General features: G+C 57.3%; 83 protein-coding genes (2 of these 83 cut by a window edge). 23 read left to right on the forward strand and 60 right to left on the reverse strand.

Annotation, left to right across the window (positions count from 1 at the left end; genetic code table 11):
* The 10 genes from ISN74_RS19445 to ISN74_RS19490 form a co-directional block, all read right to left on the reverse strand.
* Positions 1 to 386, reverse strand: the beginning of a protein-coding gene (locus ISN74_RS19445; RefSeq protein WP_188795555.1) for a peptidase domain-containing ABC transporter. The gene continues 1750 nt to the left of window position 1, outside the view; the window shows 386 of its 2136 coding nt (coding positions 1-386); it begins with the start codon at positions 384 to 386; the stop codon falls past the left edge of the window.
* The gene (locus ISN74_RS19450; protein WP_188795557.1) at positions 379 to 1659 is read right to left on the reverse strand and encodes a beta-barrel domain-containing protein; all 1281 of its coding nucleotides are present in this window, start codon (positions 1657 to 1659) and stop codon (positions 379 to 381) included. The genes ISN74_RS19445 and ISN74_RS19450 overlap by 8 nt, the downstream gene beginning before the upstream one ends.
* A gap of 346 nt (positions 1660 to 2005) precedes the next feature.
* Positions 2006 to 2275 carry an XAC0095 family protein gene (locus ISN74_RS19455; RefSeq protein WP_188795559.1) on the reverse strand — a complete coding sequence of 90 codons (270 nt, stop codon included), beginning with the start codon at positions 2273 to 2275 and terminating at the stop codon, positions 2006 to 2008.
* Between the two features lie 674 nt (positions 2276 to 2949).
* The gene (locus ISN74_RS19460) at positions 2950 to 3354 is read right to left on the reverse strand and encodes a YciI family protein (protein ID WP_188795560.1); all 405 of its coding nucleotides are present in this window, start codon (positions 3352 to 3354) and stop codon (positions 2950 to 2952) included.
* 185 nt (positions 3355 to 3539) lie between these two features.
* Positions 3540 to 4019: a VOC family protein gene (locus ISN74_RS19465; protein WP_188795562.1), complete on the reverse strand. Its 480-nt coding sequence runs from the start codon at positions 4017 to 4019 to the stop codon at positions 3540 to 3542.
* Positions 4020 to 4216: 197 nt separating this feature from the next.
* The gene (locus tag ISN74_RS19470) at positions 4217 to 4753 is read right to left on the reverse strand and encodes a GNAT family N-acetyltransferase (RefSeq protein ID WP_188795564.1); all 537 of its coding nucleotides are present in this window, start codon (positions 4751 to 4753) and stop codon (positions 4217 to 4219) included.
* Positions 4754 to 5293: 540 nt separating this feature from the next.
* Positions 5294 to 5980, reverse strand: coding sequence for a class I SAM-dependent methyltransferase (locus ISN74_RS19475; RefSeq protein ID WP_203546657.1), 687 nt, complete (start codon positions 5978 to 5980; stop codon positions 5294 to 5296).
* 107 nt (positions 5981 to 6087) lie between these two features.
* Positions 6088 to 6858: a formyl transferase gene (locus ISN74_RS19480; RefSeq protein ID WP_188795566.1), complete on the reverse strand. Its 771-nt coding sequence runs from the start codon at positions 6856 to 6858 to the stop codon at positions 6088 to 6090.
* Positions 6848 to 7828: a polysaccharide deacetylase family protein gene (locus ISN74_RS19485; RefSeq protein ID WP_188795568.1), complete on the reverse strand. Its 981-nt coding sequence runs from the start codon at positions 7826 to 7828 to the stop codon at positions 6848 to 6850. Before ISN74_RS19485 ends, ISN74_RS19480 begins: the two co-directional genes overlap by 11 nt.
* Before the next feature lie 480 nt (positions 7829 to 8308).
* A complete protein-coding gene (locus ISN74_RS19490; protein WP_188795570.1) occupies positions 8309 to 9316 on the reverse strand; it encodes an NAD-dependent epimerase in 1008 nt (335 codons plus the stop codon).
* Positions 9317 to 10147: 831 nt separating this feature from the next.
* On the opposite strand from ISN74_RS19490, the gene ISN74_RS19495 reads away from it, so the two are divergent.
* Complete coding sequence (locus ISN74_RS19495) at positions 10148 to 11263, forward strand: polysaccharide biosynthesis/export family protein (protein ID WP_308420730.1); 1116 nt, start codon at positions 10148 to 10150, stop codon at positions 11261 to 11263.
* Between the two features lie 478 nt (positions 11264 to 11741).
* Positions 11742 to 12731, forward strand: a complete 990-nt coding sequence (locus ISN74_RS19500) for an MraY family glycosyltransferase (RefSeq protein WP_229678861.1) — start codon at positions 11742 to 11744, stop codon at positions 12729 to 12731.
* Positions 12732 to 12813: 82 nt separating this feature from the next.
* Here the strand turns inward: ISN74_RS19500 and ISN74_RS19505 are convergent, their stop codons facing one another.
* The 21 genes from ISN74_RS19505 to ISN74_RS19605 all read right to left on the reverse strand — a co-directional run bounded on the left by ISN74_RS19505 (position 12814) and on the right by ISN74_RS19605 (position 38721).
* Complete coding sequence (locus tag ISN74_RS19505) at positions 12814 to 14253, reverse strand: glycoside hydrolase family protein (RefSeq protein WP_229678863.1); 1440 nt, start codon at positions 14251 to 14253, stop codon at positions 12814 to 12816.
* A gap of 137 nt (positions 14254 to 14390) precedes the next feature.
* Positions 14391 to 15566, reverse strand: a complete 1176-nt coding sequence (locus ISN74_RS19510; protein WP_188795574.1) for a glycosyltransferase family 4 protein — start codon at positions 15564 to 15566, stop codon at positions 14391 to 14393.
* A 67-nt stretch (positions 15567 to 15633) separates the two neighbouring features.
* Positions 15634 to 17601, reverse strand: a complete 1968-nt coding sequence (gene asnB / locus ISN74_RS19515; protein ID WP_188795576.1) for an asparagine synthase (glutamine-hydrolyzing) — start codon at positions 17599 to 17601, stop codon at positions 15634 to 15636.
* On the reverse strand, positions 17589 to 18686 hold the full coding sequence (locus ISN74_RS19520) for a glycosyltransferase family 4 protein (protein WP_188795578.1): 1098 nt from the start codon (positions 18684 to 18686) through the stop codon (positions 17589 to 17591). The genes asnB and ISN74_RS19520 overlap by 13 nt, the downstream gene beginning before the upstream one ends.
* A complete protein-coding gene (locus tag ISN74_RS19525) occupies positions 18683 to 20002 on the reverse strand; it encodes a hypothetical protein (RefSeq protein ID WP_229678865.1) in 1320 nt (439 codons plus the stop codon). The genes ISN74_RS19520 and ISN74_RS19525 overlap by 4 nt, the downstream gene beginning before the upstream one ends.
* Positions 19999 to 21276, reverse strand: coding sequence for a glycosyltransferase family protein (locus ISN74_RS19530; protein ID WP_188795580.1), 1278 nt, complete (start codon positions 21274 to 21276; stop codon positions 19999 to 20001). Before ISN74_RS19530 ends, ISN74_RS19525 begins: the two co-directional genes overlap by 4 nt.
* Before the next feature lie 141 nt (positions 21277 to 21417).
* A complete protein-coding gene (locus ISN74_RS19535; RefSeq protein WP_188799392.1) occupies positions 21418 to 22857 on the reverse strand; it encodes a lipopolysaccharide biosynthesis protein in 1440 nt (479 codons plus the stop codon).
* Positions 22858 to 22984: 127 nt separating this feature from the next.
* Complete coding sequence (locus ISN74_RS19540) at positions 22985 to 24211, reverse strand: glycosyltransferase (RefSeq protein WP_229678869.1); 1227 nt, start codon at positions 24209 to 24211, stop codon at positions 22985 to 22987.
* 142 nt (positions 24212 to 24353) lie between these two features.
* Positions 24354 to 25466, reverse strand: a complete 1113-nt coding sequence (locus ISN74_RS19545; RefSeq protein ID WP_188795584.1) for a DegT/DnrJ/EryC1/StrS family aminotransferase — start codon at positions 25464 to 25466, stop codon at positions 24354 to 24356.
* Positions 25463 to 26050, reverse strand: coding sequence for an acyltransferase (locus ISN74_RS19550; protein WP_188795586.1), 588 nt, complete (start codon positions 26048 to 26050; stop codon positions 25463 to 25465). The genes ISN74_RS19545 and ISN74_RS19550 overlap by 4 nt, the downstream gene beginning before the upstream one ends.
* Before the next feature lie 5 nt (positions 26051 to 26055).
* On the reverse strand, positions 26056 to 27012 hold the full coding sequence (locus ISN74_RS19555; protein ID WP_275411495.1) for a Gfo/Idh/MocA family protein: 957 nt from the start codon (positions 27010 to 27012) through the stop codon (positions 26056 to 26058).
* Positions 27013 to 27230: 218 nt separating this feature from the next.
* Entirely contained in the window at positions 27231 to 29429 is a 2199-nt protein-coding gene (locus tag ISN74_RS19560; protein WP_188795588.1) for a polysaccharide biosynthesis tyrosine autokinase, read from the reverse strand.
* 36 nt (positions 29430 to 29465) lie between these two features.
* Positions 29466 to 29951: a low molecular weight protein-tyrosine-phosphatase gene (locus ISN74_RS19565; protein ID WP_308420731.1), complete on the reverse strand. Its 486-nt coding sequence runs from the start codon at positions 29949 to 29951 to the stop codon at positions 29466 to 29468.
* 498 nt (positions 29952 to 30449) lie between these two features.
* Positions 30450 to 32279 (reverse strand): glutamine--fructose-6-phosphate transaminase (isomerizing), encoded by a 1830-nt coding sequence (glmS, locus tag ISN74_RS19570; protein WP_188795590.1) that lies wholly within the window; start codon positions 32277 to 32279, stop codon positions 30450 to 30452.
* 402 nt (positions 32280 to 32681) lie between these two features.
* Positions 32682 to 33731, reverse strand: a complete 1050-nt coding sequence (locus ISN74_RS19575; RefSeq protein WP_188795592.1) for a lactonase family protein — start codon at positions 33729 to 33731, stop codon at positions 32682 to 32684.
* Between the two features lie 266 nt (positions 33732 to 33997).
* Positions 33998 to 34732, reverse strand: coding sequence for a hypothetical protein (locus ISN74_RS19580; protein ID WP_188795594.1), 735 nt, complete (start codon positions 34730 to 34732; stop codon positions 33998 to 34000).
* Between the two features lie 232 nt (positions 34733 to 34964).
* Positions 34965 to 35522: a sugar O-acetyltransferase gene (locus tag ISN74_RS19585; protein WP_188795596.1), complete on the reverse strand. Its 558-nt coding sequence runs from the start codon at positions 35520 to 35522 to the stop codon at positions 34965 to 34967.
* A gap of 148 nt (positions 35523 to 35670) precedes the next feature.
* Positions 35671 to 36090: a styrene oxide isomerase gene (locus tag ISN74_RS21380; RefSeq protein WP_188795598.1), complete on the reverse strand. Its 420-nt coding sequence runs from the start codon at positions 36088 to 36090 to the stop codon at positions 35671 to 35673.
* Positions 36091 to 36167: 77 nt separating this feature from the next.
* Positions 36168 to 36902 carry a DJ-1/PfpI family protein gene (locus tag ISN74_RS19595; RefSeq protein ID WP_188795600.1) on the reverse strand — a complete coding sequence of 245 codons (735 nt, stop codon included), beginning with the start codon at positions 36900 to 36902 and terminating at the stop codon, positions 36168 to 36170.
* Positions 36903 to 37067: 165 nt separating this feature from the next.
* Positions 37068 to 37763, reverse strand: a complete 696-nt coding sequence (locus tag ISN74_RS19600) for a hypothetical protein (protein WP_188795602.1) — start codon at positions 37761 to 37763, stop codon at positions 37068 to 37070.
* Positions 37764 to 38076: 313 nt separating this feature from the next.
* Entirely contained in the window at positions 38077 to 38721 is a 645-nt protein-coding gene (locus ISN74_RS19605) for a glutathione S-transferase family protein (protein ID WP_188795604.1), read from the reverse strand.
* Between the two features lie 374 nt (positions 38722 to 39095).
* On the opposite strand from ISN74_RS19605, the gene ISN74_RS19610 reads away from it, so the two are divergent.
* A complete protein-coding gene (locus ISN74_RS19610) occupies positions 39096 to 40622 on the forward strand; it encodes a glycosyltransferase family 39 protein (protein ID WP_229678875.1) in 1527 nt (508 codons plus the stop codon).
* 36 nt (positions 40623 to 40658) lie between these two features.
* Here ISN74_RS19610 and ISN74_RS19615 read toward each other — a convergent pair whose 3' ends face one another.
* Complete coding sequence (locus tag ISN74_RS19615) at positions 40659 to 41024, reverse strand: hypothetical protein (protein ID WP_188795605.1); 366 nt, start codon at positions 41022 to 41024, stop codon at positions 40659 to 40661.
* Between the two features lie 254 nt (positions 41025 to 41278).
* On the reverse strand, positions 41279 to 41749 hold the full coding sequence (locus ISN74_RS19620; protein WP_188795607.1) for a GNAT family N-acetyltransferase: 471 nt from the start codon (positions 41747 to 41749) through the stop codon (positions 41279 to 41281).
* A 493-nt stretch (positions 41750 to 42242) separates the two neighbouring features.
* Here ISN74_RS19620 and ISN74_RS19625 point away from each other — a divergent pair, with 493 nt between their 5' ends.
* A complete protein-coding gene (locus tag ISN74_RS19625; RefSeq protein ID WP_188795610.1) occupies positions 42243 to 43043 on the forward strand; it encodes an AIM24 family protein in 801 nt (266 codons plus the stop codon).
* Positions 43044 to 43075: 32 nt separating this feature from the next.
* Here ISN74_RS19625 and ISN74_RS19630 read toward each other — a convergent pair whose 3' ends face one another.
* Complete coding sequence (locus tag ISN74_RS19630) at positions 43076 to 44242, reverse strand: GGDEF domain-containing protein (protein WP_203546659.1); 1167 nt, start codon at positions 44240 to 44242, stop codon at positions 43076 to 43078.
* A gap of 389 nt (positions 44243 to 44631) precedes the next feature.
* Positions 44632 to 45240, reverse strand: a complete 609-nt coding sequence (gstA, locus tag ISN74_RS19635; protein ID WP_188795612.1) for a glutathione transferase GstA — start codon at positions 45238 to 45240, stop codon at positions 44632 to 44634.
* Positions 45241 to 45344: 104 nt separating this feature from the next.
* On the opposite strand from gstA, the gene ISN74_RS19640 reads away from it, so the two are divergent.
* Positions 45345 to 46283, forward strand: a complete 939-nt coding sequence (locus tag ISN74_RS19640) for a LysR family transcriptional regulator (protein WP_188795614.1) — start codon at positions 45345 to 45347, stop codon at positions 46281 to 46283.
* Here the strand turns inward: ISN74_RS19640 and ISN74_RS19645 are convergent.
* The 6 genes from ISN74_RS19645 to ISN74_RS19670 form a co-directional block, all read right to left on the reverse strand.
* A complete protein-coding gene (locus ISN74_RS19645) occupies positions 46280 to 47086 on the reverse strand; it encodes a hypothetical protein (RefSeq protein WP_188795616.1) in 807 nt (268 codons plus the stop codon). The two genes, ISN74_RS19640 and ISN74_RS19645, sit on opposite strands and share 4 nt — an antisense overlap.
* Positions 47087 to 47121: 35 nt before the next feature.
* Positions 47122 to 47589, reverse strand: coding sequence for a DUF4019 domain-containing protein (locus ISN74_RS19650; RefSeq protein ID WP_188795618.1), 468 nt, complete (start codon positions 47587 to 47589; stop codon positions 47122 to 47124).
* A gap of 30 nt (positions 47590 to 47619) precedes the next feature.
* Positions 47620 to 48447, reverse strand: coding sequence for an OmpA family protein (locus ISN74_RS19655; protein WP_188795620.1), 828 nt, complete (start codon positions 48445 to 48447; stop codon positions 47620 to 47622).
* Between the two features lie 41 nt (positions 48448 to 48488).
* Complete coding sequence (locus tag ISN74_RS19660) at positions 48489 to 54635, reverse strand: YadA-like family protein (protein WP_188795622.1); 6147 nt, start codon at positions 54633 to 54635, stop codon at positions 48489 to 48491.
* 661 nt (positions 54636 to 55296) lie between these two features.
* The gene (locus ISN74_RS19665; RefSeq protein ID WP_188795624.1) at positions 55297 to 56244 is read right to left on the reverse strand and encodes a helix-turn-helix domain-containing protein; all 948 of its coding nucleotides are present in this window, start codon (positions 56242 to 56244) and stop codon (positions 55297 to 55299) included.
* 485 nt (positions 56245 to 56729) lie between these two features.
* Positions 56730 to 57386, reverse strand: a complete 657-nt coding sequence (locus ISN74_RS19670) for a response regulator (RefSeq protein WP_188795626.1) — start codon at positions 57384 to 57386, stop codon at positions 56730 to 56732.
* 769 nt (positions 57387 to 58155) lie between these two features.
* On the opposite strand from ISN74_RS19670, the gene ISN74_RS19675 reads away from it, so the two are divergent.
* On the forward strand, positions 58156 to 59412 hold the full coding sequence (locus tag ISN74_RS19675; protein ID WP_188795628.1) for an MFS transporter: 1257 nt from the start codon (positions 58156 to 58158) through the stop codon (positions 59410 to 59412).
* Positions 59413 to 59499: 87 nt separating this feature from the next.
* Here the strand turns inward: ISN74_RS19675 and ISN74_RS19680 are convergent, their stop codons facing one another.
* From ISN74_RS19680 to ISN74_RS19705, 6 genes are all read right to left on the reverse strand, one after another.
* Positions 59500 to 60423 (reverse strand): bestrophin family protein, encoded by a 924-nt coding sequence (locus tag ISN74_RS19680; RefSeq protein WP_188795630.1) that lies wholly within the window; start codon positions 60421 to 60423, stop codon positions 59500 to 59502.
* Positions 60424 to 60438: 15 nt separating this feature from the next.
* Positions 60439 to 60636, reverse strand: coding sequence for a hypothetical protein (locus ISN74_RS19685; protein ID WP_188795632.1), 198 nt, complete (start codon positions 60634 to 60636; stop codon positions 60439 to 60441).
* A gap of 35 nt (positions 60637 to 60671) precedes the next feature.
* Positions 60672 to 61478 carry a family 1 encapsulin nanocompartment shell protein gene (locus ISN74_RS19690; RefSeq protein ID WP_188795634.1) on the reverse strand — a complete coding sequence of 269 codons (807 nt, stop codon included), beginning with the start codon at positions 61476 to 61478 and terminating at the stop codon, positions 60672 to 60674.
* Positions 61471 to 62514 carry a Dyp-type peroxidase gene (locus tag ISN74_RS19695; protein ID WP_188795636.1) on the reverse strand — a complete coding sequence of 348 codons (1044 nt, stop codon included), beginning with the start codon at positions 62512 to 62514 and terminating at the stop codon, positions 61471 to 61473. The genes ISN74_RS19690 and ISN74_RS19695 overlap by 8 nt, the downstream gene beginning before the upstream one ends.
* A 142-nt stretch (positions 62515 to 62656) precedes the next feature.
* Positions 62657 to 65308: a family 78 glycoside hydrolase catalytic domain gene (locus ISN74_RS19700; protein ID WP_188795638.1), complete on the reverse strand. Its 2652-nt coding sequence runs from the start codon at positions 65306 to 65308 to the stop codon at positions 62657 to 62659.
* A gap of 53 nt (positions 65309 to 65361) precedes the next feature.
* On the reverse strand, positions 65362 to 65889 hold the full coding sequence (locus ISN74_RS19705; protein ID WP_188795640.1) for a GNAT family N-acetyltransferase: 528 nt from the start codon (positions 65887 to 65889) through the stop codon (positions 65362 to 65364).
* A gap of 228 nt (positions 65890 to 66117) precedes the next feature.
* Between ISN74_RS19705 and ISN74_RS19710 the strand changes: the two genes are divergently transcribed.
* From ISN74_RS19710 to ISN74_RS19740, 7 genes are all read left to right on the forward strand, one after another.
* Positions 66118 to 66504 carry a nuclear transport factor 2 family protein gene (locus tag ISN74_RS19710; protein WP_203546660.1) on the forward strand — a complete coding sequence of 129 codons (387 nt, stop codon included), beginning with the start codon at positions 66118 to 66120 and terminating at the stop codon, positions 66502 to 66504.
* Positions 66505 to 66568: 64 nt separating this feature from the next.
* Positions 66569 to 67948 carry an FAD-containing oxidoreductase gene (locus ISN74_RS19715; RefSeq protein ID WP_188795645.1) on the forward strand — a complete coding sequence of 460 codons (1380 nt, stop codon included), beginning with the start codon at positions 66569 to 66571 and terminating at the stop codon, positions 67946 to 67948.
* Between the two features lie 122 nt (positions 67949 to 68070).
* On the forward strand, positions 68071 to 68391 hold the full coding sequence (locus tag ISN74_RS19720; protein WP_203546780.1) for a YnfA family protein: 321 nt from the start codon (positions 68071 to 68073) through the stop codon (positions 68389 to 68391).
* A 202-nt stretch (positions 68392 to 68593) separates the two neighbouring features.
* Positions 68594 to 69133, forward strand: a complete 540-nt coding sequence (locus ISN74_RS19725) for a DUF6630 family protein (protein WP_188795649.1) — start codon at positions 68594 to 68596, stop codon at positions 69131 to 69133.
* Positions 69134 to 69885: 752 nt separating this feature from the next.
* Entirely contained in the window at positions 69886 to 70077 is a 192-nt protein-coding gene (locus tag ISN74_RS19730) for a hypothetical protein (protein WP_188795651.1), read from the forward strand.
* A gap of 128 nt (positions 70078 to 70205) precedes the next feature.
* Positions 70206 to 73337, forward strand: a complete 3132-nt coding sequence (locus ISN74_RS19735; protein WP_188795653.1) for a TonB-dependent receptor — start codon at positions 70206 to 70208, stop codon at positions 73335 to 73337.
* Positions 73338 to 73454: 117 nt separating this feature from the next.
* Positions 73455 to 75032, forward strand: coding sequence for a tetratricopeptide repeat-containing sulfotransferase family protein (locus ISN74_RS19740; protein WP_308420732.1), 1578 nt, complete (start codon positions 73455 to 73457; stop codon positions 75030 to 75032).
* A 233-nt stretch (positions 75033 to 75265) separates the two neighbouring features.
* Here ISN74_RS19740 and ISN74_RS19745 read toward each other — a convergent pair whose 3' ends face one another.
* Positions 75266 to 76024: an SDR family oxidoreductase gene (locus ISN74_RS19745; RefSeq protein WP_188795656.1), complete on the reverse strand. Its 759-nt coding sequence runs from the start codon at positions 76022 to 76024 to the stop codon at positions 75266 to 75268.
* Between the two features lie 99 nt (positions 76025 to 76123).
* Between ISN74_RS19745 and ISN74_RS19750 the strand changes: the two genes are divergently transcribed.
* Positions 76124 to 77071 (forward strand): AraC family transcriptional regulator, encoded by a 948-nt coding sequence (locus tag ISN74_RS19750; RefSeq protein WP_188795658.1) that lies wholly within the window; start codon positions 76124 to 76126, stop codon positions 77069 to 77071.
* A gap of 59 nt (positions 77072 to 77130) precedes the next feature.
* Here ISN74_RS19750 and ISN74_RS19755 read toward each other — a convergent pair whose 3' ends face one another.
* From ISN74_RS19755 to ISN74_RS19775, 5 genes are all read right to left on the reverse strand, one after another.
* Positions 77131 to 77580 carry a hypothetical protein gene (locus ISN74_RS19755; RefSeq protein WP_188795660.1) on the reverse strand — a complete coding sequence of 150 codons (450 nt, stop codon included), beginning with the start codon at positions 77578 to 77580 and terminating at the stop codon, positions 77131 to 77133.
* A gap of 573 nt (positions 77581 to 78153) precedes the next feature.
* Entirely contained in the window at positions 78154 to 79131 is a 978-nt protein-coding gene (locus ISN74_RS19760) for an RHS repeat-associated core domain-containing protein (protein ID WP_188795662.1), read from the reverse strand.
* Between the two features lie 44 nt (positions 79132 to 79175).
* Complete coding sequence (locus ISN74_RS19765) at positions 79176 to 80285, reverse strand: FG-GAP repeat domain-containing protein (RefSeq protein WP_188795664.1); 1110 nt, start codon at positions 80283 to 80285, stop codon at positions 79176 to 79178.
* 98 nt (positions 80286 to 80383) lie between these two features.
* Positions 80384 to 86050 carry an RHS repeat protein gene (locus ISN74_RS19770; protein ID WP_188795666.1) on the reverse strand — a complete coding sequence of 1889 codons (5667 nt, stop codon included), beginning with the start codon at positions 86048 to 86050 and terminating at the stop codon, positions 80384 to 80386.
* 243 nt (positions 86051 to 86293) lie between these two features.
* Entirely contained in the window at positions 86294 to 87481 is a 1188-nt protein-coding gene (locus ISN74_RS19775; protein WP_229678877.1) for a hypothetical protein, read from the reverse strand.
* Positions 87482 to 87783: 302 nt separating this feature from the next.
* Between ISN74_RS19775 and ISN74_RS19780 the strand changes: the two genes are divergently transcribed.
* The 4 genes from ISN74_RS19780 to ISN74_RS19795 all read left to right on the forward strand — a co-directional run bounded on the left by ISN74_RS19780 (position 87784) and on the right by ISN74_RS19795 (position 95743).
* Positions 87784 to 89079: an Nramp family divalent metal transporter gene (locus ISN74_RS19780; protein WP_188795668.1), complete on the forward strand. Its 1296-nt coding sequence runs from the start codon at positions 87784 to 87786 to the stop codon at positions 89077 to 89079.
* A 510-nt stretch (positions 89080 to 89589) separates the two neighbouring features.
* Positions 89590 to 91260, forward strand: coding sequence for a S53 family peptidase (locus ISN74_RS19785; protein WP_188795670.1), 1671 nt, complete (start codon positions 89590 to 89592; stop codon positions 91258 to 91260).
* A gap of 413 nt (positions 91261 to 91673) precedes the next feature.
* Positions 91674 to 93365 carry a S53 family peptidase gene (locus ISN74_RS19790; RefSeq protein WP_188795672.1) on the forward strand — a complete coding sequence of 564 codons (1692 nt, stop codon included), beginning with the start codon at positions 91674 to 91676 and terminating at the stop codon, positions 93363 to 93365.
* Between the two features lie 122 nt (positions 93366 to 93487).
* Positions 93488 to 95743: a penicillin acylase family protein gene (locus ISN74_RS19795; RefSeq protein WP_229678878.1), complete on the forward strand. Its 2256-nt coding sequence runs from the start codon at positions 93488 to 93490 to the stop codon at positions 95741 to 95743.
* On the opposite strand, the gene ISN74_RS19800 is transcribed toward ISN74_RS19795, so the two are convergent.
* The 3 genes from ISN74_RS19800 to ISN74_RS19810 all read right to left on the reverse strand — a co-directional run bounded on the left by ISN74_RS19800 (position 95713) and on the right by ISN74_RS19810 (position 98887).
* Positions 95713 to 96105 (reverse strand): hypothetical protein, encoded by a 393-nt coding sequence (locus ISN74_RS19800; RefSeq protein ID WP_188795674.1) that lies wholly within the window; start codon positions 96103 to 96105, stop codon positions 95713 to 95715. The two genes, ISN74_RS19795 and ISN74_RS19800, sit on opposite strands and share 31 nt — an antisense overlap.
* 27 nt (positions 96106 to 96132) lie before the next feature.
* Entirely contained in the window at positions 96133 to 97461 is a 1329-nt protein-coding gene (locus ISN74_RS19805) for a sensor domain-containing diguanylate cyclase (protein WP_188795677.1), read from the reverse strand.
* 763 nt (positions 97462 to 98224) lie between these two features.
* Entirely contained in the window at positions 98225 to 98887 is a 663-nt protein-coding gene (locus ISN74_RS19810) for a response regulator (RefSeq protein WP_188795679.1), read from the reverse strand.
* Positions 98888 to 99065: 178 nt separating this feature from the next.
* Between ISN74_RS19810 and ISN74_RS19815 the strand changes: the two genes are divergently transcribed.
* From ISN74_RS19815 to ISN74_RS19835, 5 genes are all read left to right on the forward strand, one after another.
* Entirely contained in the window at positions 99066 to 101921 is a 2856-nt protein-coding gene (locus ISN74_RS19815) for a hybrid sensor histidine kinase/response regulator (protein ID WP_188795681.1), read from the forward strand.
* Between the two features lie 188 nt (positions 101922 to 102109).
* The gene (locus tag ISN74_RS19820) at positions 102110 to 103759 is read left to right on the forward strand and encodes a FecR domain-containing protein (protein ID WP_188795683.1); all 1650 of its coding nucleotides are present in this window, start codon (positions 102110 to 102112) and stop codon (positions 103757 to 103759) included.
* 207 nt (positions 103760 to 103966) lie between these two features.
* Complete coding sequence (locus ISN74_RS19825) at positions 103967 to 105091, forward strand: CHASE2 domain-containing protein (protein WP_229678880.1); 1125 nt, start codon at positions 103967 to 103969, stop codon at positions 105089 to 105091.
* A 173-nt stretch (positions 105092 to 105264) separates the two neighbouring features.
* Positions 105265 to 105900 (forward strand): DUF4142 domain-containing protein, encoded by a 636-nt coding sequence (locus ISN74_RS19830; RefSeq protein ID WP_188795685.1) that lies wholly within the window; start codon positions 105265 to 105267, stop codon positions 105898 to 105900.
* 395 nt (positions 105901 to 106295) lie between these two features.
* Positions 106296 to 108632, forward strand: a complete 2337-nt coding sequence (locus ISN74_RS19835) for an alpha-amylase family glycosyl hydrolase (protein WP_188795688.1) — start codon at positions 106296 to 106298, stop codon at positions 108630 to 108632.
* 133 nt (positions 108633 to 108765) lie between these two features.
* On the opposite strand, the gene ISN74_RS19840 is transcribed toward ISN74_RS19835, so the two are convergent.
* The 4 genes from ISN74_RS19840 to ISN74_RS19855 all read right to left on the reverse strand — a co-directional run.
* Positions 108766 to 109764 (reverse strand): beta-propeller fold lactonase family protein, encoded by a 999-nt coding sequence (locus ISN74_RS19840; RefSeq protein ID WP_188795690.1) that lies wholly within the window; start codon positions 109762 to 109764, stop codon positions 108766 to 108768.
* Positions 109765 to 110309: 545 nt separating this feature from the next.
* Positions 110310 to 111752, reverse strand: a complete 1443-nt coding sequence (locus ISN74_RS19845; RefSeq protein WP_188795692.1) for a substrate-binding domain-containing protein — start codon at positions 111750 to 111752, stop codon at positions 110310 to 110312.
* A 643-nt stretch (positions 111753 to 112395) separates the two neighbouring features.
* Positions 112396 to 112806: a hypothetical protein gene (locus tag ISN74_RS19850; protein WP_188795694.1), complete on the reverse strand. Its 411-nt coding sequence runs from the start codon at positions 112804 to 112806 to the stop codon at positions 112396 to 112398.
* 365 nt (positions 112807 to 113171) lie between these two features.
* Positions 113172 to 115343: the 3' portion of a filamentous haemagglutinin family protein gene (locus ISN74_RS19855; RefSeq protein ID WP_188795696.1), read on the reverse strand. The gene runs 10458 nt beyond the window's last position; 2172 of the gene's 12630 nt are visible here — the last part of the coding sequence; its start codon lies off the right edge, out of view — the gene reads right to left on this strand; its stop codon occupies positions 113172 to 113174.

Below are 115343 nucleotides of genomic sequence, written 5' to 3' on the forward strand. Positions count from 1 at the left end.
TGTTTACTCACTTCGCTCGGACTCATCACCACCCTTCCCCGGGCCGGGTCAAGGATCTCATAGTACTTCTGAGTCACTCGGCCAAGAACTACAAAGTGATTCAGGTCCCAATGCAAGATGCACGGTTTTTTGCAAATCCGTAAGTAATCTATATCCGCGCGCCTGGCTCGAGTCTCCAATCCTAGACTCGAAGCTATATCAACCATGCGCCGAAGATTTACGCCCTTGAGGGACACGTTGAATCTTCTTCGAAGGCCTGAGAGATCGGACTGGTATCCAAAGTAGTTGGCGATCATGGCCAAACAGGCCAAAGCACATTCCGTGGACTCTGTCTGCATGACGAGAGAAACACTTTCATCTTTCGTCCAGGAGAACACATTACGCATGAAGCGGCTCCCTCGTTTTCGAGAACGCCTCTTGCACTCTGTGATCGAACCCGTAGATCGGATCCAGAATCCAATCAATGAGTCGACGACTTCCCAAGAGGATATCGGCATCCACGGCCATGCCAGCTCTCAGGTGCTCATCCTGTCCATAAGCGTTGACGTATTGCTTATCTAAAGCCACTTCAATGAGATAGCTCGGCGATGAAAATTCGCCGCCGGTGATCTTGTTCAAGTCTTCGGGTGACACGGCGCTTTTTGACACACTCAGCACGCGCCCATGATGGGCTCCAAATTTTTCATAGGGGAAAGCCCGGTAGCGGAGCAGAACCGACTCGTCTGAGTGCAGAAGGCCGACACTCGAAGTGGGCACCCAAAGCTCCGCCCTGAGAAAAGCCCCGGAGGGGAGGAGCGTAAGAAGTAATTGGTTGGAGGAAACTGTTTGCCCAGTATGCGCCAGAAGGTTAGCTACAGTTCCTGAAGTGGTAGAACGAAGAACTATCTCTTTTTGCGCCGCATTCTGCGCAATTTCTTGATCTACTTCGGCGAGCTCTCTGGTTAGATCGTTACGTTTTACGTCGAGTGACAAAGGTTCTTGACTTATCTGCACCTCAGAATCATCAAGTTGTTGTTGCAGCTGCAATACCAACGAATTCAGTTGCTCGTACTCGGCCATATCCTGCAGCGCAGACTCGTGCTGTTGGGATACCTGAACACGGCTGATCAACCCTGAGTTCTCGACTTTCAACCACTGCTCATAAGTGGCGTTGGCGCTTTGATACCGCTCCATCTGTAGCTTAGCCTGCTTCTTAGCCTGCGCTATTTGTTCGCGCAGAGATGCCGCCTTGTTTTCCAGATTCTCCTTTCGGAGCGCGCTAAATTCGGCTTGCTCTTTTGAGTCTTCTTCCAGCCTTCTTTTTTTTATTTGAAGCTGCTCGTTGATTTTTTCTTGCGTATCGCCCTGGTCTGCACTTATGGAGGCACCCGATATCTCAATCAACGGCTGACCCGAAGTGACCTCATCCCCCTGCGAAACAAGGACTTTAGTTACGATGCCGGGTGAGGAAGGAACGATGTTTATAAGTCCCGTATTCGGGACGAGAAATCCACTTGCCTTCTGACGGCGTTGGAATTGCGCAAAAAATAAAAGCGCGATCAAAGCGGCAATGGTGATCAAGCCCAGGCAGGCGTAGAACCATCCCGTTCTGGGCGGATCGATACGTACATCTTCAAGCCACGCCTTACGCTGAGCTTCGATGACTTCCTTTCGAAACATTCACACGTCCTTGTGGTGCTCACTGGCCCAAGCAAATCGCCGCGCCAGTCGCCGCTTTCCCCATAACCAAACGCGGCCCTGCCTTGCCGCCGCAAGCCACACTCCTTACAGGCGATAGGCTGGCCTCAAAGGGCGCCCAATGCTCAAAGGAACGTGATTAATTTGGTTAACGCTTGATGAAATCGTAGGCTAAAAAACGAAAAGTGAAATTTATGTGTAGATCTCAATTTGGCATTTTTTGTTGATCGAATTCCTTTCCTTTCCATGAGTTAAACTATTGTTTTAACTGCAAAAAAAGGCCGCAATACTCTTTATGAGAATTATTTGACCATTCCTCCTCACTGGATCAATGCGCCTGCGCATGATCTATGCTGGTCGTGGCCTTAGCGACGGCCTCCAGCACTTCACCGATCTCAAAGCTCAAATCACCGAAGAGCCGTCCGATCAAGCTACGGCGAATGAAAAGTATCGTGTCGTGATCGCCGTTAGATGTGGCGGTGCCGGCGAACTGCGCCATGAGCAGCAGTTTGTCGCGGGTCGTACATAGATCATCGTATTGATCTTGAGACAACACGTAACCCTCGACATTGAGCAAGTCGTGAGGAAGTTTATTCATGGGCGTACTCCATTACCGTAGGTCACGCCACGTATTGCGCGTGGCGTGATGGGCTGCAGGAAAAACCCTGCACGTGTTGGCGGAACTAACTGATTCCGTTTTTACGTTTGCCCAGTGTGGCCCGACGCCGTCCAGTATGAGCGGCGGTGAAGCAGTATGAAAATCGGCTTGGCGGGGACACGCGTGTGCGTGTGTGCCGTATGATCGAGCGTAACCATGGTCAACTCTCGCTTAGTTGGTTGTGGCCAGCGGATCGTTTGGGTTGCCGCCCAGGCGATCCGCGCTACTTCACTCATGTCGGGCGTGTCGTGCTCACAAAGGCCGATGGGCACGCCCGACAACAGCACCATCGCATACAAGCAGTGCCGTCATCTGTCAGGGGACGCGGATTGGTATTGACGGTAAAGCTGATGTGCTTTAGCCGACGTCGACCTGCCATGCGCCGCGTCGCCATTCAACGAAGTCGATGTTAAGCGTCCGGCATTTTTCGATAAGCGACATGCTCGTGCGCGAATGACCGGTCGTCGCGGTGTTTGTGAATAACCCACTCCCCGCTGGTTCTTCAAGGCCTAGCTTTGTTGGCGATTCGCTAAAACATAGGGTGGTGGACGTTCGAAGTGAGGGGCTCAGCCCGACTTGGGCCACAGTGGCTGCGCGATGACTTTCGTTGTAAATCATTTTCTATTGCCGAAACTCACAGGGGTTTCATTGCTCAACTTGAATGCGCTGGCCCGCTCCTCTTCAATGGGTCGAACCTCGTATATCAAACCGCAGGCCAGGCAAGGATTCTGCGCGGCAAGTGCAGCGGCTTCGGCCAGGCTGTGAGCCAAGAAGAACCAATAGCCACCCACGACCTCCTTGCCTTCGGCAAAGGGACCGTCAATCACGCCACTCCTTGAGACAATTTTTGCGTCTCGCGCGAGCCTCTGTCCCGATTTCATCACCCCTTCGCTGACGAGCCGGTCGTGCCAGATGTAGAAGTCGTCAATCGCCTTCTGTATGTCCTCGGGCGATCTGTCTTGATCCCACTGCCCGCGGGAGATGACGAGGTACTCTGATAGCGAGGTCGTGTTGATCATGGCTTCTCCCAGTGGCACTCGTTCGTCTTCGAGGTTCCAGGGGCCTACGAGCCCCGCACTGGAACGACGAACGGGGTTTTCTGGAATCGACATTGTCCCGCGAATTTTTCCGGCGATTGAGACGCAAGGCCCCTGCGCGGGCCTCACATGGCTTTGTGCGCCTGGTTACGTGAAGCATCCGTGGCTCATGCGCTACCGCGCACGGCCGCCTCGATCTTCGCGACATCTATTTTCCGCATCTCCATCATCGCCTTGAACGCACGCTTCGCGACATCGCCGCCACTCGCCATCGCCTCGCTGAGAACGCGTGGCGTGATCTGCCAGGAAATACCCCACCTGTCCTTGCACCAACCGCATGCGCTCTCCATACCTCCGTTGCCGACGATTGCGTTCCAGTAACGGTCGGTCTCAGCCTGGTCGTCGGTGGCGATTTGAAAGGAGAACGCCTCGTTATGTTTGAACGCGTCCCCTCCGTTGAGGCCGAGGCATGGCACGCCGCACACCGTGAACTTGACGGTCAAAACGACGCCCGCTTTACCACCTGGAAAATCGGATGGCGCCCTGCTCACTTCACCGACCGCGCTGTCGGGAAACGTTTGAGCGTAAAAGCGCGCGGCCTCTTCAGCATCATGGTTGTACCACAGGCAAATCGTGTTCTTGTTCATCGTTACTCTCCTCTATTTGCCGCCAGACGAGCGTCGATGCGATATATCTGCCGCGGGTCGGTAGCGGACATGTCGGACTTGGTGCGGGAGGAATAGCAGGCTTTTGGCGTAAAATACAACTTGGCGGTGCCCAGCAACCCCATTGCTTCCACAGGAAGTGAGCGTGACCCGACTGCAAGATCAGCCAGCTTATAGGTTCAACTTTCCGGAATGGCTGCAGCAGCGAATGGTGCTAGCACCGTCCAACCAAGGTTCTCATAGAGGTTGCGGCCGTCCTCAGTCGCGACGAGAAGCTGCGGACTGACAAGGGATTTTCTCGCTGCGCCAAGAGCGCCCATCACCGCGACACCCAGTCCTTTCCGCCTGTGATCCTGCGCTGTTTCGATTCGGTCATACATGAAGACATCTTCCGTTTCTGCCGCGCTTCCGCTCGCGGCCAGATTGCCGTCCGGAGCGATGATGCAAGCTCGGCTGACAGGTCCGGTTTGATGAAACTCCATCCTGTACCCATTCGCCAGAGGCTTTGCATCGAAGGTTGCCACGGCCGCCTTCATGAAATAGTTCGTCGGCTGAACCTCCCAGCGAGCTGGCAGCACACTTCGCAACTCCTCGTCAGAGCCGCACAGCTTCAAGTAATGCCGCGGAGCCGTGATGTCATGCGCGATGGCGCGCAATCCATCACATAGCTGTGCAAATACCCATCGTTTCACTTCTTTTTCCGAGTGGGTATCCACTCGGACGCCTCCGCGATCGGGAACAGGAAGCGGAGCGCCCCGAGCAATGGAGTGCGCTGCTTGCCAGGCGAAAACGAGCTTTGGATCGACGTGGGACGTGGTCATAGCTGATCGTATGCAGTGCTCAGATAGGGGCGCATTGTCCGGCAACCACGGTACTGTGCCATGTTGACCATCAGCCTCGACGTTCCCCTCGATTTTCGACTAGAGCACTGCTCTTTCTCAGGAGCTAAGACGACAGCTATCAGAAAGGACGAGAGGAAGGCATAGCAAACCATGGAAAGACGAGCGTTCCGTACATCTATCCCCGTTTGTGACTGCATCTCGACATGCTCGCAAGGGCGTCACTCAAGAGCAGGTTCCCGCCGAGGCGCGCACATTGGTTGACGCCGGCGATATACCAGTCATTGAAATTTTGCCAAATACTGGGGACCGGCTTACTGAATTCCCCGGCACGCATGTGCGAGGGCGTTGTTGAGTACCTCGACCTGTCTCAATGCCACTATGGCGGTTATTGCAGAACCAACATATGAAATCCGATCAAATCAAACTCCCTTTGCCATAGATATAGAAATCGGCGAGTGAGCCCGTATCGTTGTCTCCGGTGTAGGGATAACGATTGGGTATATGTTGGAACAGTCGCCAACCAGGCGCATTCGCACGCACCCATCGACTGAACTGGCGGTGGCGCACATGCGCGGGCTGCGCCTGCGACTCGTCTTTATCGGACGAGTAGATCACGACATAATCCCGCGCCGCGCCAAACAAGGTCCGCATGTACGTTTCGTAGACCTCGTCTTCCGTCAGGTGATAGATCACATCCAGCGATAACGCGAGCTGGGCCGTCTGCCCTGAATAGTCGTGCACCAGCAGGAACGACTTGCTCGCATCACTGGCGAAGCGGCGGGCGCAGCCTTCGATCGCATGCGGACTTACATCGAGGCCGAGATAAGACGGATATCTAGCCAGCGTCAATTGGTTACCATCACCGCATCCGAACTCGATCACGTCGCGAATATCATGGCTGGCGACGAAGTCGTTCAACACTTCTGCCTTGAATTCAGCGAGACGGTTATACGAACCTGCGCCGGAGTTGCCGCCTTCGCGATATCGCGCGATCCAATAATCCTCTGAATCCTGGAAAGGCCTGGGAGGATTAAGCCATCGCCGGTATACGCTGCGAGCAACGGGGCCGATGACGGGAATTCGTTTGATGAGATTTTTCATGATGGCATTCCTGTAATGTGGGACCCGTTATGTTGCCTAGGTGGTTACCCCAGGCTGACGCTTCGGCGCCGAGGCTAATTCCCCTTACGATCCATTGAAACGCGTCGTCATTTGACGCCACGTTGCTGTCGCGCCTGCCAATATCCAAACAACGTGGGGTGATACCACTGTCGCGACGGTCCTTCGCTGACGCGAGGAACGAGGCGACCAGCGGCGACATCGCGCAATGCAGCGCTCATCAATGGCAGCCCCTGCACCAGTTGCAGGACCGGATAGGTGGTGAAATTGTCTTCGGCTTCGGGCGCTATCAGTGCCTGATAAAGGATGCCGCCCGTGTCGACCCCCGCATCCACCAGATGAACGGTGACACCGCAACGCATGCGGTCATCACTGGCCAGCGCCCAATAGCCGCCGTGCACACCGCGATAGGCAGGCGTGACACCCATATGCATGTTGATGAAAGGCGCATCCACCGAAGTCAGCAGTTTCTTCGACAGGATACGCGTGCCGTTCACTACTACCGCCTGAGGCGCAAGCTTTCGCAGACGTTTCGCCACACTGCGCTCGTTGGTGCTGGCAACATGGTTGACTATCTGCGTGGAAATCGGTTCGTCCGACAGGCCATGCTGAGACAGCAGCTGTTCCATACGCGCACGAGAGGCGCGACCAAGTAACCGGCTGTAGAGAATGAACGCGAATTGCCCCAGCGTCTGGGTCAGGCCAAGCTTGCGTGCGCGATGACGCAGCATTTTGAGCACCGACGTTTTTCGCTCAAGAACAACTTCAACGATGTCGAATTCCTCTCGAAGGCTGTGATACATCGCCCGTGTGGATAGACAGTCGACGGCAAGCATCACAATCCGCACTTTAGCCGGCATGCGTGCGTTCCAGCATGGCCGCGACTTCACCCATGTTGCACGCCTGCATGCCGTAGCGCTTCTTAAGCTGGTCGTAGTAGGCCAGAATCTTTTGGAGAAATGCCAGATTGCGCTTTACATCGGCGCCGAAGTTGTGCGGGTGCCACCATAAGTGGAACAGCCGATTGCCGGCCGCCGCATCGCGCATGGCACGCTTGATACGACTCAGCCTCAGACTTTCCAGCGGTGCGAGTGATCGCGAATACGGGCGCAGGAACCGGCTTGCTGGAATGTTGAAGGGCCGGCTTCGCACACATTCTTCCAGGCTGTAGGTGTTGTAGCCGCTGAGGTTGATGTAGGCGTCCAACAGTCGCAAAGCGCGCACGAGTGAGCTTTGTTCCTGCTTGTTCCTCGGCTTATAGAAAGACGCGCTTTCGTTGCCCCGGTAGCAGGTGATGCCCAGTTCGTTGAGTACAGGAAGATAGTCCGGGTTTCCTTGATTGCGCGGAAACACCAGACTGATGGTCGGAATGCCTTTGGCGCTCGCAACGTCCACCGCGGCCTGCAGGTCTGCACGGAACGACTCGATGGTCTGCCCTTCCTCCAGGCAATAGTAGTGCGAAAAAGTGTGTGTGCCGATTTCCTGGCCGGGGCGGTTGCGAATCATCTCGATCGTGTCCGGCGCGAAGTGGAAAACGTCATCGTCACCCCATGCGCGCTCGTCAATGTAGCGATAAGAGGAAAGCTTCTGGCGATGGTAGTCAGGTAGCACGCCAGGCAGATGCTGACGTAATTCGGCGATGTCTTTGAAGAACAGAAAACCGAGCGTGGCCCAAGTGGCATGGATGTCGTGCGCCTCAAACAGATCGAGGATCCCATGGATGGCCTCGTGTTCGCCGGACAGATTGGCGGTGTATTCGCCAAAACTCCGGCTGTCACGCACGCCCCAGTACAGCTCGAGATCCAGCGAGATAGTGAATATGCCCGGCATATATCAGTCACACCTCGTCAATCAGGACTTAGCTGTCCTGAAGCATCGGGTACCGACGCATCATCGAGGCGAACAGCGGCCCCCGCGGCCACCTTTCTCGTCTACCCTCAAGGCACGATGCATCGAGCGAACTGATCAGATTCTTAGTACAGGAATCTGAAGGGTTGATGAGGGAAAGGATCAGACCAAGCGATAGACGTCTAGTGACGAGCATTCATTACCTGATGATTTATTCGGAAGATGCGCCTGGATAGCTAACAAGACATACACTTTGGCTTGTAAGTAAATGATTTATATAGATCGGAAAACCGCATCTTTCAGATCACGTTGAGATGCACTGCAGCATGTACTGCGGCAGGCAATCTCTCCGAAAAGTACTTAACAATAGTGAGCACTCTGGGCCTGCCCGAATGCTTTACGCCCTGATATTGCCAAAGCTGCTCGCACATGGCGTTCAGCTTCAAACGGCATGCGAGACTTTCATCCGTAGTACTCGCGATACCAGTCCACGAAATTGGCGACGCCGGTTTCCACCGATACTTGGGGTCGATAGCCAACAGCCTCGACCAGCTCTGATACATCCGCCTCGGTATCCGGCACATCGCCCGCCTGCATCGGCAGCATCTGCATCTTCGCTTTTCGGCCCAGGCACTGCTCCAGCACTTCAATGTAATGCAGCAACTCAACAGGCTCTTCGTTGCCAATGTTGTAGATGTGATAAGGCGCAACTCCACTGCTTGCTGGATCCGGTGCATCACCGCTCCATGCTTCCGATTTGCTTGGCACCACATCCAACGTGCGCACGACGCCTTCGGCAATATCGTCCACGTAGGTGAAGCTACGCTTGTGTTTGCCGTGATTGAATACCTTGATCGGCTCCCCAGCCAGCATCGCCTTGGTGAACAGGAATAGCGCCATATCCGGCCGGCCCCATGGCCCATACACGGTAAAAAAGCGTAGACCCGTGCACGGAATGCCATAAAGATGTGCGTAGCTATGCGCCATCTGCTCATTGGCCTTCTTGCTGGCAGCGTAAAGGGTCAGCGGATGTTCGGTGGATTCATGCTCGGAGAAAGGCATGGCGGTGTTGGCGCCGTATACCGAGCTGGTGGATGCAAATACCAGATGCTCCACTTCATGGTGACGGCAACCTTCCAGGATGTGCAGGAATCCCGTGACATTGCTGCTCACGTAGATATGCGGATTCTTCGCTGCGTATCGGACACCGGCTTGTGCGGCGAGATTCACGACGCGCTGCGGCTTATGTTTTGAAAAAGCCTCCTCTATCGCTTCCCGATCGGCCAGATCCGCGTGGACGTGGGTGTAATTGGATCGTTCGGACAGGCGCGCCAAGCGCGCCTTCTTCAAGTTCACATCGTAATAGTCGTTGAGATTGTCAATGCCTATGACATCGTCACCACGATCAAGCAGCTTGGTGGCGACATGGGATCCAATGAAGCCTGCCGTACCTGTAACCAGTATTTTCATGTTGGCGGTCTCTATCCAAATGTGGCTGTCGACTCTTGCCCATTCACTTCAGTTCAGAGAAATGGGTTGCCGCATCGATGCCCTCGTCCCACTGATTCACGATGGGAGAACGATCGCGGATGTTCCCTTGCGCAACGCTCGCGGCGTTTCCTTTCCGCCAGGCAAGCAGTGCTCATAGGCGCTGAAATAAACACTTCATTGCTAAACCGCCATTTTTTGGCAGCAGCCGTCACCCTCCGGCGATTTATCCACCAGAAGCATGAAAGAGGCGCATTGACCGTGATGCTTTTAACGTCGGCAGCGCAGGGGTGCCGGTCGACAATGAACTCTCTGTATCAAAAGAAAGGAGCCACGCGTGCCTTCTACATCTTCAGCATGGCCTCCTCGTTCATCAAGGTCGTGAACGTTTTTGCGCACACATCGATTTGTTCGGTTGAACGCTCCCTACGAATGTCACCTTTCAATGAAAGCACGACTCGCATTTCGATGGACACAAATCACAATCGTTCATCTCATCTCATTTCCTTGACGTTCACGTATGAGAAGACGTCTTAACGTCGTCGCAAATTATGTGCCGACGTGATTCGATTTCTCGACATTGCGTAATGTTGTGTTCACGCCACCTATGGCATCAATGAACACCCTTTCGATATGCCGCTTACACACACCCACTGTTACTGCTCGCGGTTGAGTCACTGCGAAGGGATTCGAGCACATGTTGCTGATCACTGCTTTGGTGGTTCAGTTCACAAAGCTGAACTCGATGGCCGTTCACTAGCTGCTGGTGAATTGCGACCCTCGTGGTACGCCTTCTCAAAAAGGATCCCGCTGATGGTGAAATTCTCATCCTTGTTGATCGTTTTTAGCTCTTCGCTTCTTCTTCAAAGCTGTGTATGGTCGCCAGGGCAATACATGTCAGACAAAGGACTGGTTCGCGGCACTCCTACGGATAACAGTCAGATTCAGCTGATAACGATCACGCCCCAACTACTCTCGACGAACAGCCCCACAACCCTCAGCGCAGCGATACCTGACGCGCTACTGACATATAAGCCCGAACCCTATCGCATTGGCGCCGGCGACACGCTTTACATCACGGTCTGGGATCATCCAGAGCTGACGTCACCAGCCGGTGTACAGCAACAAACCGTGGCCAATGGCCGCATGGTGCGATCGGACGGCACGCTGTTCTATCCCTACATCGGCGCAGTCCAAGTCGCCGGAATGACCATAGAACAACTGCGGCAGTCCATCACCGAAAAGCTCGCCACATTCGTGAAAGACCCTCAGGTGGATGTCAACGTCGTCGGCTATAACAGCCAACACGTGCTAATCCAGGGAGCGTTCATAAAAACGGACCCGCAGTCGATCACAGCGGTCCCTCTGACCCTTTGGGAAGCACTTGGCACCGCCTACATCAATAACAATCAAGCCAATCTCACCGACTTGATCTTGAGCCGCGACGGACACGATTACCACCTGGATCTAGCCGCGCTCAACGATGCCAAGAGCATCGCGCGGGATATTTACCTAAAGCCAGGAGATCGCCTGTTTCTTCCCTACAACGACACCAGGGAGGTGTACGTGATGGGAGAGGTCGTGCGCCCCATGGCGGTCAACTTCGGGACTACTGACAAGCTCTCGCTAACACAGGCATTGGGCCGTGTCGGCGGTCTCAATCCGCTCACGGCAAGCGGTAAGCAGGTTTATGTCATTCGCGGCGCGAACGATCTGGATAATGCTCCGGCAAAGGTCTTTCAGCTCGATGCTCGTTCACCTTCAGCGTTCGCGCTGGGTGACCAATTCAGGATAAAGGCTGGCGATGTCGTCTTTGTCGGTCCCGCAGGCATCACGCGCTGGAATCGCGTCTTGAGCCAATTGTTGCCGTCGGCCACCCTGCTTAGCACTGCGGCCTACACCAACTATTCAGTCAATGAAACCCACTGACTTCCTTCAATCTCGTTACGGAGTGAGTTTTCTATGATCGTTCAGAAAATTGCCATGCTGAGTGTTTTTTAACACCGCGTTGACTCGATCACCAACTAGATGGTCACGCACTGAATGCACGAATCCCTAGACACACGATTTGATATCCAAAGGTGATAGGTTCCAAAGTTGGTGGTTAGTGCACGACCTGTTTTCTTATCGATAGATAACGACTTGTTGTTGGCCAAAAATTTTTGTGTGGGAGAAAGAAGCGATCTCATCGATCGTGGATTCATAGACGCAGACCATCGTGTATTTCATCGCTCGATGTCTGCACCACTTACCAACGAATTCGCGCAGGCCGTGGGGGACCTTCAGAGCGCGATGGGAAAGAAGTGCCATGTTAGAGCCACGTGTCATTTTTGATTGCCTGGTTGGCGCATTTACCTCAGCGATAGCCATTTTCATGCTACGCCGATACGCCCTCTTGCTAGGCCTCATGGATCATCCAGATCAGCGCAAGCAACACAACGGCGATGTCCCGCTGGTGGGCGGCCTCGCCATCTTCATGGGAATAACCGTAGGCGCAGCCGCGTACGGCCAATTCCATTGGTTCGTGAAAGTTCTGATCGACACCGCCATGCTTTTGACCCTGCTTGGCGCATTGGACGATCGCTTTGACCTCAGTGTGCGACATCGACTGCTGATTCAGGCTCTTGCCATTTTGACGGTCATTGCCTGCACCGGCGTTTACATTCGCACGCTTGGACACATCTTCGGCTATGAAGTGAAGCTCGGCTGGGTTGGGGCACCGCTGACAGTGGTCGCCATCATCGGCCTGATGAACGCGTTCAACTTGATGGACGGCATCGACGGCCTCGCCGGCAGCCTGGAACTGGTAAGCATCGCAGCCATCGTCATGTTTGCCGATCCGCCCGCACTGCAGGAGATGGTTTTGCTGCTGGCTCTGCTGGCGACTGCTTCGCTGCCTTACCTGATGACCAACCTTGGCTTGATGGGGCGAAAGATTTTTCTAGGGGACGCAGGGAGCATGCTTATAGGCTACCTGCTGGCATGGGCACTGGTGCGCATGAGCCAGACATCCCAGACACATCTGTCGCCAGTGGATGTACTGTGGTGTGTGGCGTTGCCGATCTTCGATACGTTTGCCGTGATGCTCCGACGCGTTCGCCAGGGTAAATCGCCCTTCAAACCGGATCGGGGGCACGTCCATCACATTCTTATGGATGCCGGCCTTGGGCCTCGTACAACCCTGCTAGTGCTGATCGCGCTCGCTGTGGGCTTCGCGCTCATGGGCGCGCTCATCAGCCACGCGGCGAAGTCAGCCGGCCTGAACCTCATGGCATTCTTCTTCATGATGATGGTCTACATGGCGACGGTCATGCAGGCACGGGCACGACAAGAAGCGAGCCGCCAAAGGATGCGCCCTGTTCCACCGCGACTCGCGCGCAAGCAGATTCAGACCTGATTTCGAAATCCCCTTAGGAGAGGGAGGGGATCGGAGCGTGCCACCGACGGTCCGGACGGCGTCGCGGCACGCAGTCACGTGGCTACTTGTCTGCAAGAAACTGGATATTCGCGGCATCTTCGACATCCACTATGCCGCCTTGGATGTCGTTGTTGTAATTGTAGGAAGCACCGAGCGTCAATGCTCCCTTGACCACTCGCAACTGATTGCTGGTCCCCAGAAATGAGGTGGGAGCGGTGCGGCCCAATGGCACCTCCTGCGCCCTGCCGGCCTTGTTCCCCGAGATGATGATGTTGTCGATCGACCTTCCACCTTCGGCGGACTCATCAACGGCGAAGCTGATGCAAGGTCCATAGATATCAATGAAGGTGTTGCCAGCGCACACCAAGCCTATCGCGCCATAGATGCCTATAGCCCCCATCTGCGGACGTATGCCTGTAAATGTATTGCCCGTGATGATTGTTTTGATGGCATTTTTGTTGGTTTTCCAGGTATAGGCGCCCAGTCGTATGGCATCCCCGCCGGGTCCAGATCCCGGCGGGGACCGCTGGAACGTGCACGCGCTTATCTGCGTGTGGCTCAATCCTCCGAGGTTTATGTCGAAACGCACGGAATTGAGAAATTGGCAGTTCAATACCTTGAGATTGTCTGGCGCATCGTCAACGGTCTTGGGTTTGGTCGCGGCGTAGATACTCCAATAGCAGTTCGTGAATTGGCAGTCGGAAACAATCCAGTTGTGAATATTGTCGCCGGTCTGATGCCCATTGAAAAATGTGATGCCGGCCGTGTTGACGGTATCGATATCGATGAACTTGCAATGCGAGATGACGACATCGCGATAAATACTCCAGTTATGATCCGGCTCGAAGTCGATGGCACCAACGGAATGGGACAATTTGCTGTTTCCGATATTTGTGAAGGTGCAGCCGGAGACCGTCAGCTTGTCACAGTCGATAATGGATAGGCCGTTTCGATTGTCCTTGACTGCTCCATCGAACAAGCAATCGCGCACAGTAACGCGCTGATTGTGGCGCTCCGTGCTCTTTAACGTCCCCGAACCAACATACATCCCATCACCCCGGAAGCCATAAAAGACCATACGCTCAACCGTAAGATCCGAGGTCGCATTGACGGCAAAAAGATAGAAATATTGCATGTAACCGAACTCATTCACCCGTCCGTTGAGTTTCAGGTCATGCACATAGACATTGCGCATATTGTCCGCGACATTGGGAGTGCCCTCGTCCCGTACATACGTGACGAGCATGAATTCGCAGGCCAGCGAATTGTCATAAGCCCTCAATTCGCTGGTGGCCCCTTCACCATATAACTCCATGTCGGACTTAAGTCTCAGCTGCCTGACGTAATAAACCCCGGCAGGGACAAACACCTTGCCGCCGCTGTCGATCGCCGCCTGGATGCCGCCGGTGCAGTCATAAGCACTTGTGCCCGCGCGAATGCCCGCGTGCTCGGATTCGGGAAGAAAGTTCAACACATTGACCATGTTCGCCGAAGTTGGCATGGTGGTTCCTCCGATTACAGAAGACCTTGGCAACCTATGCCGTGGCCTTGGTGATCTCGCCAGAAGGATCTGGAAATTAACCTCAAGTTCGTCTCGTGAGCTGCATATGATCTGTGTCGCGATGCCGTCACGAAGGCCTAATGCGATAAGCGTCTAGCCTGGGTATTCGTAGCCGATTGCTTCAGCGGGTGACACAGTTCTGCATAGACATCCATGGTGCGCTGAATGACGATACGTTCATCGAACTGCGTGCGCGCTTTGATGCGCGCCGCATGGCCAAGCCTGTGGGCGAGCAAGGGATCGTTCTGAAGTCTCTGGATAGCGCTGGCCAGTGCATCGCTATCTTTTACCGGGATGAGCAATCCATCCATACCATCACTGACCACTTCGCGGCATCCCGGCACATCTGTCGTAATCAATGGAAGGCCACAGGCGGCTGCCTCGACCAGAGACCTAGGAAGTCCTTCGCGATAGCTGGGTAACACAACAACATGAACCGATGCGAGCAGACTGGTCATGTCATCGACATGCCCCAACCAGGTGATCGCCCCCTCTTCGACCCAACGTTGCACCGTCGATTCGGGAATAGCCGCTGGATTACCCGGATCCGAGGTTCCGGCGAGCAGCGCGTCGATGGCGCGACCATGTTTTCGCAACCGTCGCGCGGCCGTGACATATTCATCGACACCTTTGTCCCAGAGCAGGCGGCATGCCAGCAGCACTCGCGGGCGTTCGCCATCAAGTGTTTTGGCCGACACGCGCGCAAACTTTTCGCAATCCACACCTGAACCACGAATCAAGCGGATATGCCGTGGATCAACCAGTCCCGCGCGCTTGAAGAGTTCCACATCGTCGGCGTTCTGCAGAATGAGCCGCGCGCCCTTTCCGCCAAGAGCCAATCGCAGCAAGCCGCTTACGATGGGCCGCAAGAGTCGTGCTTTCCACTGCGTACTTGTAAACACATAGCCCATTCCCGCTACAGCGTTCACTCGCGCTGGAATACCGGCTATCCGTGCCGCCAGCGACCCGTACACAGCGCACTTGATGGTGAAGCCATGCACGATAGTTGGACGCTCACGCCGCAGCAATCTGACCAGATACCACAGCAGCGCCAACTCACGAAGTAGATTGAGGCTCCGCCGTTGCATCGGCAGCGGCTCCCAACGCAAACCCATGTCGCGTAGTTTGCTGCCATACGATCCTTCTGGGGAAATCAGTAGTACGTCATACCCGGCTCGACGCAAGGACAATGCGAGTGAACGCCGGAAGTTGTAGAGGTACCAGTCGGTGTTGGCGAATAGAACGGCTTTCATAGAACCCCTCCGATTCCTGGTGGCCAGCGCGAGATGACATGAATCAGGCGATACCCGAAGCGAACCGTCATGGCGACAGTCCTCGATTGACTTCCAGCCACGCCTGGAACATCAATACCGTCCACAACGCATGCTGCCAGTTACGCCGGCCGCTCAAGTGTTCTTCCCATTTCTGCCGGATCAGTACCGGATCAAAGTAACCTTCCTGCCGGAGGCGATTTTCACCAAGCAAAGCTTCCGCCCAGTCGCGCAGGGGACCACGCAGCCAGCTATCCAATGGAACGGCGAAGCCCATCTTGGGACGTTCGACCAATTCCTTTGGTACATGCCTATACAGCACCTGTCGCAATAGCCATTTCCCTTGCCCGTGGCGAATCTTCTGATGCAACGGCAAGCGCCATGCCAGTTCCACCAATCGATGGTCGAGCATCGGCACGCGCGTCTCCAGACTATTGGCCATCGCTGCGCGATCGACTTTCACCAGAATGTCATCAGGCAGGTAGCTTTGCGCATCCATCGCCATCATCCATTGCGACAGATTGCCGGTATGCGGCCACGCCCCCTCATCGGTTAACAGCGTCGATGGTTCGCGCGCGCCAATCACCATGCTTGCCGGGTCTTTCCACTGGCTGGCAACGTTGAGAAAAAACGACTGGCCATTCGGCTGCAACAATACTTCCGCCAACTTGTGCGCCTTATCACCTGGCGTGGCCAAACGCCATTTTTTAGGTAGCAGAGGCCCTGCCCGTTCCACAAGACGATCCCACGCGCCCGGCGATATCGTGCGCAGAGTCCCGGCAACAGCGCGCCTTGCAAACCGCGGCATGTGCAGCATGCGTTTCCACGTTGCTCGGGCCGTCAGATAACGGTTATAGCCGCCGAACAGCTCATCGCCGCCATCGCCACTCAGCGCCACGACGACCTCGCGCCGGGTCAGTTGGCTGATCAGAAAAGTGGGGACCTGGGAGCTGTCGCCAAATGGCTCGCAAAAAATCGAAGGCAGCCGAGGAATAACTGCCAGCGCATCTTCGGGACGCACATACAGTTCGGTATGTTCCGTACCGAGGTGCCCTGCCACCGCTTCGGCATGGACCGCCTCGTCGTAACCATTCTCTTCGAAGCCAATGGTGAACGTCCTGACCGGCCGGCGGCTCACCGTCTGCATCAAGGCAACGATCGTGCTGCTATCGATGCCGCCACTGAGAAAAGCACCGAGTGGTACATCGGAGAGCATTTGCGCACCGACACTTGTTCTGAGCTGCTTCTCAAGGATATCAGCCGCCTCGGCGTCGCTACAGTCCAACGGCTCATTCAAACCCTTGGTGACGACGTCGTTGTAGCGCCAGTAGGGAGTCGGCTGAGCATCTCGTGTCGCGTCGACTGGAATACACAACACGTGTCCGGGACGCAGCTTGAATATCCCTCGATAAATTGTGTACGGCGCGGGAACGCAATCGTGGCGCAAAAACAACGTCAACGCGTCGCGGTCGATATCCGCGCCAAAGGCGGGGTGTGCCTTCAATGCCTTCAATTCAGAGCCAAACAGTAGAGTATCGCCGCACCACCCGTAGTAAAGCGGCTTTTCGCCCATGCGATCGCGCGCCAAGATAAGCGTCCGTTGCTGCCGATCCCACGTCGCAAAAGCGAACATGCCGACGCTCAGCTGCAATGTTTTCTCAATGCCCCAGGCGGCAAAGCACGCGATCACGGTTTCGGTATCGGAATGCCCACGCCATACCGGTGCAGCGTTTTCCGCCGCTAGGCGTGCGCGCAAATCGAGATGGTTGTATATCTCGCCATTGAATGCGATGACATAGCGCCCACATGACGAGTGCATCGGCTGATGGCCTGCGTCCGAAAGATCGAGGATCGACAGACGCCGCTGTGCCAGCACGATGCCTGCGGCTTCGTCACACCACAGGCCGCTATCGTCGGGTCCGCGATGCGTCAATTGTCTCGACATGTCCTCCGCTTGACCCTGCAAGGTTTCACGGCTTGCGCCGCGCCATTTCCAGAATCCGGTTAGGCCGCACATGAGCCCTGTCCCGCGTTACGCAGTACTTCTGCTAGCCGCGGCGCTTGCGCTTTGAGACTGTATTCGTTTTCGACACACGTGCGGCCTACCTGCCCCATACGCAAACGCAAGGACCAATCCGTAATCAACTGGCCCAGGCGCTCTTCCCACGCGGGGGAGTCTTCAGCAAGAAAACCGTTTTCTCCATGGCGCACGATGTCACTGTTGGCACCCACTGCCGAAGCGACGACAGGCAAACCGCAAGCCATGTATTGAATGATTTTGTAACCGCACTTACCACGTTCCCATGGGCCGTCGCGCAAAGGCATGATGCCGATGTCCATCCGGCTGATCATGGCAGCCTCGCTATCCTCGGACCATGCCACCACTTCTGGAACAACGCCGCTGAATTGCTTGGCGACCTCCGTGTGCGGACCGATCAGCAATAGGCGAGCACCATACTTGGCACAGACGCGATCCAGGACATCACGGTTGTCCAGCATATAGTGTTCGGTAGAAGGCGATCCGATCCAACCAATGACGGGTTGTTTATCCGCTTTATGGCTCACTGCCGTATAGCGCTGCTCATCCACGACCGTCGGAATGATCGCAATCCGCATGGCTCCCGCCTGCAAGGCGCGCGCGGCCAGGTATCCATTTCCAGCAATCACGCATGTTGCACTGCGCATGACTTGATCGATCTTTCTTCCCAGAAGACGTCTCACTAATGGACTGTGAGACAAATCGTATTTGTGGAACAGCGCATCATCGTAATCAACCACATAGGGCACGACGGACCGTGCAAGTGCCGATTCGATCCAGCTTGGCAAATAGGGAAATAGCTCACCTTCGATCCAGGCTAGATCGTGCTCACTGCGGCGAAGGAGCTGCATGATTCGTTGCATGCCGTGCCACCACGCGCGCGACCAGGAGGCCGATGGGCTCCCGCGATAAAGCTCTTCCAGATACTCATCCGGAAACAGCGCATGCACCTGTACGTCGATCCCGTATTCACGCAGAAGAGGCAAATACTGCAAGCTGCGCAGCCGCGAACTTGGACCACGCCTCGAATACTTGGAAAATAGCAGTACCTTGATACGCTTCATTGGGACACCCGTCTTAGGATAAGTGGATATTCGATGTACCAAAGCACCAGCGGAATGACGTACATCCACTGCAAGGCAAATGCCTCGATGTAGGGATTTGTATTGGTAGCGAGAAATGCGCAGACGAACCCGCAGAACATGAACTTATGACGCGCCGGCAAGAGGCGTGCGAGTGCCAGACGAATCACGCCGACCGTATAGAGCAGAAACGGCATTACGTAGATCAGCGTACCCACGATGCCGACTCGATAGAGAGTAGCCAGCCACACCACTTCGTAACGCCAAGGATGGAGAGGATCGCTGATGAACGGGACACCGACACCATGACCCGCACCCAGTCCTCCATTGTCGAAAACACCCTGGTAGAGCGAACGTGACATTTCAGCACGCGCACTGCCACCGCCTGATGCCACTTTGTCAAAGACAATGTCGAATACCGATGAAATGCTTATCTGGGTGTACGCCTGCAGCAAGTAGAGCGCCGCCATAACCGCAACCAACAACGGCATGCCATACCGAATAAGACGAACCATTGCCGACTTACCCACGTGTTCAACGGTGCGTGACGCGAGCACCCATCCCAATACTCCGCCAATTGGAATAGCAAGTATCAATGCAGATCGGCCGGACGTAAGCGCACAGATGAGAAGCATCACGAGAAGTGCAAACCTCATGAACTTGCTCTTGATAAGTTCAGGCGTACTGAAAAATCCCCCGCACAAGAAAATCATCGACCCATAAACGTGCATGGTCGCGCCGGAAAATCCCTCGTTCAAATTGACGTTGGCGCCTTGAAAGAAGAACTCTACCGCCGCCGCGCCACGTGTAAGGAAGAGGTAGAAAAATAGCGCCACGCTCAGAACGCACAGAATGCTCAGTAAAAAGAACCACTCGATAAGCCGCTCTACACCAAGCTGTCTGTGTAAGCCCTCTGCAATAATCATCCATACCAACGGCGAAACGATGTAGACCGCCGTGACTTCGGCCATCGCGACCAACGGCGCGCCATGCATGCCACCGACGATCACGTAGACGATGGTCACCATGACGGTGCACGCGTATAGAGCCAGCAAATTCCTGAGCGATGTACTGAACCGTATCCCAGGCAAGGCCAACATAAATGCGAGCCCCATGGCCACAGCCGTCGACACTGGCAGTGAATTGGGCACGACAACTGCAAACAGCAGCAGCACGAATGCCGTACCAAGGAACATGTGCCGTACTGTGAATTGATAAGCATTCGCCCTGGGCAATTCTGCCGGCGGGAAGGTCGGCGGCATCGGCGGCACCAGTGACGTATCCTTGGCGGGGCTCACGTCAGCACCATCCCGGAAATCCAGTTGTCCAGCATGCCGGCCTGTTCAACTTTGCTATATGCCCTGATGTCGCGATTGGCCTGATCGACCCGCGGCAATAGCACCTCACGCAGGGCACCTCCTCCAGCCGCAATCTCGCTGGTTAGCAAGGCTTGTCCCGAACCTGTTTGTGCAAGAATTTCGGTAGCCGCGTTACGCACCCCCGAAATGCAGAGTATGTCCGCCCCGGCCGCGAGATATTCAAATAGCTTTCCCGTGGCGCAACTGGCGCGTGAGCCGGTCAGCAACAACAATTTATCGCAGCGCTTCATGAGCTGAAGGGCCAGTCTTCGCTCGACCGGCTCCAGCACGCTTAGAGAGAATTTCGCGCGATCCATCCATGTGCGCTCGGATCGCGTCAGTTCGCCCACGAACATCACGTGGATGTTTGCCGACTCCGCAAAGGATTCGTTCATCGCTTCGATAAAGCTGGCCAGACTTACGGACGCCGATCCGTCACTGGCGCCAATACGCCCGAAGTGGCCGATCAACATCGCATTGGCCGGAACATGCTGATCCAGAATCGCAGCAGCCTGTTCTTTGCTATCCGCGTCATTCATCAAGCCATCAAAATCCGAAGGATCGTAGCCATTGGGCAAGACCTGCGTCGTCTTGTCCGGGTATCGGCGACGAAAGTCCTCGACCAGCGGACCACTCACCGACGTAATCAGACTGCTGACCGCCAGAACGCGTCGTTCGATGAGTTTTCTCAAGATACCGTGCAGCCAGCCAGGCCTTCCCAAGGGCTCGAAAACAAGACCGTCCCGGAAGTCCTGCAAGCAGCCGATGCCATATCGGTTGGCCAAACTTGCAGCGGCGATCAATGCGTCGACCGGAGAATACGTACCGATGACCACGCAACGCTCGCCCACGGCCATTTTTTCTCGGCATAGTCGATCTGCTTCAGTTAATGCTGAGACAAGCCACGCCCGTGATGTCGGTCCATATCTCGACAATAAGAAGGGCAACGGGCGAATGAAGGCCGCTGCCAGCATCAGCAGCGATGACAGCGCAGAAGACTCGCTGCCCACGCAGTGCCCCGATAGAGGAAACACCGTAACGTCCAGACCGGAAGATATGTCAGCGACTTGCACGCGTGATGGGGACTCCCGCGTGAATACGAAAACCCGATACTTCGTCGGATCCAGATATTTCAGCAACCCTTTGAAACGTTGGGCCGCGACATTGTTGGACAAGTGATGTGTCGCAAAGACAAACAAATTGATCCGCTTCATTGCCTTACCCTCAGTCACCCTGCACGTCGCACCCCCAATGCGCTAATGAAATGAAGTTTTTGTGCCGCCTCCGTGCGTCTTGTTACGCTAGGCTATAAACACCTCCTGGCGGTCATCTTCGATACGGAATGAATCCGGTTATCAAGAACGGCCATCGGGCCCCCTTCCAGCCAACAGCGGCGAATCATCCAACCTCACTGCTGAATGCAACGATCGATACATACCTAGCCATTCAGCCCGGAAATGCCATCCAACAATTGGCAACATGGCAAGCCAGACAAAGCTGAAGTGCACGGGAGCAACGGGGCCCAATACCAGAGTTGCAATGGACAAAGCCACCGCGGCGACGACACACACGTAAAGTCGCGCACGAGGAAAGGGGCGCCATACGTAGGCAGATGCCTCAGTTCTAGCTATAAAAAAGGCCAGGAAGGCTACCGCGTTGGCAACCACGGCTCCGGCCGCGCCATAACTCGGCACCAGCCACACGCTGATTGAAACGTTGACGATCAATGCGGCCAATGTTGACCACAGCGAAAGCATGGACTTGCGCGTGATGCCAATGCCGACACACGTCACCTCAGACAGCGTGTAGAGCAATGGCTGACCGATGCAACACAGCATGAAGTACTTCACCTGAAGGTAGCGGGCCGGTAATACAAAATCGGTCACCCACGAAAAAACCCCGCTCAGAATCCAAATCGCGCACACCACGGCCAGTGCTTGCTGTGCAATGTGATCAACACGCCTCATGTCAACGCCGTGGGCCACCCATTTGTAGACAAGTGGTGCCCAAAGCACGGTAAAGATGGTTTGGAAGACGACACCCACGCCGGCGAAACTCACCGAGACTGAGTAAACCGCCAACTCTGAAAGGGTCGACAATGAACGTAGTGCCACGCTACTGGTCGCGTCGAGACCCCAATAAGCGACACCCGCGAATATCAGGGGAACGCCGTAACTGAGCAGCCCGCGGATCTGCGCTTGAGAAATAGCGGTGGTTAGCGCCGGACTCCAATCGCGCCGGGTGTTCCACATATAAATAGCGAGAACCGACAGCAACGATACGAGATAGGCAATTTCGAGCGCCATAAACGATTTTGAAAAGACTGGCAACGCTAGGACACCCAAAATCAGCAAAAGTATAATTTTTGGAAGAACCTGGCTCATGGAAAAGGCCAAACCACGATCCTGCATGCGCAAAATAAGCGACAGGAAACGCGAAACGAAGCTGGCCATGACGCAAGCAACAAGTATCCAATAGTAAGCGACGTGGCCCTGACCAAATAGCCATATCGATATGCGTCTGTCGTACGGAAACGTGAGCACCATGACCAGCAAAAGCAATGCGAAGCCAGGTACAAAGCAGGCCTTCAGCAATGCGCCACGATCATTCCATTCGTGGTATTCCCTGATATAAGCCCGGTCGAGGCCCAGGTTGAATAGCAGCACCCCAAAAGATACCGAGATCTGAACCATATTCAGACGACCGACGTCCGCCGGCGGAAAAATCCATGCAATGGCGGGCACCGTCAACAAACCCAAGCCAGCAGTGGCGATAGGTCCGAAGGCAAATGCCATGATTGTTTTTATGTTCAATTCGCCACCTTTCGGAACTTGACTACATCTTTCTTTCGATTCAGGCCTTCGCTTTTTATCCAGTGCTTGATTTACTAAAAACTTGGCCACATCGGCCCGTTACCACGCCCTAGCTCGCTCCGATTGCCAAGACGCTTGCAACAAAAGTTGAATAATTTCTATCCGAGCTGAAGTTTTCCTCAACCATCTTCCTGGCATTCGTCCGCAAAACATCTCGCCGTTCGCCGAATGCAATTAGGTCAATGGCATCAGCAACGTCTTCGCTACTTGGACACTGGCCAAGCAGCGCGCCACACTGGCTCGACACCAAATTGGAAATGCCGCCGACATCAGGAGCTATCGCGGGCACACCCGCACTCATCGCCTCCATGATGGAAACCGGAACGCCCTCGGACTCGCTCATGTTTATAAACAGGTCGACGGACTTCCCGAGGTAATACTTTTTGACAGTGTCATTCGCCATCTCACCCAGGAGTTCAAAGGAAATATTGTCGACGCCGGAAAATCGTGAAGCCGCGAAATCCCTGACCTCTCCGAAAAGAGGGCCGCCGCCGATATGCGTCCATAGGATCTCGACCTCCTTGTGCCGAAGGGCGAACAGGCGCAGCGACTCGACGATTCGGTCCAGTCGTTTGACAGGAAGACAGAACGAAACCGACACAACGTGCAAACTGCCGGCGCCACTTGGTTTCGACAGCGTGTCAGCCAGCGGGACGCCAAGCGGGCTAACCCGGATACTTTCGGCCGCCGCGCCGTAGGTCTCTTCTAGATACGCCTGCGCCGCGCGGGACGTGGTGAACACCCGATCGTAGTCTTGAATGAACTGACGTTTCAGCGGCATGTAGCTATGCGGCCTTCGCGTCTCATGCAGATCGATGCCGTGTATACGCGAAATGACCTTTCGTATACCTCCTTTCTTCCTAGCCAGCAGAGCAGCGTAGGATTGCGTTTCGTTCCAATAGCAATAGGCCACATCAACTTCACCCTGACGTGCGATGTATCGACGCAGACTCTTTGCCTGAGCGATGACCTTGGATGCATGCAACAGCGCCCTTGCGATCGTATACATCCCTATCTTTCGTGATCGCCATAGGTAAACCAGCTCGCGCCAAAACATCGCGGAAAACAAAGCGCCCATTGCGGAAAGAAATCGCGCAGTCACCGAACCATTTGCCATGCATAGATCCACTGACACGGTGCCGGGCACGGCTCGCGGCTCTCCCTTCGCCACGGCGGGCAACACCGTTACGTGCGCGGCAGGATTCCTCGCCCAATACTCGATCTCATCCTCGATGAATTGCTCACCGGGGTGATAAGGGTAGGCATTGGTGAGCATGACGATTCTCATGACTTTGAAACCGCCTTCGCCATAGGAAAGCCGTCAATGCCGTCGTTGTAGCTTTTTAGCCACAACCGGCGCTGGCTATCTCTGCCAGAGCGCAAAGAAAACTTTTTCGAAAAGTTTTTCTTCATAGGAATCAATTCGAAGCCAGCTCGGAAACGATGCTCGAAGCCAATGCCTCACCGATAAATTTTTGCGTGACTTTGTCGAGATAGGGGGACATCGGCAAACTCATTACCTGGGCCGCCGCCTCATCACTTCTCGCTAGACGCCACACCCTTCCATCGGCAAGAGCTGGCTGCTTGTGGAGGGGGTATGGATAATGCACCGCTGTCGGGATACCCAACTCTTGCAGCCGGGTGCGCAGCGCATCGCGGTTGTTCACGCGCACGGTGTATTGCGCCCAGGCACTGGTGTTATGCAGCTCGACCTTTGGCAGGATGACATGGTCGATCTCGCTGAGCGTTCGATCGTAGTAGCTAGCCACTTGGTGACGCATAGCCAATTCTTCGCCCAGGATTTCAAGCTTTGGCAACAAGATGGCTGCCTGCAGCGTATCAAGACGGCTATTCACACCTACGCGCGAGTGGTGGTACCGACGATCCTGGCCATGCCTGGCAATCGAACGCGCCGTCTTAGCCAGTGAGACATCACTAGTGAAGATCGCTCCGCCGTCGCCGTAGCAGCCCAATGGCTTGCTGGGGAAAAAGCTGGTGCAAGCAATGGTGCTCAGATTGCCGCTCTTGCGCCCCTTGTAGGTCGCTCCGAAGCTCTGCGCTGCGTCCTCGATGACCGAAATGCCATGCTTTTCCGCCGTCGCATTGATGGCGTCAAAATCCGCACACTGGCCGTAAAGCGACACCGCGATGATCACCTTGGTGCGCGGCGTGATGGCTTCTCCCAGCAGAATGGGATCGAGATTGTAGGTTTTTGGATCGATGTCCACGTAAACCGGCTTGGCTCCCAACAGCGCAACCGATTCGGCCGTGGCAATGAAGCTGAAACTGGGGGTGATTACTTCGTCGCCTGCACCAACACCGAGACACATGAGTGCGATCTGCAGGGCGTCCGTACCATTGGCGACCGAGATGCAGTGTGGCGCGCCCGTGTACGCCGCAAGCTTCTCCTCCAACTCGGAGACCTCCGGACCCAGAATGTATTGACCATGCGCCAATACACGGGCGATACCGGCGTCGATATGCTCCTTGATGCGAACTTGCTGCGCTTTGAGGTCGATGAAGTCGATCATCCGCCCGACTCCTCTTTGTGCAGTGCTCGTCCTTTCAGCACGTAGCGGATACCGGAATGCGGGCAGACTTCTTCGGCGTCACCTTCCAACGGTAGATTCAAACGCTCGCCAAACTCACTCATCCAGCCGATCTGCCGAGCCGGCACACCTACCATTAGCGCGTACGCAGGCACGTCTTGAGTGATGACAGCGCCGGCGCCGACGAAAGCGAACTCACCAATCGTGACGCCGCAGACGATCGTGCAGTTGGCGCCGAGCGTAGCGCCCCTGTTGACCAGCGTATCGCGATACTCATCTTTTCGATCAATCAGCGAGCGCGGGGCATAGACGTTGGTGAACACCATGCTTGGCCCGCAGAACACAGCTTCTTTCAGCGTTACGTTGTCATACACCGACACATTGTTCTGAATCTTGCAGTGATCTCCGATAATCACCTTGTTACCGACATACACGTTCTGCCCGAGCGAAACATCCTTACCGATGCGGGCGCCGCCGCACACATGCACGAAGTGCCAGATGCGTGATCCATCGCCTATCTGCGCGCCCTCGTCCACGATGGCTGATGGGTGCTTGTAGTAGTCCATGTTTTTCACTTATTCCTCAGGAAGGGATGACCGTTGTCGGCTGCGGGTACAACCTTGCTCGTGCGAATGGCCGCTACCGTCTCGATAGCAGTACGGTTTTCTTCCAGGCTAAAGCCCCTACCAGCAAGGATTTCTTCGTAGCTGCGGTTATGCAGATCGGTGAATCCTCCGGAAAACTCGATCTCATCATCATCCACGGTGATCGACCGGAACGTGCGTTGGCCGCTTTCGCGTTGCGCGACGGGCACGTCTTCGATGTCCACCGAAAGGAACCAGCGCACGCGAGCGCTCTCGTATTCCAGATAGCCGGCCGCTTTTGTGTCACTGCACAAATGCACCACATTGGCCTGCAGCGCACCAAAGATAAAATGCAACATGTCGAAGAAATGCACACCGATATTGGTGGCTATGCCACCGGATTTCTTCAGATCACCCTTCCAGCTCTGTAGATACCAGTGACCGCGCGAAGTGATATAGGCGAGATTCACCTCATGCTTGCTGCGACCGTGATTACTCTTGACCTTGTCACGCAAGGCGATGATGGCGGGATGAAGCCGGAGCTGAAGGATGGAACTGACCTTCTTGCCCGTCTCGCGCTCAATCTCCTGCAATCCATCGATATTCCACGGATTCAGCACCAACGGCTTTTCGCAAATGGCGTGAGCACCTGACCGTAAAGCAAAGCGTACATGCGAATCGTGCAGGTAATTCGGAGAGCAAATCGAAACGTAATCGATCTTTCCACCATTTTTTGCGCGACGGCGCATGTCGATATGCCTATCAAAGCGCTCGAATTCCGTGAAGAAGTCTGCATCGGGAAAATGGCTATCGATGATACCAACGGAATCATTGGGATCGAGAACAGCCACAAGCCGATTGCCGGTCGCCTTGATGGCCTGCATATGCCGTGGTGCTATGTAGCCGGCTGCACCGATAAGCGCGAAGTTTTTCATGGTGGACATCAAACCGCTCCCGATCTCGCTTAATTCTGGACATCACTGGAGTTGCAAATGGCACCGAGGCACCATCTGCCGCGCGCACTCTTCACCGATCTGTTGCCCGCTTCTGCTCGGAACAACAGACCGACGAATCCAGATTTGCTCGAAGTGACGAGCCGGTCCGTGCATACGGCCGATCGTCAAAATATGGCCTTGTATTTGTTCTGATTTGCGTACCGTTCTCATGAAGCCGCCGTATTGACAGCGTAATAGGCGTACGAGTAATACCCCGTACTTCGCTTCTCTACAGCATTGAAAATGACACCCTTGATCACGACGCCGTTTTGCTCGAACCGTTGCTTGGCCAGGCTAAGTTCGCGAGGTTGATTGACGCCAAAGCGCGCCACCAGAAGGCCAGTACCGGAATGGTTGCCAATGATTGCCGCATCGGTCACCGCCAGAATCGGCGGTGTATCAATGATGATGAGGTCGTACATCGGCTTCAGGTGATCGATCAGCATCGAGAAGCGAACGTTCATCAACAGCTCGGAAGGATTGGGCGGGATTCTGCCGCGGCCGATGAAATACAGATTGTTCAGTGGCGTTACCGGCCGTATCGCCTCCGTCAGCTCGGCCTGGCCGGAAATCAACTCCGAAAGACCGACATCGGCCTTGCCACCCACCACCGAGTGCAGCGTACCCATGCGCAGGTCACCGTCGATCAGCAACACTCTTTGCCCACTCTGTGCGACAACGGCAGCAAGATTGGCCGAGATGAACGTTTTTCCTGTATTCGGGCTGGCACCGGAAATCATCAGCACATTGTTTTTGGCTTCCAGCCGCGCGAAATGCAGACTTGTTCGCAAACTTCGCAAAGCTTCGGCGGCGAGGTCCGCTGGCGTGTCCGTCACAAGCAAATGTTGCTTGATATTTCCACGGCTTCGCTTGCCTTCGAGCGCAATCTCTCGCGGACTGAGCGGAATGGTGGCGTATACCGGCAACCCAAGATTTTCAATGACGGCAGGATCCTCGATGCCGCGGTTGAGCACCTGCCGCAGGAATACATACATGACGGCGAAGACCGCACCGAAGATAGCGCCACCGAGCAGCACGATGAGTTTTTTTGGCCAAGTCGGATCGGTGATATCGACCGCTGCGTCGTCGACGATGCGCACATTGCCCACAGTGCCTGCCCGCGCGATATCCAGCTGCTGAGCCTGATTCAATAAGCTTTGATAGGTTTGATTGCTGACCTGCACGTCACTGGTCAGCTTCAATAGCGTCTTCTGGGTGTCGGGCAAGCTACCAATTTGCTTGTCGACTGCCTCCTTTTGCGCTTCCAACTCACCTATTTGCTTCATCAACGCCCGGTACGTTGGATGCTCCGGCGTAAATTGACGCTGCATATCCGCCTGCTGCAGACGCAATTGTTCGAGATTGGTTTCGACGGAAACGTTCTGATTCAGAAGACTCTGTGTCTGTAGATTGACATCGACGGAATGCGCTTTGTTCTGGAACGCATTGAGCGCTTCCGTCGCTTTTTCGAGTTCCATGCGCACGTTCGGCAGCTGCTCCCTCACAAACCTCAAGCTGTTCGTCGCTTCTGCGGAATTTCGATCAACATTTTGCCGTACATAAAGCTCACCCACTTGTTCGAGTACGTTGGCGGCCAGTGTCGGATCGGTATTGTTATAGGTCATTCTGAGAATGCCGGAGTCCTTACCTTGCTCCTTCACGTCGATCTGCTTCTGCAAGCTGTTGATCACCGTCAGATCGCGGTGGCGAAAGACACGGAAGCGCGTACCGGCATTGGCAGCCAGCGTCTTGACCTGCATGGTCACACCATGGCCAGTGGAGGATTGCCCTACCCGACCGATAACCAGAACATTGTCGTCGCTATCCTGAAGAACGTAGACACCACCCTCACCAGCGGTCAATTGCAGCGGTTTGTCCAGCAGACCGTCGGGAACATCCAACTGAAAAATGTCCAGCTTCGCACCACCCCAGTCGTATCCGTCCAAACCGAATAGGGCGGGGGCAACCTTGCCGGGATTCTTGGCGGTGAAATGACGGGCGATGAAATTGCCAATTACCGGAAACCGGTGCGGGCTGGCTTGAATGGTGAGGTTGAGCTTGCTCACCGCTCCGCCGACCACCAGTCGGGACGTGATCAAATCCGATTCCGTCGCCGCTACGGGACTTTCAGCGTTCAATGTCTGGGTGAGTGAGCTCAACCCCGGCAAGTCGAGCACCTTCTGCTCGACTTGCACCATGGCGCTGGCTTGAAAAATGGGCGTCGCCAACACCGTGTAGACCACGCTGATGATGATAAACACCAACGTGATGATGATGATTCGCCACTTGTTGTCTTTCAGCGTGCCGAGCACATCGCTCAGTCCAATCTCACCATCACGCTGCAACGGAATTTGAGTAGTGAACATGCGAGTGATCAATCCATCACGAGAGGGAAGAAGGAGTCACAAATAGGCCGACCAACTATCAACGCCGCCCGTGATCATTTCGTAAACGTGTTCGAATGCAGATCGTGATTGACCGTAGGGATCAGGTACGTCGCGCTCACCCAGCCACTTGTCGAGCAGATAGACCTTGCCGCGGGCTTCGGGCGCAAGCTGAACCATCGTCTCGACATGATTTTTTTCCATGCCAAGTACGAGATCAGCCTCAAGGAGCATCGAAGAGGTAAGTTGAAGCGCGCGATGGGACGTCCCATCGACGCCACTTTCGCTGAGAAGCTTCAGGACGGTGGTGTCCATGGGATTGCCGACAAGTGCGACAAGCCCCGCGCTGCACAACTCGATACCGCGCGACCCCATCCTCTCTCGGAAAAGGTATTCAGCCGCTGGGCTACGGCAGATGTTGCCCATGCAAACGATCAGTATCCGCTTAAACACGGTGCTATCACGCTCCCAGACATAGGGCCAATCGGCGCCGTCCAACGGCACCAGTGATTAAAGCCCCCTGTCCGACCCGAAAATCACATGTCTCAATGGATTCCGGAATCGCGCTACTAACAATGCTCGGTTAAGCGACCTCCAAAAATTAAAGGACTACTGCCACATGCAGCGTTGAACCGTACGCTTCGACTTGAATACGGATTGTGCTTTGGCTCACACGGAAAAGATGTCATGCACATCATTCCGAAGCAGCATCCATTGCCGATGTAACGCGTCGAAGCCTTTTCAATCATTGCATGATCGAATTGCCTGACAGTGAACCGTAGCGAAACGATTAGTGAGTTGACACCGTGCCGCAACATCGCGCATATGCGCGTGACGTTGATGAGACACAAAAAAAGTTTTATGAACGCGTCGCGTAAATTACGAGACCATGTTTCACGCGTCGATTCGATGAATGGGCCTTCGGTAAACTGCAAGCAATTACGATTTACGAGGGATTTATCTTCATCAAGATCTCATGAAGAACGCAGATCGAACACTCGATCATTCCACGGTAACGGATTTGGCGAGATTGCGTGGCTGATCGACATCGGTGCCGCGTAGCACGGCGACGTGATAAGCCAGCAACTGCAATGGCACCGTGAACACGGCCGGCGCGATAAATTCACCGGCGGCGTCAATGCGAAGAATTAAGCTGCGTGTAGTGCTTTCATCGATGTGTGCCGCCGTATCAGCAAAGACGATCAGTTCGCCTCCCCGCGCGCGCACTTCCTGAAGATTTGACTTGAGCTTGTCTAGTAACGGACCATTCGGGGCAACCGCAACGACTGGCATGTCTTCATCGACGAGCGCAAGTGGTCCATGCTTGAGTTCACCAGCAGGGTAAGCTTCAGCATGGATATAGGAAATTTCTTTGAGCTTGAGCGAACCTTCGAGTGCCACCGGATGATGCATACCACGACCGAGAAACAATGCATGATGGCGATGGACAAAGCGTTCGGCCAGCTTGATGATTTGCGGCTCAATCTGTAATGCTTCATCGATGGCGCGCGGTAGTCGCTGGAGCTGAACGCACAGATCATTGTAACGCGTAGCGTCCAAACCTTGTTGCTTTGCCAGGTGCAATGTCAACAAGGCCAACACGGCGAGCTGTGTTGTAAAAGCCTTGGTAGACGCGACCCCTATTTCAGGACCCGCCCGCGTCATCAGTTTAAGATCCGCTTCGCGTACCACGGATGATTCGGGTACGTTGCAGATGGCCAGCGTGCCAAGATAGCCTCGGCGATGCGATTCCCGCATGGCGGCAAGAGTGTCCGCTGTTTCGCCAGATTGCGAGATAGCGACAAGCAATGTGCCTTCTGGCACCACCGCTTCCCGATACCGGTATTCGCTGGCAACTTCAACGCTGACTGGCAATCTCGCGTGTTCTTCGATCCAGTATTTCGCGACCATGCCGGCGTGATAGCTAGTGCCACAGGCAATGATGTGCAATCCCTTTACTTTTTCCAGCAGCTCTTCGCCATTGACGCCGAATATGTTGGGCAGCACGCCGTTTGCACCGATGCGTGTCTCCAGTGTATTGGCGACGGCGCGTGGCTGCTCGAATATTTCCTTTTGCATGTAATGGCGGTATTCGCCACGCTCCACGGCGTCCACTGACAGCTCACTTTCATGCACAGCGCGTTCAACCCGCTCTCCAGCGATGGTATAGATCTGCATGTTTCCGCGACTGATCTCGACAACATCACCGTCGTCGAGGTAAATGATCTTGTTGGTAATCTGGACCAGCGCCTGTGCATCCGAGCCAAGGAAGTTCTCGCCGATACCCACGCCGATAAGCAGTGGCGCACCGCGGCGCGCGCCCACCACGCGCCCGGGCTCGTCGCTGCTGATAACGGCGATGGCGTACGCACCCTCCAGCTCCTGCACGGCAGCAAGCACGGCATCGCGCAAGCGCATGCCTTTGGAGATATGCGCATCGATGAGTGCAGTCATCACTTCCGTGTCGGTTTCGGAAGTAAAGAGGTAGCCTTTCGCCTGCAGCTTCTCACGCAACGATGCGTGATTTTCTATGATGCCGTTATGGACAAGTGCTACTCGCCCGACCATGTGAGGGTGCGCGTTTTCTTCGTTGGGCACACCATGCGTAGCCCATCGGGTATGTGCGATGCCGGTACTTCCCGGGAACGGATCGGCGAGATAGATAGCTTCCATCTCACGAACCTTTCCTTTGGCGCGCACACGACGGAGCTGCCGCTCTTCGAGCACAGCGAGGCCCGCTGAATCATAGCCACGATATTCGAGTGCCTTGAGACCGGCGATCAACAACGGCGCCGCATCTCGTTGAGCGGCGGCGGCGATGATTCCACACATGGACATTCACTCCTCAGTGCGTGCAATGCAAGCCGGAGACCTCAACGATTCCGTTGGCTTTGCCGATGCGACGCCTCGAGAAGCTTTCGCTTCAGCGATTCATCGTCGCCAAAACTTTCTCTGCTTGCATGGAAAGATCGATGTCACTAATCACTTCGAAGTGACGCATATCTACTCCTCCACTCCCATGCCCGCAAGCCGATATGCAGTTAGCACAACCAAGGCTTCAGGCACCGTTCTGCCTGACAATACATTTCAGTCACAAAGATAAATCGCTTAATCTGTTGACACGACGACATTGTCCTGCACTCTTTGAGTGTCCGTTGTGCGGGAATGTGGCGTGTGCTGAAGTCCACGACGGGAAGGCACAACATGCCTTCCCGCCGGAAGTGCACGCAGGACTCAGTAGTTGAAGCCTTCATCCGCGCGCAGGATCGCGATGCCGTTAGTCGCTATATTGTTGATGGTCACACTGCTCTTCAGATTGAAATCGCCGTCGCCATCCACATCGAAGATCGAGACATGCGAGACCGACCCGTTGGCGTCCACAACCGCGGCAAGATTGTCGCGATAGGTGATATCGGTGGGGTCGCCGTTGAAGGTCGCTATGACGGCCGCATCCTGAATGATCTTCTGACCATAGACTGCATAGCGCGATACGGAATGACTCGGCGAATTGGCGGAGAACAGGAACGGACCATCCAGCGTGACCCAGCAGGGAGCCATTTGTGTGCCCGATCCCGTCACGGTCAGCACGGCATCGTTGCGCACCAGGCTGATCTCGTTGGCATGGGCAATCGTCACGTAAGCATCGTTGCCGCGCGTGGCCAGGCCGAACGGCGCATTGACGTTGGCGGGGATATTAGCCACGAGCTTGGTCGAGCCGGTGACGGCACCCCGATCGGTGAGGTTGACCGTTTCGATAGCATTGCTCTTTTCGGTGATGACGAGCTGACCGTCCAGCACTCCGACCTGTGCGGCGGAACCGTCGGCGATAACCAGCTGCGCTTCGCCATCAGCAGTGGAACTCACACCAAAACGATCGATCCGATGCGATTCGATATGGGTGGCGGTGAGAATGTAAAGGTGGCCGCGACCGAAGGCGACACTGACCGGATTGGTGATGGCTGGCACCACTTTTTCCAGTTGAAGAACGCCACGATCTGAAAACTTGTTGAAGACGGAGACATTCCCCGAGCCGAAATTGACCACGGCAAGAAGATCGTGATTCTGCGCGATACCGCCGGCATTGCCGCTGACGCCACCGGCCCCGCCGGTCGGAACCTGCTCGACCAGGCCACCGCTGGTGTTATAGACCAGCAGCGCGTTGCTGGCGGTATTGGACGCGGTAATGATGAGGTCCCCGTCGTTCCAACCTGAACTGCCCTGTGCGGAGGCAGCACCTGCCACCATCAGCGCCAGCAGCGCTGATCCGTAGATTGCCTTTTTCATGGTTGTTCCTCGATGTAAGCGTAGATAAGCAGCAACGCCCGTTGCCACTCTGGTTTGCTCCCGACGACCGTGCGCACAGCCTCTTGTTCCTTCGCGCATGTTGCGCGATCGGTTACACCCGGATAGTGGAAATGCGATTGCGTCCGGAGGCTCGCTTCGCCTTCACAAAAAATCCACGGTCAGGCTCGTCTTCCACCACTCATGCCCATGAGGCGACGGTGCCACCAAGCGCGGCCGCTTTGGGGGAAGGCGTCTGGTTCAATCGCTCACAAATCCTGCGCGACAGTGGCCAGCGTCTGGGCGATATTTTTCACGAGGCAGTCGCCATGAGATGTTGTGACGACGGTGATTTCTTCGCGTCCAACCAGCGACTCGATATATTTCTTCACTAGAGTCCTGCGTACGCGCAATGATCTTCTGACGAAGAAAATGACTCGTGGTCTTCCAGTGGATCGCGTCAAGCGGAGCAACAGGCCATAAAGGCCGGGTTGGTGTGGAACATTGGTGATCAGGTCGTTCATGATCACCGCCACCTTGTTCTCATCAACAGAGACCTCGAGTACTCCTTCGACGGGGTTGATGCCGGGCGGCACGTAGTACTTGACACCATGTCTGGGGAAGTATTCCTCACTGCTGTAATCCACGTGCACGTGCTTGCTGATGCCAGCAATTGACGCCTGTGGACATACAACATCCATCTTTGGGTAGCGTCTTTTATATGCAGCGACGTGCGCCCAGTGATCCCAATGAGGAATGACCATTACCGATGGCTCGCCGAGAGCCTCCAGCTTACTCATCGCCTGCTCATTGAGCGCAACCACGGAATGAAGCAAGAGCGAACGTTTCGCATAGCGATAGACCACCATATTTCGTGGCAACTTTGCCGCCGGAAACTCACCCTGTACCACCCAAAGATTTTGGGTGAGCTCACAAAGATCTGTATGCGGGAATACTTCCCTCTCCCAGTAACGATCCCTTGTTTCAAGGGCGGCGATTGTCATGTGGCCACTCCTTTTAAGTGCTCACGTCACGGCTCGTCTGGCAGATATCATACGAGTGCTCACCCACATCGAATACTCGCATTAAAAAGGAGTGTGCTTTTCGTATTTACTATGGATTAGCCGATGAAATCAGCCTCTTAAATAGGGTCAAGCGAGATCGTCGATCCGCTGATACGAGCAACTGCTCGCATTCCTGTGGGCGCAGCTGATCCGCTTTGTTCTGCCCAGGTGATCAGCCATTGACCGACCGGATGAACCGCGCCGGATTTCCTCCGACGAGGCTATTCGGTGGAACGTCCTTGGTGACTACGGAGCCCGCAGCGACAACCGAGTTCTCGCCCACTGTCACTCCGCCGACAATCGTTGCGCCGGCTGCGATCCAGACGTTTCGCTCTATCACAATGCGTTTTCCCATGGTGACGGATCGGCGTTGCGAAGGATCCAGGGGATGACCCGACGTGATGATGCTCACATTCGGCCCGATCATCATATCGTCCCCGATGTGGAGACCCCCAAGGTCATAGAAGGTGCAGTTCTGATTTATGAAGACATTCCGCCCTACGCGAATCTCCCTTCCGCCGGCAGTGTAGAACGGCGGAATCAACATAAAGCTCTTGTCGACTGGCTGACCGATGAGTTCACTGAACATCGTCCGCACTTCATCGGCATCATTGAACGTCAAACGATTAAGCGCGGCAGTGATCCTTCCCGCTCGCTTGACATCGTCCACCATCTTCGCCGATTCCGGCGTTCTTCCGTGCACTACCTTGGTGCATTCGTCACTGGTCATTCGATCGTTCCGTATCCACACCACCTACAGAATTGGATTGATTTCGCTGTATCTGGTTTGAGTCGAAAATAAACATTCAATGCATATTCCAAACGATGCACGATACGCCTCCGCTTGGACGAACAATCAGTCCGCATCTGTATTGGAATCATAGTGAGACGTAACCCGCATAGACGAGTGCAACCGAAGCCGCGAGTGAAGCGATAGAACCGATCGTGTTGCCAGCAAAAATGAGCTTTGCGGCAAACGGGCCACTGGAGGAAAGACCACGATAGCCAGTGATGGCGGCAAGTGGCAGGGAAAGGCAAAACGCATATACGGAAACGATGAGCGTGATGGTAATGAACCACTTGACTTGAGCCGCCACCGCAAAGGAAGACAGCAATGCCGCCGCTGCGAACATGAGTATTGCGCCAATAGGAAGGCTTGCGTGAGCAACGCGCCAGGAGTGAATGATGTGAGCGGGTGCATTGCGATTGATGGCGCGCCCGTAGGGAGCACCGTAAAGCAGGCCAAACAATAAGGCGATGCTTGCATGAAACGCGAGATGACGTGCTGAAAGGTCCATGGGAATCCGAAAATGAGATCTAAAGTCGAAGCTCAGCGATGCGATCGCGAAGCCGGCACGTCAGCTTGAGCGCCTTGTCATGCACTGTTGCGAAGAAATCCGAGCCTTCTGCGGATTTTGTCTAATGCGTTACGCCACAGAACGATAGGAACAGACAACATGTCGCGCGGATTTTTAGCACGCGCCAGCATCTCGGCTCGCGTCGCGTCAAAGACTTCCTTAGAGGCTTTGGAGGGATGACCGGACTGGAATGGGGGCTGCGGATCATACTCAATCAGCAGCTGAATCATCTCCGCGCGTTGGCGTCCGCATAATTCACTGACGACGAATAAGCCTAGATCGATTCCTGCCGACACCCCCGCTGCGGTGACGATTTTCCCGGATTGGACGATGCGCTTTTCGCGCTGCGGCTTCGCACCAAATTGCGACAGCATGTCTTGCGCAATCCAATGGGTGGTAGCGGGATGTCCTTTGAGGATGCCGGCGGCGGCCAAGATCAATGCGCCGGAGCACACCGACAAAGTGTAACGACTGGTTTGGTGGACTTTCATCAACCACTGAAGCAACCGCCCGTCCGCCATGGCGGTCGCTGTATTCGCTTCCGACCCCGGCACAAGGATGATGTCAGGCGACGGCGTTTCGTCGAAGGAGTGCGTCGCGCCCAGTACCAGAACGCCACTGTCCGTCACAATGGGGCCTGGCTTATGACTGACGAATCTCAGCTCACAATCCGGTATGTTTCGCAGCACCTCATACGGCCCGATCGCATCGAGTGACGTCAGCCCCGGATACAGCACTATCGCAATCTGCACGGCCTGTCCTTTGAATGCCTGATTACCTGATAGATGGTCGTGCACGTCCAGTTATACATCTGCGAAAACTTGCCGAACGTAGCCCCTCAGGCACCGAATCTGGAGCTGATTTCAAGATTATTCGTCAGAACATGGAACGTAAATACAGTGCTGGTTTCCACATGGTCAGGTGGTTGAGTTTGCAATGCTGCCCAATTGTTCAACCGCATGATGAATGAGTGGAAGGCAGAACCAGAGGATCCATGAGGTCAATAGAACGAAGCCTGCAAGAACGATTTTTTCCAGCCTCGGATACTTATCATTACTGGCGTCATCCAGAAGCTCCGTCAGTGGGACATCGCCATAGTTGCTCATTGACATGAATAGGCCGCGTAACTTCGGGTCATTCAAGTCGTCCGGATCATAGGCGAAGGGTGTCTTTGTCTGCTGCTTTCCAGCTGCCTGATGGACAATGGAAAGCCGCGTACCTGACGGCCCCTTGGACTGTCTGATCGAGTCGACTGCATAGCCCAGAACAGTGTTCGCCGGTATGTTTGTTTTCGACAGTGTCAGGGTAATGTCGATCGAATGGCGAGTAATGACCGTCTTTCGCCACATAAGACTCAACAAGACAAAGCAGCCAGAGAAAACGAGGGCGCACAAACTTCCTATGCTTAGACCTATATGTTGGTGGGCATTTGGATGGTGCCTGTAATCTAAAAGCTCAAGGAGGGCAGCCAATGTGGTTGGCACGATAAAGGCAATCGAGAAAAGGATAGGGACGAAAACCCCCATGATGAGGGACGATTTGTAGGTATGGGGCAAAATGTAGAACTTACTCAGATACTCGGCGCAACTATCCGCTGTGTAGTGACTTTCCATGGAATCCCCTGAGTACATGCTTTGATCGCGAAGTTATGATTCGAATCCAGGCACTGAGCATTTGTGTTGCATTTGCGTCTCGCTACGTGGTGGAAGGAACGATCAAAGTTCGCATACCAATTGCTGTCAATTAATTGGACTTCATCACCAGGGCTGCGTTGGGTTGAAAAGCGGACAGGCGCAGATTCCGGCAGAGCCTTAGCTTGGCACCGGCTGCGGCAAGTTCATAGAGGCCGGTCCTTAGCGCAGAACCTGGGTCGTGAGCGGCTTCAGGCTGGCTTTCGCTTCGCGGTCGGCGGTGCGCCGAACATGGTCATTGAATGAGTGCCTTGGCGAGCCATGCCTTCCTGGACGGACATGTTTCCATGGCGCGCTGGTAACCTTCGCGCGCGCGATTGCGGGCCATATAAGACTGCTCCACCTTGCCGAGGGTGACGCCTGCGGCTGTTTGGGCCAACTCCAGGGCATAGTTCACCGAAATGTCTGCCGCCGTGAACGTCTCGCCGGCAAGATAGGGCGTGCGTGAAAGCTGCCGCGTTACCAATGTCAGTCGGCTCTCGAAAACGCTCAGCGCCTGGTCAGCGCTCCAGTTGCTCCGCTGGGATTCCGGCGCAAAATTGCGGGCGCCAACGACGAAGTAGATGGAGGCCGCGAGGCCAGCCTCACCGAGGTGAAGGAACTGTTGGTAAGCGGGGAAGGAAGGATCGCGCGGGACGGGCGCGAGCGGCGTCGGCCCGTAGCGAGCCATCAGATACTCCATGATCGCAATGGACTCGACCATCGTGACGTCGCCATCCCGAATCGCCGGAATGAAGCCCGCAGGGTTGATGGCCAGGAATTCGGGGTCTTTCTCGACGCCGGCCAGAAGGTCCACCTGCCTCAGCCGGTACGCGAGTCCCATCTCCTCCAGCAACCAGACGACCCGGAAGCCCCGTCCTTCACCAAAGACGGTGATCATTTTTCGTACCCCTTCTTTGATTCGGCCTTATTGACCCCACCCGGGAACGACGAACCGGGATTTCGAAAATCGACATCGTCGGTGAGATCTCTGGCCAAGGCCTTCGCTTGATCTGGAAGTGGCTGTGCCACGCCTCTTTCCGATCCTCGTCGGAAGCAGACTTATTCTGATCCGGCCGCCCTGGTGAAGCCCGGGGGCTGCGCGTGTCCGTTGTCGAATCCGACATATCGTCCGAGACGACCGTGGAGAAGCCACCGCTAGTCCCCATCAGCCCGCCTTTCGTCCCCGAGCCAGGTCAATCCAACCCAATTCGCTTAGTCCAGTGACCGCTGGCAAGGGAATATCCGGGCTCAACCATCCTGGGGAACTCTATCGTGCACAGCCGCGATCTGCTCAAAGCGCCCATGGCCGCCGCTCGCTCGCAGTCGAGCGCCATACCGGTGCTCGTCATTGCTGTGCTCTTCGGCATAGCCCACATGTTGACCAACGGGCAATACGGGTTTCACCGGGATGAACTGCAATTCCTGAGTGATGCACAGCACATGGATTGGGGCTTTGTACCCTATCCGCCGCTGACTGCTGCACTGGAACATTTAGGCCTGAAGATGTTTGGCCTGTCGCTCGTGGGGCTGCGGCTGTTTTCCGTGCTGGCCCAGGTTCTGGTGATTGCGGTCAGCGGCCTTATGGCTCGCGACCTCGGCGGTAGCCGGCTGGCGCAAATCTTTACGGCGACCGCGGTAGCGCTGTCGCCCGCGCCGATGTTCGATGCAACCGAATTTCAATACACCTCCTTCGACATGTTGTGGTGGGTGCTTATCGCCTGGAGCACGATTCGTTTACTGCGCGACGACGATCCACGCTGGTGGGTGGCGATTGGCCTGTTTGCAGGGCTTGGCCTGCAGACCAAGTATTCGATCGCCTTCGAGCTTGCAGGTGTGCTGGTGGGGGTGCTGCTTACCGATGCACGGCGTTATGTCACGAGTGGCTGGTTCTGGGCCGGCGGGGTCGTCGCGCTACTCGTGTTTGCGCCGAACCTCGCATGGCTTATCAGACATGACTTCATTTCCTACCATTTCCTGCAAGGTATTCACGCGCGCGACGTCAATGAGGGACGTGCGGATGGTTTCGTGCGCAACCAGTTCTTCATAAATGCCAACCTGTTTGCCGCGCCTGTCTGGCTCGCAGGTCTGTTCGCATACTTCCGCAATCGCCGCTATCGCATGCTAGCGTGGATGTATGCAGTGCCGGTGCTGCTGTTCCTGTTTGCGCAGGGGCGTTTTTATTACACCAGTCCTGTGTATCCCATGCTGCTGGCAATGGGATCGGTCGTTGGAGAGCGATGGTTGCATACCAAGCGCCCCGCGTGGCGTGTTGGGATTGCCACGCTGCTATTTACGGGTGTTTTCGCTATCGGCATCTATGCGACGCTTTGCATCGTGCCGCTCGCACCAAGCGGTCCATTGCGAGACTTCGCGTTTCGGAAGAATAGCGACCTGCGTGAACAAATCGGCTGGAATGAACTCGTCGCGCAAGTAGCTGCCATTCGTGATGCGCTACCCGCCGAACAGCGAGCCAACCTGGGCATCGCAGTGGGAAACTATGGCGAGTACGGAGCCATCGCCATACTCGGGCAGAAGTATCACTTGCCTACGCCGATCACTGCCGTCAATTCCGGGTGGCTACGTGGCTATCCGTCCACGCCGCCAAGCACCTTTATCGTGCTGGGAAGTTCGCGCGATCGCGCCGATGAACTTTTCACCGATTGCCGCCTCGCCGGCCACCTAGGCAACGCGTGGGGCGTAGCCAATGAAGAAAGCCTGTATCACTCTGACATCTTTGTATGCGGCCCCACGCGCAAACCATTGAGTGAGCTTTGGGGATATGGGCCTGAATTTGGATGACTCATCGCAAAATTGATTCGTTTCTACATGCATCCATTACAACCACATTAAATCGGTTATCTGGTCTCGCAGCAATTTAAGTTCACCGGTGCCTGGACCGCTGTAGTCGCTCATCTGATATACCGAATTTGGCCAATACCAGCCCTCGTCGGTCCACTCCCGCGGCGCGTTCATTGGACCGACGAGGATCTCTGCTGCACCATCTACCGTTCGCAGCTGCATCAAACAGCTTGGACTCTGAAAGAACATCAGATACAGATACCCACCCTTGGGATCTGGACCGTAATAACGCACTTTCTCAAGCTGGGACATCGAATACTTAGTAAGAAATCCTGCTATTTGCGGGATGATCGCGGTCTGGAATTTTTGGCAACCGGGCGTATTGATCTGAAACGCGCTCATTTTTAACTCCGTAAGGTCCGCTTCGGGTCGGAAGCGAACGCTAGCCCTGGCGATATGAGAAGAAGTCTACGAGCCTTAGAACAAGAAATTCTTTGCGAGTACGTAAAGGACGAACAGGGAAAAAATCGCGAAGGCAGCCCACCAGACAACCTTTTCCGTTCTCGTTTTTGGTGACGTACCACCCACTCCAGACATGACGATGCTTCCTTCCTCTATCACTACCAGGTCCGCTTCGGGTCGAAAGCGAATCTTATCTACTTCAGAGACTTGGCCATGATGAATGTCTTACCACCACGGAAATCTTCGGCCTCAATGGTCTCGTAGCCCATTCTTGCGTAATAAGCCTCATGCTCATGCGTGCAAAGGTAGAGTGTTTTGTAGCCTGCAACCGAAGCGGCGCTTTCAATGCCTCGAATGAGCAGCGAGGCGATGCCACGCGATCGATGCTCGGGCTTGACGTAAACGCCGGCCAGCCATGGTGTCCGGTCCATCTCCGGAAAAAGGCGGGTCTTTTCCTGCAGCGTCGCGGCACCAAGCAGGGAGCCTGATTCGACTGCAATGAGCGTTTCGGGCATGACGTCCGTTGAGGACGTATAAACCTCGACCAGGCGTGCCGTAATTTCAGCCAGCGTTTCTTCTGGATTTATGTAACCCCACGTCTCGAAATAAATCTTCGCCAGCTCGGGCACGTGTTCGGTATGTTTTCGCAAGGTGGTTACATTCATAGATAGGATTTCTTTGCGTCACTCTAGGTGAATATAAGCCTCGGTGCCTGCTTTGGCGTTGAAAACGAACTCAACCCAATCGTATCCCCACGCTTTTCGAACCGTCATTCCCGTGAAAGCGGGAATGACGACGGGCATGGCTGGCGTTTTTCGTGGAAAAAGTACCTTATCAAGCAAAAAACGTGGCGATACCTGAGAACCTAACCAGCTTGCCGACAAATCTGTCCGGCAGCAACGTGGTCATCTTGATCACAGCCCGCGGCATGTTCTGCCTCGACTGGAATCGGTGTTCAGAGCGGTCCACGCCCACTCCAGAAGAAAGCTCATCGTCAGGTTAAGAAAGGGGTCGAAATGCTTTTCTTACATGTGTGGATTCAACATACACGAGCCATGCATACTCTGCCTGTTGTCGGACGGCGGTACGCATGGTGTGACGCACAAGGCATGTGAACGTACCCGGCCCATACACCTAAGTTCGTGGGGGAGCGAAGCAATGAAGACTCGTACGGTAGGAACAACCTTGCCAGTCCTGGAAGTGGGCTTGGAACAAGGCGACAGAATTATTTCAGAACCGGGCCGGTTTTCCTGGATGACACGTAACATCGTGCTTCAGACGTCGGCACGGACGGCGGGTGCGAAAGGTCTCTTCGGTGTGGTCGGACGCGCCTTGTCGGGCGGCGGACTGTTCATGAACGAATACGAGACTTCCGGCGCGCCAGGCATGGTCGCATTCGCGGCAAAGGTGCCTGGGTCGATCGTTGAAGTGCAAGTTAACGCCGGCCAGACCTACTTCATCCATCGGCACGGTTTTCTGTGCGGTACGGAAGGTGTGGAGCTGACGATCGGTTTTCAGCGTTCGCTCGGTGCAGGCATCTTTGGTGGCGACGGTTTCGTGCTGCAAAAGCTGGCCGGCAACGCCCGCGCCTGGGTCGAACTTGGTGGCGAGATTGTCAATTACACCCTGGCTCCGGGCGAAACGCTCCAGGTGCATCCTGGGCACATCGGCATGTTCGAAGGCTCGGTGAATTTCGATATCACCATGATTCCCGGCCTGAAGAACAAACTCTTCGGCGGGGATGGCCTGTTCATTGCCAATCTCACCGGCCCGGGCCAGGTATGGCTGCAGACCCTCACCATGCCGAATCTGGCGCATGCTCTGGAGCCCTACCTTGCTCGTGAGAATGGAGGCTCGTCCGTCCTGGGTGGAGGCGATTCGAGCGCCGGCATTGGTGGCGCCATTGCTGGCGGCGTGATCGGTTCGGTGCTTGGCGGACTGTTCGGCAAAGACGACTGACCGGCTGGAAAGGTGCAGACACTCCGCATTCTTTATGAGGGAGACTGCGGAGTATCCACGCACAAGGTATTTCGCCCCGAGACCTTTGCCTGATACAGCGCCCGGTCGGCTCGCATCGTCAGTTGATCCAATGTCTCGCCGGGCAACCTGCTCGCCAAGCCGCCGCTGAGGCTGTAGTTGCATGTTCCGTTGTTGGTGACGACGGCATGCTGCGCGGCGGCGGTGCGCAGCCGCTCGGCCAAGGATTGCGCGTGATCAAGCGCAATGCCCGGCATCAAGATCGCAAACTCCTCGCCACCGATGCGACCCAGAGCATCGCCTGCGCGAATCGTAGAGCGCATCAATCCGACAAACTCGCATAACACTTTGTCACCGCCGGTATGTCCGAAGGTGTCGTTGATGGATTTGAAGTGATCCAGGTCGACGATCAAGCATGCCAACGGGGAACGTGTCCGATCAGCCTCCTCCCAAAGCGACCGCGCTGCCGATGCGAACCCTTCGCGTGAAAGTGCTCCGGTGAGAAAATCCCTGTTCACGGCATCGCGCGCGTCGGAAAGAAGCGCATCATGGACCATCATCATGCCGCACATCAGCATCACCGGCATGATGGCAGCGCCCACGCATAGCAACACAACGTTCACGGTCGTATCGAATGTCAGCGCATTCGCCACACGATCCAATGTGATGAAGTAGATACCTCTGGCTACTTGGCAAGCCGCAAATATCACCGCGACACCTACTGTGGCGGCATGGAGATAGCGCGCTCGGCGCGAGCCCTGATAGCGCGCTACGGTGACGGCAACGGCCGCACATACCGTCGCAGTGAAGCCGGTCGACACCACCACGCGCATGGGAATGCTGTCCGCGACATATCGCCAGTACACCAGCGCCGGTGCCGTCATCACCACGCAGGTCAACAGCAAGGGCCAGCGCGCAGGACGATGCAGAAAACGTGCGAAGCCGGCGTATAGCGTCACGCCGGCCAACGCTATCAGCAGATTGGCGATCACGATCGAAAGGAAGTCGGGAATGCGGTCGCGTAATAGCAACATCGGTATCGCAACCATAAGTGCGACATCGGCGGCCAGCCATTCCCGCACACCCGGCACGCCAGAGCGAAGCAATGAGCCAAGCAAAGGCAGCATCAGCAGCCCTAAGAGCCAAGTCGTGGCAAGCGCTACCGATACCGCGGACATCATGGGGAAAAGGCGTTAAGGCCCATGGAAACCATTGCCTTACTCTTTAGCGGCAGCCCCTGCCCAAGACTTGAAACCCGAAGCGATCCTGCCCGCGGGTCCACACACTTGCATCGCTCCACGTTCCAGCCCTCCTGCTCATCCCGTCATGAACAAGCCACGCGCCTGCAACCAGGCGATGGTCGCGAGCGTAACTGCAACGAGCGCAGCACACCAACAAGGTGTGCCAGCAGCTCCTGCAACGAGGATGAAGGTCGCGCGAGATATTTCAACGATACGCGGGACAGGATTGCTTTCGCAAACCATCCTGCCGTGCTCGCAGGATGGCCAGGAACGCTGCCAGCACAGGCGCAACACGCGCCAGAGTGAAGCGCTGTGAACCGACTTTGGTCTTAAGCCTCGGCTTCAGCCTGCAATGCCACCTGCACGGAAGGCCGTTCCCCGACACGCTTCACATGCGCCGGCAGCGCCGACCACCGGTCCAGATCGAACGACAAAAACGTGCTCCATCCAAGCAAGGTGAACAGGTAAGCGTCCGCCACACTGAATGCATTTCCGAGCAGATACGGCTGTTCGGCGAGAACACCTTCCAGGTAATCAAAACGCTTGAACAGCCGTTCGCGGAAATAGTCGATAGCTTCTTTTGGTATGACCGCACTCCTGAACAGCGGCGCCGCTCCCGCATGGATTTCGCTGGTCAGGAAATTCAACCACTCCTGCAATCGCGTCCTCCCCCAGGTGCCGACGGGCGGCGCAAGCTCTTTTTCCGGCTGCAGATCGGCCAGGTATTGAACGATGACCGGGCCTTCGGTCAGGACTTGGCCATCGTCCAGTTCCAGTGCAGCGACATAACCCTTGGGATTGATCGTGAGGAAGTCACGGCCGTCGGCGGTCTCCTTGGTCTGGTTGTTCACCTTGACCAGCTCGAACGGCAGGCCCAATTCGCGCAGCACGATATGGGGAGAGAGCGAGCAGGCGTAGGGCGCGTAGTAGAGCTTCATGGTGTCTCCGTAGAACGGTGAATGGGCACGGAGAAAGTGTGGTGACTCCCGCACTCGCTGTAAAATTAATGATTCAATTAGCCATCATTAGATAAGCTACTGACATGATGAATCTGGCACATTGGCGTTTGCTGGTGGCGATTGCCGATACCGGCAACATTTCGCGGGCCGCCGAACGCGTGGGCATCACGCAGTCGGGCGCAAGCCAGGCAGTTACGCAGCTGGAATCAGCGCTCGGAATTCAGATCTTCTCGCGCTCTCGCCGAGAGGTCACGGTGACGGCGCTTGGCGAGCAGGTGGTCGAACATGCGCGCGCCATGCTGTCGCATCTGACGGCCATTCGTAATTTGGCCGATGACAGCCAAGGCTTGAATCAAGGCCGCATCCGCCTGGGCAGCTTCCCTTCGCTGATCTCGACGCTGTTGCCGCCGCTGTTACGCAACTTTCAGCAACGCCATCCCGGCATCGAGATCATTGCGCTGAAAGCGACGGATATAGAAATCGAAGACTGGTTGGCACGCGATGCCATCGACGTGGGCGTGGTGCTCAACCCAGCGGCAGAGCGTCATGCACTTATCATTGGACGCGACGCGTGGATGGCCTTGGTCCCGGGTTCGCATCCATGGGGACGACGCGCTATGGCGCAAGGCGTCACGTTGTCCGAACTTGCCACGCAGCCGTTCATTCTGGCAACGAGTGGCTGCACGATAGACGCCCAAAGCCTGATGGAGAACGCTGGGCATGCGTTAACCGATGTCCGGTTCACGGTCAGGGATCCGTCCACCGCCCACGCCTTGGTTCGAGAAGGCATGGGCGTTGCCCTGGTGCTGGCGTCGACTCTGCCTGAAGACATGCGCAACTTGCGTGCACTGCCTGTGGTGCCCGCTATCCATCGGGAATTCGGATTGGTTCGCTCACAAGCGGGGCAGCATTCCCCTGCGGCTTCCGCGCTGTGGGGCATGATCGACTCGACGATCAGAGCAACGACGATCGCCGACGCTCAGTCACCCGAGACGCCCTACCGCCACACATCGTCACCCTAGGCAACTTCACTCTTCGATATGAGTGGCCCATTCCGCAAGCGAATGCTTTCGGCCAGGTCGCCATGAAACAGATGCTGTCCCAGATGCCCCAGGTTGGAATACATATCGGCGTGCACTTTGCCGCCGATATCCCGCCAGCGGCGGCAGAAGGCATAGTCTTCGGAGAGATAACGGCGCGTATCGGGATCGGTCATGCAATCGAAAAACAACCAGTAGTAAGGTTGCTCGGGATTGTTCGGTGGGCCGTCCGGAACGTAATTCAGCTCGGGATAGCGCTGCATCATCTGGTTGAAGACATGGCGCTTGATGGCCATGAAACCGGTCGGCGCTTCTGACACTTCCACGAAGCCGTCGTTCGTCATGAACTTTTGCAGTGGCTCGGCACCGTGACCCACCGCATTGAAGGGGTAATCCGTGTAGAGCGTCTCGAAGGCCTGCTGTGTGATGCCGGCCGGCAGACCTTGCGCAGGCCAATTGAAGCGCTTGATGGGATAAATACCGGCAGCCACATCGTAATCGGAGAGCAGCAGGCGGATGGCAGCGGCGGGTTGAAACTCCAGATCCGCGTCGATCCAGAACAAGTGCGTGTATTCCGGATGCATCAGGAAAAACTTTACGGCCTCGTTCCTTCCGCGCGTCACCAAGCTTTCCGCACGCATATACAGCGAAGACCTGAGGCCGAGCCGCATGGTTTCATGAGTCAGCTGGAACATGCTGGTGACATAGTGCATGGACACCGCCGAGACATAGCACGGCGTGGCCCAAAGTACGTTCATGGATTGCAGCGCTGACGGATCAAGCATGGGCTTTCCCTCTGGCTTTCGCTCTGGCCTGAGGATTATCGCAGGCTATACCCAGTGACGCGCCATACATGATCGTTATCCAGATGGAATGAGATCAACTCGCGCACTGGCTGCTTTTCATTGGCAAAGCGCGTGGCAAAAGCGACATTGGCAAACAGGCCCGGAGGCAACTTCCTGCCATCGGACTGGCTGTAGGTGAGCAACGCCAGGCTACGTGCTTGAGGTGCGCCGACCGTTTTGCGATCCGTATCCACGCCCTGCACAAAAGTGTCACGACTGACGATCTGCTTGGTGACGTTGGAAGCGCCATCCCATATCTGGCCGACCTTGTCCTGATCGACCAACTGGGCAACCTGCAAGGCCGCTTGTTCCATTTGCTGGTTCTGGCGCTGCTGTGCCGGCGTAGGCTGTTGCGCTGCCGGCGTTGCCTGCGCGGAAGATTGTGCGTATGCCGCGAACGGGAGCACGAACAGCGCCGTGAGCAAAAGATGTTTTCTAAACATGGTGTCACCTTTTCTGTAGCTTGACGGATATTAGCCGCCGCGCGTCTCAACGTGCACGACTACGCGCCGGTTTGGCGCGAGGCACGCGATCAATGTGTTGCGCGATGAATCATCGGGACACTGCACAACGGGATCGGACTTGCCACGCCCTTCCGCTCCGATCACGTCCGCAGGCACATGCTTTTCGACGAGATACGCTGCCACGGTATCAGCACGGCGCTGTGACAGCGTCTGGTTGTAGTCATCGCTGCCGATGCGGTCGGTGTAGCCGATCACGTGGATATGTACGATACGGTCCTGTTCGGCCAGCAGGGAATCAGCCAGACGATCCAGCTGGCCGCGGCCGTCGTCGGTGATGTCCGCACGAGAATAGCGATCAAACCGGAACAGTGCATCGGCTGAAAGCGTCGTCACTTGTTCGGTTGGCTTGGGGGTCACAGTGGGCGGCACAGGCGGCTTCACGAAGCGCGCGCAGTCTTCCGGACTCCAATAGAAACTGCGCGCCAGCTTATGTTCGTCGAACAGGATCTTGTACTCGCACACGGTAACCTGCCCCGTGTCGGCGTCGCGGAAATTGAAGACATAATTCCACTCGCGTACGCCCCATACGCCTTCTTCAAAATGCGGATAGCCGATCAACTGGGCGATCTGCTGCTTGTTCATGTCTGCCTGCACGGCACGCACGGCAGCCGGATCGGGAAAGGTGCCGCCCTTGTGCATGGGTGTCACATCACTCGGTGCCGGCCAGACCAGTTGGCCGGCCGTACTGCCGTCTTTTGCCACGTCATGGCTGACATTGCCGCAAGCAGTGAGGGTGAGCACCATCGCGGCCACCATGCCTTTCAATGAAATGTGCATGTGCTGGACTCCTTGAATACGATTCATGACTACACCCTTCCTCACCAAACCACGCCTGCACCGACACCGCCGCCAAAATCTCCGCGCGTGTTGGTGGTGGCATTGATCTTGAAGATGTAGCGACCGCTTTCCGAAATGGTCGACAGGCCGACGGCGATACCGGCCTCGCCGTGGAAGCTGCCAAACGCCACACCCGCCGAACTCTGGTTGGGCTGGTATGCCTGCGGCAGGCTTGCCATCGCCATCGCCGAAGCAATACCCGCATCGGCACGGTTGGCAACGCGATTGATGCTCTGATCGATGCCTGACAGCGCCTGATTGGTGTAGTTCTGCGCCCAGTTCTCCGCGGTCTGGATGCCCGCATCCACCTGGCTCACATTTGCCGCATCCGTGGGCGCTGTGCCTGCTGCAACATTGGTGATCTGCCGTTGCTGCGTGGGCGAACCGACCGACACCACATTCGATTGACCACTATCGGTGGAACCCGCTCCCAGCGCTACCGAATTATTGCCGCTCGATGTCGCGCCACTGCCGATGGCCGTGCTGTTGTTACCCGAGGCCGTCGAACCAGGACCTTCCGACACCGAATTCGAACCCGTGGCCGCCGCCGCATTACCGGTGGAATCCACCGAGTAATACTTGTTGCTTGCGCCGCCGGCGGTAATGTTGGTGACCGTGTTATCGAGGTTGTTGATCGCCGTGGTATTGGCGTTCACCTGCTGATTGGTGGCGTACAGTTCCGAGCCGTTCACCGCATCCGTACTGGTGGCGCTGACCTGTCCTGCCGCCACATTGGTAATGGTGCGCTCATTGCCAGCGCTCCCCACGCTCACTGTGCTGGTGGGCGTGGTGCCCGCTACCGCATAAGTGTTCCCACCCACCGTCACGCTACTGGTACCAATCACGGCGGAGGTCTTTGAACCCGCGCCCAGAGCCACATCGCCCGCGTTCGCACCCGCTGTTGCACCGTTACCGATCGAAACGGCGTCGGTGGTGCTGGCGGTGGATACCGGACCGATCGCCACGCTGTTCGTGCCGGTCGCACTGGAATCGGCTAGCGATGAATTGGCGTGGAAGTATTTGATGCCGCTGCCTCCGCTGATAATGCTTTCGAGTGCCTCGTTGGTGGCATACAGCTCACTGCCGTTCACAGCATCCGTGCTGGTGGCGCTGATCCGTCCTGCCGCGACGTTGGTGATCGTGCGCTCGTTGCCCGCACTGCCCACGCTTACTGTGCTGGTCGGATTGGTACCGGCGAAGGCGTAGGAGGTGCCGTTGATCGTGGTGCCGGTGGTTGCCACCACCGCCGAGGTCACGGAATTCGCACCCAAGGCCACGTCGCCTGCTTGTGCGGAGGCGTTCGATCCCGAACCGAGGGCAACGTTGGTCGGGTTGCTAGTCACCGAGCCTGCACCGATGGAGATTGCCTGGATGCCGCTGGCCGTGGCATTCGTGCCCAGGGCGATCGAATCCTGCAGATTCGACGTGGCGTTCTCACCGATCGCCACACCGCCCGGCGCGTTCTGCTGCACCAGCGCGCCATTACCCATGCCGATGCCGTTGTCGCCGTTGACCACAGTGTTCGGGCCCACTGCAATCGAGTTGGTGCCTACCGCCAGCGAGTCCGGATCGGTGGAGTTGGCATGGAAGTACTTCGTGGTGGTGGTGGAGAATGACGTCAGTGCACCGGTGAGCTGCCGCACGGTCACGGCATCGTTCGGTTGTGTGCCATCGGCGACGTTGATGATCTGCCGGTAAGTGGTCGAGCTACCTACGGATACCGCACCAAGCAGCGTGCGGTCCGTGGTGTTGTAAGGAATGATCGTGCCGCCGATGGTGCCGCTTGCCGGCGTCAGTGCACGATCGGAAACTGACTGCGACCCCAGCGCGACGCTATCGGTGATCGTCGCCTGTGAGCTGTAGCCTAGCGCTGTGGCATTCGTCGCCGAAGACGATGCTGCCACACCGGCCGCAAGCGAGTCCGTGGCGGTCGCGCCGTTGTTGCTGTAGTTGGCCTGCTGCGTGCCGCCATCGTTGACGCTGTAGTAATGCGTCAATCCATCAGTGACGGTGGTACTGAGGCTGTCGACCGCCTGGTTCGTCGCATACAGCTCCGAACCGTTGATCGCATCCGTGCTCGTCGCACTGATACGACCGGCCGCTACGTTAGTAAGGGTGCGTTCGTCGCCAGCGCTACCTACGCTTACGGTGCTGGTCGGGTTAGTGCCAGCAAAGGTATAGGCAGTGCCTGCAATGGTCGCACCAGAAGTCGCCACCACGGCTGAGGTGACCGAACCGGAACCCAATGCTACGTCGCCTGCTTGCGCGCCCGCTGTCGCACCGGCACCTAATGCAATGGCATTGATCTGGCTAGCGTTGGCCGTGTTGCCAAACGCCATCGCACCTGCGGCCGTCGCATCCGATGAACTACCCAGCGCGATCGCGCTTTGTCCCGTGGCATTGTTGGTATTGCCCAATGCGACTGCACCAGCACCGTTCGCGGTGTTGTCCGCACCCACCGCCACCGCACCATTGCCGGTGGCAGTGTTCGGATCACCAATCGCCACCGCACCGTTGCCGTTCACCGTCTGGCTTTCGCCCAGGGCTACTGCGCCGGTGCCGCCGAGCACTTGCGAGTCGTGACCACCTGCAATGGAGCCTGTGCCAGCTGCCGCAGCGACTTTGCTGCTGTCTCCAATTGCTACCGTTGAAGCTGCCAGCGCTTGCGTGTTGTAACCGATCGCCGTCGCGTTCGTCGCGGTAGCGGAAGCGGCGACACCTGCGGCGAGCGAATCGGTGCCTGTCGCGCCATTGTTGCTGTAGTTGGCTTGCTGCGTGCCGCCGTCGTTGGTGCTGTAGTAGTGCGTAAGTCCATCGGTGACGGTCGTGCTGAGACTGTCGACTGCCTGGTTCGTCGCGTACAGCTCCGAACCATTGATCGCATCTGTACTCGTCGCGCTGATACGACCCGCTGCCACGTTGGTAATGGTGCGGTCGTTGCTGGCGGTACCTACGCTCACCGTGCTGGTGGGTGTGGTGCCGGCAAACGTGTAGTTGTTGCCGGCGATCGTCGCGCCTGTCGTGGCTACCGCGGCAGCAGTGACGGAACCTGCCCCCAACGCGACATCGCCTGCATTCGCGCTGGCCGTGGCACCGTTGCCGATCGCCACCGCATTCGCCGTACTTGCCACGGTCGATGCACCCAGTGCGACACTGCTACCGCCACTGGCATTGGCGTTATAGCCGAGTGCTGATGCGCCGGTTTGCGACGCGCTGGCATCCACGCCCGCCGCCACCGCGTTCGCACCTGTCGCGCCTGCATTGTTGTAGTTGGTGTCGGTACCCGTGGAGGTGCTGTTGACGCTGTAGTCATGCGTCTGGGCAGCGGTGATATCGCCCGACAACGTATTGGCCACGCTATAAAGTTCCGAACCGTTGATCGCATCCGTGCTCGTGGCGCTGACGCGACCAGCCGCCACATTGGTGATAGTACGCGGGCTGGTCGTGCTGCCCACGCTTACTGTGCTTGTCGCGGTAGTGCCTGCAAAACCAGAATAGGTAACGCCATTGACCGTCGCGCTAGTCGTATTCACCACTGTTGCTGTGACCGAACCGGCACCCAGCGCCACATCACCGGCATTCGCGCCTGCCGTGGCACCGTTGCCGATGGCCACCGCATTCCCCGTACTTGCTACGGTCGATGCACCCAGTGCGACACTGCTGGCACCACTGGCGTTGGCGTTATAGCCGAGTGCTGATGCCCCGGTTTGCGACGCGCTGGCATCCACGCCCGCCGCCACCGCGTTCGCACCGGTCGCACCTGCATTGTTGTAGTTGGTGTCGGTACCCGTGGAGGTGCTGTTGACGCTGTAGTCATGCGTCTGGGCGGCCATGATGTCGCTCGACAACGTATTGGCCACGCTGTACAGCTCCGAACCGTTGATCGCATCCGTGCTGCTGGAACTGATGCGGCCGGCCGCCACGTTGGTGAGGGTGCGTGGGCTGGTGGTGCTGCCCACACTCACTGTGCTTGTCGCGGTGGTGCCCGCAAAGCCGGAATACGTAACGCCATTGACCGTCGCGCTAGTCGTATTGATCACCGCTGCTGTGACGGAACCTGCGCCCAGCGCCACATCGCCCGGCTGCGCGCCAGCCGTCGCACCCGCGCCCAACGCGATCGACTGTGCCTGGCTCGCGTTCGCCGTGTCTCCGAAAGCCAGTGCGCTTGCTGCCGTTGCGTTCGAGGCATTGCCCAACGCGATAGCACCTTGCCCCGTAGCGTTATTGGTATAGCCAATAGCAACCGCACCTTGCCCGTTTGCGGTGTTATCGGCGCCCATGGCCACCGCGCCATTGCCCGTAGCGGTATTGGGATCACCGATCGCCACCGCGCCGTTGCCGTTGGCGGTTTGCTGGCTGCCCAGCGCCACAGCGCCGGTGCCACCGAGCACTTGCGATTTATAGCCGCCCGCGAATGAACCCGTGCCGGCGGCAGCTGCCACGGTATTCGTATCGCCGATCGCTATCGTGGACGCAGCCAATGCAACCGAAGCGTTACCGATCGCTGTAGCGTTCGTTGCCGAGGCATTGGCAGCCTGGCCGAAGGCGATCGTAGAAGTACCATTTGCCACGGAGTTAACGCCAAAGGCCGTTGCCCCTGTTCCGTTGGCATTGTCAGCTCCGCCTATGGCTATGGAATTGAGTCCGGTCGCGTTCGACGTAAATCCCATGGCTATCGCATGGGTGCCGTTGGCGGAATTGTTATCGCCCGCGGCGAGCGAAGCATTACCGGTTGCATTGCTGATGTACCCAAGCGCAGTGGCACCGGCACCATTGGCAACGGAGCCGTACCCAATGGCAGCCGCTTCTCCACCCGTTGCATTGGCCGTGGCTCCCACCGCAATGGCATTGGCGGCGTTAGCATTCGCCAGCGGACCGACCGCAATGGCGTTGGATTGCGTTGCGGTTGATTGAGCGCCGATGGCAATAGCATTGACGCCCGATGCCAGAGCGCCCGCGGTCGAGTTGCCGCCAATCGCGATCGATGCGGCGCCCGATGCAGTCACGGCCGTGGCGGTACTGTCGCCGCCCATGCCCACGGCCGTGGCATTGGTCCCAGTGGCCTGTGAAAACACGCCGACTGCCGTGGATTCTGCGCCCTTTGCACCGGCGAGGCTGCCCAGCGCAGTGCTCCACGTTGCGTTGGCGACAGTTGAGTTGCCAATCGCTACGCTTTGTTCTCCCGCGGCATTCGCACCATTGCCTACCGCAAGTGCCTCGAAAGACGTCGCGGTGTTGCCATTCGGAAGCACGACATTGCCGACTCCGCTCGCACTGGCGTTCACGCCGATGGCGATCGGCGAACCGCCTCCGGTACCTGTAGCAGACGCATTAGCGCCTTGGCCTAAGGCAACACTGGCGCCGGAGGTGCTGTTAGCGATGGCATTCAAGCCAATAGCGATGGTGCCCGCTGTCGTACCCCCTTCAGTGGCCTGAGCCGATGTACCTATGGCGATAGCGTCCTGTCCGGTGGCGTTGGAACCCCAGCCCATGGCGAGTGAATAGTTGCCGTTGACCGTGGAACTGACGCCGACCGCCGTGGAGTTCCCTCCCGTAACCGTGGCGAAGGTGCCAAATGCGCTAGCGCCAGCTCCATTGGCATTGGCTTGAACACCGATCGCGACCGGATTGATGCCGTCTGCGTACGTTTGTGCGCCTATTGCCACCGCGCCTTTGCCTGGCGCCGTCGCTAAGTAGCCGACAGCGACCGTATATTGGTTCGACGCAGTGGCTTGGTAGCCGATCGCCGTCGCTTCGATAACCGATGCATTGGCTTGGTAACCGACCGCCGTCGTGTCCGCTGCCGATGCGATCGCGTTCGCGCCCAGCGCCGTTGTTCCGGCTCCGGTGGCCTCAGCGTTAAAACCCATGCACGAAGAGGTACTGTCATACGCATTGAAGGGCGCCGGCGAGCAGTTCGTGGACTGGGCTTGTGCCCGCCCGCTCCACCCAGTCAAACCCAACAGCAACAACACGCCAAGTATGCGTGGTGCAAGACCTTGCAAGGATGGTTGCGCACGTTCATCGCGCTGATCGGCAACGGTCCCATGACGGCAAGCAGCCAGCTCGGAAGCGACGACTACCTGTCCCAAGGCGACATTCCAGACTTTGCTGTAGATCCTGTTCATGGCTTGCTCCGAAACCCGATTCCACGGGTGCTGGAAGAACTACGGTCCGAGCCCTGCGTGGGATCAGACATCGCGTCGAGAGGAATCCCTGGCAAACAAAAGGTCCTGAGGCGTAACTAGGTCGTTGGAGCCCAATGCCTGCCGCCGGCGTCGCTTCTCAAGCCACGCCATCCAGATGTGAGGGATAAGCTTTAGTTCGGCCCGATGCGCGTCAGCTGGGCCAACTATTCGAATGGAGCGCGCACTGCTGCTGCGATCTGCGCGTGCGAAACAGGAAGGCGCGGGGAAACGCAATTCGCGCGCCGGCATAGGCATCGACAAGATGGATATCGCTCATGATCGCCCTCTTCATTCCCTGTGCCTGCGCGATGACGACGATCTCCCTGAGCCTCGTTCGGCAGGGTTCCATTCAAGCGGAAGCTTGCGCGCTGCAATGCGCAAATTCGGCGCGAGTGCAAGGTGAATCCGGCAATAGCCATGCAAATTCGGCAAAGTGAGATGAAGCGCACATTTGCGGTGTACCGCGCTTCGTTTGCGTCGAGTGAAAGCGAACGTGGACATCGTCATGCGTGGCATGACGTTCATCGATGCAGATGGCACAAACCGGGAAGATAGCGATGTTGGATGCCGCTTACGCTCAACTCAAACTGCGCGAGGCACTTCAGGACGCGACGCTGCAAGCACGCATCAACGTATCGCTGGGATGTTCGCCAAAGGCCCGCCGATAATTGGCCGCAAAGCGCGACAGATCCCACCAGCCGCAACTCATGGCGACCGACTTCACGGACAGGCGTCCAGCACCTGCAGCGGCCAACCGTCGACTGGCTTCATGCAGCCTGAGCAGGGAAAGGTAACGCGTAGGTGACACACCTAGCAGATCGGCAAAGGTGTAGCGCAAGGCGCGCTCACTCATTCCAGCGGCGCGTGCCAGTTCGTCCAGATAGATGTCGCGATGCAAGTTCGCACGCATGAAATCCACCGCGCGCCGGAAGGGCCTGTAATGCGCTTGATAGCCGCCGGATGGCGATGCCTCAGCCGAGGGTTGAGCGGCCAGATCATCCAGCATCTGCGGATCGAGCAAGGTGCCGAAGAAATCATCAGCCACATCGATGCATCCATTGCCTCGCGCGCCGACCAGCGCATGGAACGACGACTCGCAGCGGAACCGCCACGATGTACCGGCAAGATATTCCGACCCGAATATCGAAAACCGGCGACCCATCAGGCCGAACGACACCGGATTTCTTTCGAAGGCCCGCATGACACCCTCGTGCAAAGGAGCCATCAGCACGCTGACGGACGAATGTGCACCCAGCATCATTTCGCAGGAGCTGCCCGGCAGCACGATCAGGGTTGTACCCGAATGCAACGGCATACCGGCGCACCAACTCCCAAGGCCGGCCTGGTGAACGTGGCACAGCAGGTAATGGCCGTTTGGCACCGGAAAACGGCCGTGACACGGAAAATCGAAGACGAAGCCGCAGAGCGACGCGCCTGCATGCAGACAGCTGCCGAACAAGCCGTGCAAGCCACCCTCTCTCAGCGCAACCGCCTCGAGCTTGCAATGGTCGAACAGCTGGTTCATGGCATCCAGGCCAGGCCATGGCATGGATAAACCGCTTGGAATAGGAGACATGAGCTGGGTTCTACATTCCATGGCCCCACACACGCGATCGCCGCGAGACGAGCCGCCAGGGCCCGCTCAATCCTCAATTCGCATACGTGGTATCGATGTGCAGGGCGGTGTGCGATCAGGAAGTGGGGAAGATCGCGTAGCCGCTACGCTATCTGACGCCGTTATGAAAATCGGAAATAAACCGGCGGCTGCCCACACAGCAATGACGACTGGTATGACGAGTCATGATGAGTTTCCCCTGTTTTTTAAAATCCGTACGTAACGACGTGACGACGGGCGACTGCCTCCGTTGCAGGGCCCTTTCACCTCACCGTGTTGCGTCGCGAACCAAGCTTTTACGACGCCCACTGGCGGCAAGTCAAAAACAGACTTGGCGTCGAGCGTATTCAGAAGCCTGATCCAGCTGAATAAGAACTTTCTTAAAGTACATCAATGAAATGTGCACGCCGCACACATGCTCACAAAAGACCGCTGGTACGCACATAGTCGAATAGCTGCTGATCGTTGGTGATGCCGAGCTTGGCCATCGCGCTATGTTTCTGCAGGCTGATGGTCTTGACGCTGCGGTTCGTAATGCGCGCCACTTCTGAAACGGTCAGGCCCTTCGCCAGCAGACGCATCACTTCCGCTTCGCGTGCGGACAATACATGAGCCTGCTTGCGATCGGCCTGCGATGCATCGGCGGCAGAGGTGCTGCGTTCCGTAAGCTGTTCACGAACGCTCTTGCTCATATAGGTGCGGCCGGCGCGAACAGCCCTCAAGGCGACGAACAACTCCTGCACCACGGCCGTCTTCTCGACCACGGCTTCCACGCCTTCCTGATACATGGTTCGAAAAATGGCGATATTGCGCAGCATGGTCACCACGACAATGCGCAGCCTTGGATGGCGGCGGCGCAATTCGCGCAGCAGCACGACGCCATCCATGCCAGCGTCGTCCTCCGGCATCTGGAAGTCGACAATGGCAACATCGCAAGGAGTATGAGCGAGCACTTTCAGCAGTTCACTGCCGCTGGATGCCTCACCGGCCACTTCGTAGCCTTCGCCGCCACGCTGCAGTACAGCGCGCAAACCGATGCGTACCAACTCGTGATCATCCGCAATGACAACCCGCACGCGCTTTCCCACTAGCAATCAATGTTTTCCCGGATGGCAGCTGAAGCGGCATCGCTCCTTTGCTCGTCCGGCCGTCGCGCGCGAATTCCGTTCAAGGTGTGGCGCGTCCTGCTCCTCCGAAAGGATTCGCGTACGGCGTACCGCCCTTATACTAATTTACATTTACTTGTCTTTATTTGATCTGTGTCCAAGCAACGAACACGTGCTCGTTATTCATTGGACTATATGTTTAGTAAGACTATATGACAATGTGCCAAAAGGCTGTATTACAACAAAAATTTTTCCGCGATCGCATGATTTCGCAGCGACGGTATCGCGACCGGCCTTGATGACGGTGATGTCATTTTGCGCATCTATTTTGACGAATTTGGCATAAGCCGATGAGCAACGGTTTACGTCGCACCGATCCTGCCGACGATCACGCCATGGATGGACATAGCAGACCATGGCGCGTAGCCATTGCGGGCTTAGGCGTTCTTGTCATGACGCTGCGTCAACGCGCGACGACCCTCACGCCCGTTTTGGCAGCCGCGTATCGTGTTGAATAGCTGAGTGCGCTGGCTGTCAGCCGATGCGCATGCATGTTCGAGGCCTTCGGCAAACGCTATCGACACATTGCCCTTGGCGGCAAATGTGTTGAATCCGCAAAACCAGCGTGCTAAGTTTCGCCCGCCGCCCGAATCGGGCCGTCGTAAGCGTTTACGTCAACCAACGCGCAAATAGACCCGCGAATGCCTTGCGTTCGCCGTCATGCGCTGGAGTTGACCTCATGAAAACGCTCACCTTTCTTGCAACACCTGTTCTATCTCCCAAATACCGCATCAAACCCGGTGCGGTGGCGATGTGCCTGTACTTTCTGGCTGGTTTGGCCGATGGCGCATTGATGCCTTTCTTTGCCCTATGGGCACAGCACGAGGCCCATATTCCTTTGCGGTTTATCGGCCTGCTGTTGGCCTGCTATGCGGGCGGCGAACTCATTGCCACCCCGCTGCTGGGAGGCATTGCCGATCGTCTAGGCCGACGCCCGGTACTGCTGCTTTCAACGCTGGGTGTCGGTGGCGGTTTCCTGTTGCTTGCGCACTTGCATGGTGTATGGGCTATCGCGCTATGCCTGATCGGTATCGGTATTTTCGAGTGCGCACTGCATCCGACGATTGCCACAGTGATCGCCGACACCGCGCCTGCAGATCAATTACGCATGCGCTATGCCTCCGCGCGCATTGCATCCAGTCTTGGCCATATCGTCGGTCCCGCCTTGGGCGCCGCACTCGCCCTCATGTCCTTGAATACGGTCTTCACCGGTTGCGGCCTATCGCTGTTATGCGCGTCGATACTCATCGTGGGCACGCTTCCCGAAACGCAGTTGCGTGAAAAAAGCCCCGACGTACAAGAGGATGAGGACGAAGAAGGACTGTCCGCGCTCCTGCCTGCTTTCCGCGATCCGCGACTTGCAGCCATGCTTGTATGGTTTGCCATCATCGAAATCATGGGCAGTTGGCCGGAAGTGATCACGCCCCTTTACGCACATGGCGCGCATGCGCTGACAGCGTCGGGAGTCGGCCTGTTATTTACCTACGCCGCGGCCGTGGTGGTGATTCTGCAATGGCCTGTCGCCAAGTGGAGCGGCAAGATCGCGGCTTTTCCTTTGCTGATCGGCGCAGGCGCGACGGTGGCCGGTGGCTTTGGCCTGCTCCTGCTCCATGCCAATGTGTTTACGCTTTATGCAAGCGTGACCCTGCTTTCGCTGGCACAGGTACTGTTTGGGCCGCTCATGCCGGTGGCGGTCAATGCGTTGGCGCCTCCCGCGGCACGCGCCGCCTATATGGCTGCCATTTCAACGGTCAATGACGTGAAGGACACGGCAGGGCCTGCGTCAGGGATGTATCTATACGGTCTTTCCGCACGGCTTCCCTGGTTGCTTGGCATGCCGATCGCGTTTTTGGCTGCACTGGCGCTGGCCATGACGATCAAGCGCAGTGAACGTGCGGGAGGTATCGCCGATCCACAAGCATCGGAGCTCACGTAAGTTCGTTCATCGCCTTACCGTCATCCCAGCGAAAGCTGGGATGACGAGCAAAAAGGCGTGGCGCTCTCGTTGCGGTTTGCAACGCGCCTAGGTCAAAACGAAATTGCTTGGCTCCAGCGGCGGCGGAATCTCCGATTCTCCAAGCAGGCTGCGCAAATTGATTTCGATGGTCCTGCTCATGGCATCCAGAGGCAGATCGTTGGGCAAAAGATCGAACGGATCCTCAATCTGCTCGCCAATCGCATCCAGACCAAAGAAGGTATACGCAATGATGCCAACCGCCAGCGGCGTCACCCAGCCCAACGGTCCAATCAGGCAGAACGGCAGCATGAAGCAGTAAACGTGCACCGTCCGATGCAGCAGCAAGATATAGGCGAACGGAATAGGCGTGTTCTTGATGCGTTCGCATCCACCCAGCACATTGGAAAGCCGGTTGAGTTCGCGGTCCATTTCGACCAGCAACATGCTATCGATGCCCGCTTCGCGTGCACGCTTTGCGTAGGCTTCGCCGAGCATCCCCAGCACTTTGTTGGGTGGATTGGGAGATGCCAGCGCCTTGGCGCATACCTCAGCCGGCAACCAGGAGCGCAGGTCCGGCTCAGCATCCGTGCCGCGCAGGTAATGTCGTAGCGCGTGAGTGAAGCCGATCACCCCGTATACAAGCTGCCGTCGCTGCGCTTCCGGCAACGCGGGCAGAAACGACAGGGTTTGCCGAGTTAAATTGCGAGCGGTAATCACAAGCTCGCCCCACAGCGTGCGCCCCTCCCACCAACGTTGGTAAGCCACCGTATTTCGAAAACCCAGGAAGATCGCCAACGTCAAACCAAGCAGGGTCAACGGCGCCGCATTGAGCTGGAAGTGCGTGGCCACGCCGTTTCGGTCCGCGACAACAATGGCCACCGAAAGAAGCATGGTGTAGAGGACACGCGGCCAGATGATCGGGACAATGGAGCCCTTCATCGCGAACAGCAGCGTCGTGACTGAGTGGGCTTTGTGCGGACGTACGATCATGAATCTTTACTCATCTCAGCTTCCCAGCTCCTGGAAAGCATGGCCGTTGGCCTCCAGTCCTTGCAAAATCGGAGGTGGCAACTCGTTGGCCCAGACATGGCCTTCAAGCTGCCATTGGCTTGCATCGACAAGATCAGGCAGGCCCGCTCCCTTGCGTACATACAAACCGAGCGTGGGTCGCTTTGGATTGATGTAAAAGTCGAATTCCTGCATTGCGGCAGCTCCTGAGGAGTGGGTGCAGCAAGCGCTTACTTGCTGCTAGGCACCAGCATGACCGCGGCCTCCGCCGTCAGATGCAGGAAGGTGAATGTCTCCTGCAGATACAACTGAACGGCACTTTCGCTGTGGCTCAGGTAGCCGATGGAGATGTCCTGGCCAAGGTGCAGCTCAAAGTCACCACCTCGTGTGCTGAGCACGACACCGCCCTTGATGGCTGGCGCCCAGATGATGTCGCCATCCACCAAGTTCTGAATGTCCCTGACGATGGGATATCCCGCATCCGTGGTGCCACTGACCTTGGTGTACGCCTGCTCACCCAGCAGCAGCACGTAAGGGCCGTTGACGCCGGCTTCGCGTAGCTGACTTACCGCCTTGGCTACCGCAATCGGATAGTCATCCACCTTGGAAGGCAGGGTTATCGCCGCATTGCTGGTTCCCTTGTGGATACCGGGAATGCCGGCATGCTCGTAACCTTCGAACACTGCACGATCTTCCGCAAAGGCGATCTTGCGTGCCGCATCCTTCAGTGGCTGCAAGTCAGGATCGTTGGCACCGCGCTCGACCGAATCGATGGCATGGCGTGAAAGCTCAAAAGGAACGCGCAATTCCACCACGGCCTTCACTTCGCGCAGCGCAGCCTGGATGCCCTCACCCGGCGACTTGATCGTCTGCAGATGTCCGGTACCCACCGACGAAAACTCCATGCCTTTGGGACCGACGACATCCACCACCCGCCGCGCCGCGAGATGGCGCTTCAAGGTCCGCGCCGCTTCCTGCTCAATCTGTTCCCACGCCTTTTCGGAAATGGGAGCGAGTTTCCGATGCAGATTATTCATGTGTTGACTCTCCTTTGAGCGAACCGATACCTAGTGAGCCGTCAGATGGGCGTTGAGGGGTTGGTGACGCGTCGGCTGTTCCATCGCCAGACACGGCAACCGCACTTTCGGCCGGAACGTTGGCAAGGAAGGTAGCGGACGGCACAAAGAACAATGTGCCCGTTACCGCTTTGCTGAAATCGAGCAGGCGGTCGTAATTGCCCGGCGGCCGGCCCACGAACATATTGACCAGCATTTTTTCGATACGGCCTGGGGATCGCGCGTAGCCGATGAAGTAGGTGCCGAATTCGCCCTTCCCCACATCGCCGAAAGGCATGTTGTCGCGCACGATTTCCAGTTGCTCGCCATTCTCTTCAATGGTGGTCAGCACGTTGTGCGCATAGGGAGCTTTGGCGGCATCGTCCAGTTCGATGTCCGAAAGCTTCTTGCGTCCAATGATGCGTTCTTGCTGCTCGACCGGCACGGTGTCCCATGCCTTCACGTCATGCAGATACTTCTGCACGATGACGTAGCTGCCGCCGGCGAAACCGGGATCTTCCTCACCGATGACCACGGCGTCGACGGCATCCTGGTCCACCGGGTTTTCGGTGCCATCGACAAAGCCGAGCAGATCACGCTCATCGAAGTACTTGAACCCATGCACTTCATCCACGGCAGTCACCGCATCGCCGAGGCGGGACATGATTTGCGTCGCCAGCTCAAAACATAGATCCATACGCATGGATCGAATGTGGAAAAGTAGGTCTCCGGGTGTCGAGACGGCGTGGTGTTCGCCTTTGATTTCTCGAAACGGATGCAGCTCGGCGGGCCGCGGCTGCCCGAACAATCGGTCCCAGGCATCCGACCCGACGCCCATGACGCACGTCAACGCGCCATTGAGGTCACGAAACCCGACCGCACGCAAAAGCGATGCCAAGTCGCCACAAAGCGCGCGTACCGCTTCCTCACATTGCGGCTCCGGCTTCACGGTCACTACTAGAAAAATGGCTGCACGCGTAAGTTTGGACACAACCGGTTGCGTGATAACGGAAGGCACAATCCACTCCTTTTATTACAGATACCCAAACACGGCAGTCCAATCATAAGCTGGAAGTGCTCAGGATTCCTGGTGCAATCCAGTCGAATACAAACGCCGACACTAATCGTTCATGGCCCTCTCAGAACTCATCTCCATCTAATCACCTGAAGCTGAAGTGTCCTGAATCGAGTTCGAAACACGTATCTGCACCGCACGCGTGCAATGCATGGACCGATTTCAGCATCGACAAGGGGCGTCCTGATTCCGTCATGGCCTGAGGGGTCGCCATAGGCACGCGCACCTCGGCGGTGCTGCCAACCGGCACGTCGACGTCCAGTTGCAGTTTCCCTGATGGATGAGACCAAGCTACAGCAGCTCGGCCGTACGGCGTCATGGTGTCCGCTTCTGCATGATCCAGCCACGCAGTAAGTGCGGGATGTATGCCAATGCGCTGCCAACCCGGCGCCAAGGGCCGTAAGCCCGCGACATCCCCGAATAGCCAATCGTCGATGGTGCCCAGGAAATAATGCCCTCGCGAGCGAGCGTCGAGCTTCCAGTGTTCCCACAGACTGGTCGCACCGTTCTCGCGCCAATAACCCCAACCAGGAAAGCTCGTCTGCGTGGCAACGATCCACGCAAGATCGGCGTGGCCGGTGGCCGTGAGCATCGGCAATAGCAGCTTGGTGCCCAGTGCGCCGGTGTCCAGATGATCGTCATGCCCATGCACGGCTTGCACCAGGGCATCGATCACCCGCGAACGTTGCGCTGTCGGGACAAGACCGAAATCCAGTGCAAGCAATTGATGGGTTTGCCGCACACCGTCATCGCCTTGTCCTCGGTATAAGCCCTTTGCCGGATCGAAGAATTGTTGATTGAAGGCTGCCCGCACGCGCGCTGACATTTCATCGAAATGGCGCGACTGCGTGTCGTTGCCAAGGACATGTTCGATCTGCGCCATCACTTCGGCCATGCGATAGAGATAGGCGGTCGCCGCGATGCGTTTATCCTCCGGCGCATTGCCACCATCGGCAGGCGTTTCGGGACTGACCCAGTCACCCAACTCGGTATCCGCAATGCATCCCGGCGAGCGCGCGTATTCGAGGTCGACATAATGCGCCATGCCATCAACATGGTCGGCCAACGTGCGGCGATCGCCTCGCTGCCAGTACAGCGACCAGGGAACCAGCACATAGGCCGCATGCCACGGCGGCGCGCGTCCATCGCCCCACCCCGGATTAGGCGCGATCAGCAACGGGACGCCATCGGTACTGCGTGCGTCGGCAATGTCCTGCACCCACTTGGACAGCAGTGTGTCGGCTCCCACGTTGCGCAGCATCATGTCTGCACCAAGCATGCCGTCGCCAGTCCAGCCGTTCTTCTCGTACATGGGCGTGTCGGTGGGAATGCCGTAAAGATTGTTGAGCACAGTGTCGACAGCTGCGACATGAATCCAATTGAGCAACGGGTTACTGCTGCTGAAGTGACCGATCAATGGAACATCGGTGTGCACGACCTGAGCGCTTATCGCATCGAGCGATGGCGCAGTACCAGGCCAACCGTCTACTTGCACGTAGCGGAATCCTTTCCAGGAAAAGTGCGAGTGCCAGTGCTCGACACCTTGACCGGACAGGGTGACGCGGTCGGTCTGCAAGCCGTGCTCAAAGTAATGATGATCGTCACGATCATCGACGCTGCCATCGGGCAGCAGCTTTTCACCGTAGTGCAAAACGATCGTATCGCCAGCCTTCCCCTGCACGGCCAACGTTGCCCATCCGGCGATGACTCGCGGAAATGCGACCACGTAACTGCCACTGTGCAATGTAGTCACCGCAGTTGCCCGCAATGTCTGCACCACTCGCACCGGCGGTTCACGCTGCGCCTGCAGAACACCTTTGGGCGCAGGGAGAATGGCTGCTGCGCGCCAATGGCTATCATCAAAATCCGCGGTGTCGAACCCAGGCTGGACGCGGCGTGCATCATACGTCTCGCCGCCGTACACGTCGTCGAGCAGGGTCGGGCCATCATGAATGCGCCAATGGGCGTCGGTGCCTTCGAATTCGCAATGGCCGTCCGCGTAGCACAGCTTCAAGAGTGCGCGCACGCGTGGCTCGCCGTGCCACGGCGCTTTTTCCCAGTGCCACACGTCTGGATTGGTAAGCCCGTAGTAGCCGCGCCCCAGTTCGATGCCCATGGCATTGGCCGACCCTGACCGCAACAAAGCGGTGACATCGTGTGCGAGATAGAGCACGCGTTTATCGTAGTCAGTGAAATCGGGCGAAAGCGCGGCATCGCTTGCGGATCGTCCGTTGATCCACACTTCGGCATAACCTCCCGCCGCGATATACAACCTGGCCGAAGCCAAGCCGTTCTTGACGGTAAAAACATGCCGCAACAAGGGCGCTGCCAACGTGCCGCCAGGGGATTTGCCGATCCACTGCGCGTCAGACCACTGCTGTAACGATGGCCCCGTTTCGAACCATGACGTCGCACTGGTGTCACCCGCCGAAGTACGCGCGATCACCTTCCAGTAATACCGACTCGACGATGCCAGCGGCGGACCCGCGTAAGCGATGTCGAAAGATGCGCGCCCCGGAGTGAGACCACTGTCCCATATGTCGGGACGATCGTCCGCCAGCGCTGCCTCGCTATGCGCCACTTCGATTCGATAACCCAAGGGTTTTGTACCGCGTGGCGCGTGAGTTACCACCCAGCCAAAGTACGGTGATGGGGTATCTATCGATAACGGCTGTGCTTGACGGTCAGTGGTGAGCCATTGAAGCTGCAGGCCATCCTCCGCGTGCGCCCATGACATACACAACAACACCAAAAGCGCGAGAACACCGCGACGGTACAGAAACATGATCGTCAACACTGGCCCATTGCGTCCTTCGGATTCGTTTTTGATGGATTGGGTTGCGCTCGCAAAATCCACTGGACAAGTACCTCGTCATCCTTGTCCACCGCAGTCCCTGTGTTCACAAATCCAAGCTTTTGAACCACCCGGGTTGACGGCGCATTTAACTCACTGACCTGGGCTAGCACCTCATGGACTTCGGCGCTTTTAAAGGCGAGTGATGTCAGTGCCTCAATGGCAACAGTTGCGATGCCCTGGTTCCGTCGCTCAGGAGATACTGCGTAGCCAATCTCAACGCGACCGTTGTGCGGCTCATCTTTAAATCCGCAACCTCCCACCACTGCCTTATCAAGATCGCGGATATAAAAGGTACTGCACCAGTGAACTGACTTACCGCTGTCAATGTGATCCAAGGATCGCGTTGCGACAAACGCAGGTGGAAGCGCCCCCTCTAAAGCGATGCCTACCAACCTTGTGGGAATGGAAGACTTTGAAAGAGCAACCAAGTCATCTAAGGGGATGGGATCGAGTGTAATCATGGGTCCGTTGCCTGACTGCCTATTGGATGGACGAGCTCGCCCGATTAGCTCGCCTTGCATTATTAGCATGCTGATCGGTAGTTCGTAACCGCCCAGGGGCCCTTACGTCTTAAATGGGCACGCAAAATTGAAGCGCTAGAACAAGCACTTGTGCGCCAGCTTGGCTAAGCGCAACCTATGTGTTCATCGAAGCGAACGTGCGTGCCGAGTGCTGCTGCGAGGAGGCCGATGATGGAAGTGCAAAACATCCGGATGGCCATTGATCGACATTGGGCGGCCTCTGCTGCGGGCGATCTGGTTACCGAGCATGAGATCTATCACGACGATGCTGTGTGCGAATACCCACAGTCAGGTGAAATCATTCACGGTCGACATAACCTGCAAGCGCTTCGTGGCCATCACCCAGGCAAACCATCGGGCTTTGTGATCCGACGTATCGTAGGAAACGGCAATCTCTGGGTTACCGAATATGTCATTGCCTATGAAGGCAAGTCCGCCCACACCGTGAGTATCATGGAGTTCCGGGAGGGAAAGGTGTCGCATGAGACCCAATACTTCGCCGACTCGTTCGCCGCGCCTGCCTGGCGTGCTCAGTGGGTAGAACAAAGAACCTAGTCAACGGCGTGGATCGAAAGTAGAGATGCATGAACCGTAGATCTCACCTATCAAAGGTACAGCCATGAGCCGCTCTTTCGATGCGATCATCATCGGCGCCGGGCAAGCTGGACCGTCCCTGGCAGGCCGCCTGACCGCCGCCGACATGACGGTGGCACTCGTCGAGCGTCATTTCTTCGGCGGCACCTGCGTCAATACCGGCTGCATGCCCACCAAGACCCTGGTGGCCAGCGCGCGCGTTGCGCATCAGGCACGGCGTGCCGCAGATTACGGCGTCATGTTAAATGGCGACGTGAACATTGACTTCCCGCGCGTGATGGCGCGAGCACACGGAGTGACAAACACATCCCGCGGCAATATAGAACGCTGGCTTGGCGGCATGGAACATCTGACCGTATTGCGTGGACATGCCCGCTTCGAAAGTAGCAATACATTGCGCGTGAATGATGACGTCATCACCGCTCCGCGCATATTCCTCAACGTTGGCGGCCGTGCGCGGGTACCCGATGACATGCCTGGTGTCGGCGACATCAGCTACCTCACGAATACATCAATACTTCAACTCGACGCGCTTCCCCGACACCTCGCCGTGATCGGCGGCAGCTACATCGGCCTTGAATACGCGCAAATGTTTCGTCGCTTTGGCAGCAAAGTTACGGTCGTAGAACGTCAGTCGCGTTTGATTGCTCGTGAAGATGAAGATGTCTCAGAAACCATCCTAGGCATACTAGAGGCCGAAGGCATTACCGTGCGCACGAACGCCGAATGCATCGCCTTTGCGCCGCATACCGAAGGCGTCACCGTCAAAGTGGACTGCACCTCTGACGATAAAGAAATCGTAGCCAGCCATGTGCTGCTGGCCATCGGCCGCCGCCCGAATACAGATGATCTTGGACTGGAGCACGCCGGCATCAAAACGGACGAACATGGCTACATCGTCGTTGACGATATGCTCGCCACGAACGTACCCGGCATCTGGGCCATGGGCGATTGCAACGGGCGCGGCGCCTTCACGCATACGGCCTACAACGATTTCGAAATCATCGCCGCGAATCTGCTCGATGGCGCGCAGCGGCGTGTGTCATCGCGTATCCCGGGCTACGCACTCTTTACGGACCCGCCATTGGGGCGTGTCGGCATGACCGACACACAGGCACGTGCCAGTGGCAAGCCATTGCTGGTATCCAAACGCCCCATGACACGCGTTGGCCGCGCCGTTGAACGCGGTGAAACGCAAGGCTTCATGAAGGTAGTTGCCGACGCACAGACGCAGCGCATCCTCGGCGCCGCGATTCTTGGCGTGAGCGGCGATGAGGCCATTCACGGCATACTCGATTTGATGAATGCCGAGCAGCCTTTCGACACCCTGAAATGGGCCGTACCGATTCATCCCACCGTATCGGAGCTGCTACCCACCCTTGTTGGCGATCTCAAGCCCATGTAATGCGGCGCAGACTGCGTGCCCGCCTTTGTGGGCGGAAGCGAATGTTCCGGCAAATCTAAGTGACAATAGGCAGGCGGATAAATCGCTCTGAACATAGGTTTGAATAAGAAATGCTCGATCTCTTGAGGCAGACCGCGCTGTTTATCCTCACAGCGCTGGCCGAAATCGTCGGCTGCTACTTGCCCTGGCTGGTGCTGAAGCAAGAAAAAACAGCATGGCTCTTAGTGCCAGCTGCTGTATCGCTCGCACTCTTTTCGTGGCTACTTACTTTGCACCCAGCCGCTGCCGGACGAACCTATGCCGCCTATGGCGGCATTTACATCGCTGTCGCACTGATATGGTTGCGATATGTGGATGGCGTGACACTGACTCGCTGGGATGTCGCGGGTGCATGCGTGGCGCTATTGGGCATGGCGATTATCGTCATACAGCCCCGCGCATGACGTCCTTTACGTTGAACAGTGCGGACCGCACCAAGGGTCGCGAGCACGTTCAGCCGATGAGAGCCCGCTTGCTTTTCATGATGGCAACACTCCCCCACCTGCGCAGCTATAGCGTGCCGCGCTGAACAGCTGAAGTCTGTGCCGGAAGCGGATATCCTCCCCAAATGATTAAGGCAGGTCGCAGCGACCGAGAGAGTTTCCCGTGACCCCATCCGATCATGATTTCGACACCGAGCACGACTTCGACGAGAACGAGGATATCGATGATTCCGTCGAGGCGTGTGTCTGGCAGCTACTACTGCTGATCAATCCGGGTGACGAGGAGATGGCCTTTCAGCAATTCGCGGATTACCGCGATGCCGTCGTCCAAGCGGGCGAGAATGAAGTGGAGCCCATTGAGATCATCCGCGGGGTGATCGACTGGCGATCGGGCTTCCATGTCGACGGACAGGATACGCATGCACTGGTACAGGCCATCGATGAGCTTTCCTCGCGCTGGAATATATCCATCGACTGGGGCGGCGATCCGGACGATGACGATTTTCACGCAGAGATCGACGCGGCTTCGCTATTTGCCGTCGCCTACGACCGCCTGCTTGAGCACGGCTATACCTTGTGGGCCTGGGAAACCGAGGATGACAGCTACGCGGGTTGGGTCACACTGAAACGCGACAATGAACTTTTGCGCGAACTGGCGACTTCCCTGCATATCAACATGCGACTGGGCAGCGAAGTCACTTAAGTTTGCGTGGCAACGTGCGGGTGTACGCATCCAGCGCAAACAATTCGGTCGGGAGCGAGCACTCAGGAGCCGACTCCATTCTGCGTAGCTGATGTGCCGGGGCGGACCATGGCATCGCCGCCATTGAGAAGGCGGTAAGTGGTTGGCATGTACGTACATACCGCGTGCACCGGCCCTACGCCAAGTCCATGTCGAAGGTCCGTCCAGCCTACAAACTATTGGGTGCTAAAACTGCACAGATTATGGTGGTCTGTCCATTTGATAGACGGCAATCCCCGCTGTTAGCGATAGCCCATTTACGGTTTTCAGAACGCATCTTTGCGAGTGCAGCATTAATAAACCGCTGAAAAATTAGATCGATCCAATCACTTTGCTGTTGTGCAACACCGACCTTTCAATAACTTTATATGCATCAATAAGATACATTTAGAAAATCTAAATTTGAATCGATGCAAAATTCTGTTGACATCGCCTTTTTACAGGCGTAATGATTAGCGCGCTAACGGCGTTTGCATAACGTTATCGCGAGAAGTTGGATCGATAAAAATCGGAATCCAGGGGACTCAGGGAACGGTATAGCAAGGCGGTTATCTCGCCAGCGGCATGCGTCAGCGCGCGGACAGTTTGTGTATCTCTGAAAAGCAATACCGGAGTGTCATGGCATCAACCATGGCTCAGGGCGAGTTCGTACCTCAAAAAAGCACCACGAATGTGGGCATGTCAGCAAACAAGCTGAAAGGTAGGGGAGACATATGTATCGCAAGAGCGTGTCATCCGTTGCAATCGACGCGATATCGATGCTCGGTGCCAGTACCACGCAAAAAGCAGGCGATGAGAAAGCGCGAACGCTGATCGCCGTAGCTGTTGCCGGCTATCGCACGAGCCTGGGAAAGGCATTCGATATCAAGCGCGGCTCGGATCACAGCACGCAACGATACCTCTGAGCGACATCAACAAATTCCAAGTGTGCAGCTATGTAGCTCAAAGCCGGTTGGCGGTTTGAGTAAACGGGTTGTCGGTCAGTTCGGCCGGATCCGAAGCAGCGGACTTTTTTTCTTCTTTGGAGACAGGAATGGGCAGGCAACAGTTTCGTTTGAGTAGCAGCTTACGCGCCAGCATACGCATTGGCCTATGGGCCGCTGCCATGACCAGCAGTTCGCTGTTTGCGCAGGGAATCACCGGCGGCGTCTATGGTAATTTGCCTGTAGGCAAAGGCATTGCAGCAGAAGTAACCAATCCGGCGACGGGCTACGACAGCACGGTAGCTGCCGATGCCAATGGCCGTTACGCCGTCAACGGACTGATGCCTGGCCGTTATGTCGTCAAACTGTTGCGTGATGGCAAGGTTGTCGATCAGCGCGATGTAATCGTTCAAGCCGGTTCCAACAGTGCCGCGATCTTCGAAGCGACGGCTGGCGAAAACGTGAAACAACTGAACTCGGTGACCGTCACTGCCGCGCAGCCCACGGTCAATTCGATTGACGTCACGACGAGCCAGCAGATCCAGACGTGGAGTTCGACTGACGTCAATCGGCTACCACTGCTCAACGCAGATCTTCTCAACGTTGCCTCCATGCAGTCCAACGTGGCGAGCATCACCAGCTCACACGGTGCATCCCCGCAATTCAATGGCGCGTCGGGTACCGAGAACCGGTACTTCATCAACGAATTCAACGTCACCGACATGCAGCAGGGCGCGGTGCCGGACAAGATCCCGAACGAAGCGCTTGCCAGCGTCTCCACCATCAACGGTGGTATGGATGCCAAATATGGCAGCGCCATGGGTGGTGTCGTTTCCGGCACGATCAAGCAAGGCTCGAATGTTTTCCAGAGTGGCGTGGACCTGGCGTTCACCCCTGCCACGGGTACGTTCAACGAAAATGGCAAGAACATCTACAACTACAACGGAAGCCTGGTAACCGCCAATGAGTTGAATCATTGGTCACCGAGCCTCGTGCAGGACTACTGGGCATCCGGCCCGATCATCCCGGACAAGGTGTTCTTTTACTTCCTGGTTGAAAATCAGCCGAACAACTATGGCCAGGGCTTGCAAGGCGTAACGCCAACGACGACCTATAACGGTCAGTACAAGACCCTTACCAAGGAAGGGAATCAGCAGGTACTGGGCAATTTCACCTGGAATATTGCTACCGGCCACACGCTCAACATCTTCTTCGATCACCAATACAACAACGGCACCAGCTCCGAATATCCCCTCGCGACGCCGTATGACCCCAGCAGCGCATCGCCCACGCTGCAGAACTGGAGTGGGCAGACTTGGCGCGATCTCATGCTGGTGGCCAACTACCACGGCCAGATCACCGACACCTTGTCCGTCTCAGCGATGACCGGCACTTCACAGCAGTATTTCACGTCCTATCCGCAATACGGCATCAACATACCGTACGTGCAGGTGCAAGATCCCAATAACACGAACAATACAAAGACCGTGTCCAACGGCGCCAGCAGCCTCTATTACAACAATTACCGCATGATGGGCTCGCGCGTCGACTTTACCTGGGATGTTACCGACAACCATGAAATTACCTTTGGCGGGGAGCAGTACAGCCCTACCATGGCGCAAGCGAATATTCCAAACCCGAACAGCTGGACTTACAGCGGTTGCTCCACCACGCTTGGGCCGAACGAGCCTTGCCAGATCAACGGCCAGACCATCAACCCGCTGACCGGTCAGCCCTTTGCCCCAGGGACCAAGTATGTCAGCTTGGCATACGCTCCCCGCATCTATTACAACAGCTCACCCACCTACGGCTTTTATCTGGCCGATACATGGCATTTCGCTGAGGACTGGACGGCGTACATCGGCGGGCGTTACGACAATTACGCCATGACCGACAACATCAACGTCAAGATGTACAGCAAGGGCAACGCCACACCGCGACTGGGTGTGGCATGGGACGTCCATGGCGATTCAACCCTGAAAATCGGCGCATCCGCGGGTGAGTACACCGAGGGCATACCCCTTTATTTCAATGCTTATGGTGGTACGCCGGGCCAAGGTTATATTCACACCACCAACTACTATCTGTACTCCGGCATGGGAGCCAATTCCGTTCCCACTGGTTTGACGCAAGTTGGTACAACCCAAGGCAGCGCCGGTAGCGGTCTACACTATCTGACGCCTGGACAGTTCATTGCGACCTCGGCGCAAAATGCGAAGCTGAAGCAATTCCAGATCTACGCGCAGCAAAAACTCGGCAACAACTGGGTCGCCGGTGCCACGCTGTTCACCAGCGACTTGACCGGGCTGCCGAATCTCGACAGCAATACGCAGCAGATGTATGCCTACCTCAATAGCAAGGGCTACCCGAACGCTGTATTGCTCGGCCAATACCTGATTACGCCCGGCAAGGACATCACCATTCCGGTGCAGTTGAACGGCGCGAGCAGCCCGCTCACGATGTTCACGTTCCCGAACAGCTACATCGGTTACCCGTCGCTGCACCGCCGGATCTACCAGTTCAGCCTGAACATGGATCATGCCTACTCCGACGACGAGCCCTACTACCTGAGTGCGTCCTATACGTGGCGTCATGAGTTCGGCAACACCGACGGCACAACCAGCTATGCGGCCAGCAACAACCCCCCGAGCAATGGTGTCGCCAATACCGGTGCCACCGCCTATGACGGCGGCCTGTCGGCCCCGGGTTTCCTGGAAGGTTCGAGCGGTAACCTGGCCGACGACATCCCTTCCACCTTCAAGGCGTTTGGGTATTACAAGTTCGCCCATCAGGACAACTTCTTGAGGGGCCTGCGTGTAGGTGGTGCGTTCACGTACTACGCCGGTGGTCCGGTCAATTGCCTTTCCACGTACCCTCAAAGCGGAAACCTGGCCGTTGGCAGCAACCAGACTGGCAACGTCGAAGCCTATTACTGCAATACGCTGCAGAACGCGGTCAACGGCAATCCGGTATCGTCCACCATCATTTACCCACGTGGCAGCTACACCCGCCTCCCCTCCTACCGACAGGTGGACCTGGATATCGGCTACGACTGGAACCTCGGCGAGAATGCCTTCTCGCTGGATTTTAAGGTACTGAATCTCTTCAACCAGCAGAGCATCACGTCGTATGTTAACCAGATGACCAACAGCAATGGCCAGTTCAACGCCAACTTCATGCAGCCGGGCACGTTCCAGCTGGGGCGTCAGGCACAGTTGGTGTTCCGCTGGCAGTTCCACTAACTGCTCGACGTTGTATTCAAGTTGACTCCGATACCTCCATGTCCCCAGGACATGGAGGTATCTTTGTTTAACTTGGCCGCTTGCATGCCAGCGAGTGCAGAGTTTTCGGAGATGAATGTGAATCCGCTATTGCAAGGCCTGGATCCGGTTACCGCTAATCGCGTGATCGCTGCAGCGCAGGCTCTGGAGATGAATCGCCCCGACCAGGCTGCCTTCCAGCTAACTCCGGTTCTAGCCACGCATCCGGATCATCCCGAAGTCTTGCGTCTGCATGCCAGCCTGTTGAGCCTGCGTGGCGAACACCACTCCGCATTGCGCCACATGCATCGCGCACTGGAGCAACGCCCGCAGGAGGCGCTGTACCACAACGCCTACGCCCTATTCCTTGCGGAGGCAGGCGAACTCGATCAGGCGATTGATCACTTGCGCCATGCCTGCGAACTTCAGCCGGGCTTTGTCATGGCCTGGTACAACCTCGGCCTGTTTTTGACACGCAGTGCACGCTTTGACGACGCGCGGCAAGCGCTGAGGCGTGCCGTGACATTGGCACCCGACTATGCCGCGGCGCGAGCGCAACTCGCCGATTTGCTGCGCATGGACAATTTCCGCGACGAAGCCATCGCCGAGTATCGGAAGCTGCTCGCCGCGCAGCCATGGGCCGGCATGGCTTGGTGGGGTCTTGCAGAGATAAAGACGCTGCGTCTGGGCACAGACGAAAGCGACGCCATCCGGCGTGCACTCGCGCACCCACGCGCCAGCGATGGCGACCGCGTTGCCATGGGCTTCGCCTTGGCCAAGGCATTCGACGATCAAAGTCGTTACGCCGAGTCCATGCAGGCGTTGGCCACGGCCAATGAGATCGCCCGAAGGCATCGGACCTGGAACGCGCCGGGATTTGCCACGACGATCGAATCCATCCGGGCCGCAACTTGCACGACTGACGCCGGGCAAGACCTCGGCTCGGAAGTCATCTTCATCGTAGGCATGCCGCGTTCGGGCTCCACCCTGATTGAACAAATTCTCGCCTCGCATTCCCAGGTTGAGGGTGCTGCGGAATTGACCGACCTTCCGCTGCTTATCGCCGAACAGTCGAAGCAGCGCCAAAAGTCGTATCCCGGATGGCTTGCGGAAATGGGAACGGATGATTGGCGCCAACTGGGACAGCGTTATCTGGAACGAACCGCGCGCTGGCGCAAGAGCCGTCCGATATTTACCGACAAGCTACCTAATAACTGGATGCACATCGGTATGATCCGCGCGATGCTGCCGGGTGCTCACATCGTCATCAGTCGACGCGATGCAATCGAAACCTGTTTCTCATGCTACCGACAGTACTTTCCCGGCAACGACTACACGCGCAGCTTTCCTGACCTGGCCTCATACTGGCGGAGCTTCGATACCGCCGCGACGTATTGGGCGCAGAAAGAACCGACACACGTTCACCCACACGTGTATGAAGATTTGCTCAAAGATCCCGAAACCCATATTCGCCAATTGCTCACATTCTGCAACTTGCCATTCGAGGAAGCGTGCCTGCGTTTTCACGAAACGCAACGCGCTGTCGGTACACCAAGCGCCATGCAAGTGCGGGAACCACTGCGTGCCGACACAGCGCGTGCGCCACGCTACGGTGACTTGCTGAACCCGTTGCGGCAGGCGCTTGGTCTGCCTTTGGTTGATGCAGCGTCTGTATAAGGCGGGGTAGCTAGGCTTTACTGCATGCGCAAATCATGGCGCTGCAGAAGCCATGGGCCATGGAGCCCTGTCCCTCCTTGGACAGAACTCCAAAGTTTGCGCAGGACGAATCATCGTTGGAGATAGCTCCATCTAACTGATCTCGAAAAATCTGGCGAATCATTGCGTCATGTTGCCTCGGTAATTACCAAGTTCCATCCCTGTACAAACGTATGCATGCCAAGCGGCAAAGACTATGCCGTCATGTCCGCGCCTGACTCAGCCAACGCGACAGCATCTGCGCCGGCGGCGATGCGGATCGGGCTCGACGGATCGTTCGCTGCGCGCCAGACCGCTTCTGCCACATCCAGTGATCGAGTGACCACCGACGATTGCTCCCATCTTGCGAAGATACTTTGCGCCAAATCGGTGTACGCCTCAGGAAAGCCAGCCTGCATGCGGGATCGTGCGTTTTCGCCGAAGCGGGTCTCCGGCGCACGTCCCGGTAGCACCAGGCTCACTCGCACGTTGAATGGCTGGAGTTCCAGTGCAAGCGATTCGGTGAATGCATTCACCGCTGCCTTGCTCGCGGTGTACACGGAAAGCAGCGGGAGCGATCTCAAGGTCACCGTCGACGTGACGTTTACGATGACACCGGCTTTCCGTTGACGGAATTGAGGCAACACCGCCTGTGTCATCGCTATCGTCCCGATGGCGTTTGTCTCAAAAACCTCGCGCACCGTTTCCATCGAGATGCCTTCAAGCGCGTTCAACACGCCAATCCCCGCGTTGTTGACCAGCACATCGATCGGTCCTGCCGCATCGACGGCCTCACGAATGCTTTGCGGATCGGTGATATCAAGGGCAACTACGCGCAAACGCTCGGAACGGGGCAGCACGTCTTCGCGCGGCGTGCGCATCGTCGCGATGACTTTCCAATCGCGATCGAGGAAGTACCGGGCGATTTCAAGGCCGAAGCCGGACGAGCATCCGGTGATCAGGACCGTTTTCATGAGGACTCCTGGAGTTGATTTGCCATGCGAAGACGATAGGCCGCCGCATCCGGACTAGCTACAATCAGGAGTCCAAGTTTCATTTGCAGGAGTCCAGTCATGATTGATCCGCTTGCGGAGGTTGTCACGCTGCTCCAACCGGGCGCCCGGTTTTCCAAAGTCGTCAGCGGGGCCGGCCGATGGCGCGTTCGCCGCTCGGAGTCAGGGCAACCCTTCTACTGCGTCATCCTCGAAGGCTCCTGCTGCCTTGCCATCGACGGGCACGCACCGATCACACTCCATGCGAGCGACTTCGTGCTGATCCCGTCAGCCTACGGTTTCGCGACGACAAGCCTCGAACCGCCGACATCGGAAGAGACCATCACACCGCCCATCACACTACCGAATGGCGAATTCAGGCTGGGCGTCCAAAACGTGCCGCCTGATGTCCGATTTTTGGTGGGCCACTGTGTCTTCGATTCGCCAGACGCAGCCTTGCTGGTGTCACTCCTCCCGGAACTCGTGCATGTTCGTGGCGAACCGAGACTCGCCACCCTCGTGCAACTTGTCGGAGAAGAATCACGTGAGCAACGACCCGCGCGGGGTGTCGTCTTGGCGCGCCTATTGGAGGTGCTTCTCATCGAAGCGCTTCGATCCACAGCAGGCACTGCAGCATCACCTGGCCTTGCGCGCGGACTTGCCGACTCGCGCCTCGCGATCGCCATACGGCTCATGCACGAAAGCCCGACCCAGCCATGGACGGTCGCGCAACTAGCGAAAGAAGCTGCCCTCTCCCGCTCAGCGTTCTTCGAGCGATTCAACCGAGCCGTGGGCGTTGCCCCCATGGAATACCTGCTCGCCTGGCGCATGGCTCTGGCGAAAAACATGCTGAGGCAAAAAGAAGGTGGCATTGCCGAAGTCGCCGAACGCGTCGGCTACAGCTCCGCAAGCACCTTCAGCGTTGCATTCACCCGCCACGTCGGCGTGCCGCCGACACGGTATGTGCGTGAGCAGATTGAGTTGTCGACAGAACAGGTTAGGTCAGACTCACATCTATTAGACGTATAAGAGATGAATCTTGTTGTAGCAGCGAATTGGTGACCCTTTTTCTTTTTTAATCCTACCAGTTACTTTGGCCACCACCAAAACCACAACTGATCTTCGGACCTCTTGGGGCCTATACAGAAATCGCCGGTCCCGCGCGACATTAATTCAATGGCATCAGCCAGCTTCGTCCACCACATTTCGCCAATTATCAGCGTGCAAATCTGCTGATCTGTCACAAAACTCCAGCTATCAGGTGTCGAGGAATAACTGAGACGCAACTTTGATATCGACTGAACAGCAGCTGATCTGGCGTTTACAACACCAAGCACACGCTCTGTAGGTGGTGTGATGATAATTGTTCGATAGGCGTCGGCTGAAGACTCAGATAGATAAGAAATAAGCTGCATAAGCGCCTTACAAGCTGCATCATCTGCGCTCAAATGCCAGCCACAAAATGAACGACTCGGATTCACATATCGCCATAGCGACACGCGTCCTTGTAGCTGCCATCCGGACAACTCGTCACTCATCCAAGTACACCCACCTATATTTGAAGCGCTTGCTAAGGTTTTGGATTCCGCCAACAGACATAACACAATTATCGCGGCACAGTGACAAATCTACAGACGGACCGAGCCATGCATCGAGTGATACCGTGAACTTGTGCATGCGCTATAAGCTGCCGTGATTACGAATGCGTGTTTAGCTTAAAATGCGAACCATCAAAGTGACTTGATGGATTTTCTTCTTAATCCAGATAAAGAAGATTGCCTCATGATTTATAAAATGCATAACCAGAGCGCATCTTCAAAAGAGCCTCAAATATAGTCACCCTGTAGCATTTTTCCACACTCAAGATTGGTCCCACACCTGTACTTCGAGAGCTCCAACCATCGCTGATCCATTTAGTCCGCACTGCTGCCCTTGCTTTCTCGCTGGCTAATGACTCATTTCTCGCAAAAACGCATCTCGTAGTAAAGAATCCTATCGCGCAAACACCATTTTCCATACGAACAATAACATCATCTCCGGAGACAATCACATTATAAAATGGCAACTAATTGCTCCCATAATACTTATGTATAATCCCAACCAACCTCAATTCAGTTGCCTGCTGTCTGCTTAGGCGGTGCCGTCGAGTTTGGCGCGGGCTGCGATAGCTGCTGCTTCCTTTCAGGCCGAGGAGGCTCCATAGCCTTGAACATATCATATGCATAGTTGTATCCCGCGGCAGCGGTCGACTTTATTTTTTCCCAATGAGCCATGTCATCGGACGTTGCGGGCCTCGGAGTCGGATCAGGTATCCAGTCTAAATAGTCTTTCACCGAATCAAGGTCATCAGAAGTCGCCGCGAAGATTACTGAGAGCTCACCCCAAAACGTATGGCCAGAAACTCCTTCCGACTGATAGTGAGGAAGTCCTGTTGAGCCATCATCCAACTCATGGCCAGAGTGTTTTAATAGCCCATCACGGCCATTCGCCGCAACCTCTATTTCATGAGAAAGTTGACGCCGTTCCGTTAGTACATTCTGGCCAGCTCTTCGCGCAATTACTGCCTGTTCTTTGGTTATTGTCGCCAGACGTCTAATACCAGTAGCCGTTAGTTCAACTAAATAAGCTATTTTCCCCGCCCTACCGTCAGGATCGATATTCAATATCGGGTTGTTGTTCCCATAGTTATAACGGCCGAAGTTGAATGTATTAGCTGCAGCAGGACTGACTGAGTCTATACTTATAAATTGACCGGTAGCCGGGTCGTAATAGCGCGCCTGCATATAGACAAGATTTGTCTCCGGATCGTTCACATGCCCCGTATACCCAGGCCCACTAGGATCCGGCCCCGGGTTGCTCGTCCCAGTCGGCGCGAACGTACCATACGGCGTGTACTCAAACGTCGCCGTGATGTTGCCGCTGGCATCGGCTTCCGCCAGCGGCGTGCCCTGGGGATCGGTGTACACATAGGTCACCGTGCCGCTGCTCTGGGCAAACACGTGAAGGCTTGCGAACAGCATCAGCGATGCCATCCACTTCAGCACGGCCTTCCATCCTTTCACACGCTGCCTGTTCGCTTTGGCAATCATGGCGTCCTGTCCTTTGCTGTTAGCGCTTGATATCCGCATGAGCCTCAGCCACCCGGAACAATGCCGTTGGCCATTGCCCCGATTACTTTCCAGCCCGACGGAATGGTGAAGCTTGGGCAGGTATGGGGCATGGGGGCCGGGGTGCTTTCATAGCCAGCGCCGCCCATCGGCGGACAGGCTTCGATTTGCGCGGCGCCGTGCTGGTAGATCACGCCGGTCATGTTGGTGCTGCGACCTTCGATGAGGAAGCCCGCGGAACTCCATGGCAGCTGGTAGTCGCTGTCGAGCCACCATTCGGTGGTTTGCCACAGCGTCTGCTGACCAATCTCGTTGAAGCTGCGGTCCAGCTCGTAGCCGTAGGCGGTAGCGTTGGCGCCGATGTAGATCAGGCTCATCAACGTGCCTTCATAGCCTCCACCCATGGCGACCATGGTGCTATCCGGCCCGTAGGAGCCGAACAGGTAGGGGGTGAATTGATTGCCCGCGCTGTCCCAGATTTGCAGATCGTGCGCGGCGTTGGTCCAGATGATGGAGATGCGGTTCGATGGGGTGTAGTAGCCGATCGAGATCGGGTAGTAGCCACATGGCGAGCTGGTGGTGTCAGTTCCCACATGCACTCCGCTCTTGATCAGCCAGTAGCTGAATTGGCAGGTGGTGGGGTTGAGCCAGAGCAAATCGTCCTGGCCATCGCCGTCCACGTCGCCGGCGCCAATCAACACCCAGCCTGCGGTATACGTGCCCAGCGAAGAGGTCGTGAAGCCCCCGCTGCCGTTGTTGGTCCACAACAAGAGGTCATCGTTGTTGCTGGTCAATACAAGATCGGCGAGACCATCGCCATTGAAATCGCCGATGGCGCCGACGAAGTACCCCAGAGGAACATTGATTGTCTCGGAACTAAGCTTGGTGACAGCACCGGTTGCATCGTTGGTGTTCATCAGCCAATAGGCCACTTGGCTCGTGGTTGTGTTGAACAGGAAGATGTCGGATACACCATTGCCATCGACGTCGCCAGGCACGTGCGAACCCGATGGAACCGGTGTTGTTACCCGTAGCGCGGGCAGTGTATCGAAGCTTACGTTCTGTGCATTCACGCGTGCTGTGACAAGCATGAGTGCAAAGACGCACGCGATCTCCAACCAACGATCGATACGCATAATTCCCCCGCAAAGTGACGAATAGTCATTGCATCGGTAACGCCGATCGCATGTGTAACCAGCTGAGATGCCCGCCATTGTTACGTTGTGTCGTCGTGTCATGGGAGCGTGCTCCAACCGCTCCAAGGCGAGCACCCCACGCTGTTGCATGCCTGCAAGCGGACCGAAGGGGGTGGGCTCCCGACGGCAGCACCCGCGTTCGCAGACGTATTGGGCCCGGAATACAGGGTGCTGATGTTGCCGCCGCTCAGTTCTTGCAAGGTATAGGTGGTCGCGTCAGCTTCCGCTGCCCACGCCACTTTCACAGTGATGATTTTGCCTCCGCCACTGGGCGACATGGTGAACCCGGGTGTTGCCGGAATCAGCGACACCGTCTCGGTGACGACGTTGCTCCATGCAGTATCGCATCCACTCGCATTGCACGCGTTCACCCGGTACTGATACGTCCCATTGCCGCGACCGCTGGTGCTCCAACTCATTGCGCTACTCGACTGCACCGTCGACCAGCCTCCGCCGTTGACGTTTTCCTGCAGGGTGTAATAAGTCGACGTTGCGATGCCACTCCAGCTCAAGCTATAGCTGCCGCTATTGCTGGTCCCACCGCCACTTAGCGTTGGCCATGAAGCAGGAGGCAACAATACGGTCGCGGTGGTGGTGTTGCTCCACACACTGCACCCCGCTGCGTTGCATCCAGCCACTTGGTAGCTATACGTGCCGTCCGCCTGTCCGGTGGCGTCATACGCCGTGCCTGTACCGGACTGCACCGGGGACCAGGTACTGCCATTAACCTGCATTTGTACCTTGTAATAGGTCGCTTCATTGTTACCCGACCAATCGACGGTGTACGCCCCGTTAGTGCTGTTGTAGGTCGACAAGCACTGGATCGTTATGCACGCAGTGGGCGCGGGCGATGGCGGAAGCGTTACCACCATGGCGGCCGACGTAACATAGTTGGTGCATGCTGAGCCGCCACCCGCTGTGTTACAGGCCTCCAACTCGTAGAGGTAGCTGCCGTTCGTCAGTCCCGTCAGAGCGACGCTGGTGCCCGTACCGCTGTATGCCGTGGTCCAAGTGCTACCACCATTGGTACTTTGCTGCAGTGTGTAGCTGGTAACGGGTGTCGCGGCCGTCCAGCTGATGGTTGCGTTGCCGTTGTAACTGGTTGCAGGAACGGTAAGCGTCGGCGTTGGGGTGGGCACCACACCGTAGTTGGTATTTACGGTAACGGCCGATGATGTTGCCCAGCCCGCAGTGCCGGGTACCGTCCGGTTATAAGCGGACACCTGATAGGTGTAGGTGCCGGATACATTGCCTGGCTGCGGAATCGAAGTGAGGGTTGTTCCGGTTGCAATGGCCGTCCATGCCCCCCCGTTGACGGATTCCTGTACGTCATACGTATTGGCACCCGCCGGAGCATTCCAGCTGACGGTGTAACCGCCGTTGACAGTTACGTTGGGCACGCTAATGGTTGGGATGGCTGGCCATACCCCAACCGAAAACGCCTTCCAGCCGCTGCAGGTGTTGTTATTGCTATCGCACGCTTGCAACTGGTAGCCCTGATTGCCACCGGTGGTTACACTCAGCGCAACCGATGTACTGCTGCCGCTATACACCACGTTGTTGCCGCCCAGGCCATTGATCGTTTCCAGCGTGTAGCTGGTGGCATCCGGTACGGCATTCCAGTTCAGCGTGAAGTTACCGTTGTTGGGGTTACTACTGACTGTGACCCCAATTGGCACGGCCACTTGCTGATTCACGTGCTTGGCGATGAGCTTGGTACCCAGGTACACGTAATTGGTCGCTGTTGCGCTGCCTGGGTCGAACTCGTACATCAGCTGACCGGCCTGGTCATAAAAGTAGTACGCGGTCACCCCACCATTGGTGTTCGTTTTGACGATGCGGCGCCCAGCGGCATCGTAGGAGTAGTTCTCCACGCCCGACACCTGCAGTAGTTGGTTCTCCGCGTCGAAGCTATAGCTGGTGGTCGCTCCGCCACTGGCCAGACTATTGCGATTGCCCTGGTTGTCGTAGCCGTAACTGGCGGTAAGCGTGCCGTTCTGCAATACGCTGGCCAGTTGGTTGTTCGCGTTGTAGCTCAGCGTGAGTGTGTTGCCGCCGGTCAGGCGTGTGCGCAGGTTATTCAGCGCGTCGTAGGTGTAGCTTTCTGTGCCGTACAAGCCACTGGCGGTAGCGCCGGTGAGGCGATTGAGTGCGTCATAGGCGAATGACTTGGTGCGCTGACCATTCACCAGATCGTTGACGTTGGTGATGTTACCGTTGTTGTCGTAGGTGACGTCTTCGCTGATGTTCAGCGCGCTGCCGGTACCGTAGCTGAAGTTGCTAAGTAGCTGACGGGTATTCTGCGCCGCCACGTAGCTAGCGCCATTACCGAAGTTGAAGCCCGCCACCTGGTTGTTCGGAAAGTAGGTGATGCCGCTGGCATAGCTTCCTACTTGCGTGGCACGGCCCAGAGCATCCGGGCTGTAGGACACACCCTCACTTGATCCGCTATACGAGGGATAGCCAATGGCACTGACATGGCCATAACCATCGTACGTATTGGCCAGTGACCAGGTATAGCCAGGGACTGTCAACGACTGGGTCGTGAGCAAGTTGCGCGTGTTGTAGGTGAACTGCTGTGTGACACCGGAACTGAGCGTCGGCACATTGGCGTTAACAGTCGTTACGTTGCCCACTTCGTCATAGGTGTAGTTAGTGGTTTGCGTGCCGGCCGGCGGTGTGATGGACAAGACCCGATTCATCGGGTCATAGGTGCGTACCGTCTGCGCGGTACTGGCCACATCGCTCTGGCCGCAGGTGCCGTCGGTGATGGTCTGGCCTTGGGCACTCCACGCCAAATTGTTGGCCGTGTCATAGGCCATCACCGTGCTACCACTCTCTGGTTCGGTGGTGCGGCACAGGCGGTGATAGCTGTCGTACATCAGCGTCTTGGTGATGCTGTCTTGCTCAGTGCCGTAAGCGCCCGACTGGGTGATCGAGGTCGGGTTGCCGTAGATGTCGCGCGCGATCGCCTGACTGATGCCGGCGGGCGCGTTGACCTGGAGCGGATCCTTGTAGCTGGGCTCGTCGAAGACCTGGTAGTAAGTCGTGGTGACATTGCCTTTGGGATCGGTAACCTGTTGCCCGGCACCGCCCAGGTACGCGGTGGAGGTAGTCAGCGAACCCAACTCGCTGTCTTCCAGTGTTTGGGTCAAGCGTTCCAGCGCGTCGTAGGTGTGATGCGTGCCGGTAATGACCGAGGAGATCGCTGGTAAACCACTGACCGGATACGACGCGAACGTCGTGGCGCCGGTATAGTCGTAGCTTGTCGCCGTGGTGATATCCGAATTGACCGCTCCGCTGATGGACGTGTCGCTGAGTATGGGGCGCAAATCAGTGTCGAAGTACGTGGTGGTGACCGCGTTGCCGACCGTAGTGGTGCGGTCCCAATGGCCGGCTGCGATGCCGCGCTCAGCATTGTTGACGAAGCTATAAGTGAAAACCTTGGAATACCACGACACGGTGTCGTTGGTCGGGTAGGTGATCTGGCTGATGCGGCCGATCGGATCGTAGCTGTATTGCGTGGTGTTATTGTTCTGATCGGTGATCGAGGTGATCTGACCCAGATCGTCCACTGTCAGCGTTTCCACGCCACCGTCTGGATAGTTGATCAGCTCGGGAATGCCGCGGTAGTAATTGCTTATCGTGGTGGTGTTGGAGTCGCCGTCGGTAAAGCTCGCCAACTGACCCGCGCTGTTGTAGGTGTAGCTCATGATGAGCTCACCGAAGCGAGAGCGTGATTGCAGCAAATCACTGCTGTTGTAGGTATTGGAAAGCTCTGTTTCGTTGGTGGTGTTGTTCACCACGGTCTGCGTCAAACCCAACACCCATAGCGTGGGGTCGTTGAAGAAGGTGGTCGTTTCCTCGATGGCTTGCTGGCCGCTGATCGAGTTGTTGCGCTCCACTTCCGTCGGATTGGCGTAGCCGTCATAGGCCATCGCTTGCCACGTATATGTGTCGCCCTCTTCCGTGGTTTGACGCGTCTGGAGAGGCGCCAATTCCTCCGTCTGCTTGATATTGTTGCGACCTTGCAGATCGAAGCCGTATTGCGAAGGCCACGGGCCACCGGTGGGGTTGGCGTAAGTGTTCGTCTGAGTCCTCAGCACGGTGCCACCAGCGGCACCCGAATAGTACGTAGTGCTAAGCAGCTGACCCTCGGTGGCATCGAAGCGGTTGCTATAGGTGTAACGCACGTCGTTGCCGTTAGGGTCTACCACGTCGGTATACACCGTTGAAGGACATGTCCCGGCCGAATAACAGGCATCATTGCTATAGCTTTGATTCGGCGAGGAGTAGCTGTAATTCCAGGTTTCCGCGGGGATGCCAGCACCGGTGAAGGTTTTGCTCGTGATGGTCGGCTGGAAGTAATACTCGGGATAGATGTAATAAGGCAGATCGGTGCCGCCACTGGACGGCCCCCAGCAAGTCTTCTGCACGTACGAACGCCCATGCATCATCGGCGCGAGCGTGAAGGTGGCGGACAACCCCGAGGGATGGGTGATCGTACCTGTCCAGGTATTGGGCGTGAGAGTGGGCAACAGATTGCCCGAGCAGTCGCCGCCCTGAGTCTGCGTGATGGCAGTCTGAAACACCCCGAGGTTGTAGGACCATGCACTGCCGTCGGGCAACGTCACGCCCGTGAGAGTCGGGAGCAGCGGGGTGCTGGTGTTGTAGTTGTAAGTCCAAGTTCGCGACGCCACATTGCTCGCGTTCGCGGTGACGGACGTGATGAGATAACCGGTGGAGTCGTAGTTGATGGTGACCGAACGCCCGTCACTTGCGGTGATGCCGGTAAGGTTGCCGTTGGCATTGTTGTAGGTATAAGTCAGGGAGTTGCCGAAGCGGTCGACCACTTGCGTGACGTACATAAAGGCATCGTCGCGGCTAAGGATGTCTCCTTGGGCAACCATGGGCTGTATACCCGTTGCCGCTGCCTTGGCCACCTCCGGTCCGGTCCCAAGCGGCTTGCCGATGGCTGTCATCGGACGATAGACCAGTTGATTAAAGGTGTATTGCGTGCCATCCGGCGCTAACGCAACAAAGCCCTGGCCACCATCGCTCGCCGCTGTGGAGGCCGTGCAGCTGATCATCCAGTTTTGCTTGGTGAGCGCAACGTAGTTCGATGCGCCCGCCGCCGGCGCCAAGGTGTTCGCGGGCGCGCGCGTCATCAGATCCTGACTACCGACACCCGGCACGATTAAGTGGTACCCGTACCACCACTGGTCCGAACCCCAAGGATCGGTACCTTGCAGTGCGGCAGGGGTTGCCGGAGGTGTGAATGTGGAACAGCGGCTAGTCTTGCCGCCGGTGATCCACCCGTAGTTGCCCCCCGCGGTAATGGCAGCCACTGCCGTTTCGATACGCGGGATGTTGAGATCCCAGTCACCGAAGGGGCGCTCCGCATTCAAGGCGTAGCTGGCGGCACTGGTCGTGGACAAGGAGCGCGCAACCACCAACGCCGGTCCATTGCCGGGAAGGTTTACGTCCGTCTCGTCAAAGGAAAGCTCACCGTTGTACGGACTGATATTCTCGCCGAAGGGATTGGCTCCCAATGGCTGAATATCCTGATTAACCTTGATGAGTTGGATGTATTCCTGATCAGGCGTGACGGTCGATTGCGACACTGCCGCCCCCGAAAACGTCATCGCCATGACAAACCACAGGCGCACACCAAGCCTGCCCCAATCCTGGGCTTCCTTGTACATCGAATCTTCCCCTTGTCCCTGATCCTGCGTTGCGCAGGTTCATTCTCGATTCAAATCAACAAGGCGTGAAGACGACGTGAAGACAACTTCACGTAGGTAGTCGGTGTCGCCTTTCTGAGATCCGAGGATGAATGTTTCCTCGAACTACCCGCTGTGACGAAGCGTTGTTCGGCACGGGAACAAATGCTTTTATCTCTGCAGCTTCCATGCGCGTCGGAACTGCAAAAAAGTTTCCGCGATGCCTTATCCCTTCTGCGGCGCCTGCACCTGCCACGGCGCATATGTCCAGCAGCTCTGGTAGTACTGCTTGAGAATTCGATCCAATCCATCCAGCTCGAATTCGAAGCCATAACGAAGGGTGCTGCTTCGATCACGCACCCAGGCGCCGAGGGTGTGAGCGGTGATCAGGTTGCCCAGTTGTGATGCGGGGTAGGTGCGGATGATGACAACGGCCTGATCCTGCACCACGGCATTGTCCTGCTGCGACGAATCGCTTTCCATGTGATTGATTTCGACGAAAGCACGACTGCTGCGCGCGACGATCTGCCTTGCGTGATCCGCGCCGACGCTGTTGTAGGCAGTGAACGTGATGCCATCTTTCTTGCATTGCACGGTCATGCGATGTTCGCCGCCGCGCTTCGTTTCATTGAGCATCAGGTACGGCGCACCATCCTGCAGTTGATAGGTGGCGATTAGAGGCAGGCGACCGTTATTGGCGAGGCGTGTGGAGATCATCTGGTCCGCGGTTAGCCATGCCGTATCGCTGCTGGATGCAGTGAGCAGCGTCGCGAGCACGGCGGGATCGATATCCATGTCTTTCAGATACGAAGTTAATTCGTCCGGACTTTGTTGCGCCGTGCTGCTATTCGTTGGCGCAGGGTCGTTGGCCGGATGCGCGGGGAAGCCGATGCGATCGGCACCGGTGGGTGCCCAGCGGTACAAGCCGCCGAGGTAGGCGTAGGCGCAGGCGCCGGTGCACAAGGCAGGCTTGCCGACGGAACCGCTTTGCCGCGGTAACCGCTGCGTACCGAGGTGCGTCGTCATCGCGTTTTCGCGGAGCAATCTGCCTAGCGCGATACCGGCATGGATATCGTTACCGGTGGCATTCAAATAGACGTCCGAACCGGAGACGATCTTTCCTGATTTCACCATAGCGTCGAAACGCTGCGGCGCATCGGCGTCGATGACGCCGGCGAGGTAAATCTGCGGTGCCTTGGCAACGGTCAGCGTGAGGCGATCGTTGTTGACCTGAATGCTGAGCTGGTTGGGGTTCTGATCGCGGGACGTGCTTCGATGCGTAGAAGCGGCGCTGCCGGCATGAGCACTCTTGACGGGGCCAAGGCAGGCCAGCAGCGACATGGCGCCATACAAGGCGTAGCGGAGCCGTGCGTGCCGGCGGGGAAAACGGTTCTCGGCGTAACGATAAAGCACTGCGGCTCCTGGCCCCGGGACCACTCGAGGGGTGGCGGTCGCCTAGTTTCGTTGGGGGAGGATGTCCCACGGGTGAATGTGGAGCGTTCGACGTAACATTTACGCCTGGATCGCGCCTTAGCGGCCCCAGTCCCCTACTTCGCGCGTGAGGAAGCGCGATCCTGGATGTGAATAGCCTCAGGCTATCGCCAGCATCAAAACAATCAAATTCATAAAGCCCATGCGCAGGACTAGATTCGATATCAAGCCAGTCCCCGCCTCCATTTGGCCGCAGTTTTTATGTATATCCACCGAGTCCAGCCATGAATGTCCGCGTTTTGGACGGACGCTTGCCCGTCACCGACATTGCGATCGCTTCCATGCGCGATGCGCTTGCGCAGCGCGGGCGCGGTTGGTCGACGCTGTTGAAGCTTGCCGGCCCCGCCGTGGTTGTGTCGGTGGCTTATATTGATCCGGGCAATTTCGCGACCAATATCCAGGCCGGCGCGCGTTACGGTTACAGCCTGTTGTGGGTAACGCTGGTCGCGAGCCTGGTGGCGATACTGTTTCAAGCGTTATCGGCGAAACTGGGCATCGTGACCGGTCGCAATCTTGCCGAACTCAGCCGAGAACATTTTCCCTTGCCGCTCGTGCTGTCGATGTGGGTGGTCAGCGAAGTGGCGGCGATGGCCACGGATCTTGCCGAGTTTCTAGGCGGCGCACTGGGACTCTCGCTGCTGTTTCATCTGCCCTTGCTGGCGAGCATGGCCGTGACGGCTATCGCCACGTATGCCGTCCTGTTGCTGGAAAAGCGCGGCTTTCGTCCGCTGGAGATTGTCGTGGGCGCCTTGGTCAGCGTGATCGGGCTGTGTTACCTCGCGGAATTGTTGATCACGCATGTGCAATGGTCTGGCGTGATGGAAGGGTTGTTTGTGTATCAACTTCCCGACGCCCAGGCGGCGAATCTCGCGGTCGGCATTATCGGCGCCACGGTGATGCCACATACGCTATTCCTCCATTCTGCCCTGACGCAATCACGCGTGCCCGCGCGCAACGACATTGAACGGAAGAAGTTGTTGAAGTTTTCCAATCGGGAGGTGGGCGTCACGCTTGGCATCGCTGGGCTCATCAATATGGCGATGATCGTGATGGCGGCCGGCGCATTTCATCACGGCCATTCGGATGTCGCGGAAATTCAGACAGCTTATGACACGCTGCTGCCAGTGCTTGGCGGAGCAGCTGCCGGATTGTTCTTGTTATCGCTGATGGCTTCCGGCCTCTCCAGCTCGGTGGTCGGCACCATGGCCGGCCAGATGATCACGCAAGGATTTGTTCGCAAGCAGTTGCCGCTGTGGCTACGGCGCGCCATCACGATGATTCCAAGCTTCGCGGTGATTGCACTGGGCGTGAATGCGACGAAGGCGCTGGTGGATAGTCAGATCGTGCTGAGCTTCGCGTTGCCGTTTCCGATGATTGCGCTGGTGTGGCTTACTGGCCACGAAAAGTTGATGGGCGCTTATCGCAGTAGCGTGGGTATTCGCGTGCTGTCCATCATGGCGGTGGTAGCTGTGCTTGGTTTGAATGGGATGCTGATCGCGCAGGCGGTTGGTAACACGTAATGCATGTTCATGCGTGAATGCGGTCATCCCAGCGAAAGTTGGGATCCATCGTCTTTGCTACATCGAAGGCACTGGATCCCAGCTTTCGCTAGGATGACGAGCAAAAAGCGCGCGGAACCCATCATTGATGGAGAGCGTTTTTCAAACATACCGCTTGCACGGCAATGACCGCGAGGCGAGGACGATACGTTCGAAACATCGCGTCGCCACGTGAAAATCATCATCACATTGCGCAAGAAAATTCGTGCACGACGCATGTCTTCGCGTTGCTTAGCGACGCCCATCAAAATAAGCAAATTGTCCCCTTTGCCCCCCGCTTTTTGACACGGTTTTTCACTCGGAAACCACAAACATCATCCTACGCTCCCGCGGCCACTCGGCACCCCTGGGGAGGGGAGCACTTGTTAGTTTCCTCGCAATCTCTTCTTTCACATTCGACTACCTATTTGGGAGCTTCCGATGAACAGAACAGATTCGACGGGAAAATATCTAACAAAGGGAATTACCGGTATGGCCCGCAAAACGTGCGGCCTTTCTTTTGCCCTTGCCATGGCCATCGGCGCAACCAGCGCCGCACACGCCGCCCAGTTCGACACTCACCACGTGAGGGATGTGGTGAGTCAAGCGACTGCAAAACAAGTGGGCAACCTGCCCGCCACCAAGTTGATGGCTATCGATGTCGTACTGCCAGTACGCGACCAGGCTGGTCTGGATCAGTTCGTAGCAAATGTCACCAATCCGCTCAGCCTGCAGTATCGCCAATACGTCACACCGCAAGAGTTCACCGCTCGCTTCGGTCCAACGCAGAATGATTACGACACCGTCGTGCAATACCTGACCAAGTACGGCTTCACCATCACCGGCGGCAGCCGCGATGGCCTGGACGTTCAGGCTGTGGGCCCGGTCTCTGCGGTGGAAGCGGCGTTCAACGTGAAGATGCACACGTATCAGCATCCTACCGAGAATCGCGTCTTCTACAGCCCAGATCGCGAACCGACCACGTCGCTGGCGATTTCGCTGTGGCACGTATCGGGCCTGGACAATTATTCCATTCCGCATCCGATGTACGTGAAGAAGAGCGATTATGCAGCGGCGCATGGTGTTTCGCCGGAAGCGGTCGTCTCGCATGCCACTACAGGTTCCGGTCCCTCGGCCTCGTTCCTCGGTAGCGATATGCGCGCTGCCTATGTTAACGGCACAACGCTTACGGGCTCCGGCCAAACTCTGGGCCTGTTCGAATATGAGGGCATCAACACCTCCGACGTGCAGCTGTATTACACAGGTGCTAAGCAGACCAATCCGAATAACCTCACGGTGATCTCCACCGACGGAACGGCAACCAACTGTTCGGGCAGCTGTACCGACATCGAGCAGACAATCGATACAACGCAGGCACAAGGCATGGCGCCCGGCCTTAGCCATGTATTGATGTTTGTCGGTTCCACCGACACCGCCATCATCAGTGATATGACCACGTACAGCCCACTGCCGATCACGATCGGCTGCTCATGGGGCTGGACGCCCGCTGACCCGACAACGCTCAATCCGTATTGGGAGAAGATGGCAGCGCAGGGTCAGAGCTTCTTCGCTGCATCCGGCGACAGTTCGACCTGGTCGTCAAGAAACGAAGCATGGCCGGCTGACGCTGCCTATGTGATCAGTACCGGCGGAACGGATCTGGTGACCAGTAGCGCGGCGGGCCCCTGGAAGTCGGAAACCGCGTGGGAAGACAGCGGAGGTGGTATTTCGCCTGACAAGATCGCCATTCCCACCTGGCAGTCGGAGTACTACAAGGAGTTGTCCGACAACGGAAGCGGTGCTTCGGACAAGTATCGCAACGGACCGGATGTATCGGCGAATGCCAACTTCTCGTTCTACGCGTGTGGCAACGGAAGCTGCACCGCCAACGAATACGGCGGCACCAGCTTTGCTACGCCGATGTGGGCGGCCTTTATTGCGTTGGTCAACCAATCGCTGGCGTCCAACGACGCTTCGCCGATGGGATTCTTCGATCCAACCATCTACGCGAATAACGCGACCAACAGCACCATCTATGCCGATACGTTCCACGACATCACTAGCGGCAAGTCCGGCAGCTATTCCGCGGAAAAGGGCTATGACCTGGTGACAGGTTGGGGCAGTCCGCTGGGATCGGGCTTCATTGCGCAATACGGTAAATAAGCACTATCGAAGCATCTAAGTGATCGGACGTGTGTACTACTTAAAAGCCCGGGGCGAAGCTCCGGGCTTTTAAGTGTGAAAGCAGCGCACCCGGGTAAAAAGGTGCCATGTGGAAAACCGTCATCGCATAACGCAAGAAAATCCGATCAACGCGAACATCTTTGCCGCCGATTCGCGACAGGTATCAAGAACAGGAAACATTGTCCCCTTTTCCCCCCGTTTCTTGACTGCGGTTTTCACTCGGCGACCACAAACATCATCCTACGCTCCCGCGGCCACTCGGCACCCCTGGGGAGGGGAGCACTCGTCAGTTTCCTCGCAATCTCTTCTTTCACTTTCGACTACCTTTTTGGGAGCTTCCGATGAACAGAACAGATTCGAACGGAAAACATCTAACAAAGGGAATTACCAATATGGCCCGCAAAACCTGCGGGCTTTCATTTGTCATCGCGCTGGCCTTCGGCGCGACCGGCGCTGCTCATGCGGCGCAGTTCATGACGCACCACGTACGTAATGCGGTGAGTGAGGCGACCGCACAACAGCTAGGCAGCTTGCCTGCTACCAAGTTGATGGCCATCGATGTCGTACTGCCTGTACGCGACCAGGCGAGCCTCGATCAGTTCGTGGCGAACGTCAGCAATCCGATGAGCCTGCAGTATCGCCAATACGTCACGCCGCAAGAGTTCACTGCCCGCTTCGGTCCGACGCAGAATGACTACAACACGGTCGTGCAATATCTGAAGCAGTACGGATTCACCATCTCCGGTGGCAGCCGCGATGGCATGGACGTGCAAGCCGTGGGCCCGGTTTCCGCGGTGGAAGCGGCGTTCAACGTGAAGATGCACACGTATCAGCATCCCACCGAGAATCGCGTGTTCTACGCCCCGGATCGCGAACCGACCACCGCGCTGGCCATTCCGTTGTGGCACGTGTCAGGATTGGATAACTATTCCATTCCGCACCCGCAATTCGTGAAGAAGGGTGAGTACGCCGCAGCCCATGGCATTTCACCGGACGCAGTGGTTTCGCATGCCACCACCGGTTCGGGTCCGTCCGCGTCCTTCCTGGGCAGCGACATGCGCGCGGCCTATTACGGCAGCGGTTCGCTTACGGGTTCTGGCCAGACCGTGGGCCTGTTCGAGTACGAGGGCATCAACACCTCCGACATTTCGTTGTATTACACGAATGCCAAGGAAACCAATCCGAATAACCTCACCGTCGTCTCCACCGACGGCAGCCCCACTACCTGCAGTGGCGGTTCAAGCTGCTCCTCCGACGGCGAGCAAACCCTGGACGTGACGCAAGCCCAAGGCATGGCGCCAGGGCTGGCCCACGTGGTGATGTATGTCGGTGCCACCGACACCGCCATCATCAGTGCCATGACGACGACGACGGATTCGTTCGGCGTACTGCCGCTGACCATCGGCTGCTCGTGGGGCTGGACACCGGAAGACGCCACGACGCTCGACCCCTATTTTGAAAAGATGGCCGCGCAGGGCCAGAGCTTCTTCGTCGCATCCGGCGACTCCGGCGAATGGACCAAGAGTGGCAATGCGGAGTCGTGGCCGGCTGATGACGCGCATATCATCAGCGTGGGTGGCACCGACCTGACGACCGCCAGCGCCGCGGGTGCGTGGAAGTCGGAAACCGCGTGGAGCGATTCGTCGGGCGGCATCTCGCCGAACGACATCGCCATTCCCACATGGCAACAGATCTCCGGCGTGATCACCTCCACCAATAAGGGCTCGACGACGTATCGCAATGGTCCGGACGTCTCGGCCAATGCGAACTTCACTTTCTACACCTGCGCCATGGGTAGCTGCCAAGCCAATGAATACGGCGGCACCAGCTTTGCGGCGCCGATGTGGGCGGGCTTTATCGCGCTGGCCAACCAGCAGATCGCCAGCAACGGAAGTACCGCGTATGTAGGCTTCTTGAACCCGACGATCTATGCCAACAACGCACCTGAAGGCACGACCTACTCGAGCACCTTCCACGACATCACCAGTGGCAAGAACGAGAAGTATTCGGCCGTGAAGGGTTATGACCTGGTGACGGGCTGGGGCAGCCCGCAGGCCGCCTTGATCTCGAACTTGGCGCAGTAACGCTCAACGTAGCAACGACACGACGTAAGCAGGCCCGGCATCTGCCGGGCCTGTTCGTTGGCGCGGACAGCCGATGCATCCATTCGCTACCATGCGCCGATCTCCATCGGCCAGGTAACGAGATGATGCTCTCTTCCTTTTTCGGTTCACGTCTTACCAACGATGATCGGCGGCAACCACAAAAGCGCAGAGAGCGTTTGCTACTGACCGCATTACTTGCGATAAGCCTCGCCGCAACAGCACATGCAAACAGCGCGGAACAAGCGCGGTGGCACCGCGAGTCGCAGGCCGTCACCATCACCCGCGATGACTGGGGCATCGCCCACGTGCATGGCAAGACCGATGCTGACGCCGTGTTCGGCATGGCCTATGCGCAAGCGGAAGACGATTTCAATCGCGTCGAAACCAACTACCTCAACGCCATGGGTCGGCTGGCGGAAGCCGAAGGCGAATCGGCCATCTGGCGCGATCTGCGCATGAAGCTATTCATCGATCCCAATGACTTGCAGCGTGACTACGCCAGCAGCCCGGACTGGCTGAAGTCGTTGATGAATGCCTGGGCCGATGGCCTCAACGATTACCTTGCCACGCATCCGGACGTACATCCGCGCGTGATCACGCATTTCGAACCGTGGATGGCCTTGAGTTTCAGCGAGGGCAGCATCGGCGGCGATATCGAGCGTGTGAAGCTGGATCCGTTGCAAGCGTTTTACGGCACTGGCAAACCGACGGTCGCAAGCCTGGACCTGCCTTCAAGCTGGGTGGAGCCGAGCGGTTCCAATGGCATCGCGATCGCGCCGAAGCTCACCGTGGATGGCCATGCGCTGTTGCTGATCAATCCGCACACCTCGTTCTATTTCCGCTCCGAGTTGCAAATGAGCAGCGACGAGGGACTCGATGCGTATGGCGCGGTGACCTGGGGGCAGTTCTTTATCTATCAGGGCTTCAATCGCCATATCGGCTGGATGCACACGTCGACCACCGCGGACAACGTGGACGAGTTTGCTGAAACGATCGTGCATCAGGACGGCAAGTTGTTCTACCGCTACGGCAATCAGCTGCGCCCGGTTTCCGTACGTCAGATCACCGTGCCCTATCGCAAACCCAACGGCGCGATGGCAACACGTACATTCACGGTTTACGCCACGCATCACGGCCCGATCGTGCGCACCGAGGATGGCAAATGGATCGCCATCGCGCTGATGAACAAGCCGATGCTGGCGCTTGAGCAAAGCTGGCTGCGCACCAAGGCCAGCGATTACGCCAGCTACATGAAAGTGGCCGAGCTGAAAGCCAACTCGTCAAACAACACGATCTTCGCCGACGACAAAGGTGAGATCGCGTATCTGCATCCGCAATTCATGCCCCGCCGTGACAACCGCTTCGATTACACCAAGCCGGTCGATGGGAGCGATCCGGCGACGGATTGGCAAGGTCTGCACGCGTTGAACGAGTTGCCGCACCTGTTGAATCCGACTAACGGCTGGATCATGAACACCAACGATTGGCCGTATTCCGCCGCCGGTCCGTACAGCCCCAGACGCGAGGATTACCCGCGCTACATGGACACCGTCGGCGAGAATCCACGCGGCGTACACGCCACGATGCTGCTGACGAATGCGCAGAACATGACACTGGCATCGCTCATCTCGCTCGCGTTTGATTCCTATCTGCCGGAATTCGCACGGCAGATCCCAATTTTGATCCAGGATTACGACGCGCTCCCCGCGAACGATCCGCTCAAACGCCAACTAGCCGGACCCATCGCGCTGTTGCGCGGTTGGAACTATCGCTGGGGCATCACCTCGATGCCTACGACGTTGGCCGTGTTCTGGGGCGATACCCTGTGGGACAAGATGGACAAGGCCGATAACGCCGAAGGTCTTTCCGTCTACGATCGCATGGCGAAAACCGGGGGCGCGAATGCGCGCCTGCAAGCCTTGCTGGAAGCAAGCGATCGATTGCAGGCCGACTTTGGCAGCTGGGGCATTCCGTGGGGTGAAGTGAATCGCTACCAGCGCCTCACCGGCGATATCGTGCAACCGTTCAACGATGCCAAGCCAAGCATACCGGTGCCGTTTACCTCCTCGCGCTGGGGTTCGCTCGCTTCCTTCGGTGCACATCGCTGGCCTGGCACCAAACGTTACTACGGCACCAGCGGCAACAGTTTCGTTGCGGTGGTCGAGTTTGGTGACAAAGTGCATGCACGCGCCATCACCGCCGGCGGTGAAAGCGGCCATCCGGATTCAGCTCACTTCAACGATGAAGCCGAACGCTATACCACCGGCAATCTGCGAGAGGTGTATTTCTGGCCTGATGAACTGGCAGGTCACACCGAGCGCGTGTATCAGCCGTCGAGCATCACATCGGCCCCATAACCATCGCCATGTTCGGCGTGGCTGGTCTGTGCCTCGTCGGGGCGACGCTCCAGGGTATGAGATACGGTATCGGCGGTACGGTGCGTGCGAATCGGATGCACGTTGCCGCCGGTTTCTATGGATGTGACTGGCGGCAGGGTTTCGCCAAGCTCCTCCCACAGACGCACGGCCTCGGCCAGGGTGCTGCACCAGCCCGTGCGCCGTTCGCAGACGCATTCCAACTGATGCCGTTCGCGCATGGCGGAGAACACCGGGTCTTCATGGCGCGTACTGCCATGTGCGGTGTAGTGGTGCGGTTCTTTGTTGCATGTGGCGCAAGCGGCAAACGATCCTGCGGCATGTGTGACCTGGCGCTGCATCATGCGGACACCATGCGGGCACCGAAGTATTCAATCCACCACGTCATGCCATGCATTGGCAAGCTCTCCGGTGGTCATACCGTAGACCGCGTTTCGACCGGACAATTTGGCCGTGTAGAGCGCACGATCGGCAGCCTGCAGCAGGGCATCGCAATGCTCTTCCACGCCTTGCATATGTGGCACATTCTCCAGGGTCGAGGCACCGATGCTCAGAGTGATCCTGCCGTACTTGCTCTTTGCATGTGGAATGTTGAGCGCGTTGATGGCGTGGATGATGGCGCCCGCCACCTTCAGCGCGCCGATCGCATCGGTGCCCGGCAAGATCGCGACAAACTCTTCGCCACCGTAGCGGCCTACCAGATCGCCATGGCGATGCAGCGCTTTTCGCAACGCCACCGCCACCGCACGCAGACATTGGTCACCGCGCAGATGACCGTAGTGATCGTTGTACTTCTTGAACACATCCACATCGAACATCAGCACTGACAACGCGTGTTCCGCGCGCATCGCGCGATGCACTTCTTCGGTCAGCACTTCGTCGATATGGCGCCGGTTGGCCAGGCCGGTCAGGTGATCATGGCGTGCATATTGCTCCAACTTGCGATTGGTTTCTTCAAGCTTCTGTTCCGCCTGTTTGCGATCGGTGATATCCATCCATGCGGTAGTGATACCGATAACATGACCCATCAAGTTGTGCACTGGATTGGCCAGCACCTGATAGAACCTGTCGCCATGGGCGATTTCGTGCGCGGGCACGTCCTGGCCTGCGTCGAGCAGCTTCAGGCTCTGGCGCACACGCTCGCCTTCGCCGGGCAGCAGTTCGTCCACCTTGCGGCCTACCAGTTCGTCCGGCTCCAGCGCATGAATGGTGGCGTAGGCAGCGTTAGCGGCAAGATAACGTCCATCGCGGCCGATCAGGCAGAGCGCGCTTGGCGCCGTGTTGTAGATGGCCATCATGCGATACACGCTTTCGCTCTGGGTCAGGTCGATATCCATGACGCCTTGCGCAATACCGCGATAGCCGCGCAGTTCACCGGATTCGTCCTTCAAGGGAACGGCGTCAGATTCGATCGCGACGGTGCGGCCATCCGCACGCAGATGATGCGAAATGACGCAAGCGAACGGCGTGGCGGGGCGATTGCGGAAGAAGCGCGCGACACGGGCGGCTTCTTTCGGCGCCATGAAGTCGTAGATCTGCTGACCGACCACGGTGTCGTGATCACGCCCCAGCAACGACAGCACGCCAGCGGCAACCTTGGTAAAGCGGTAGCGCCGGTCGATCTCCCACTGCCATTGCGGATGCTCGTGAATCACCGCATGCAGGCGGTCGAGCGCTTCTCCATTCATGTCCAGAAACATCGCGGATACCTCGTCACGGAACGGGCCCGGCAACCGGAATTACCGAAGCCTTCGCTGAAGCGCCCGATCGTTGCCTCTGCGACGGGTCGCCACTGCGGTTAGCTCAATCCAGCAGGCAGCGGTTCGACGCGCGAATCGCCACGATCCGTGACAAGGCTGGCCGCCTGGTGACCTTCTGCATGATCGAGGCGTGGGCCATTGGCCCTGCGACGAACGCCATGCGCGGAGATAGTCCACGTGTACAACCGATGCCTGGATCCTGTCTTCGAGCGGGGTTCGACCGGTTGACAGGGGATACCTGTACCGGCCGGGCGCCAAGGCGACATGGCTTCCTTTGCTACGACATCCGATGCGAAGGCATGGCTTCGTCCGGCTACGATCCCTGTGTTGTCACATGCAACATCCTGACACTGCCCCGCTTTCCCCCTTTCCGTCACCGCAACATGAATCCCGACAGGCATTACTCACAGGGGGTAGTGCATACCTGTCGCCAACGTAAGCTCGCTGACACGCATCTTTCCGTAGACGCGCGGGAAAGCTTGAACGCATATCGCGAAGGGCGTTGCCGCTATCCGCATAAGCGTTGCCTTATGGGTATGCAGGATGCTTTTCTGGCGTGCCGGGCTGTATCGGAGGATTCCTAAAGTGCAACGCATGGCAAGCTTTAAGCTTGCTGGAAAGCTTCCATGGCCGGGGGCATCGTGGGGCATTGCGTACGTCAAACCCGAGCTTCTAGCGAACGCGCAAGAACCCGTCGCCTCGCCTAGAGCAAGCCGTACGCCCGGGCGTACTCGAACAACTGCGTATTGGACGTCACGCCCAGCTTGCGCATGGCGTCGTTCTTCTGCTGGCTGACGGTCTTGACGCTACGGTGCAATTGCTCGGCGATCTGCGTCACCGTCAATCCCTGTGCATACAGGCGCACCACTTCGGCCTCACGCTGAGACAGCACCGCCGGATCGGAGCCTTCCACCGCGTGGGGAATGGTCCAGTCGCTGACGTGCTCGCGCATCGCCTCACAGATGTAGGTGCGCCCATTGAGGACCGCGCCGATGGCCAGCAGCAGCTCCTTGGTCATCGCCATCTTGCCGACCAGGCCGGTCACGCCCGCCGCCAGCATGCCTCGCGTCAGTGCCGGGTTCTGCATCATGGTCAGCACGATGATGGGTAGCTTGGGATGGTCGCGGCGCAAACGGCGCAGCAGCGGCAAGCCGTCGCCCGTGCCATCCTCGAAGGGCATCGAGAAATCGGTAATGAGCAGATCGCATGGCTCGTTCGCAAGCAGGCTCAGCAGCTCGCCGCCACTGTTCGCCTCAGCCACCACATCCAGATTGCTGAGACCTCTCAGCAAGGCACGGATGCCCAGCATTACGACGGGATGGTCATCGGCGATGACGATCCGGGTTATCTCGCCATTCGGGGACATAGCCTGATTCGCAAAGACTCTCTAGCCGGCGGCAAGAACCGAACCGCTCGGGATAGGATTCTACCTAAAGCGCATGAATAACCCGCGCCGGGCCTATCGATTGATCTTACGCAGCAAACAGGCATGATGGCCGGGCTGCGCCCTGGCGCGGATCCAACTCCCAGACCGAACCCTTGTCGTGACCCTTGCCTCTTTTATCAGCAGTACGGGAACCGGCTGGTTCGACGCCAGCCCGATTTCCATTGCCGTGGTGGTGCTGGCGGGCCTGCTCAGCCTGACCGCGCTGCTGGCGCTGGCCGTGCTGCGCATGGCTTTCCTGCAACGGCAAAAGCTGATGGATGCCGATCAGGCCCTGCAGCAGCAGGCAGACGTGGTGCAAGCGCAGCTCGATGCGATCCCGTTTCCCATCCTGATCAAGGACGCGGCCGGCCATTACCGGGGACTCAACAGCGCCAGCTTGCGCCGGTTGGGCATCGATCCGGCGCAAGCGGTAGGACAGACCAGTCTTGGCGTCGGCGAACACCGCTGGCTGCCGCTGGCCGATGGCACACCCGTCACGCAGCGCCTGCACCAGTTGGGGCTCGATGCTGTGCGTGAAGACAAGGTGCAGCGCTGCGAACTCGATTACCTCAGCAGTGACGGCCGCCAACGCACCGGCATGTTCCTTGAGTCACCCACCCACGCCGCCGATGGCACGGTGAACGGCTCCGTGGGTGTGCTGCTGGACATCACCGAATACCGCCAGATCGAACTGAGCGCCCGTGCCACCGAACAAAGCCTGCGCGACATCACCCAACGCATTCCCGTGGTGGTGTTCGCCGTGCGTCGGGGCAACGACCGCCTGCAACGGCTGGCCTTTATCGCCGGCAATCTGGCGGCGCTGTTTGGGCTTGAACAAGCCGATCTGGTGGAAAACGGCGACGTCGTACGCGACTGGCCTTTCCACGACCGCATCCACCCCGAAGATGCGCCGGCAGTACGCCGCGTGTTGCAGCGGGCGACACGCCACCGCGGCACTGCCACCTTGGATTTCCGCGCGTATGGCGCCGAAGGGCTGCGCTGGATTCATCTGGTGATGGGCACGCGTCGGCAACCCGATCGCGGCATCGAGTGGATCGGCTATTTCATTGATACCACCAGCATCAACGCGCACAACGAAGTGCTGCTCGCCGCTCGCGATGCAGCCGAACGCGCTTCGAAGGCCAAGGCGGACTTCCTGGCCACCATGAGTCACGAAATCCGCACGCCGATGAATGGCGTGATCGGCATGCTGGAACTGCTGGGCCGCACTCCGCTCGACGAAGAACAACACGAACTGGTGCACGCCGTGGAAGACTCCGCCGGCGTGCTGATGCAGGTGCTCAACGACGTGCTGGACTTCTCCAAGCTGGAAGCCGGCAACCTGCGCCTGGACGATGCGCCGTTCGATCTGCGCACACTGATCGACAACGTGGCCGGCATGATGACCGGTCCGATCCATAAAAAAGGCCTGGCAGTCGAAGTCGGCGCGGATGCGACGCTGGCCGGCAAGCTGCTGGGCGACAGCGTGCGAATCCGGCAGATTCTGCTGAACCTGCTCAACAACGCCAGCAAGTTCACCGAACACGGTAGCATCGCGGTGAGCTTGCGTGTGCTCGGCGACGACGGCCAGGCCCAGCGCCTTCGCATCAGTGTCACCGACACCGGCATCGGCATCGCCGCCGACAAGCAGGCCAACCTGTTCACGCCCTTCTCGCAAGCCGAATCCTGGACCACCCGCCGCTACGGCGGCACCGGACTGGGTCTGGCGATCTGCCGGCATCTGGTGCAATTGATGGATGGCAGCATCACGCTCAGCAGCCGTCTTGGCGAAGGCACCAAGGTGACGGTGGAGCTACGTTTGGCGATCGCCCAGCGTGACGCCGACCGGCCAGCCGAACTGCCCGGCCGGCACGCCATCGTGCGACTGGCGTCGGTCAGCATCGCCAACGCGCTTGCCGCGCATCTGACGGCGCTGGGCCTTACCGTCGAACAGATTCCACCATCGCAGCCGATGCGCACCGGCATCGCCGCCAATCTGCTGTTTATCGATGCGGCCGATCAGGAAAGCGCAGGATCGATCGCTGCGCAGGCCATTCTGGTCGACAGCAACGCCACCCGCGTCAGTGGTTATCAGGATGACGAGCACATCTGGCTCAACGCCAATCCATTGAAATGGCAGACCGTGGCACGCGTGTGCAGCCTGGCGCTCAAGCCGTTGGCACCGCCCTCCCATGAACGCAGCGCGCCTTCGCCGGTGCCTGCCAACCTGCCGCTGCCGATGAGCGGCCGCATTCTGGTGGCGGAAGATCACCCGATCAGCCAATCGCTGGTGCGGCGTCAGCTCAGCTTGCTCGGCTGCGCTTGCGACATCGTCGGCGACGGCCGCGCCGCGCTCGATGCGCTAAACCGCAACCGTTACGTGATGCTGATGACCGATTGCCAGATGCCGCTGATGAACGGCTACGAATTGGCCACCGCATGGCGCAAACACGAGGCTGACGCAAAGTTGGGGTCGCGCTTGCCGATCATCGCCATGACCGCCAACGCGCTGGATGGCGAGATCGAGCGTTGCCTCGATGCAGGCATGGACGATTACCTCAGCAAACCGCTGCAGTTGCGCCAGCTGGAAGATAAGGTGCGCGCCTGGATGCCGCAGACGCCGGATACCGTCATCACGCCTCAGGACACGTCCCCTGATCCCTTCTCTGAACCCGGCATGGAAGACCTGCGCCAGGAAATGCTGCAGGTACTGATGCGCACCAGTGCTGCTGATCTGGCGCAACTCGAACAGGCTCTGGCCGATGGCGACAGCCAAACCGCCCAACGCACCCTGCACCGCACGCTCGGCGCCTTGCAGTTGTTCACCAATGGACGCGTGATCAGCACAGGCCGCACCCTGATGGAAGCGCTGGGTGGCGAGAACGCCGGACATGCTTTGCAGCAGCTGCCCACCTACCTCGGGGATTTGCGCGGCTTGATCTCGGATCTGGTCGGCAACGCGGATCGCACTTAACATACTTAAATGTATGGTCACCCGCGCCTTGGCATCCCCAGCCGGCTGGACCACAATGGTCTCCGAGTACTCGGCGCTGGCCGACAACCCCCGGACCAAGGTTGTCCTCTTCGTGCCGATCCGTGACGTCGGGGGCGTTTCGTTGGTGCGGCAGGCCGTGCCGCACAGGGATTCAGGGGGTTCTTTCGATGCATCCCACCCGGAACAGGCTGCTACGGCAGCTTGCCTTCATCTTCCTCGCCTTGTTGACCGTGCCGATCAGTTCCGCGGCCGACTGGGTTTACCGCGTTCGTCCGCAAGACAATATCTGGGATCTTTCTGGACGCTACCTGCGGCCTGATGTGCCGTGGCAAAAACTGCAGGACTACAACAAGGTCACTGATCCGCTGCATCTTCCGCCCGGCATGACGCTGCGCGTGCCGATCGCGTGGTTGCGCGTACAACCGGCGAATGCGGAAGTGGTGGCGGTGATGGGCAGCGCGCATGTGCAACTGCCCGGCCAGGCCCAGCAGGAAAATGTCGCGCCCGGCATGACGCTCGGCTACGGCACGCATCTGACCACCGACGCCAACACCAGCCTCACCCTGCAATTTGCCGACGGCTCGCGCGTGCTGATGCAGGAAAACAGCGCACTCGATCTGGATCAGATGAGCGCCTACGGCCGCACCGGCATGGTCGACACTCGCCTGCGCTTGCAGCACGGCCGTGTGTCGAGCGCCGTGACGCCGATGACCGGCGTGGCTGCGCATTTCAGCGTGGAAACGCCAGGCACCATTTCCAGCGTGCGCGGCACGCATTTCCGTGTGGCCGCCGATGATGATCATACGCAGACGGAAGTGCTGACCGGCCGCGTCGACGTGGCCGGCGATCATGCACACGTGCTTGTACCCAAGGGCGAAGGCGTTGCTGTCACCGACGGTTCCAAACCCACGCAAGCGCAAACCCTGCTTGCTCCGCCATCGTTGCACTGCCCTGTCCAGCCGGTCAGCCAGATTCCCTATGTCTTCGCCTGGACCGCACTCGATGGCGCGAAAAGCTATCGCGTGCAGATGGCGGCCAATGATCGCTTCGAAACCTTGCTGCTCGATCACGTCACCAGCTCGCCGCAACTCAGCCTGCCCGATGTGCCCGATGGCGATTACGCCGTGCGCGTGCACGGCGTCGACAGCAACCGCCTGGAAGGCGAAGACAGCGTATGCACGCTGCATATCAGCGGTCACCCGCAACCGCCGCTGGTGATGGAACCTCTTCCCGGCGGCAAGGCGCGCGATACGCGCCCGCGTTTCCGCTGGACCGAAAGCCTGGAGGCCGCTTCGTATGTCTGGCAACTCGCCAGCGATGCGCAATTCACCCAGTTGCTGGCCAGCGATCCAAAGCTCACTGGCGACAGCGCGCGCGCGCCCAACACCCTGGCCTACGGTCGCTATTACTGGCGCATCGCCAGCCGCGACAAGAACGGCAAGGTCGGACCCTTCACCGACCCGATGCCCTTCGACCTGGTACCGCAACCGCCCGCACCGGAAGTGGGCAAGCCGAAGTCCTCACATAGCCAGGTGAGCTTCGGCTGGCCGGCAGGTGCGTCCGGCCAGCACTACCACATCCAGCTCGACCGCAAACCCGACTTCGCCCATCCGCAGATCGACCAGACGCTGGATCAGCCCGTGCTTGAGATCAAAAAGCCCGGTTCCGGCACCTGGTACGTGCGCGTGCAGACCATCGATACCGATGGCTATGCCGGACCGTGGGGTGCAACGCAGAAGATCCGGCTGGGTTGCATGTTGTGCCGCGTGGCGGCAGTGGCCGGTGGTGGCGGGTTGGTGTTGTGGTTGCTGCTATAACGAAGGCATGAGCTACGTTCAAAGCCTAAGCGCCGATCATCCTAGCCCTACGATTAAGGCGAAATGCCATCTCGCCTTGCCGTCATTCCTGCGAAAGCGGGAATCCATGCTGCACATCGATAACGCAAATAAATGGATTCCCGCTTTCGCGGGAACGACGGCAAAACATGTACTTCGATTCAGCGGCTACAAGCAGGTGAGGCGCTGATGCCAGCCAGCACCCTCGCATGGCTGGCACGCGGCATGGTCTGGATGGCCGGCGTGGGTTTGCTGGTGCTGCTGATCGTCAGTGGCGTCACCACCCCGCTGGATAACGCGCTCTACGATCTGAATGCGCGCTTCTGGGGCTATACGCCTGACAACAATGTGGTGATCGTGGCGATCGATCCGAAAAGCCTGGATACGATCGGACGCTTCCCCTGGCCACGTACGGTGTATGCGCAGCTGATCGATCGCCTCACGGCCGACGGCGTGCGTGGCATCGGCATGGATATCACCTTGTCCACGCCCGCTAATGATCCGCGCGACGATCAGCAGGTCGCCGCCGCCATTCATCGCAACGGCAAGGTCGTATTGCCGGTGTTTGCGGAGGCTGTGAACCTCGGCGGCCCGTTGCAGGAAACCCTGCCGGTGACGGCCATCGCCCAGAACGTCGCGGCGCTTGGGCAAGTGGACGTGGCCAAGGATGCCGACGAGCGCGTGCGCGGCGCCTACCTCAAGGCGGGATTGGGCAGTCCCTACTGGCCTTCGCTGGCACTGGCGCTGATTCAGCTTGGCAAGTCTCCGTTGTCTTTGCTGCCGGGTTTGCGCGATCCGGCCATCAACGATGCGTCGCCGTACCTGTGGATGCGCGACAACTATGTGCTGCTGCGTTACGCCGGCCCTGTTGGTGCCTTCGGGAGCTTTTCAGCGGTGGATGTGCTTAACGGCACCATCCCTGCCGACATGCTCCGGAACCACTGGGTGCTCATCGGCGCGACGGCCGAAGGGCTGGGCGACATCCTGCAGACCCCGGAATCGGCCATGCCCGGCGTGGAGTACCAAGCCAACGTGCTGGAGTCGCTGGAGCGCGGCTATCTGGTCACGCCCATGAATTTTCTTGCGCAGCTCCTGCTGGCAGCAGCCATGCTGACGCTGCCGTTGCTGCTGTACGGCCTGCCGGGCATCCGGCGTAGCGGGCTGTTGTTGCTGCTGACAGTCGTCCTGGTGCTGGTCACCTCCATAGCGCTGCTGCGCGGTGCCTACCTGTGGTGGCCACCCGTGACATGCCTGCTGGTGATCCTGATCGAATTCCTGGTGTGGCGACTGCTCACGCGCAAACGCCAGCGTTAGATGAACGGCGCTGCGGTGGTCGTACACCTCACGCTCAACTTGCTGAAGGCGGCGAGGCTGATTTGCGCGGCCCTATGCGCACGTGACAATTTCTAAACAATCTTTGAACTTCTCACAGTCCACATTGGGAACCAAGGGGGCAGTAACTGCTCAGGCAATAGGTTGGAATGGTTATGCGTACGGCTAACTCGTTCGGCTTGGCATCATTGGTGGTCACGTTGCTGGCACTCGCGCCGGGATTGAACCGCGCCGCCGATAACCAGCCACTGGATCCCCAAGAGCAGGCTTTTCTGACCCAGGCCATGTCCGATGACGCCGCGCAGATCGCCATGGCCAGCCTGGCCCTGCAAAAATCGCAAAACCAGCAGGTGCTCGATCTGGCGAACACCGTGATTCAGGAACGCCAGGCGCTTGATAGACGATTGGTCCCGTTGCTGGGACGCAGCGCCGTCAGCACCGCCAAACCCGCCGCCAACAACGATGAAGCGATGGCTTCGCTGCAATCGCTGAATGGCGCCGCCTTCGACAAAGCCTTTGCCGCACTGCTGGTAAGAGATCACAACAGAATCATTTCCGAGTACGCATGCATCAAGGCGCACTCGTCCAATCTCTCACTTCGCGGTGTCGCACGTGGCGCCATGCCAGAACTTCGCGGCGACCTGATGGTTGCACTGACTGTGCTGCGTTCACCGAACTGGATGCCATCACAGCATCAGGAAGCAGTGGCCACAGCAGATACGCACACGACGAAATCCAACGCGTATCTGGGCGAACCGCTGCTCACATCCATGGTCACAGCACCGTGGTGAGAAACCGGTAACTTCAACGTCACCTCGAAAAACGCCGCGACCCTCAGCGCGGCGTTTTTTTATGCGTTGCCGACCCGCCAGCAGGCGGACGGACCTGTGCATCGTGGCATTCGATCTTCACCGTGTGTTTTCCGCGTGAAGAGCTCTGATTTTCTTTCAATGAATACGTATGCATACGCTGGTTGCTGCACCGCGATGCTTTCTACTATGCCTCGCACCAGCTGACGCATCGCCAATAACGCGTGCATCACACGCAATCGATGGGGAGATCGATTCGGCCTACGACACAGCTGCGGCTGCAGGCAGTCACGCCTGCATGCACTTCAGGGAATCAACGCGAAGCACATCCATAGCACCTGTTCGTTCACGAAGCAGGATGAAGGAGGCATGCCCGAATGAAGTGTCTTAAATTTCTCGCCGCTCTGCTGGTTTTCGCCAGCCTCGCCACAGCGCCGCTAAAGCCCGCTTACGCCGCGATCAACCCCTCAAGCCTTGGCGCCAGCTACAACTCGCAGCAGACACAGATCACCTTCCGCGTCTATTCCGCCAACGCCACGACTATGGTGCTGTATCTCTACAGCGCTGGTTATGGTGCGCAGGAATCAGCGACCTATCCATTGACCAACGTCGGCAGCGGCGTGTGGCAAGTGGTGGTGCCGGTTTCATCGATTCAATCAGCCGGCATTACCGGTGCGGTGTATTACGGTTATCGCGCCTGGGGTCCGAACTGGACGTACAGTTCAAGCTGGACGAAAGGTTCGTCCACGGGCTTCGTCTCCGACGTTGACAGCAACGGCAACCGCTTCAATCCGAACAAGCTGATGCTCGATCCCTACGCGGAGGAAATCAGCCAAGATCCGCTCAACGCCAATAACCAGAATGCCGATATCTTTGCGACCGGCGCCACTGTCGATGCCAGTTTTGGCGTCGCCTATCGCCTGATCGACAGCGGCACCTACGCACCCAAGGGCATCGTGCTTGCACCCAGCACGCAGAGCACCGGTACCAAACCGACTCGCGCGCAGAAAGACGACGTGATCTACGAAGTGAACGTGCGCGGCCTCACCAAGCAGGATCCGAACACCCCCACTCAGTATCAGGGCACTTATTACGGTGCAGGCCTCAAGGCGAGTTATCTGGCCAGCCTCGGCGTTACCGCGGTCGAGTTCCTGCCGATGCAGGAAACGCAGAACGACGAAAACGACGTCATCGCCGATTCGACGCAAGATCAGAATTACTGGGGCTACATGACGGAAGATTACTTCGCGCCTGATCGCCGCTACGCCTATAACAAAGCAGCCGGTGGTCCGACCGCGGAATTCCAGGCAATGGTGCAGGCGTTTCACAACGCCGGCATCAAGGTGTACATGGACGTGGTCTACAACCACACCGCTGAAGGTGGCACGTGGAGCAGCACTGATCCGACAACCGCCACCATGTTCTCCTGGCGTGGCCTGGACAATGCAACGTATTACGAACTCACCACCGGCAACCAGTATTTCTACGACGACACGGGAACCGGCGGTAACGTCAACACGTATAACCCCGTCGCGCGGCAGATGATCATCGACTCGCTCGCGTACTGGAGCAACACGATGGGCGTCGATGGCTTCCGCTTCGACGAAGCGCCGATCTTGGGTAACAACTGCCTCAACCAGTCTTACGAATCCGCCGCGCCCAACTGTCCGAATGGTGGTTTCAACTTCGATGCCGCCGATTCCAATGTCGCCATCAACCAGATCCTGGACAATCTCACCGTTCGTCCGGCCAGCGGCGGCAGCGGCGTTGATCTGTTTGCCGAACCGTGGAGCGCCAGCGGCGGTGATGATCAGGGACAGTTCCCGGTGGGTTGGTCGGAATGGAATGGCGCGTTTGAAGCCACACTGCGTCAGGCGCAGAACGAACTCGGCAACATGACCATCTCGATCGGCCAGGATGCACAGGACTTCACCGGCTCCTCCAACATCTTCCAGGCCAACGGCCGCAATCCGTGGAACTCCACCAACTACATGGATATCCACGACGGCTTTACGCTGTTCGACGTGTACTACTGCGACAACCCGAACAACAGCCAGGCTTGGCCTTATGGCCCATCGACCGGCGGCAGCACCACCAATTACAGCTGGAACCAGGGTGGCGCGGCGGAAGATCAACGTCGCGCCGCACGCACCGGCCTCGCCTTCACCATGCTCTCGGCCGGCACGCCGATCATGGCCGGCGGCGACGAATACCTGCGCTCACTGAACTGCAACAACAACCCTTACAACGTCGACTCCACCGCCAACTGGCTCAATTACTCGTGGACAACCGATCAATCCAACTTCTACAACTTCGCGCAACGTGCCATCGCCTTCCGCCTTGCACATCCCTCATTGCGCCCAGCGAGCTGGTACACCAGCAGTCAAGTTGAATGGTGGGAACCCAGCGGTGTGGAAGCGACAACCAGCTACTGGAACGATACCAGCAACTACGCCATCGCCTACACCATCAACGGCTCGTCCTTCAGCGACAACAACTCCATCTACATCGCCTACAACGGCTGGTCCGCCAGCGTCACCTTCACCCTGCCACCACCACCCACTGGCACCAACTGGTATCGCGTCACCGATACCTGCAACTGGAACGACGGCGCCAATACCTGGGTGACGCCAGGAAACGAAACATTGATCGGCGGAAGCGGTGCTACCTACAGCCAGTGCGCTCAGTCGCTGTTGCTGCTGATTTCCAAATGATCAGGTGACATAGAAAGCGCTGGGCATTATTTCTAATCCATAAAAAACGGCCATCTCACATGAGATGGCCGTTTGCTTTGCTTCCCCGTTGAACAGGGCGTCTCCGGTCCTGCCAGAGTTGGACTACCCAGGCTTACCAATTGGTCGGCTGGGTCGCGACGGCAACCGGATCGTTACCGACGTTTATGGTCGCCAAGGCGCCACCGAACGGATTGATCACAGAAACCGTGTTGGAACCGCTGTTGGCCACAAACACATTGCCGCAAGCAACCGCGAGCGCGTCAGGTTCGGTACCCACCGTTACCGTTTCGACCAGCTTGCCGTCGAACGGGGTGATCACCGATACGGTGTTGGCATTGTAATTGGCCACATACATAAGCGCGCCAAAGAACTGCAGCGCAATGGCGTTGGCGCCGCTTCCCGCCGTGATCGTGGAAGTCACGGTATTGCTCGACGTGGAAATCACCGAGACATTACCGGCGTTGTAATCGGTCGCATATACATGAGCGCCATCGGGGCTGACCGCCACGCTATACGGGTTGTCTCCCAACGACACGGTGGCCGTCACGGTATTGGAGCCCGTAGCGATGACGGAAACATTCTCAGAATCAAGATTACCCACGTACACATTGGCGCCATTGGGGCTGACTGCCAGGCTATACGGAATCTGCCCCACCGCTACCGTAGCGGACACGGTGTTGGTGGCCGTGGCGATCACGGACACGGTGTTGGCGTCGGAGTTGGCCACATACAAGTAATTGCCATTGGGGCTGACGGCTACGGCTGCGGGAGAAGCGCCCACCGTCACCGTGGCAGTCACGGCATTGGTGGCTGCATCAATCACAGACACCGTGTCGCTGCCGAAATTGGCCACATACACGCTGTTGCCATCGGGGCTGACTGCGACGCCATTGGGTTCAGCTCCCACCGTGATGGTGGCGGCTACCGTGTTGTTGACCGTGTTGACCACGGAGACAGTGCCGTCGTTGTAATTGGCTACATAAGCATTGTTGTTGTGAGCGAAGGCGGGCAGCGTTACCAACGCCATCAGCAACGGAAGCGTGCAACGGGCCGCGCCAGCAAACCAGCGGCGCCCCGCCGGACGCGTCTTGAACGTCGATTGATCGGTCATGATGAAATACCTCGGTAGAAGATCATGGGCGGCACAGTGCGCCCGGCACGAAACTCTTTCGTTACGTCGGCATGTGAACTGTAGGAGCACGCTCTACAGTGCTCCTGACCGGATGGATTGATACCCCTTGCCAACCGTCGTGCGTCCCGCGGACGATGATTGAAATGCGGAACGTCCCCTTCTGCGCGCATGCCGGCGCTCAACCTGTTCCACGGTAATGCTGTGGTCCCTTTCACGTACCGACGCTTGCGGGCATTGCCCTATCGCAGTGGGTACCGCTCAAGCATGCGCTCGCGCCATGACGGTACCTTGAAGTATTGGCGTCGATAAAAATGTCTTTTTTATTACTTCAAATAAAAGGGAATCACCGACATTTCATATTCAACGTCATAAATAACTATTTTCGTCTCCAAGTCGTCCTGATTATCGATGTGGCATCCAAATTGGTGCTCGTTATGGCGCTGCGTAAACCGCGACGCACGAAAAAAAGAGGGAATGCACAGGCATCCCCTCTTTTCTGCTTCCTGCAGAGTCAAACGTGAAGCTTACTCGCCGAGGCAGGTGCCTACCTGCGTAGCGGTGAAGCTGCCTTTGCCGAGGGTCAAGAACTGCAGACCCGTGGTTCCACCGATGGTGGTTACTTTGGCTTGGACAGTGGAGCTATACGGAGATTCCAACAGACCCTGTACATCGGCCTGCTCCGTTCCATTGCCTTGCGCATTGCCGAGCAAGTACGAGATGGCCACGATCGGATAGGTGCCCGACGGCACGATGTTACCCGGCGTCGCATATTCCGCCGGATTCACCAGGGCGATGCACGACGTGGCGGGGACGGGCAAGCCCAGCGAGCTGAGCGTAGCGACAGTAGCCTCGCCATTGGTGGAACTGGCGCCAGTGATGACACTGTTGTAGGCCAGGTCGGCGGCAGTAATGGTGAGCTTGCTACCGAAGTTCGCGGTCGGGCTCAAACCACCCACGTCAGCAATGCTGATGCTGGGGTTCGTCTGCAAGGCGTTGGCGGTCTCCACATAGCCAATGCTGGCGGACGTGTTCTGGATAGCGGTGGCCACAGCCGGATTGCCGCTTGCACCTACCCAATTGCTGGGGACAGTGGACTTGTACAAGCCAACCACCGTGGTGAAGGTCTGGTTCGCAACGAAGTGAGCGGAGGCAGAGCCGATTCCGAGGGCGGCGCAGGCATACGTCAGATGGTTGGAGAAGCTGAAGGTGGTGCCGCTGCCATCCGAGCGATACACAACGTTGATCGGCTGAGAATTGTTCAAGGTGTCACCCGACTTCAGGGTGAACGCGCTAGCCAGATCTGAGCTATCCCAGTTGCTGTCCGTACCGGAGAAGATGTTGCACAGCTGCGTGTCACTGAAGTTCGCAGCGACCACCGCATTACCCTGATCGTCGAGCAAGTTGAAAGCAATTGCCACCGCACCCGCCACAGCCGGGAACTCTGTGGGGTATTCAGTGGTGCCATTGGTGGACTGGTAGTTCTCGTAATCAGATTCGGCCAGCGGAGCATCCGCACCCGCAAAGTTCGGCTGACCCAGGCTCGTTTCGCCAACCAGCGGGGCACCGAAGCCAGGAACGGTACCGACACTGTTCTTCGCGCAGGTGTTCTGCACACTGAACGCGGTCAGGAGACCGTTAACGGTCAAGCTAATCGGGCTGGCGAGGATGTCCTTGCCCGCGCCGCTGCCGGTCAGGCAATAGGAAACATTGGGGTTGCCCGACGTAGCTTCATACACGCCGAACAGCGAGGTCGCAGCGATGGGATCGGAAGTATTGTCCGAGGAGGTTCCCCACACCTGCAGATTCGTGGCGGCATTGGTGCCAACATAACCGATCGATGGCAACGTCGCACCACCACCCACCAGCGTCGGCGACGTCTGAGCGTGCGAAACGCCGGCCAGAGCCAACGCCAGAGCAGCGGCTACCAGCTTGGTGCGGGTGCTTAGCTTACGAATTCCGTAACTCATGGTTTTTCCCCATAGCACTTGTACCTCCGGAATTGGAGGCCGAGTCTTTTTACGCCCACGCAATGACGGTGCCATTAAGTATTAATGTCGTTGAATATGCGTTGTTGGTTACAACGTCTAATTATTTTTAAATTTTAAAAGTCATATTTTCTGTAATAAAAATAGAATGTGATGTGATGCACACGAAGGACGGATGCGCATCGTTTCATCATGGAAATTCACATTTTGTAGGCATTTGGATTTTTATAATCGAATGGGATTTTTGCAGGCGTTTTGCCGTCTTGCGACGGAAATAAATGACTTTCGACCTTGACGATGATTCATGGCTTGATTGTTCCTCACGTTTCCACTCGTCACTCAAGCCTTCGCTGGAATGACGGCAACGCAGTTTGAAAAATCTCGGCCAACTAGACGACTTCACGATTTTTGGAATCACGGCACCGTGAAACGTAAAGTGGCCTCAGCTCGTAGGCTGGGTTAGTGCCATATGATCCAGTACATGCGGCTGCTTTCACCCCGATTTTTCGGCAAAATTAGGCCCCCCTCCAAATCGGTCGAGATGTTCCATAACGCCTCACCGTCACCCCAACCCCCACTGGAATGACGAACAAAACGCGTGGGAATATTCACTGCAACGCTAAATTCAATGTGGGCAGTCGCAAGGTGTTGGCTCATAAACCGCCTCAAATTCCCGCAGCATGGAATAAACCTCCCGATCCAGCTCGGGCACGCTCGCAAGCGTCAAAAGTTCGTCGCTTTTCATGGCACACAGCACACAGCGGATAGCCGGGCGATGCCCTTCCATACACCACGCATTTAATATCTTCATCAGTTTAATCAGCAGAAGGCCTTTTACTTTACTTGTTCCATTAATGCTGCGTTTCAACTGTTTTTCAAGCGAATAAGTAAGGCGCCGGCTAAATGCGCGATCTGAGATCGTATGCAATTGCTCCAATTGCTCGCGCGTACAGGCGGTGAGTAGGGATTCAGCCTTATCGTATTGGCGAAAATCGGAAAGCTGGATCAGTGTTTCGACAAGCGCACTCTGGTTCACGGCGATTCGTCCCAGTCCATTGTTTCCACGCGTATCCGGGCAACACCCGGCCCTCTTTGCGGGTTGATTCCGCAAAGGTCTTGCCTGCCTTTTTGCAGCTTGGGTTAAACGTCACGTTCCGCACCCTCGCCGTGCCTGTCTTTGGCTGAACTCACACGGGTTGCGCAGACTCAAACCGACTTACGTGACGGGTGGTGCGAATAAGCTATTTGCCGGATTGCTTCCTTATCGGTTTACGCAGCGCTTGTTCTATGCGCTCGCTTAAGCGCAGAGCGACCGTTCCAACCTGCCGGAGCAGTCGCATACAAGTGCGCACAACTGCACGCCACATGTACACCCTTCGCAACAAGAACGCCCAAGTATTGCTACTCCACCAACAGCTTGCGTTCGTCCATAGTTAGCGCTTGTTTGCGCGCATTGCTGAGTCGCCCTGCGCCGAGAACCTGCACGGGACTATCAGGATCGTAGCCATTGGGGTTTTCATTGATCATGCCGCTACTGTCGCCTCCGAAGCCGAGTACTTGCACGGCAATGATCGACGGCTGCTTGCTCAGCGCATCGTTCTGTTGCTGCTGCACCATGTTCTGCGCCACTTTGCTCACGGCGCCTGCTGCAGCGGCGGCGGAAGTCAGCGCGCCCACATTGACCGTTGCCGTTACGGGTACGCCGATCTTGTTACCCTGCACCTGGATGTTTACGGCGTTCAACACTTGTGCGGCGGCTACCACCAGGTTGCCGGAGACGCGGATGCCAGCGTCACCCGCATCCACCGTACCGCGCGGCGCGATCAGATAGACGTTGCCCGATGCTGCCCCCGGAATGGTTTGCAAGGTGGCGATACCGGCGCCGGTGACTTCGCCCTTGGCATCGATCAGGCAGAAAGCGTCCAAATCACACAGATACGTCGGCGGCGGGATCACCGCCACCGTTTTCGCACCCTGGCCCGCGTTGATGTTGCCGTTGGAACTCCAGATCACCATGTTGCCGCCCTGCTCGGTAAAGATGCGGCTTTGCGCCAGCAGCAGGCTGCGATCGGTGAAGATGTCCACATTGCCCTGCTCCAGGGTGAGCACGCCCATGCTGTTGGGGCCGGCGACGACGACACCTTGGTCGGTAATCACGGGCGGCGCATCGACGCTGCCGATCAAAGCCTGGCCACCCGGACCCAGGATGCTGACGTTGCCACCCTGCTGGGTCTGAATGGTGGAACTGCGGATATCCAGATCGCCCGTATCCACCGTTTGCGCTTCGCCATTGAGTCCGCCGGCACCGGCACCATTGTCGGTATAACCCAGCGAAGCAGGGAACAGACTTTCGATGGCAGCGTAGCCGCGCGCGTACTGGTGATAGTAGGGGCTGCTGGGATCGTTGTAATCCGCACCAACCTCAGCCAGCAGCTTGAAGAACTCCTGTTGCACGAATTGCTGCTGCACATAGGTGGGCAATTGCTGGAACGCGGCCTGCGCCTGCTGCGTGGTCAGCACCACGTTGAGCTGATCCTGGACGAAACCGGTATCGACCACCTGACCGTCTTCCTGCTGCTCCATGAAAGTGACCAGATCTGGTAGCAAGCTGCCGAAGCCGTCCACGCCATTGGGATTGCTCAGGTACTTCGTGAGGAAGTTGCTGATGTCGATGCCCGGTCCGACACCAAACAGCACGTCGATGCTGGCGCCATCGTGGGGCAGATAAGGATTGAGCGCATTGCCAACGGTTTCGATGCCGGTCGGGATGGTGGTATTCGCCACCTCTGCATTTGCGTTGAGAATGTCGGTTTGGCTGGTGAATGGCCCCATATTGCGTCCCGCCTCCACATCCAGCGTGCCAACGCCGCTCAACTCAATAGCTGGCACAAGCTGATAATTGAGGCCAACAGGCGCGAGAGTGGGTAACACACTAGGATCGTATTCGGTATCGTAGATACTGCCGCCCGCCGCGATCCGGGTGATATCTGACGCATGCGTCTGTTGGCCGATAAACGAAAGATCGACGATATTCTGGCCCGCGTAGATCAGTGCCGGCTTGTCCGGCTCGATCAGCATTTCATCCATCTGGATGCCGTTGGGCGCTGCTGTACCGTTGATGATGCTGCCATTGAGTGCGTAGATGCGTACCGGGGTGGCGTCAGCGTCATGCAGTCCGGCTTGGTATAGCTCTTCCTCATAACCTGTTCCGCCGTAAGTTTCGTCCTCCAGGTAGTGAATCAAGGCCAGCGTCGCAAAATCGGTGCTATCGGAACCCTCCGGCTGTAAGGGCGAAGGCAATACCGAAGCGGTCGCGTCGATCAAGCCAAAACCAGCCACACCGGATGTACCAGCACCATCAAGATCGTAGTTCTCCTGCGCAAGATTGATGGAATCCGCTGCAAGCAGGCTCAGATCGCCAGTGGCCGAGGGATACAACCCCCCCGCGGTCAGAATATTGATACTGCCATTCAGTGCCGAGAAGTCGAGCGTCGACGGCAATATGCTAAGGCCATAGCTGTTTTGGCCTTCACCATACCTGTCGCCAAGTACTTGCGTTTCCCAGGTAAGGCT

The sequence above is a fragment of the Dyella caseinilytica genome, assembly GCF_016865235.1.
GTDB lineage: Bacteria > Pseudomonadota > Gammaproteobacteria > Xanthomonadales > Rhodanobacteraceae > Dyella_B > Dyella_B caseinilytica.

Bases quoted from the DNA above. Each gene is read 5' to 3' on its own strand.
- ISN74_RS19450 (WP_188795557.1), bottom strand. From the start codon at position 1,659: ATGTTTCGAAAGGAAGTCATCGAAGCTCAGCGTAAGGCGTGGCTTGAA.
- ISN74_RS19455 (WP_188795559.1), bottom strand. From the start codon at position 2,275: ATGAATAAACTTCCTCACGACTTGCTCAATGTCGAGGGTTACGTGTTG.
- ISN74_RS19460 (WP_188795560.1), bottom strand. From the start codon at position 3,354: ATGATCAACACGACCTCGCTATCAGAGTACCTCGTCATCTCCCGCGGG.
- ISN74_RS19465 (WP_188795562.1), bottom strand. From the start codon at position 4,019: ATGAACAAGAACACGATTTGCCTGTGGTACAACCATGATGCTGAAGAG.
- ISN74_RS19475 (WP_203546657.1), bottom strand. From the start codon at position 5,980: ATGAAAAATCTCATCAAACGAATTCCCGTCATCGGCCCCGTTGCTCGC.
- ISN74_RS19480 (WP_188795566.1), bottom strand. From the start codon at position 6,858: ATGCCGGCTAAAGTGCGGATTGTGATGCTTGCCGTCGACTGTCTATCC.
- ISN74_RS19485 (WP_188795568.1), bottom strand. From the start codon at position 7,828: ATGCCGGGCATATTCACTATCTCGCTGGATCTCGAGCTGTACTGGGGC.
- ISN74_RS19490 (WP_188795570.1), bottom strand. From the start codon at position 9,316: ATGAAAATACTGGTTACAGGTACGGCAGGCTTCATTGGATCCCATGTC.
- ISN74_RS19495 (WP_308420730.1), top strand. From the start codon at position 10,148: ATGGTGAAATTCTCATCCTTGTTGATCGTTTTTAGCTCTTCGCTTCTT.
- ISN74_RS19500 (WP_229678861.1), top strand. From the start codon at position 11,742: ATGGATCATCCAGATCAGCGCAAGCAACACAACGGCGATGTCCCGCTG.
- ISN74_RS19505 (WP_229678863.1), bottom strand. From the start codon at position 14,253: ATGCCAACTTCGGCGAACATGGTCAATGTGTTGAACTTTCTTCCCGAA.
- ISN74_RS19510 (WP_188795574.1), bottom strand. From the start codon at position 15,566: ATGAAAGCCGTTCTATTCGCCAACACCGACTGGTACCTCTACAACTTC.
- asnB (WP_188795576.1), bottom strand. From the start codon at position 17,601: ATGTGCGGCCTAACCGGATTCTGGAAATGGCGCGGCGCAAGCCGTGAA.
- ISN74_RS19520 (WP_188795578.1), bottom strand. From the start codon at position 18,686: ATGAAGCGTATCAAGGTACTGCTATTTTCCAAGTATTCGAGGCGTGGT.
- ISN74_RS19530 (WP_188795580.1), bottom strand. From the start codon at position 21,276: ATGAAGCGGATCAATTTGTTTGTCTTTGCGACACATCACTTGTCCAAC.
- ISN74_RS19535 (WP_188799392.1), bottom strand. From the start codon at position 22,857: ATGGCATTTGCCTTCGGACCTATCGCCACTGCTGGCTTGGGTTTGTTG.
- ISN74_RS19540 (WP_229678869.1), bottom strand. From the start codon at position 24,211: ATGCTCACCAATGCCTACCCTTATCACCCCGGTGAGCAATTCATCGAG.
- ISN74_RS19545 (WP_188795584.1), bottom strand. From the start codon at position 25,466: ATGATCGACTTCATCGACCTCAAAGCGCAGCAAGTTCGCATCAAGGAG.
- ISN74_RS19550 (WP_188795586.1), bottom strand. From the start codon at position 26,050: ATGGACTACTACAAGCACCCATCAGCCATCGTGGACGAGGGCGCGCAG.
- ISN74_RS19555 (WP_275411495.1), bottom strand. From the start codon at position 27,012: ATGTCCACCATGAAAAACTTCGCGCTTATCGGTGCAGCCGGCTACATA.
- ISN74_RS19560 (WP_188795588.1), bottom strand. From the start codon at position 29,429: ATGTTCACTACTCAAATTCCGTTGCAGCGTGATGGTGAGATTGGACTG.
- glmS (WP_188795590.1), bottom strand. From the start codon at position 32,279: ATGTGTGGAATCATCGCCGCCGCCGCTCAACGAGATGCGGCGCCGTTG.
- ISN74_RS19575 (WP_188795592.1), bottom strand. From the start codon at position 33,731: ATGAAAAAGGCAATCTACGGATCAGCGCTGCTGGCGCTGATGGTGGCA.
- ISN74_RS19580 (WP_188795594.1), bottom strand. From the start codon at position 34,732: ATGACAATCGCCGCCCTTGAAACAAGGGATCGTTACTGGGAGAGGGAA.
- ISN74_RS19585 (WP_188795596.1), bottom strand. From the start codon at position 35,522: ATGACCAGTGACGAATGCACCAAGGTAGTGCACGGAAGAACGCCGGAA.
- ISN74_RS21380 (WP_188795598.1), bottom strand. From the start codon at position 36,090: ATGGACCTTTCAGCACGTCATCTCGCGTTTCATGCAAGCATCGCCTTA.
- ISN74_RS19600 (WP_188795602.1), bottom strand. From the start codon at position 37,763: ATGGAAAGTCACTACACAGCGGATAGTTGCGCCGAGTATCTGAGTAAG.
- ISN74_RS19605 (WP_188795604.1), bottom strand. From the start codon at position 38,721: ATGATCACCGTCTTTGGTGAAGGACGGGGCTTCCGGGTCGTCTGGTTG.
- ISN74_RS19615 (WP_188795605.1), bottom strand. From the start codon at position 41,024: ATGAGCGCGTTTCAGATCAATACGCCCGGTTGCCAAAAATTCCAGACC.
- ISN74_RS19620 (WP_188795607.1), bottom strand. From the start codon at position 41,749: ATGAATGTAACCACCTTGCGAAAACATACCGAACACGTGCCCGAGCTG.
- ISN74_RS19625 (WP_188795610.1), top strand. From the start codon at position 42,243: ATGAAGACTCGTACGGTAGGAACAACCTTGCCAGTCCTGGAAGTGGGC.
- ISN74_RS19630 (WP_203546659.1), bottom strand. From the start codon at position 44,242: ATGATGTCCGCGGTATCGGTAGCGCTTGCCACGACTTGGCTCTTAGGG.
- gstA (WP_188795612.1), bottom strand. From the start codon at position 45,240: ATGAAGCTCTACTACGCGCCCTACGCCTGCTCGCTCTCTCCCCATATC.
- ISN74_RS19640 (WP_188795614.1), top strand. From the start codon at position 45,345: ATGATGAATCTGGCACATTGGCGTTTGCTGGTGGCGATTGCCGATACC.
- ISN74_RS19645 (WP_188795616.1), bottom strand. From the start codon at position 47,086: ATGCTTGATCCGTCAGCGCTGCAATCCATGAACGTACTTTGGGCCACG.
- ISN74_RS19650 (WP_188795618.1), bottom strand. From the start codon at position 47,589: ATGTTTAGAAAACATCTTTTGCTCACGGCGCTGTTCGTGCTCCCGTTC.
- ISN74_RS19655 (WP_188795620.1), bottom strand. From the start codon at position 48,447: ATGCACATTTCATTGAAAGGCATGGTGGCCGCGATGGTGCTCACCCTC.
- ISN74_RS19660 (WP_188795622.1), bottom strand. From the start codon at position 54,635: ATGAACAGGATCTACAGCAAAGTCTGGAATGTCGCCTTGGGACAGGTA.
- ISN74_RS19665 (WP_188795624.1), bottom strand. From the start codon at position 56,244: ATGCCATGGCCTGGCCTGGATGCCATGAACCAGCTGTTCGACCATTGC.
- ISN74_RS19675 (WP_188795628.1), top strand. From the start codon at position 58,156: ATGAAAACGCTCACCTTTCTTGCAACACCTGTTCTATCTCCCAAATAC.
- ISN74_RS19680 (WP_188795630.1), bottom strand. From the start codon at position 60,423: ATGATCGTACGTCCGCACAAAGCCCACTCAGTCACGACGCTGCTGTTC.
- ISN74_RS19685 (WP_188795632.1), bottom strand. From the start codon at position 60,636: ATGCAGGAATTCGACTTTTACATCAATCCAAAGCGACCCACGCTCGGT.
- ISN74_RS19690 (WP_188795634.1), bottom strand. From the start codon at position 61,478: ATGAATAATCTGCATCGGAAACTCGCTCCCATTTCCGAAAAGGCGTGG.
- ISN74_RS19700 (WP_188795638.1), bottom strand. From the start codon at position 65,308: ATGTCATGGGCGCACGCGGAGGATGGCCTGCAGCTTCAATGGCTCACC.
- ISN74_RS19705 (WP_188795640.1), bottom strand. From the start codon at position 65,889: ATGATTACACTCGATCCCATCCCCTTAGATGACTTGGTTGCTCTTTCA.
- ISN74_RS19710 (WP_203546660.1), top strand. From the start codon at position 66,118: ATGATGGAAGTGCAAAACATCCGGATGGCCATTGATCGACATTGGGCG.
- ISN74_RS19715 (WP_188795645.1), top strand. From the start codon at position 66,569: ATGAGCCGCTCTTTCGATGCGATCATCATCGGCGCCGGGCAAGCTGGA.
- ISN74_RS19730 (WP_188795651.1), top strand. From the start codon at position 69,886: ATGTATCGCAAGAGCGTGTCATCCGTTGCAATCGACGCGATATCGATG.
- ISN74_RS19735 (WP_188795653.1), top strand. From the start codon at position 70,206: ATGGGCAGGCAACAGTTTCGTTTGAGTAGCAGCTTACGCGCCAGCATA.
- ISN74_RS19745 (WP_188795656.1), bottom strand. From the start codon at position 76,024: ATGAAAACGGTCCTGATCACCGGATGCTCGTCCGGCTTCGGCCTTGAA.
- ISN74_RS19750 (WP_188795658.1), top strand. From the start codon at position 76,124: ATGATTGATCCGCTTGCGGAGGTTGTCACGCTGCTCCAACCGGGCGCC.
- ISN74_RS19755 (WP_188795660.1), bottom strand. From the start codon at position 77,580: ATGAGTGACGAGTTGTCCGGATGGCAGCTACAAGGACGCGTGTCGCTA.
- ISN74_RS19760 (WP_188795662.1), bottom strand. From the start codon at position 79,131: ATGATTGCCAAAGCGAACAGGCAGCGTGTGAAAGGATGGAAGGCCGTG.
- ISN74_RS19765 (WP_188795664.1), bottom strand. From the start codon at position 80,285: ATGCGTATCGATCGTTGGTTGGAGATCGCGTGCGTCTTTGCACTCATG.
- ISN74_RS19770 (WP_188795666.1), bottom strand. From the start codon at position 86,050: ATGTACAAGGAAGCCCAGGATTGGGGCAGGCTTGGTGTGCGCCTGTGG.
- ISN74_RS19780 (WP_188795668.1), top strand. From the start codon at position 87,784: ATGAATGTCCGCGTTTTGGACGGACGCTTGCCCGTCACCGACATTGCG.
- ISN74_RS19785 (WP_188795670.1), top strand. From the start codon at position 89,590: ATGGCCCGCAAAACGTGCGGCCTTTCTTTTGCCCTTGCCATGGCCATC.
- ISN74_RS19790 (WP_188795672.1), top strand. From the start codon at position 91,674: ATGGCCCGCAAAACCTGCGGGCTTTCATTTGTCATCGCGCTGGCCTTC.
- ISN74_RS19795 (WP_229678878.1), top strand. From the start codon at position 93,488: ATGATGCTCTCTTCCTTTTTCGGTTCACGTCTTACCAACGATGATCGG.
- ISN74_RS19800 (WP_188795674.1), bottom strand. From the start codon at position 96,105: ATGATGCAGCGCCAGGTCACACATGCCGCAGGATCGTTTGCCGCTTGC.
- ISN74_RS19805 (WP_188795677.1), bottom strand. From the start codon at position 97,461: ATGTTTCTGGACATGAATGGAGAAGCGCTCGACCGCCTGCATGCGGTG.
- ISN74_RS19810 (WP_188795679.1), bottom strand. From the start codon at position 98,887: ATGTCCCCGAATGGCGAGATAACCCGGATCGTCATCGCCGATGACCAT.
- ISN74_RS19820 (WP_188795683.1), top strand. From the start codon at position 102,110: ATGCATCCCACCCGGAACAGGCTGCTACGGCAGCTTGCCTTCATCTTC.
- ISN74_RS19825 (WP_229678880.1), top strand. From the start codon at position 103,967: ATGCCAGCCAGCACCCTCGCATGGCTGGCACGCGGCATGGTCTGGATG.
- ISN74_RS19830 (WP_188795685.1), top strand. From the start codon at position 105,265: ATGCGTACGGCTAACTCGTTCGGCTTGGCATCATTGGTGGTCACGTTG.
- ISN74_RS19835 (WP_188795688.1), top strand. From the start codon at position 106,296: ATGAAGTGTCTTAAATTTCTCGCCGCTCTGCTGGTTTTCGCCAGCCTC.
- ISN74_RS19840 (WP_188795690.1), bottom strand. From the start codon at position 109,764: ATGACCGATCAATCGACGTTCAAGACGCGTCCGGCGGGGCGCCGCTGG.
- ISN74_RS19845 (WP_188795692.1), bottom strand. From the start codon at position 111,752: ATGAGTTACGGAATTCGTAAGCTAAGCACCCGCACCAAGCTGGTAGCC.